Annotated in this window: 70 protein-coding genes; 48 read left to right on the plus strand and 22 right to left on the minus strand. The window is 58.8% G+C overall.

Annotated elements, in window-relative coordinates; translation table 11 throughout:
• Nucleotides 1-147: 147 nt before the first annotated feature.
• Nucleotides 148-915, minus strand: a complete 768-nt coding sequence (gene rfbF, locus RSK20926_RS20190) for a glucose-1-phosphate cytidylyltransferase (protein ID WP_008209603.1) — start codon at nt 913-915, stop codon at nt 148-150.
• Between the two features lie 161 nt (nt 916-1,076).
• Between rfbF and RSK20926_RS20195 the strand changes: the two genes are divergently transcribed.
• Nucleotides 1,077-2,345: a class I SAM-dependent methyltransferase gene (locus RSK20926_RS20195; RefSeq protein ID WP_232281941.1), complete on the plus strand. Its 1,269-nt coding sequence runs from the start codon at nt 1,077-1,079 to the stop codon at nt 2,343-2,345.
• Nucleotides 2,346-2,413: 68 nt separating this feature from the next.
• The gene (gene rfbG / locus RSK20926_RS20200) at nt 2,414-3,532 is read left to right on the plus strand and encodes a CDP-glucose 4,6-dehydratase (RefSeq protein ID WP_037256047.1); all 1,119 of its coding nucleotides are present in this window, start codon (nt 2,414-2,416) and stop codon (nt 3,530-3,532) included.
• Between the two features lie 54 nt (nt 3,533-3,586).
• Here the strand turns inward: rfbG and RSK20926_RS20205 are convergent, their stop codons facing one another.
• The 5 genes from RSK20926_RS20205 to RSK20926_RS20225 form a co-directional block, all read right to left on the minus strand.
• The gene (locus tag RSK20926_RS20205; RefSeq protein ID WP_008209606.1) at nt 3,587-5,023 is read right to left on the minus strand and encodes a mannose-1-phosphate guanylyltransferase/mannose-6-phosphate isomerase; all 1,437 of its coding nucleotides are present in this window, start codon (nt 5,021-5,023) and stop codon (nt 3,587-3,589) included.
• Nucleotides 5,024-5,041: 18 nt separating this feature from the next.
• Complete coding sequence (fcl, locus tag RSK20926_RS20210) at nt 5,042-6,022, minus strand: GDP-L-fucose synthase (protein WP_008209607.1); 981 nt, start codon at nt 6,020-6,022, stop codon at nt 5,042-5,044.
• Nucleotides 6,023-6,138: 116 nt separating this feature from the next.
• A complete protein-coding gene (gene gmd, locus RSK20926_RS20215) occupies nt 6,139-7,257 on the minus strand; it encodes a GDP-mannose 4,6-dehydratase (RefSeq protein WP_008209608.1) in 1,119 nt (372 codons plus the stop codon).
• Nucleotides 7,258-7,715: 458 nt separating this feature from the next.
• Complete coding sequence (locus RSK20926_RS20220; protein WP_008209612.1) at nt 7,716-8,831, minus strand: ParB/RepB/Spo0J family partition protein; 1,116 nt, start codon at nt 8,829-8,831, stop codon at nt 7,716-7,718.
• Nucleotides 8,832-8,894: 63 nt separating this feature from the next.
• Entirely contained in the window at nt 8,895-10,322 is a 1,428-nt protein-coding gene (locus RSK20926_RS20225; RefSeq protein ID WP_037256049.1) for an AAA family ATPase, read from the minus strand.
• A gap of 474 nt (nt 10,323-10,796) precedes the next feature.
• Here RSK20926_RS20225 and RSK20926_RS20230 point away from each other — a divergent pair, with 474 nt between their 5' ends.
• A complete protein-coding gene (locus RSK20926_RS20230; RefSeq protein WP_008209615.1) occupies nt 10,797-11,804 on the plus strand; it encodes a replication initiator protein A in 1,008 nt (335 codons plus the stop codon).
• A 40-nt stretch (nt 11,805-11,844) separates the two neighbouring features.
• Here the strand turns inward: RSK20926_RS20230 and RSK20926_RS20235 are convergent, their stop codons facing one another.
• The 5 genes from RSK20926_RS20235 to RSK20926_RS20255 form a co-directional block, all read right to left on the minus strand.
• The gene (locus RSK20926_RS20235) at nt 11,845-12,336 is read right to left on the minus strand and encodes a GNAT family N-acetyltransferase (RefSeq protein WP_008209616.1); all 492 of its coding nucleotides are present in this window, start codon (nt 12,334-12,336) and stop codon (nt 11,845-11,847) included.
• 207 nt (nt 12,337-12,543) lie between these two features.
• Nucleotides 12,544-13,788: a glycosyltransferase family 4 protein gene (locus tag RSK20926_RS20240; protein WP_008209618.1), complete on the minus strand. Its 1,245-nt coding sequence runs from the start codon at nt 13,786-13,788 to the stop codon at nt 12,544-12,546.
• Between the two features lie 131 nt (nt 13,789-13,919).
• Complete coding sequence (locus RSK20926_RS22225; protein ID WP_008209620.1) at nt 13,920-16,496, minus strand: calcium-binding protein; 2,577 nt, start codon at nt 16,494-16,496, stop codon at nt 13,920-13,922.
• Nucleotides 16,497-16,659: 163 nt separating this feature from the next.
• Complete coding sequence (locus RSK20926_RS20250) at nt 16,660-17,322, minus strand: ABC transporter ATP-binding protein (protein WP_008209623.1); 663 nt, start codon at nt 17,320-17,322, stop codon at nt 16,660-16,662.
• A gap of 28 nt (nt 17,323-17,350) precedes the next feature.
• Complete coding sequence (locus RSK20926_RS20255) at nt 17,351-18,679, minus strand: sugar transporter (RefSeq protein WP_008209625.1); 1,329 nt, start codon at nt 18,677-18,679, stop codon at nt 17,351-17,353.
• A 72-nt stretch (nt 18,680-18,751) separates the two neighbouring features.
• Here RSK20926_RS20255 and RSK20926_RS20260 point away from each other — a divergent pair, with 72 nt between their 5' ends.
• The gene (locus RSK20926_RS20260; protein ID WP_008209627.1) at nt 18,752-19,582 is read left to right on the plus strand and encodes an ABC transporter permease; all 831 of its coding nucleotides are present in this window, start codon (nt 18,752-18,754) and stop codon (nt 19,580-19,582) included.
• 208 nt (nt 19,583-19,790) lie between these two features.
• Here RSK20926_RS20260 and RSK20926_RS20265 read toward each other — a convergent pair whose 3' ends face one another.
• A complete protein-coding gene (locus tag RSK20926_RS20265; protein WP_008209629.1) occupies nt 19,791-20,720 on the minus strand; it encodes an N-acetylneuraminate synthase family protein in 930 nt (309 codons plus the stop codon).
• 148 nt (nt 20,721-20,868) lie between these two features.
• Here RSK20926_RS20265 and RSK20926_RS20270 point away from each other — a divergent pair, with 148 nt between their 5' ends.
• The 17 genes from RSK20926_RS20270 (at nt 20,869) to RSK20926_RS20350 (ending at nt 38,629) form a co-directional block, all read left to right on the plus strand.
• A complete protein-coding gene (locus RSK20926_RS20270; RefSeq protein WP_232281942.1) occupies nt 20,869-21,681 on the plus strand; it encodes a glycosyltransferase family 2 protein in 813 nt (270 codons plus the stop codon).
• A 95-nt stretch (nt 21,682-21,776) separates the two neighbouring features.
• Nucleotides 21,777-22,457, plus strand: a complete 681-nt coding sequence (locus tag RSK20926_RS20275; RefSeq protein ID WP_008209633.1) for a class I SAM-dependent methyltransferase — start codon at nt 21,777-21,779, stop codon at nt 22,455-22,457.
• On the plus strand, nt 22,438-23,235 hold the full coding sequence (locus RSK20926_RS20280; protein ID WP_008209636.1) for a glycosyltransferase family 2 protein: 798 nt from the start codon (nt 22,438-22,440) through the stop codon (nt 23,233-23,235). Before RSK20926_RS20275 ends, RSK20926_RS20280 begins: the two co-directional genes overlap by 20 nt.
• Before the next feature lie 171 nt (nt 23,236-23,406).
• A complete protein-coding gene (locus RSK20926_RS20285; RefSeq protein WP_008209638.1) occupies nt 23,407-24,465 on the plus strand; it encodes a 4-hydroxy-2-oxovalerate aldolase in 1,059 nt (352 codons plus the stop codon).
• Nucleotides 24,462-25,895, plus strand: coding sequence for a class I adenylate-forming enzyme family protein (locus tag RSK20926_RS20290; RefSeq protein WP_008209640.1), 1,434 nt, complete (start codon nt 24,462-24,464; stop codon nt 25,893-25,895). The genes RSK20926_RS20285 and RSK20926_RS20290 overlap by 4 nt, the downstream gene beginning before the upstream one ends.
• Nucleotides 25,892-26,521, plus strand: coding sequence for a VOC family protein (locus RSK20926_RS20295; protein ID WP_008209642.1), 630 nt, complete (start codon nt 25,892-25,894; stop codon nt 26,519-26,521). Before RSK20926_RS20290 ends, RSK20926_RS20295 begins: the two co-directional genes overlap by 4 nt.
• A 4-nt stretch (nt 26,522-26,525) precedes the next feature.
• Entirely contained in the window at nt 26,526-27,197 is a 672-nt protein-coding gene (locus RSK20926_RS20300) for a cyclase family protein (protein WP_008209644.1), read from the plus strand.
• A 4-nt stretch (nt 27,198-27,201) separates the two neighbouring features.
• Nucleotides 27,202-27,453 carry an acyl carrier protein gene (locus tag RSK20926_RS20305; RefSeq protein ID WP_008209645.1) on the plus strand — a complete coding sequence of 84 codons (252 nt, stop codon included), beginning with the start codon at nt 27,202-27,204 and terminating at the stop codon, nt 27,451-27,453.
• Nucleotides 27,437-28,240 carry an AAC(3) family N-acetyltransferase gene (locus RSK20926_RS20310; RefSeq protein ID WP_008209647.1) on the plus strand — a complete coding sequence of 268 codons (804 nt, stop codon included), beginning with the start codon at nt 27,437-27,439 and terminating at the stop codon, nt 28,238-28,240. Before RSK20926_RS20305 ends, RSK20926_RS20310 begins: the two co-directional genes overlap by 17 nt.
• Nucleotides 28,241-28,497: 257 nt before the next feature.
• On the plus strand, nt 28,498-29,496 hold the full coding sequence (gene pseB, locus RSK20926_RS20315) for a UDP-N-acetylglucosamine 4,6-dehydratase (inverting) (RefSeq protein WP_008209649.1): 999 nt from the start codon (nt 28,498-28,500) through the stop codon (nt 29,494-29,496).
• The gene (pseC, locus tag RSK20926_RS20320) at nt 29,496-30,656 is read left to right on the plus strand and encodes a UDP-4-amino-4,6-dideoxy-N-acetyl-beta-L-altrosamine transaminase (protein WP_008209651.1); all 1,161 of its coding nucleotides are present in this window, start codon (nt 29,496-29,498) and stop codon (nt 30,654-30,656) included. Before pseB ends, pseC begins: the two co-directional genes overlap by 1 nt.
• Nucleotides 30,656-31,357 (plus strand): pseudaminic acid cytidylyltransferase, encoded by a 702-nt coding sequence (pseF, locus tag RSK20926_RS20325; protein WP_008209652.1) that lies wholly within the window; start codon nt 30,656-30,658, stop codon nt 31,355-31,357. The genes pseC and pseF overlap by 1 nt, the downstream gene beginning before the upstream one ends.
• Nucleotides 31,315-32,457, plus strand: coding sequence for a UDP-2,4-diacetamido-2,4,6-trideoxy-beta-L-altropyranose hydrolase (gene pseG, locus RSK20926_RS20330; protein WP_198136603.1), 1,143 nt, complete (start codon nt 31,315-31,317; stop codon nt 32,455-32,457). The genes pseF and pseG overlap by 43 nt, the downstream gene beginning before the upstream one ends.
• Nucleotides 32,454-33,101: a formyltransferase family protein gene (locus tag RSK20926_RS20335; RefSeq protein ID WP_008209656.1), complete on the plus strand. Its 648-nt coding sequence runs from the start codon at nt 32,454-32,456 to the stop codon at nt 33,099-33,101. Before pseG ends, RSK20926_RS20335 begins: the two co-directional genes overlap by 4 nt.
• Nucleotides 33,094-34,152, plus strand: a complete 1,059-nt coding sequence (gene pseI / locus RSK20926_RS20340; RefSeq protein ID WP_008209658.1) for a pseudaminic acid synthase — start codon at nt 33,094-33,096, stop codon at nt 34,150-34,152. The genes RSK20926_RS20335 and pseI overlap by 8 nt, the downstream gene beginning before the upstream one ends.
• 36 nt (nt 34,153-34,188) lie before the next feature.
• On the plus strand, nt 34,189-35,469 hold the full coding sequence (locus RSK20926_RS20345) for a DUF4910 domain-containing protein (RefSeq protein WP_050773139.1): 1,281 nt from the start codon (nt 34,189-34,191) through the stop codon (nt 35,467-35,469).
• Between the two features lie 211 nt (nt 35,470-35,680).
• A complete protein-coding gene (locus RSK20926_RS20350; RefSeq protein WP_198136604.1) occupies nt 35,681-38,629 on the plus strand; it encodes a hypothetical protein in 2,949 nt (982 codons plus the stop codon).
• A gap of 123 nt (nt 38,630-38,752) precedes the next feature.
• Here the strand turns inward: RSK20926_RS20350 and RSK20926_RS20355 are convergent, their stop codons facing one another.
• Entirely contained in the window at nt 38,753-39,901 is a 1,149-nt protein-coding gene (locus tag RSK20926_RS20355; protein WP_008209664.1) for a DUF6716 putative glycosyltransferase, read from the minus strand.
• 6 nt (nt 39,902-39,907) lie between these two features.
• The gene (locus RSK20926_RS20360; RefSeq protein ID WP_008209665.1) at nt 39,908-40,120 is read right to left on the minus strand and encodes a hypothetical protein; all 213 of its coding nucleotides are present in this window, start codon (nt 40,118-40,120) and stop codon (nt 39,908-39,910) included.
• A gap of 175 nt (nt 40,121-40,295) precedes the next feature.
• On the opposite strand from RSK20926_RS20360, the gene RSK20926_RS20365 reads away from it, so the two are divergent.
• From RSK20926_RS20365 to RSK20926_RS20375, 3 genes are read left to right on the plus strand one after another with little or no spacing between them, the layout of a single operon-like run.
• Entirely contained in the window at nt 40,296-41,501 is a 1,206-nt protein-coding gene (locus RSK20926_RS20365; RefSeq protein ID WP_008209667.1) for an acylneuraminate cytidylyltransferase, read from the plus strand.
• Entirely contained in the window at nt 41,498-42,325 is an 828-nt protein-coding gene (locus tag RSK20926_RS20370; protein ID WP_008209669.1) for a hypothetical protein, read from the plus strand. Before RSK20926_RS20365 ends, RSK20926_RS20370 begins: the two co-directional genes overlap by 4 nt.
• Before the next feature lie 3 nt (nt 42,326-42,328).
• Entirely contained in the window at nt 42,329-43,435 is a 1,107-nt protein-coding gene (locus tag RSK20926_RS20375) for an AGE family epimerase/isomerase (protein ID WP_008209671.1), read from the plus strand.
• A 397-nt stretch (nt 43,436-43,832) separates the two neighbouring features.
• Here the strand turns inward: RSK20926_RS20375 and RSK20926_RS20380 are convergent, their stop codons facing one another.
• The gene (locus tag RSK20926_RS20380) at nt 43,833-44,459 is read right to left on the minus strand and encodes a sugar transferase (RefSeq protein ID WP_232281943.1); all 627 of its coding nucleotides are present in this window, start codon (nt 44,457-44,459) and stop codon (nt 43,833-43,835) included.
• Nucleotides 44,460-45,376: 917 nt separating this feature from the next.
• Between RSK20926_RS20380 and RSK20926_RS20385 the strand changes: the two genes are divergently transcribed.
• Complete coding sequence (locus RSK20926_RS20385) at nt 45,377-46,780, plus strand: O-antigen ligase family protein (protein WP_008209675.1); 1,404 nt, start codon at nt 45,377-45,379, stop codon at nt 46,778-46,780.
• Between the two features lie 19 nt (nt 46,781-46,799).
• Nucleotides 46,800-47,891, plus strand: a complete 1,092-nt coding sequence (locus tag RSK20926_RS20390; protein ID WP_008209677.1) for an acyltransferase family protein — start codon at nt 46,800-46,802, stop codon at nt 47,889-47,891.
• Between the two features lie 65 nt (nt 47,892-47,956).
• On the opposite strand, the gene RSK20926_RS20395 is transcribed toward RSK20926_RS20390, so the two are convergent.
• Nucleotides 47,957-51,013 carry a fibronectin type III domain-containing protein gene (locus RSK20926_RS20395; protein WP_008209678.1) on the minus strand — a complete coding sequence of 1,019 codons (3,057 nt, stop codon included), beginning with the start codon at nt 51,011-51,013 and terminating at the stop codon, nt 47,957-47,959.
• Entirely contained in the window at nt 51,014-51,829 is an 816-nt protein-coding gene (locus RSK20926_RS20400; RefSeq protein ID WP_008209679.1) for a glycosyltransferase, read from the minus strand. It lies immediately after the preceding gene.
• Between the two features lie 359 nt (nt 51,830-52,188).
• On the opposite strand from RSK20926_RS20400, the gene RSK20926_RS20405 reads away from it, so the two are divergent.
• The 4 genes from RSK20926_RS20405 to RSK20926_RS20420 are packed head-to-tail and all read left to right on the plus strand — an operon-like array spanning nt 52,189 to nt 56,508.
• Complete coding sequence (locus tag RSK20926_RS20405; protein ID WP_008209680.1) at nt 52,189-53,463, plus strand: nucleotide sugar dehydrogenase; 1,275 nt, start codon at nt 52,189-52,191, stop codon at nt 53,461-53,463.
• A gap of 20 nt (nt 53,464-53,483) precedes the next feature.
• Nucleotides 53,484-54,701 carry a glycosyltransferase family 4 protein gene (locus RSK20926_RS20410; RefSeq protein ID WP_157133195.1) on the plus strand — a complete coding sequence of 406 codons (1,218 nt, stop codon included), beginning with the start codon at nt 53,484-53,486 and terminating at the stop codon, nt 54,699-54,701.
• Nucleotides 54,698-55,573 carry a glycosyltransferase family 2 protein gene (locus RSK20926_RS20415; RefSeq protein ID WP_008209682.1) on the plus strand — a complete coding sequence of 292 codons (876 nt, stop codon included), beginning with the start codon at nt 54,698-54,700 and terminating at the stop codon, nt 55,571-55,573. Before RSK20926_RS20410 ends, RSK20926_RS20415 begins: the two co-directional genes overlap by 4 nt.
• Nucleotides 55,570-56,508: a glycosyltransferase family 2 protein gene (locus tag RSK20926_RS20420; RefSeq protein WP_008209683.1), complete on the plus strand. Its 939-nt coding sequence runs from the start codon at nt 55,570-55,572 to the stop codon at nt 56,506-56,508. Before RSK20926_RS20415 ends, RSK20926_RS20420 begins: the two co-directional genes overlap by 4 nt.
• Nucleotides 56,509-56,554: 46 nt before the next feature.
• Here RSK20926_RS20420 and RSK20926_RS23380 read toward each other — a convergent pair whose 3' ends face one another.
• Complete coding sequence (locus RSK20926_RS23380; RefSeq protein ID WP_008209684.1) at nt 56,555-57,139, minus strand: acyltransferase; 585 nt, start codon at nt 57,137-57,139, stop codon at nt 56,555-56,557.
• Nucleotides 57,140-57,555: 416 nt separating this feature from the next.
• Between RSK20926_RS23380 and RSK20926_RS20435 the strand changes: the two genes are divergently transcribed.
• A complete protein-coding gene (locus RSK20926_RS20435; protein WP_008209687.1) occupies nt 57,556-59,073 on the plus strand; it encodes a lipopolysaccharide biosynthesis protein in 1,518 nt (505 codons plus the stop codon).
• A 130-nt stretch (nt 59,074-59,203) separates the two neighbouring features.
• On the opposite strand, the gene RSK20926_RS20440 is transcribed toward RSK20926_RS20435, so the two are convergent.
• From RSK20926_RS20440 to RSK20926_RS20450, 3 genes are all read right to left on the minus strand, one after another.
• Entirely contained in the window at nt 59,204-59,965 is a 762-nt protein-coding gene (locus RSK20926_RS20440) for a sulfotransferase family protein (RefSeq protein ID WP_008209689.1), read from the minus strand.
• A gap of 285 nt (nt 59,966-60,250) precedes the next feature.
• Nucleotides 60,251-61,000 carry a metallophosphoesterase family protein gene (locus RSK20926_RS20445; protein ID WP_232281944.1) on the minus strand — a complete coding sequence of 250 codons (750 nt, stop codon included), beginning with the start codon at nt 60,998-61,000 and terminating at the stop codon, nt 60,251-60,253.
• A 147-nt stretch (nt 61,001-61,147) separates the two neighbouring features.
• Nucleotides 61,148-61,651: a hypothetical protein gene (locus RSK20926_RS20450; RefSeq protein ID WP_008209693.1), complete on the minus strand. Its 504-nt coding sequence runs from the start codon at nt 61,649-61,651 to the stop codon at nt 61,148-61,150.
• Nucleotides 61,652-62,060: 409 nt separating this feature from the next.
• On the opposite strand from RSK20926_RS20450, the gene RSK20926_RS20455 reads away from it, so the two are divergent.
• The 8 genes from RSK20926_RS20455 (at nt 62,061) to RSK20926_RS20495 (ending at nt 69,177) form a co-directional block, all read left to right on the plus strand.
• Nucleotides 62,061-62,318, plus strand: coding sequence for a hypothetical protein (locus RSK20926_RS20455; protein WP_008209694.1), 258 nt, complete (start codon nt 62,061-62,063; stop codon nt 62,316-62,318).
• 488 nt (nt 62,319-62,806) lie between these two features.
• Nucleotides 62,807-63,367: a dTDP-4-dehydrorhamnose 3,5-epimerase gene (gene rfbC, locus RSK20926_RS20465; protein ID WP_037256100.1), complete on the plus strand. Its 561-nt coding sequence runs from the start codon at nt 62,807-62,809 to the stop codon at nt 63,365-63,367.
• A complete protein-coding gene (gene rfbB, locus RSK20926_RS20470) occupies nt 63,364-64,416 on the plus strand; it encodes a dTDP-glucose 4,6-dehydratase (RefSeq protein WP_008209698.1) in 1,053 nt (350 codons plus the stop codon). Before rfbC ends, rfbB begins: the two co-directional genes overlap by 4 nt.
• A 124-nt stretch (nt 64,417-64,540) precedes the next feature.
• The gene (locus RSK20926_RS20475; protein WP_037256102.1) at nt 64,541-65,011 is read left to right on the plus strand and encodes a metal-dependent hydrolase; all 471 of its coding nucleotides are present in this window, start codon (nt 64,541-64,543) and stop codon (nt 65,009-65,011) included.
• Between the two features lie 11 nt (nt 65,012-65,022).
• Nucleotides 65,023-65,871 (plus strand): dTDP-4-dehydrorhamnose reductase, encoded by an 849-nt coding sequence (rfbD, locus tag RSK20926_RS20480; RefSeq protein ID WP_037256105.1) that lies wholly within the window; start codon nt 65,023-65,025, stop codon nt 65,869-65,871.
• Nucleotides 65,868-66,749 (plus strand): glucose-1-phosphate thymidylyltransferase RfbA, encoded by an 882-nt coding sequence (gene rfbA / locus RSK20926_RS20485; RefSeq protein WP_008209703.1) that lies wholly within the window; start codon nt 65,868-65,870, stop codon nt 66,747-66,749. The genes rfbD and rfbA overlap by 4 nt, the downstream gene beginning before the upstream one ends.
• 113 nt (nt 66,750-66,862) lie before the next feature.
• Nucleotides 66,863-67,897: an NAD-dependent epimerase/dehydratase family protein gene (locus RSK20926_RS20490; RefSeq protein ID WP_008209705.1), complete on the plus strand. Its 1,035-nt coding sequence runs from the start codon at nt 66,863-66,865 to the stop codon at nt 67,895-67,897.
• Complete coding sequence (locus RSK20926_RS20495) at nt 67,894-69,177, plus strand: nucleotide sugar dehydrogenase (RefSeq protein WP_008209707.1); 1,284 nt, start codon at nt 67,894-67,896, stop codon at nt 69,175-69,177. The genes RSK20926_RS20490 and RSK20926_RS20495 overlap by 4 nt, the downstream gene beginning before the upstream one ends.
• A 214-nt stretch (nt 69,178-69,391) precedes the next feature.
• Here the strand turns inward: RSK20926_RS20495 and RSK20926_RS20500 are convergent, their stop codons facing one another.
• Nucleotides 69,392-70,510 (minus strand): polysaccharide biosynthesis/export family protein, encoded by a 1,119-nt coding sequence (locus tag RSK20926_RS20500; protein ID WP_037256064.1) that lies wholly within the window; start codon nt 70,508-70,510, stop codon nt 69,392-69,394.
• A 115-nt stretch (nt 70,511-70,625) separates the two neighbouring features.
• Between RSK20926_RS20500 and RSK20926_RS20505 the strand changes: the two genes are divergently transcribed.
• The 9 genes from RSK20926_RS20505 to RSK20926_RS20545 form a co-directional block, all read left to right on the plus strand.
• Nucleotides 70,626-71,540, plus strand: coding sequence for an NAD-dependent epimerase/dehydratase family protein (locus tag RSK20926_RS20505; protein ID WP_008209711.1), 915 nt, complete (start codon nt 70,626-70,628; stop codon nt 71,538-71,540).
• Between the two features lie 18 nt (nt 71,541-71,558).
• Nucleotides 71,559-72,170 (plus strand): sugar transferase, encoded by a 612-nt coding sequence (locus tag RSK20926_RS20510; RefSeq protein WP_008209712.1) that lies wholly within the window; start codon nt 71,559-71,561, stop codon nt 72,168-72,170.
• Between the two features lie 327 nt (nt 72,171-72,497).
• Nucleotides 72,498-74,375, plus strand: coding sequence for a polysaccharide biosynthesis protein (locus tag RSK20926_RS20515; RefSeq protein ID WP_008209713.1), 1,878 nt, complete (start codon nt 72,498-72,500; stop codon nt 74,373-74,375).
• Between the two features lie 84 nt (nt 74,376-74,459).
• Entirely contained in the window at nt 74,460-76,676 is a 2,217-nt protein-coding gene (locus RSK20926_RS20520; protein ID WP_037256108.1) for a YjbH domain-containing protein, read from the plus strand.
• Nucleotides 76,673-77,419: a YjbF family lipoprotein gene (locus RSK20926_RS20525; protein ID WP_008209715.1), complete on the plus strand. Its 747-nt coding sequence runs from the start codon at nt 76,673-76,675 to the stop codon at nt 77,417-77,419. Before RSK20926_RS20520 ends, RSK20926_RS20525 begins: the two co-directional genes overlap by 4 nt.
• A gap of 168 nt (nt 77,420-77,587) precedes the next feature.
• A complete protein-coding gene (locus RSK20926_RS20530) occupies nt 77,588-77,830 on the plus strand; it encodes a hypothetical protein (protein ID WP_008209716.1) in 243 nt (80 codons plus the stop codon).
• 154 nt (nt 77,831-77,984) lie between these two features.
• A complete protein-coding gene (locus RSK20926_RS20535) occupies nt 77,985-79,163 on the plus strand; it encodes a nucleotide sugar dehydrogenase (protein ID WP_008209717.1) in 1,179 nt (392 codons plus the stop codon).
• Between the two features lie 297 nt (nt 79,164-79,460).
• A complete protein-coding gene (locus RSK20926_RS20540) occupies nt 79,461-79,928 on the plus strand; it encodes a hypothetical protein (RefSeq protein WP_008209718.1) in 468 nt (155 codons plus the stop codon).
• A 65-nt stretch (nt 79,929-79,993) separates the two neighbouring features.
• The coding region (locus RSK20926_RS20545; protein ID WP_008209719.1) for a pre-peptidase C-terminal domain-containing protein at nt 79,994-80,846 on the plus strand (853 nt) is incomplete at its 3' end.

Genomic DNA, 80,846 nt, shown 5'->3' on the forward strand with positions numbered 1-80,846 from the left:
CACCCAGGTGCTGTTCAGCCCGGCCTCGTCCAGCATTTTGCGCAAGAGAGACGGCCCAAAACTGCCACGGTTATCTTCATGCAACTGCGGCTGGTAGTGAAACACACCAGGCAGAGGCAATGCGGTGAGGGATGGGCCAGACATGGGCTAGCCCCAGGTTTTCCAGGGGGCGCCGCCGCCGCTCCAGAGCGCTTCCAACTGGTTCTTGTCCCTAAGCGTATCCATGGCACTCCAGAAGCCACGGTGTTTATAGACCGAAAGCTGCCCGTCCTCAGCCAACTGTTGCATCGGTTTTTTCTCCCAGATCGTGTCTGGCCCCTCAATGTGATCCAGCACCGGGGGTTCGCAGACAAAGAAACCGCCGCTCACCCAATGATTGTCGCCGGCGGGCTTTTCCACAAAGCCGCTGGCGCCATTGCCTTCGATCTCAATGCTGCCGAAGCGGCCGGAGGGCTGCACCGCGGTGACAGTGGCCTGACGCCCCTCGCTGTGGTGGAATTCGATCAGACGGGTCAGATCCACATCAGAAACCCCATCGCCATAGGTCAGGCAGAAGGTCTCACTCAGATGTGGGCGGGCATAGGCCAGGCGACCGCCGGTCTGTGTCAGCTCACCGGTGCTGAGCATGGTGATGCGCCAGGGCTCGGCGCTGTGATTGAGGATATTGAAGTCACCGGTCCCCAGATCAACGCTCACATCCGCGTTGTACAGCAGGTAATTGGTGAAATATTCTTTGATCATATGGCCTTTGTAGCCACAGAGGATAATGAAATCCGTCAGCCCATGGGCGCTGTAGGACTTCATGATATGCCACAGGATAGGCTTGCCACCGATTTCCAGCATCGGCTTTGGGCGCAAGTGGGATTCTTCGCTAATCCGGGTCCCCAGACCACCTGCCAGAATGACAACTTTCATGTGCTTGCTCGCATCAATTACAATCTCACTTGAATTTTAGCGATACGCCAACGCGGTTAATTTTCTTTTACACGGGATGGGTGTTTCAGGTTTGGTAACCATTCTCTTTTAGGCCTTTTCGCACCAGCGCCCCTGCTGGAAGCCCTTGCCCGAGGTTGATCATGAGCAGAAGCCAGCCCCACCCGTGCCCCCTATGTCAGCCCCTCGCGGACAGCCCACAGACGGGCCCGCAGACGGGGGCGAACTGCCCAGACAGCGCGGTGATCGAGCGGCGGCTTTATGTACCAACCCTGCAGAATGTGACCCTTGCCACCCGAGAGGCCGCGCAGACCGCCCGGCGCGGGACCTTGAAGATGGTCCAATGTGGCAGCTGTGGCTTTGTCTGGAACGCCGCCTTTGATCCGGCGCTGATGTCCTATGACAGCGGTTACAACAATGATGTCAGCGCCTCGGATTTCTATCAGGCCCATCTCTGCAGCATGGCGGACCGGATCCTGGCATCGGTGCCCCCGGAGGAAGAGATCCACTATGTGGAGATCGGCTGCGGCGAGGGGGATTTCCTGCGGCTGCTGCATGAACGCGGCCAGGGACGGGTGGTCTCGGCGGTGGGCTTTGATCCTTCCTTTACCACTGCGGAGCAGCTGCCGGATGGGGTTGTTGTCCATCCCTGCTATTTCACCCCGGCAGAAATTACCAAGATCCCCCCGCAGACCAATATTGTTTGCTCGCGCCATACGATCGAACATGTCAGCGATGTGCAGGGCTTTGCCGCGAACCTGGCGGCGACCATGGCACCAGGGCGGCAGCTCTTTGTCGAAACCCCCGATGTCGACTGGATCCTGCGCCATGGCGCGTTTCAGGATTTCTTCTATGAACATTGCGCGCTCTACACCCCGCATTCGATCAGCCTGCTCCTGGCCCGGCACGGGCTGCAATGCGAGGTGGTGCCAGTCTATGACGGTCAATACATGTGGATCGAGGCGCAGATCCCCGCCGCAGGCCAGCCGCTGGTGCAACCGCCACCCAGCGACCCGCGGGATCTGGGGCAGACCTATCAGAGCCACCGCAGCGCCCTGCTGGACAGTTGGGCAGCCTATCTGGAGCGGCGCAAAAGTGCAGGTCCGATCGCCATTTGGGGGGCCGCCTCCAAGGGGGTGACCTTCGCCTTGATCATGAATGCCCGGACCCATCAGATGATCACCGCGGGCATTGATCTCAATGCCGCCAAGCAGGGCTGCTACATGCCCGTCACCGGCCTCCCGATCCTGGCCCCGCAGGAGGCCAAGGACATGGGAGTGGCCACCGTCGTGATCATGAATCCGAATTATGAGGCAGAGATTCGCAACATGATTGCCGATCTGGACTGGTCCCCTGAGATCACGGTGCTGAACGAGGCACGTGATGAGCAGCAACTCAAACATGTTTCTTGAGCCGACCAAAGAGCTCTCAGCCAGAGAAATCCAGGCCAGAAAGACCCCAGACTGACAAGGTAGCCCCCGTGAGCAAGAGCACATTCCGCAGCGACCCCTCCTTCTGGCACGGGCGCCGTGTCTTTGTGACCGGCCATACCGGCTTCAAGGGCAGCTGGCTGACCGCCTGGCTGCTGCAGATGCAGGCCCAGGTGCGCGGCTTTGCGCTCCCTCCCACTCTGGAGGGGGTGCCAGAGGGGCGGCAGAGCTTCTTTGACGAGCTGGGCCTGGCAGCAGAGATTGACCATGTGCCGGGCGATATCCGCGATCAAGCGGCTCTGCATCAGGCGGTGCAGGCGTTTGACCCCGAGATTGTCATCCACATGGCGGCGCAGCCCCTGGTGCGCTATTCCTATGCCGCCCCGGTTGAGACCTATGCCACCAATGTCATGGGGACCGTGCATCTGCTGGAGGCCTGCCGCACTGCTGCACCTTCGCTGCGCTCCATTGTCGTGGTCTCCAGTGACAAATGCTATGAGAACCGCGAGCAGATCTGGGGCTACCGGGAAAGCGACCCCATGGGGGGGCATGATCCCTATTCCAACAGCAAGGGCTGCACCGAGTTGGTGACCGCCTCTTACCGCAGCTCCTATTTTCCGCCAGAGCGCCAGCAGGAGCACGGGGTGACCCTGGCTTCGGGGCGGGCGGGGAATGTGATCGGCGGCGGCGACTGGAGCCCGGACCGGATTGTCCCCGATGCCATGCGCGCCTTTGCCATGGGCGGCACCCTACATCTGCGCAACCCCGGCGCGCTGCGCCCCTGGCAGCATGTGTTGGACCCGCTGGCAGGCTATCTGCGCCTGGCTGAAATGGGCTTTTCTGCACCAGAGCTCTGCGCCCGCGGCTGGAACTTTGGCCCGGATGATCAGATGACTCTCTCCGTTGAGGAGATCGTCACCGGTTTTGCCCAGACCCTGGGCCCGGCGTTCCGCTGGGACAGTCAGGCAGGCGACGGGCTGCACGAGGCCCATCTCCTGAAACTGGATTGCACAGCGGCGCGGCAGCTCCTGGGCTGGCAACCACAGCTGGATGCAGCAGAGATGACGCGCTGGACCGCAGACTGGTATGAGGGTCAGACCCCAGAGCAGAGATGCGCCGTCACCGCAGAGCAAATCACCGCCTATCGAGCCCGACTGGCAGAGCGGTGAGGCCTTGCCGCTGCAGCCTTGCAGCTTTCACGCCTCACCCTGCTCAGCCCTGACCTATGCCTTCCCCTCGGGTGCTCGGGCGTAGATATCTTCATATCGGATGATGTCATCCTCCCCGAGGTAGCTGCCGGTCTGCACTTCGATCAGCACCATGGGCAGCTTGCCCGGGTTTTCCAGCCGGTGCACCGCCCCCAGCGGGATATAGACCGATTGGTTTTCGCTCAGCAGTTTCACCGTCTCATCCACCGTGACCTTGGCGGTACCAGCCACCACGATCCAATGCTCAGAGCGGTGGTGATGGCTCTGCAGGCTCAGCGCAGCGCCAGGGTGCACATGGATGCGTTTCACCTGAAAGCGCTCCCCTACCACTAGGCTCTCGAACCAGCCCCAGGGGCGGTGATCCTTGGGAAAGGCCTCTGCCTGATGCGCCGATTTCCCCTTCAGCGCTGCAACCGCCTGTTTCACATCCTGCGCACGAGAGGCATCCGCCACCAGAACCGCATCGGGCATGGCAACCGCAATCACATCCTTGAGGCCAATGCCCACCAGCTCCACAGCGGGGTCTTCTGAGCGCAAGAGGCTGTTGTCACAGTCCAGCGCCGTGGCATTCTGCGAGGTCACAACCCCACGCGCATCCGGCCCACTCTCGCGCCAGACCGCATCCCAGCCGCCCAGATCGGACCAGCCCGCAGCAAAGGGCACCACAGTCAGATTGTCGGCCTTTTCCATCACCGCATAGTCGATGGAGATATCCGGGCAAGTCGCCCAGGCCGCGGGATCCAGCCGGAAGAAGCCCAGATCCGCCTGCCCCTGATCCACCGCGGCCTGCACCGGCGCCAGGAGGTCCGGCGCATGGGTGCGGAAGGCTGCCAGAATGGTCTGGACCGAGAACAGGAAGATCCCCGCATTCCACAGGAAATTGCCCGAGGCCAGCATATCCTCTGCCGCCGCCTGCGCGGGTTTTTCGACAAAGCGCTTCAATCCGATGGCACGGGGGGTGAAATCACCCGGATCCTCTTCCAGCTCCAGATAGCCATAGCCGGTTTCCGCATGGCTGGGCTTGATGCCAAAGGTGACGATCTGCCCCGCCTCAGCGGCCCCCTGCCCGGCAGCAACCGCCGCGCGGAAGGCAGGCGCATCCGGCACCACATGATCCGAAGGTGCCACCAGCATCAGCGCCTCGGGATTCGTTCGCTCCAACCAGAGCGCCGCCGCCAGAACCGCAGGCGCCGTATTGCGCCCCGAAGGCTCGATCAGCACAGCCCCCGGATCAATCCCCGCCGTGCTCAGCTGTTCGGTCACGATAAAGCGAAAATCGGAATTGGTCAGCACCATGGGGGGGCCATAGCCCGGCCCCGAGAGCCGCTGCGCCGAGGCCTGAAACAGGGTGTCTTCCCCCACCAGCGGCACAAATTGCTTGGGGTAGCTCTTGCGCGACAAAGGCCAGAGCCGCGTGCCGGAACCGCCGCACAGAAGAATGGGGGTAATCATAACCGTACCTCTTTGAAATCACTTGGCGCGCAGGTTATCCAGCCCCTGCTCCAGGAACCAGCGGTAAGTGCCCTGAATGCCCTCTTCCAGGCCGATTGACGCTTTCCAGCCCAGCCGCTCCAGCCGCGAGACATCCATCAGTTTCTTCAAGGTGCCGTCGGGTTTTGACGGATCGGTGCTGATCCGCCCCGCAAAGCCAGTGACCCGCGCCACCATCTGCGCCAGCTCCAGAATGCTGATATCGCTGCCAGAGCCCACATTGATATGGGAGAGCATCGGCGCGGTCTCACGCGCGTAGATCTCCGGATCCAGGTCCAGCACAAAGAGCGAGGCCGCCGCCATGTCCTCCACATGCAGGAACTCGCGCATCGGCTTGCCGGAGCCCCAGATCACCACCTCCTCGAGCCCGGCCTCAGCCGCCTCGTGGAAGCGCCGGATCAGGGCCGGCAGCACATGGGAGTTCTCCGGGTGGAAATTGTCGCCGGGCCCATAAAGGTTGGTCGGCATCACCGAGCGGTAATCGCTGCCGTACTGACGGTTGTAGCTCTCGCAGAGCTTGATGCCGGCGATCTTGGCCACCGCATAGGGCTCATTGGTGGGCTCCAGCACGCCCGTCAGGAGCGCATCCTCGCGCATCGGCTGCGGCACCGCCTTGGGATAGATGCAGGAGGAGCCCAGCTGCAGCAGCTTTTTCACCCCGGCCTCATAGGCCTGATGGATCACATTGCATTCCATCATCAGGTTTTCATAGATGAACTGGGCCGGGTAGCTGTTGTTGGCCAGGATGCCGCCAACCTTGGCCGCCGCCAGAATGACCTGATCGGGTTTTTCCGCCTGCATAAAGGCGCGCACCGCGGCTTGATCGGTCAGATCCAGCTCGGCGCTGGTGCGGGTCAGCAGCTCCAGGTCTTCGCCCGCCGCCTGGCGTGCCTGCAGTTGGCGCAGAATGGCGCCCCCCACCATGCCGCGGTGGCCTGCGATATAGATGCGCGTGGTCATGTCTTGATCCTCGTCACGGAAAGAATGGGAGGGGCCGGAGCCGGAACCCCGCTCCCGGAAGCAGGGCTGGGGCCCCCGGAGGGCCGTCGTCTCAGGGGGCCCAGGGACTCAGCGGCTCAGCTCTCGATGCTGACCGGCAGATCCATGCCATGCTCTTTCAAAAGCGCATGGCGGCGGGCGGTTTTCAGGTCTTCGGCGACCATCTCGGCGCACATCTCTTGCGTGGTGATCTCCGGCTCCCAGCCGAGGCGCTCCTTGGCCTTGCTGGGATCGCCCAGGAGGGTTTCCACCTCGGCGGGGCGGAAGTAGCGGGGATCAATGCGCAAGACCACATCTCCGACCTTCAGCGCCGAGGCCTTGTCGCCTTCGATGGCCGCCACAGTGGCAATCTCATCGACGCCCTCACCGCTGAATTCCAGCGTGATGCCCAACTCTTCGGCTGACCACTGGATGAACTGGCGCACCGAATATTGCTTGCCTGTCGCGATGACAAAATCCTCTGGGCTGTCCTGCTGCAGCATCATCCACTGCATCCGCACATAGTCCTTGGCATGGCCCCAGTCGCGCAGCGCGTCGATATTGCCCATATAGAGGCAGGGCTCCAGCCCCTGCGCGATATTGGCGAGGCCACGGGTGATCTTGCGGGTCACAAAGGTCTCACCGCGGCGCGGGCTCTCATGGTTGAAGAGGATGCCGTTGCAGGCATAGATGCCATAGCTCTCCCGGTAGTTCACCGTGATCCAATAGGCATACATCTTGGCCACAGCGTAAGGGCTGCGCGGATAAAAGGGCGTGGTCTCGCGCTGCGGGGTCTCCTGCACCAGGCCATAAAGCTCGGAGGTGGAGGCCTGATAGAAGCGGGTCTGGTTCTCCAGCCCCAGAAAGCGGATCGCCTCCAGCAAGCGCAGCGTGCCCATGGCATCCACATCGGCGGTATATTCCGGGCTCTCGAAAGAGACCGCCACATGGCTCTGCGCGCCGAGGTTATAGACCTCATCCGGCTGCACATCCTTCAGGATCCGCGTCAGGTTGGAGCTATCGGTCAGATCGCCGTAATGCAGCTTGAAGCGGGCCTGATCCACATGCGGATCCTGATAGATGTGATCCACACGCTCGGTATTGAACGAAGAGGCCCGGCGCTTGATCCCATGCACCTCATAGCCCTTCTCCAGGAGAAACTCCGCCAGATAGGACCCATCCTGACCGGTGATCCCGGTGATCAATGCTCGTTTCATCTGTCATTCCCCTTTGATCTTGCCCGCAACGGACCCCTTATAGGGGGGCCCTTTGAATGCCCGTTCTGACCAAAAGCTAAGGCCAAGTCCAGAGCAGCGCCACAGACATAGGCCTAAGATCGCTCTGACAGCCTGCTTTCCCCCTTTTTCAAGCCCACTCAAAAGCAGCGACAGGGCTCCTTGGGGCGACATGAAACCACAGAATGAGGTCAGGAAAACGCAAGGCTTCGCCCTTGAACAGCGAGAACAGAGGGAAGAGAAGGACAGGGCAGGGGGTGGCGCCGGGATCGTCAAAATGTTTCGCGCGCGAAACAATGAGGCAGCAATGCTGACCTAAACAAGGGTACAGAAACAGAGCCCAACACGGGCGATAGAGTCAAAAGAAAAGGGCGCCAAACCGGGCGCCCTCCTATATTTTCTATCGATTTCACTCCCAAAAGGGCAGTTGCTCTTCCGCTTCACCGGTTCCGCAGCCAGGCCTTGAGGTCCTCCAGCAGAGCACCATCAACGGCAGAGCCACTCAGCTCGATGCGCTGCGCATCAGCGCTGTAGCCCAGGCGCAGCCCCGGAGCCGCCTGTAGTGAGATCCGCTCTCCCTTGGTGTGGCTCGGCTCGGACGTCCGGATGCGCGGCTCAGACGGGGTTGTGACCTCCTCTTTCACCGGGGGCCCCTCAGGCTCTGAAGCATGATTTAGAGCCGCTTTTTCGGGGGCTACTCCCTCTTCCAGTGCGGCATTCAACAGAGCAAGCTCTGCCGCGGCATCGGCGCGCGGGGCTGCCTGCAGCCGGAATTTCAGCCGTTCGGCAAAGCCCTCATCCTCGCTCAGGCGGCGTACCAGGGACAGGCCCAGTTTCTCGCTGATGGCAGCCGGGAAATAAAGCACCGCGTCCAGCGCCTCGACCAGGGTGATGAATGTGCCGATCTTGGAGCGTTTGGCGCGCGGCACATTGGCAAAGAGTTCCTGCAGGGCTTTGCGCTGATTTGGAAAGACCCCTTCCTTCAGCGCGCGCACCGCGATGCGGGCGCGTTCGTAATGGGAGAGATTGACCCGGATTTCATTCTCTTCGACCATGGCCACATAGGCCGCTCCGGCGCTTTCCGGGCGAATGACCAGGGCTTTGATCCTGGCGAATTCAGGCTCTGATCCTTCGGCATAGAGCCTACGCAGCGCTGTCAACCGGCGCCAGCCCGAGATCAGCCCCCAGGCTTTGCCATCCAGACGACCGGAGAGCGGCACCACCTCGATCGGGCTTTGTTGACCACGCGCGCGCAGAGAGCCCATGAGGGCCTCCATCTCTTCTTCGTCCTGATGGATGCGGTCGCGCACCAGATGGGTCTCATCGATGGCATCGAGTGCGATCTCTTCCACCATCAGGCCCTTGGCGCGGGCATTTTGCAGCACATCAGAGAGTTCCTGCAGGGCAGCCTGGCTCGCCGCCTCAGAGGCGACCTGCGCAATCGGGGCCGGCGCGGCAGAGGCCGTGGGCAGGGGGCCGGAGAGGGCGGATTTTGTCTCGGGCGCAGTGGCCAGATAGCCGGGCTGGGCGGGCGAGAGTCTTTTGCGTTTTGCCATTGTCCAGGTCTCCCCTGAGTTTCTCTGAGCGCGAGACTTTGCGCATTTTTCCTTGTTAGAGCCTTAGGCGGGCGTACGCTCTGCCTGCTCTTCCGCCGTCTCTTGCAGCATCTCCAGCTCTGCCCGGCGCCAAACCCCCAAGAGAAGCCGCTTGAAGGCCGCATAGGTGGCATCAAAGGTTTCGCGTCCGCGCGCATAGGTCTCGCGGTTGAAGTCGCGATAATCCGCTTCATAGATGCCAGAGACCTGCTCCCCGGCCTGGCCGATGAGGGCGGTGTAATCCTGCTTATGCGGTGACAGCACCGGGCCCATATAGGCCTGCATCAGCCCTGCGAGTTCGCCCTGCTGGGCGCTGTCATAGCGGGTGATCACCGCGCGCACCGCATCCCATTCAAAGCCCATCTCGGGCCGACCCAGAGCGCGGGCCGCGAGGTTCTCCCCTTCTTCGATACTGGCAAAGGTCGAATGCAGCATGTCAAAGAAACGCCCGGTCGAGTCGAACTCCAGAAAGGAGGCCCCCATGGGCACCAGGAGGATATCCGAGGCCGCCAGCCCGTTGATGGTCAGATACCCCAGCGCGGGCGGCGTATCGATGAAGATGACATCGTAGTCCTCCAGCACGCCGTCCGCCTCCAGCCGATCGGTGAGCGCATCCCAGAGCTTCCACGAGCGCGCGGCCATGCGCCAGACCGGGATCTGGAACTCGGCCCAGTAGAGGTTCAGCTGCGCGCCGATGAGATCGATATTGGGCCAATGGGTGTTCTGGATCACATCCCCGGCAGTCATCTCCATGGCGGTTGAGAGCGCCTCTTCCAGGGGCTGGGGCGCCTCACCGCGGTCGAGGCGCCGCTGGTTCTCCATGCGCAGATGTTCGCCGTAGTGACGCGCCAAGAGCGGGAAGGCGGTCTGCCATTCGTCCTCAACCTTGCCGCCAAAGATCGAGGTCATCGATCCCTGGCTGTCGAGATCAATCACCAGAACCTTGTAACCGTCCAATGCGGCGGACATGGCCAGATGCGCGGCGGTGGAGGTCTTGCCCACGCCACCCTTGAAGTTTGCCACCGAGACCAGTTTGGCCGGCAGGCCCTTGGGGCGATAGGGGGTATAGTCCTTGGCCTTGGACCCCTGCGCCCCAAAGAAGGCGCGTAGGCGCAAGACCTCATCCAGAGTGAACCATTTGGCGCCGCCCTCGGTCTCGACCCGGCCTTGGGGCAGATCTGGGTTGGCCTTCAGCACCCGGCGGAAATGGGCCTGGGCCACGGGGATCAGATAGCGGGTGATTTCCCAGGTGGAGAACAGCCGCAGTTCCTTGCGCCCCTCTTCGTTCATGCCGCGGCTGGAAAGATCCGCCCGGCCACGGGCGCAGCCCTCCGCGATGCCGGCAAAGCCAGCGGTGCTGGTGGGGGTGTCCAACTCGGCCAGAGCGGCATCGGGATCGATGTTGAAATAGGGAGGCAGCGCGCTTGCTGCTTTGTGGATATCTCTTGCCATGCGGATCTGCCCATCTGCCCGGAGTGGTGCTGTTGCCCGGTGCTGCTTTTGTGAGCAAATCACCGATGTATCGCCTTTTTCCCTGAATATCAGAAAAGGCGATACATGGGAATATTCCCTGCACATCTTTTTCTTTTTCTAAGCAAATCAGGGGTCTGCGGCAGGGTAAATCGGCCTGTTTTGGGGCGTGGAAATTTTTCTGCCCTGTTATTTATGAGTTATATATAAGTTAAAGCTCAAAGCCTGTCGCTGCAAAGCCCTTTTTTCATTGGGGTTTGGGGGCAAATTTTCGGGATGAGTGACTCTGAAACCCCGATAAAACGACTCCAAACCCCCGATCTTGTGAATCCGGAACCCCGTTGCGGGGGCATGTGGATAACTCTAGGGTGGGCGTAATCAAAACCACGATAATGATTCACCCTGGAAGAGAGCCCTGAAGGGCCAGAAACCAGGCGTGTAGATGGGCAGAAGAGCATGGGCACAGCACTGACAGGGGGAGCATATCCGCCCGAGGGGCAGGGGGATTTTTTCCTCTGCGATATCTTTGGTGCGATCCCCAAAAACGATCTGGCCTCGATGGAGCATCCGCTGTTCTCGCTGGCGACCCGGCCGGACCGGCGCATTCTGAACTATCAGCACAATGGCGCCGAGATCACCGTGACCCCCAGCGTCAAAGGGCTGGCGACGATCCATGACAAGGATATCCTGATCTTCTGCATCAGCCAGCTGATGGCGGCCTTGAACGCAGGTCGCCAGGTCAGCCGCACCCTGCATCTGAAGGCGCATGATCTGTTGCTGGCCACCAATCGCGAAACCTCGGGCGATGCTTACCGGCGGCTGCGCGAAGCCTTTGAGCGTCTCGCGGGGACGCGGATCACCACCAATATCGTCACCGGCGGCCAGGAGGTCACGACGGGTTTTGGCCTCATCGAGAAATGGGAGATCGTCAGGAAAGCACGCGGCGGCAAGATGGTCAGCGTGGCGGTGACGCTCTCGGATTGGCTTTATCGCGCGGTGCTGTCGAAATCGGTGCTGACGCTCAGCCGCGATTACTTCCGGCTGAGGAAACCCCTGGAGCGGCGGATCTACGAGCTGGCGCGCAAACACTGCGGCCGCCAGGACAGCTGGCAGATCTCGGTGGAGACCCTCTTGAAGAAATCCGGCTCTGCCAGCCCGCGCCGGGTTTTTCGCAAGATGCTGCGTGACATGATCACCGCCCAGCCCTTGCCGGATTACGCCATGGAGGAGCTGCCCGGCGATCTGATCCGCTTCAGCCAGAAGGATGTGGTGGTGCAGGGCAGTGCCAATGCGCCACAGCTGAAGCCTGCCACACTGGAAGAGGCGCGGGTGCTGATGCCCGGCGCTGATGTCTACGCGCTGGAGGCGGAATGGCGCGCCATGTGGGCGCGCTCCGGTAGCCCACGCCTGCGCCAGCCCGATGCGGCTTTCCTGGGCTGGGTCAAGAAACGCGCTGCAGAGTAGCGCGAGAGAGTGGCACCCTGTTTTTGGCGCGCCGGCGTTTTCAGGCGGGCTGGCCAGTCAGCTCCCGCTCAAAGCGCCAGACCGTCAGGGTGAAACGGCCATTTGGCACCTCCAGCGCCTCATCCGTTTCGCCGGTGCAGATCCAGCCGCAATTGCGATAGAACTGTGCTGCGCGCTCATTGCCGATGGAGCAGGCGAGAATGGCGCGCTCATGGCCTGCGGCGCGGATGAGGTCTTCGGCGTCCTGGATCAGGATCTGTGCGGTGCCAGTGCCGCGCGCCGCTGGCGCCACATAGAGCTGATAAAGCTCATTGCCGAGGATCATGGAGAACCCCATCAATTGCCCCTCGGCCCAGGCCACACGGGTGGCGGGCAGGTGCTTGGTCAGCCGGGTCTGAAAGCTCTCCAGAGTTCTGAGCCGGGTCAGGGCTTCGGGCACGATGGCGGCATGGGCCTCTTGCCAGCCGTTGTTCCAGAGGACGGCAAGGGCGGGGATATCTTCGGGGCGGGCATGTTTCAGGGTGATCTGCATGGCAGCACTATGAGGGGCAGGCCCTGTTGCTGGCAATGGGGGCACCCAAAAGAAGGGCGCCCCAGGAAGCAACCTCCGCAACGGAATAAGGCCCGTGAAAAAGGTCCCTGAAAAAGGCCCGTGAAACAAGGTCAATACGTGTGACCCAATGTTTCGCGCGCGAAACAATCCAGTGGGCGCTATCCGGGCCTGATAGACACTGATTTTTTACATCTCGATCCGTTTGGCAGCGGGCACCAGGGAATTGATCTGGGCGATATGCTCGGGCAGGCAGCGGTTGAGAAAATCGTAGTGCTCCACCACATGGGCGCGGGCATTTGGTCCCAGATGGGCATAATCCCCGGGGCGGGCCAGCACATCCACAACCTGATCTGCCAGGGCCTGGGGATTGAAGAAATCCACCAGCATGCCGGTTTCCCCATGGGTCACGGCCTCGCGCACGGGGTCCACATCAGCGGCCACCACGGTGGCCTGCATCGACATGGATTCCAACAGCGACCAGCTGAGTACAAAGGGCATGGTCAGATAGATATGGCAGCGGCTGATGCGGATGATGCGGCAGAGATCATCGTATGGCACCTTGCCCAGGAAATGCACCCGGCTCCAGTCGATGTTGCTGCCCAGTTCCTCTTCCATTTCGCCGCGCAAGCCACCGGGGTGTTTGCTCTCGGTGCCGTAAGAGGTCTCATTGCCGCCGATCATCAAGACGCGGGCCTTGGGGCGCTCGGCGAGGATCCGGGGCAGGGCGCGCATCATGATGTGAAAGCCGCGGGCGCGTTCCATATTGCGGGCGACATAGGTCACCACCTCATCATCGCGGGTGAGTGGCTGCCCCAGTCGCCCCAGCCCGATGGAGGCCGCGGGATCGGGTAGGAGCCGGTCGGTGCGGATGCCGTCATGGCAGAGATACATCCGGTCATGGAAGCTTGCGGGGAAGCGGTCACGCTGCCAGGCGGTGGGCACATGGCCCAGATCGACGCTTTCGATACTGGCATAGGGCACCGTATTGCGGGCCTTGGCAAAGAAGCCGGCCTGATCATTGGGGGGGCTTTCGGGATCAAAGCCCACCAGCCCGCCAGAGGTGCGGTAGAAATATTCAAAGAAGCCAATGACCGGCACATCCGGAAAGATCTCCTTCATGAACAATAGCTCCCCCCAGCCGGTATGACCGATGATGATATCGGGCTTATAGCCCTCGCTGCGGTGCAATTCGCGCAGGGCAAGGGCGGCGCCCAGACCCGCACCTGCGGCGTTTTCCCAATCCTTGGAGAGACCATAGGAGTCCTTGGTGGCCTGCTGATGCGCCCGGTAGGTGATGGTTTTGACACCGTTCAGCTGCACATCGCGGCGCTGGGTCAGAAAGGCGAGATCATGCGTGCCCCGTGCCGCCAGCCAAGCGAGGATCTCGCGGTATTGGCCGGGCATGTTCTGATGGACAAAGAGAAGTTTCATCGGGTCAAAAAGGCCTTTGCGTGGGAATGGCTCATGCTTGCCGGGGATCGGCGCAAAGTGCAAGCGCCCTGATGCCTGATCATCTGTCCCGGATCTACCGGCCTCCTCTGGGGCTCTGGTCTGAAATAGTTTCAGAAGATTTCGATTGCGTTATGCAGATCGCTAAGGCTCTCCAGCCTCTGCAAGAGCAGCCGGTCACCGCCGCCGAAATCAAACTGCACCCCCAATGAGGTGACCCTGGCAAATTCCTCTACGACGGCGCGGGTATTTGTGGCGCCATCCACCAGGGCAGAGGCAAAATGCAGCTCATCCTGCCAGGGGGTAAAATCCTCGATCAGATCGCTGTCGTGATTTGGGGCAAAGATAAAGCTATCCGCCAGGGTGCCGCCGCGCAGGGTGTCATTGCCGCTGCCGCCCTCCAGATGATCCACGCCCTGGTTGCCATAAAGCGCATCACTGCTGCTGCCCCCCCGGAGCGTATCATCGCCGGTGCCGCCAAAGAGACTGTCGCGCCCGCTGCCGCCCGAAATTTGATCTGAGCCGAAATTGCCATAAAGCGTGTCATCGCCGGAATTGCCAAAGATCTGATCCCAGGCCGAGCCAGCGGAGACCCAATCGTTATCGCGTCCGCCCCGGATCAGATCATCCCCCTCAGAGCCATAGAGGCTGTCATTCCCGTCGCCGCCCTCCAGGTTGTCCCAACCCGAGCGGCCATGGATGGTGTCATTGCCGCTGCCACCAGAGACAAAATCCACCCCGTCGCCGGCGCTGATATAGTCATGCCCCCCTTCGCCATAGAGCGTATCCAGAGAGCTATTGCCAAAGAGGCGGTCATGACCCGCTCCACCGTAAAGCGTATCATTCCCGGTGCCGCCGGTCAGACTGTCATTGCCGCCTTCGCCATAAAGGCGGTCGGTGGAGCTATCTCCTGACAGGGTGTCATTGCCCCAGCCACCATAGAGGTGGTCAGCACCGGTCTCACCTGCCAGGCTGTCATTCCCCATGCCGCCATAGAGCGAGTCATGCGCGCTGCCTCCAAAGAGGCTGTCGTGGCCATCTTCGCCCTCGATGCGGTCGCTGTCTGCCTCACCGGACAGATGGTCATTGCCGGTGCCGCCATAGATCCGATCGGCACCATCGCCGCCTGCCAGGCTGTCATGCCCGCCTTGCCCATAAAGCCGATCCGCCGCCCCGAGGCCCAGCACCGTGTCATTGCCACCGGCCCCGACCAGTTGCTCTGCCGCCGCGGTGCCATTCAGGACCAGGGGGGTATCCGTGGGCAGGGGCGGGCGATAGAGGCCCAGGAGGTCATTGAGGATGAAATCCTCATAGGTCAGGGCGCGCGTATCGGAGGTGATCAATCGCAGCTCATAGGCCCCATAGCGCAGGGTTGCACCATTGCTGTGGCTGGTGATCTGCAGCTGATCCACCGATCTGAGGCCGGCCCAGGCCTGCAGATCGATGCGGTCTTCCTCCGGGTTGAAATCCATCACCCTGCAGCTGGCGCCACTGCGGCTGGCACCGGCAGCGAAGACAAAGATATCCTCGCCTGCACCGCCCCAGAGGCGGCGTTGCGCGGCACCCGCCAGGATCAGGTCATCCTCGCTGCTGCCGCTCAGATCACTTGTGCTGCCCTCCAGCACCTCTCCGGCAGTGGTGCCAATGCTCAGATGGGTGATACCGGGGCGGATCTCTGATGTGGCAAAGACATGCAGGGTATTCCCCTCCAGATGCAGGGCCAGCCCATTGACGTTCTCCAGCCCCAGCCCGGCACTGTGCTCCAGGGTATCAAGGAGGATCAACCGCCCACTGGGCAGCAGCGCAAAGAGCGTCAGCCCATCGTCGCTGCCGCCCGCCACCACGTAGGTCCAGCCATTATGGCTGATGCTCTCGAGCAGGCTGATGCCGCCAAAGCGGCTGTCGCGGCTGTCGCTGACCTGATCCAAGAGGCTGAGGCCGCCGCTGCTGCTGACCCCCATGACAGAGAGGGTTCCGCTGCCCGCAGCCCCGGCCAGGAGCAGGGCACGCCCCCCCACCTCCAAGGCCAGCAGGGTGGAGTTTTGAGACATGCCCACCCCTTCGGCGGCGCCGAGGCTGCTGCGCAGGTTCAACTGCCCGCCGGCGGTCAGCGCATAGCCGCTGATACCGGATTCCCCCTGCGAGGCGGTGAAGACATAGCGGCTGCCGCCCAGCTCCAGACTGGCCATGGCAGAGACATCGCGGGCATAGCTCGAGCTGTTGTCGCCCCGCCATTGCAACCGGGTGAGGCTGCCATCGCTCTGGCGCTCAAAGCTCTGCAGCCCATTGCCACCGGGGGCAGCACCGATCAGGATCTCGCGCCCGCCTACTGGGGTTGAAATCAATGAGGCAAGATCGCCGGCAAAACCCGACTGGCCAGAGAAAAACGCCTCAGAGCGGCTCAGACCAAGGTTGCCCCTATCGCTGCTCGCGACCAGACGCTCCACGGCGGCACGCTCCAGCGCATAGGAGGTAGAGCCAATCTGTGCCGCAACCGTGCTGCTGTTGCTGGTCAGGTGTTCCTCCAGCCGCAACTGACTGCCTGCGAGGTCAAAGACATGCACCCCTGTGCCGCGCCCGGCATGAAGTTGCAGGCTCGCCCCTTCCTGACCAGTCAAGAGGATCGGCGCTGTGGCGCTGTGATACTGTGAAGGCAGGGCAACATGCCCGAGAACCGCAAAACCTGTCATTGACCATCTGACCTGTGAACAAAACAGGTGCAGGCTGGAAGATCTTGGTTAACGGGGGATGGAAGGCGTCGTGATCAAAGCGGGAATTATACTTAGAATTGTTTCCAATTCAGGTCCAATGGCGCAGATCCAATGGGCAGGGCCGGGTAGGGGCGTTCCGCGATCACTTGGCACGTTTCATATTGCTGACATGCAGGGCGATGGCCTCTTCCACATCATCGAAATAGGTGACTTCACCATTCTCCAGCACGGCGCCGGCATTGCAGAGGTTGCGCACTTCGATCAACGAGTGGGTCACCACGATGGCATTGGATTCCAGCATTCGGGCCTTGAAGATGGCAGCACTTTTACGGCGAAAGGCGCTATCGCCCACCGAGGTGACCTCATCCACCAGATAGGTATCGAATTTCAGCGCCATGGAGATGCCAAAGGCCAGCCGCGAGCGCATTCCCGAGGAATAGCTGCGCACCGGCATGTTCAGATGTCCGCCGAGGGCGGCAAAATCGGCGACAAAATCCAGGAGCTCATCGGTGTCGACACCATAGATACGAGCGACAAAACGGGCATTCTGCGCACCGGTCAAATCCCGGTGGAACGAGCCGGCAAAGCCCACCGGGAAGGAAACATTGCCCGAGGAGTGGATGCGGCCGGAATCCGGGTTCATGGTTCCCGAGATCATCTGCAGCATGGTGGATTTCCCCGCCCCGTTGCGCCCCAGGAGGGCTAGGGATTTCCCCTTTGGGATGGTCAGATTGACATCGCGCGCCACATATTTGCGCCCATTGGGGGTGGGAAAGCTCTTGGTCAGGTTCTCCAGTGTGATCATGATTCTGCTCTCGTCTCCGGTCTCTGACTTAGCGCCGGTCCCGCAGAGAATAATAGATCAGCGCAGAGGTGCTCCAGCCGATCAAGAGGAACAGCACCGTGAGCCCCAGAAGCAGGAAGCGGCGGGGGTATTCAGCGCTTTCGGCCAGGGTCGGGTTCAGATAGGCGGCCAGATAGCGGCTCTGACGTTGGGCCTGGGCCTGGGCCGCGTCAAAATTCGACAGGGCGGCAGTGTATTTCTGCTCGGTGAATTCCCGGTCCACGCTGAGGCGCTCGAATTCCGCTACCAATGTGGCATAGCCTTCGCCATTTACGGCTTCGCCGCCGCCAAACTTCTCGCGCTCCTCGCTGATGCGGGCACGGATGGCGGCGATGCGCTGCTCAGACTTCTGCAGCCGCGGGTCGCCCTCTTTGACGGAGGTGAGCAGCAGATCATAATCGATCAATTCGGTGCCCAGCTGCTGCTGCAGGGTCGTGAGCAAACCCATCTGCAGCTGAATATCGGCGCTGGGGTCAACGATCTGAGTGCGCGAGCGGAAGGCGGTCAGCGCCTGGCGTGCTTCCTTCAGTTGTGCCACCGCCACGTCCAGCTCCTCGCGGGCATAGCGGGTGGCATCCTCGCGGGCGATGGCCGAGAGCATATTGATCATCTCGCTGCTCTCTTTGAAGATTTCGCGGGCGATTTCGCGGGCTTCTTCGGGGGTGAAGGCCAGGACCTTCAATTCGATCAGACCGGTGCCCGGCGCATAGGAGATCAGCACCATGCGCTGCCAGTAATCCACCAGGTCTTCGATGCTGCTGTCCGCAGAGAGCGAGAAGATCGGGTCAATCCCGCGGTGGCGGCTATAGAGGCCGCGTAGATCCAGCGTGCGGTCAACCCGCTCCACCAGTTCCTGGGACTGGATGAATTCAAACAGGATATCGCTGTCGGAGGAGCTGGCCCCCGAAAAGGCGCCAAGCCCGCCGAGGAGATCCACCGCCGTGGGCGCATCTTCGCGGCGCACGGTAAAGCCAACGCTGGAGGTGAACTGATCCACCGCCCGGGTCCAGAGATAGCTGCCGGTGAGAAAACTGGGCAGGATCACGCAGATGAGGAAGCTGAGCAGCAAAAGCCAATGGCGGCGCTGGCGCCGTGCAGGACGCGCGGGCGCATAGATCGGATCTGCAGGGGGTTTGGGTTTTGGGGCGGGCTTTGCGGCTGCTTTAGGTTTGGGCTTTGGTTTTTCTGCGGGCTTCTGTGCGGCATTGGCTGCAGGGGCCTCCTGTGCGGCGGAGGCCGCGGCAGAGGGCTGCGGTTTCTTGGCGCTCTCATCACTTGCCGGTTTTGCGACGGCGGGATTTGATTGATTATCTGCCAAACCTATGGTCCAAACAATTGCTTCCTGAATAGCCTATCTGATTTCACAAGCCGCGCGAAAGTACCAGCTTTAATGACAGAGACCTCATCCGCTGCCCTCCCGGCCCCTCAGGCAATTGCGCCAGCGGTGCCGACCAATCTGCGCTATCGGGGGCTGCGCACGATTGTGGCCCTGATCCTGCGGGAGATGTCGACCACCTATGGGCGCTCTCCGGGGGGCTATATCTGGGCAATCCTGCAGCCCGTGGCGATGATCATTCTCTTGACCCTAGCCTTTTCCTTTCTGCTGCGCTCACCCTCTCTGGGCACCAGTTTTGTGCTGTTCTATGCCACAGGCTTTATGATCCTGCGCCAGTTTCAAGAAGTGACCAGCGCGGTAGGAGCCTCTATCTCCTTTAACCAGGCGCTTCTGGCCTATCCCCGTGTTACCTATGTGGATACATTGGCCGCCCGCAGTATTTTGGCGGTGCTGACCCAGATTATGGTCTCGGCTATCATCTTTACCGGTATCTTCATTATCGAGGATATTCGCGTCATTCTGGATTTCGGCCCGATTCTGTTGACCTATGCCATGACGATCCTGCTGGCAGTCGGAATTGGTATCTTCAACGCCTATATGAGTTTCTCTTTCCCGGTTTATAAAATGATCTGGGGGGTGTTGACGCGACCCTTGATGCTGCTCTCTGGTATTTTCTATACCTATGAGGATCTGCCGGTGACGGTGCAGAATATCCTCTGGTATAACCCCTTGATCCATCTCACTGGGTTGGTGCGGACCGGTTTTTATTCGACCTATGATCCGGGTTACATCTCACTGATCTATGTTGCGCTCTTGGGCACAGTGCCCGCCTTTTTTGGTTTCTTGCTTCTGCGTAAATTCAGCAAAGATATCCTCTATAAATAGGCTCTATCCAGGGGATTTGGCCAAGGGATTTGGCATCCGTTTCCAGCGCATTGTGAATGCGGTAGGTCTTGTGAAACAGCAGCTCCATAGGGGGATCCCAGATCGCCACCCATGGACTAGATCACAATGGGAAAGGGCAACAAAAAAGCCGCGCCCCCAGGGGCACGGCCTGCAATCTGTAAAAGACTGTCTTGCTCGCGGGCAGGGATTATTCCGCCGCTGTTTCGTGATCCGCTTTCACCCATTTCAGCTTGTCGCGCTGGACCTGCTCAACCGGCAAAATTTCCTGCCCCTTATAGGCCAGGGCCTGATCCACATGTTTGAGGTCGCGGCAGAGGCGGCGCAGCCCATCGGGCTCCAGGCTGGCAGCGTGGTCGGTGCCTTTCCAGGTGCGATCCAGGGTGAAGTGACGTTCGATATGGGTGAAATGCCCCTTGCCATCCGCTTCCATGGCGCGACCCACCGCCAGGGCGGCCACATCGGCGGCAATACCCAGATGGTGCCCGGAGAAGCCGATGCCTTTGACGGTGGCGCCGAATTTCTCCATCAGATTGCGGATTTCAAAGAGGCAGATATCCTCAAAGGCCACCGGATAGCCGGAGGTGCAGGAATAGACCACCAGATCCTTGGCGCGGCCGCGCTCAGCGTAGAAATTCACCAGATCAACGATCTCCTGGCCGGTGGACATGCCGGTGGAGACATGGATCTCACCGCCGTAATGCTCACAGAGGTAGCCCTGCAGATCATAGTGCTGGTTGGTGGCCGAAGGGATTTTCAGGAGCGGAGGATTTAGCGCCGCCATTTCCTTGGCCGAGGTCAGGTCCCAGACGCTGGTGGAATAGGCGATGCCATTTTCTTCACAGCAAGTGATCAGCTCTTTGTGCTGGTCGGTATCCATTTCCAGGAACTCGCGGTGGGCGCCATAGCTGTCGCCATAGGAGTTCGCCGGATTGGGATGCGGGGTATCATATTGCGCTGGGGTCAGCAGCTCCCGGTTGTGGCGCTTTTGAAACTTTGCGATATCTGCCTTGCAGACATGTGCCGCAACCCGGATCAACTCCTTGGCAATCTCCATATCGCCTTTGTGATTGCATCCGATTTCGGCAATAACCTTCACGGGAGAATGTGTTTCCGTCATAAGACCTGTCCAATGTATTTTGTGAGTTCCGTTCCCTCCCCCTTCGACCTCTGCTGAAGGCGAGGTTTAAGAGAGGTCCGGAATTTCGTCCAAACTGAAGCGGCCCAGGGCCGCAATATCACGCCTTGGTAACGCAGAAAGGCCTGCCGTGAAAGACGATAAATCACCCTCTGTAGTTGCGGCTACCGCCAAAGGTCAGTTTAGCACCCCGGCACCATGGGCCTCCTCTGAACGGGTTTCAGTGATCATGCCGGTCTATAATGCGGAAGCAACCCTGGCGCGGGCCGTTGCCTCGGTGCAGGCGCAGGACTATCCGGATTGGGAGCTGCTGCTGATCGAGGATGGCTCCCGGGATGGATCGGCAAAGATCTGCGCCAGCCTGGCGGGCGCGGATCCGCGCATTCACTATCTGCAGCAACCCCAGAACGGCGGCGCCGCCGCCGCCCGCAATGCGGGCATGGCGCGCGCCCAGGGGCGCTATCTGGCTTTCCTGGATGCGGATGACGAATGGCTGCCACAGAAACTCTCTCACCAGCTGCAATTCATGCAGGAGCAGGGCGCAGGCTTCAGCTATACCGGGTTCTGGCGCCAGCGCGGGGATCAGCGCCATCAGGTAAGGGTGCCTGCATCAGTGGATCGCAGGCAATTGCTGAAGGGCAATGTGATTGGCTGCCTCACCGCGCTATATGACCGGGCCCATTTTGGCACCGTGGAGATGCCCGATCTGCGCATGCGACAGGATTTTGCGCTTTGGCTGAAACTGCTGGCGCAGGGCGGGCTGGCCCATGGGCTGGATCAGCCCTTGGCGGTGCATCACGTGCAGGCCAATTCTCTCTCGGCGCCGCGGGGGCGGGCGATGCGCGCGACCTGGCAACTCTATCGGGGGCATCTGGGGTGCCCCCCTTGGCAGGCTGCTTGGTACATGTCGAACCATCTGGTGCGACGTCTGTTCCGGGGCTAATGCCTTGTGATCCCAGCGATTGGCAAGGCCAGCAATCCGAGATAAGAACCGGTATATATTTTAAAAATCTACGATGACGGCAGGGTGAGTATTTGATGAATTTAGCAAAGAGGCTGAAGGCCGCGACCAAGGGGTTCTTGAACCCGGATCGCGTGGTGAGCCCCTCTGCGGCTGAGACCATGTATCGAGCGCGGGTCGAAAAAGAGCACTGGCAAGAGGCCTTGCCGCGCGGGGAACGCGTTGAGCATCTGGCCCGGAACCTCCTGGCGCAAGCCGGCTGTACTGGCGGAACCATGCTGGAGATTGGCGGTCGCCTCAATCCGCGCCAGGCGGCCTTTCCGAGTTTTGCCTATCAGGCTCTGGATCTCAAGGATGCCCCCGGTGCAGAGGTAGAGGTCATGGTGGGCGATATCACCCATTGTCCGCATCTGGCCGATGAGAGCTATGACTTCATCTTCAGCCTGGATGTCTTTGAGCATATCGACAGGCCTTGGCTGGCAGGGCAGGAGATCCAGCGCCTGCTCAAACCGGGGGGGGTTGCCATGCACAGCACTCTGTTCTCCTGGCGCTATCACCCCTGTCCAATCGACTATTGGCGTTTCTCCGCAGAGGGGTTGAAATCCCTGTTTCCGGATCTCGAATGCCTGCATGCGGATTTTGATTTTTCCGAGCGCCGCCGCGATCTGCGCGGTCGGGACGGCAATCTCATCGAATGTGATGCTCTGGGTGGCTGGCGCGAAAATGTCCGGGTGAACTATGCAGGCATCAAGCGCTGAGCCCGACGCCCAGACCCGGCCGAAGGCCCCTTTGGTCACAGTGGCTGTTTCAACGCTGGGGCAGGGGATCTCTCGTATTCGATTGCCCGCAGCACAGGCAGGTATCTGCTATCTGATCCTCTTGCAGCGCCCCGAGGAGGCGGCTGTTGAGGCCCGAAAACCCCTTGAGGCCCGCTTGGATGTTCAGGTGATTGCCCTGGACAGCATAGGTCTCTCCAATAGCCGTAATGAGGCTCTAATAAGAGCTGGAACGCCGCTTTTGCTTTTTGCGGATGACGATCAGGCGCTGGATCCGGCTGGGATCCTGGCTCTGGCGGATGCGTTTTCCCAGGATCCTGATCTGACCCTTGCTGCTGGCTGGCGTGCGGAGCGTCTGCCAGAGGGGGCATCACCCCGCCAGAGGCTGACGCGGTTTAATTCTGGCCGGATCTGCGCACCGGAATTCATGGTGAACCTGGACCGCATCCGCGCGGCAGGCCTGTGTTTTGACCCAGAGTTTGGCCTGGGGGCCCACCACGGGATCGGCGAAGATTATATCTTTACCTGCGATATCCTGAGTGCTGGGCTCAAAGGGGTTGCCTTTCCGGTGATCACCGGCTCTCACCCTCATGACAGCACCGGTGACAATTGGTCCGACCCCAGGATTATGCGCGCCCGCCAAGCCATGATCACCCGTGTCTTTGGCCCCTGGGCGCCAGTGATCCGACTGGCCTACGCCCTGAAGCACCGTCGGCGTATGGGGGGCATGGGGCAGGGGCTGCGGTTCTTCCTGGGGTGAGGAGCGCATGGCCTGAGAATAGGTGTCTGACATTCAGAGAATATGCTATTTTTCTCTTGGCTAAAGCCGGGAAATTTCCCGCATAGCGGGCTGGTTTTATCCCGTGTTCTTGTGCATAAAGCCCCTATTCATTCACCATTGGCTTTCAGCCGCAAAATGAGATTATCCCCGATGTCGCTGCTTCCTGCTCCCAAAGTTCTAGATTGTACTCTTCGTGACGGGAGCTACGTGATCGATTTTCAGTTCACTTCGGCTGATACGGAAAGCATTGGGGGGGCATTGGACCAGGCCGGTTTCCCCTATATTGAAGTGGGGCACGGGGTTGGCATGGGGGCCTCGGAAACCGGCAATAATGTTGCTGCGGCCAGTGACGCTGACTACATGGCAGCGGCGGCCAAATCCGTAACCTCTGGAAAATGGGGCATGTTCTGTATTCCCGGAGTGGCCAATTTGGATCACGTTCGCCTGGCAGCGGATCACGGGATCGGCTTTATCAGGGTGGGAACCGATGTGGCCCAAGCCGATAGCGCTATTCCCTTCATCGAATTGGCGCGCAAGCTGGGAATCGAGGTTTTTGCCAATTTCATGAAATCCTATGTGCTGGAGCCGGAAGCCTTTGGTGCCCTGGCGGCGCGCTCTTACGATTATGGGGCTGAGATGGTCTATCTGGTGGATTCCGCCGGTGGGATGTTGCCACATGAGGTGCGTGCCTATCTGCAAGCGGCCAAATCCGCCGCGCCAGAGCTGCCCCTTGGGTTCCATGGGCATGATAACCTTGGATTGGCAGTCGCCAACTCGCTTGTCAGCCTCGAAGAAGGAGCGGCCATGGTCGATACTTCGCTACAGGGCTTTGGCCGTAGCAGTGGCAATACGGCAACCGAGTTGTTCCTAGGGGCCACCATCCGCTCTGGATATGAGGCTTTTGCGGAACCGATCGAGGTAATGGATCTGGGGGAAACCCTGGTGCGCCCGCTGATCGAGCGTCGCGGTTTCTGCTCTTTGGATATTGCTGCTGGTCAGGCGCTGTTCCACTCTAGCTATATGCCCAAGATCCTACGAGTCGCGAAACAGAACCGGGTTGACCCCCGGCGTTTGATCATTGAGCTGTGCAAACATGACAAGGTCAATGCTCCGGATGAGCTATTGTCGCGCCTGGCTGCTGAACTGAGCGAAAATCACAATCCACCCCATGTTTTTGTGACCGAGGCGTATTACGGGGAAGAGCAATGACAATGCCCCATGTGAGCCAGGAGTTGCAGCGTGTCTTTGATCAGGGCTGGGAGGCGCCTGCCCTGATCGATGAGGCGCAGGAGCTGACCTATGGTGAGCTCTATGCGCGGGCTGCGGCGATTTCCAACTGGATGTCGCAACAGGGGATCGGGGCCGGAGATGTGGTGGCGCTGCGGCTGAGCAATGGCTGGGTTCTGGCTGCAAGCTATCTGGCCTGCATCCTTGGTGGCCAATGCTTTGTGCCGGTAAACCCGGAGTTGAGCGAAGAGGATCAGGCCTATATCCTGCAACGGGTTTCGCCACGCCTCGTGATTGAGGATGAGACGGCGATCCGAGCGCTGGAGTTTGTCACAGCAACCGGACCTGAGTTTGGCGAAGCGGCTGATACTGCTCGGGCCATCTTCTTTACCGCAGGGACAACCGGTCGACCCAAAGGGGTCCGTCACCGCTTGAGCGGGCTGATGGCTAGTGCCACCGCCTTTAATGCAGCAGCGGGTCTGGATGCGACGGCGCGGATGTATCACGTACTGCCGATGACCTATATGGCCGGTTTTCTGAACACGCTGCTTTGCCCATGGATGGCCGGTGGCTCTGTGGTTCTGGGGCCGCGTTTTGCTCCGGCCAATGCGCTGGACTTCTGGAGCTTCCCCCAGTCTAAGGGCTGCAATACAATTTGGATCACCCCAACGATTGCCGCGGTTTTGGCGCGGATGACGCGGGATCCTGCGATTGCGGCCACTGTCGGAGAGAGCTTCAGCCGGATCTTCTGCGGCACGGCGCCACTGACCTCGCATATCCGTCAGTCCTTCCTGAAGAAATTCGGATGCCCGCTGCAGGAAAGCTACGGTATGAGCGAAGTGCTCTTTGTGGCGCTGCAGAGCCGTGAAGATGCGCTTGTGAAAACCAATGCGGGTAGCCTGCTGGCTGGTGTGGAGCTTAGCTTCCGCCCCGCGGCGGATCAGGAAGAGGTCGAGGAGATGGTGGTCCATGCGCCCTGGTCTCTGGAGACATATCTGCTTGAGGATCGCGAAGAGACACCGCTGACCGCAGCGGGTGGCATGCCCTCGGGCGATGTGGCCAAGATCGATGAGGGCTGTCTTTGGATCACCGGACGTCTGAAGGATCTGATCATCCGCGGCGGGGTCAATGTCTCCCCGGTGGCCATTGAGGACGTGCTGTCCAGCGACCCGGATGTGGCGGATGTGGCGGTGGCCGGGGTCGAGGACCCGGTCTGGGGTGAGGCTATTGGCGCCTATCTGGTGGCTGCTGAGGGCGTTGATCGCGACGCGTTGCAGACTCGTCTGCGCAGTCTGTGCACTGAAAAACTGGCTGCGAGCATGCGCCCGGACCGCTATGTCTGGTTGGACCGGCTGCCACGGTCCAGCGTTGGCAAGGTTCAAAAGTTCCTGCTGAAAGAGGCTCAGGCGTGATCCTTGGTTTTGCGCATTTGATGGTCAATACCGATGATATTGACACCGCCGAGGAGGCCTGGCGCGCGCGCGGGTATCAGCGCAGCGCCTATCATCAGAAAGCGCCGAACCACCCTTCTAAAGAGGCCTATACTGGCAGCTACCACCCCGAACATGATCTCCTGCTGATGGCGGGGGAGGGGCTCTGGCCACTGGAACTGACCTGCCATGGGGCGATTTCCGGGGAAAACCGGCAAATCACCTGGGGCGCGGAGCAGCTGGAGCTGGCCTGTCCGCAACCGGAGCAGCTGCGCGCCCTGTTCGAGCAGGGCCTGGGCTTCAAACCTCAGGAGGATGGCAGCTTGGAACTGGCTGCTCGCTTGCCCAGCTGGCGTTGCCGGGTCTTGGTCGCACAAAGCGATGCCCCCCCTCCGCGTCTGGATGCGGCGGGCGCCACCGGTCTGGCCTTTTATGTGCGCCGGATCGCAGAGGAAGCAGAGACGTTGCAGGCCCTGGGTGCCACCGATATGAGTGGCGTTTTCAACCTGTCCCTTGGCGAGCGCGCCATGAAGATTGCACTGATGCGGGCGCCGGGCGGGCCGCTGATTGAACTGATAGAGTTAGACGCAAAAGCGTTGAGGAGTTGAGCTTATGAGCCGTACCATCGTTGATCTCACCATGCTGCTGGAAGAGGGGATGCAGACCTTCCCGACTCTTTGGCATCCCTTTGTCGAAATCACTCAGCTGGGGCGCCACGGGATTGAGGACCGAGAAACCCGGAAACTGGTGATCGGCACGCATACCGGCACCCATATCGATGCGCCGCGCCATTTCATCGATGGTGGCGAGACCATTGATAATATCACCCTTGATCCAATGGTTGGTCCCGCTTCAGTGCTGGATATGCGCAGCTTTGGCGCGGATGCAGAGGTGCAGCCGGAAGATCTGGAAAAGGCGCTGGCGGGCCGTTCTGCGGAACGCGTCCTGCTGCAATATGGCTGGGACAGCACCCTGGGCACGATGGGCTACTATGATCGTTCTCCCTATCTGTCGGAAGCAGCAGCGCAATGGCTGGTGGATCAGGGCTGTCGCCTCTTGGGTATGGATACGGCGATGCCGGACAACCCCAAGAATGGTCGTGGTAGTGACAACGACTCCCCGAACCACACCATCCTGCTGGGCAATAATGTCCTGCTGGTTGAATATATGGTCAACCTGACCAGCCTGCCGACCGAAGGCGAAGTCTTCCTGGTTGTGGCGCCGATGAAGATCCGTGAGGGCGACGGCGCTCCGGTGCGGGCGTTTGCTATCCTTGAGGACTAAAGAGATGAGCGAATACCAGACTTGGCTGGCAGAATGGTTTTCGGCGCAGGCGCCGGATGTTTCCTTGGCCCCGCAAGATAACTTCTTTGATATCGGCGCCATCGATTCCTTTGGTGTCATCGAGCTGATTGAGGCTGCGGAAGACGCCTTTGATATCCGCTTCAGCAACGATGATTTCCAGGATCGCCGGTTCTCTTCGATTGCCGGGTTGGCGGAGATTCTGAGCGAGAAAAAGTCCGATGCGGTCTCAGTATAATCGATCTGACCTTGATCGGGCACTGGCAGAGTTGCCGATCGCTGAAGGGGATGTGCTGTTCCTGCATTCCAACATTGGCTTTTTTGGTCGCATGGAAGGGGCTGGCTCGATGGACGACATCTGTGCCGCCTTTGTTGAGGCTCTCTTCGAGCGGCTGGGGCCGGGCGGCACTCTGGTGGTGCCGGTCTTTACCTATTCTTTCTCCAGGGGGGAGGTCTTTGATCCGGAGGGCAGCGCCTCTGCCATGGGCGCCTTTTCCGAATGGATCCGTCGCCATCCAGATGCCAAACGCTCCTTGGATCCCAGTTATTCAGTTGCAGCCCTGGGCGCCCGCGCCCAGGAACTGACGCAAAACGCGCCAGAAAACAGCTTTGGTCCAGGCAGTTTCTTTGCGCGCTTCGATCAGCTCGAAGGCGCGATTTGCAATCTGAACTTTGATGCGGGCTCAACCTATCTGCATTATCTTGAGCGTCAGCGGCAGGTGCCCTATCGGTTCGACAAGAGCTTTGAGGGCACAATCCGTGAGGCTGGCATTGAGCGTGCAGCGCAGAGTACAATCTATGTGCGCTATCTCAGCGATGATCTGACCGCAGCGGCTTTTGAACCCTTCCATAGGGTGGCTTTGGAGCGTGGAGATTTCCAGACCCAGGCGCTTGGCCGAGGTCAGATCGGTGTGATCCGCACCACAGCCTGTCGGCAGCTTTTGGATGCGGTTCTTCCAGAGCGCCCCTGGCTTCTAACGCGCGCGGATGGCGCTGGAATAGCACCGGTTTTGACGCCCGAATAATATGGGAATACCGCTGCTTTTTCGGGAAGACAGAGGCAGGTTTTCGGGGCATAAGGGCGCTGAAATTGGGGGGGTAAAGAGAAGTTCCACTTAAGGCTGTACGGGCCAGGTGGCCTTCGCTTTACATGAAAAATACCCTATGCTAGGTAGCGCAAAAAAACAGCCTTCGAGCCCGCGCTACCTTTAAAACAGGTGGGATGAAGGCAAAACTGTTTAACGAATGCTTTCATTCAAGACATAGATATAGAGGAAATGATATGCTCTCTGGTGGTTCAATCCTGATTACTGGCGGAACCGGCTCCTTTGGCCACGCATTTACCAAGATGACGCTAGAGCGTTACAACCCCAAACGCATTGTTATCCTGTCCCGCGACGAGATGAAGCAGTGGGAAATGGCCAAGCTATTCAAGGGGGACAACCGCGTTCGCTTTTTCATTGGGGATGTGCGTGATAAGGATCGTCTCTACCGCGCTTTGGATGGTATCGATTATGTGGTCCATGCAGCGGCAACCAAGATCGTGCCAACAGCAGAATACAACCCCTTTGAGTGCATCAAGACCAATATTAATGGCGCGATGAACTTGATTGATGCCTGCATCGATAAAGGCGTGAAGCGCGTTGTTGCCCTGTCAACTGACAAGGCCAGCAGCCCCATCAACCTCTATGGCGCTACTAAACTGGCATCTGACAAACTCTTTGTGGCCGGCAACTCCTATGTGGGAGAGCATGATACCCGCTTTGGTGTTGTGCGCTATGGCAATGTCATGGGCTCGCGCGGGTCGGTCATTCCCTTCTTCCTCTCCACGCGTGACAGCGGCACTCTGACCATCACTGATGAGCGTATGACCCGTTTCATGATCACTCTGGAACAGGGTGTTGAACTGGTCTGGAAGGCCTTCGACGATATGGAAGGCGGCGAGATCTACGTGCAGAAGATCCCCTCCATGAAGGTGACTGAACTGGCCAAGGCGCTGGCGCCAAATGCCAAACTGGAATACATCGGCATCCGCCCAGGCGAGAAACTGCATGAGCAAATGATTGGCCCTGAGGATTCGTTGACCACCTATGAGTATGACGACTACTTCAAGATCCTGCCAGTGATCCATGAGGCAGCCTCCAATCCGGCGATGATCAAAGACGGGCGCAAGGTTGCAGAGGGTTTCCATTATACCAGTGACAACAACAGCGAGTGGATGACCAGCGAAGAACTTCTGTCCTGGGTGGAACAGAACTCCAAGGAAATTGGTAAGATCTGATGATACCCTACGGTCGTCAGGATATCTCGACCGATGATATTGAAGCTGTCGTCGAGGTGTTGAACTCAGACTTTCTGACCCAAGGTCAGAAAGTCCCGGCCTTTGAAGAGGCTGTTGCAAAGGCCAGCGGGGCTGCGCATGCGGTGGCGGTGAATAGTGCCACCTCTGCTCTGCACATCGCCTGTATGGCCTTGGGTGTCGGACCCGGAGATCGGGTCTGGACCAGTCCTATTACTTTTGTCGCCAGCGCCAACTCTGCCCTCTATTGTGGGGCAGAGGTGGATTTTGTCGATGTGGATGCGCGCAGCTACAATATGTGCCCGAAGGCTCTGGAGGCCAAGCTGCAGCAAGCCGAGGCCAGCGATCAGCTTCCCAAAGTGGTGATCCCGGTCCATCTCTGCGGCCAATCCTGCGACATGGAAGCCATTGGCAAGCTGGCACTGCGCTATGGGTTCAAGGTCATCGAGGATGCCTCCCACGCCATTGGCGGGGCTTACCAAGACCAGCCGGTCGGATCTGGGCGCTATTCCGATATCACCGTCTTCAGCTTCCACCCGGTCAAGATCGTGACCACCGCAGAGGGTGGCGTTGCGGTGACCAATGATGCGGCTCTGGCCCAGAAGATGGGTCTGGCACGCAGCCATGGTGTGACCCGTGACCCGGATCTGATGGTTGGTGAAAGCGATGGCCCTTGGTACTATCAGCAGGTAGATCTAGGTTATAACTACCGTATGACAGAGCTGCAGGCGGCTTTGGGGCTTAGCCAGATGACCCGCCTTGAGGAATTCGTCAGCCGCCGTCATGTGCTGGCCAAGCGCTACAATATGCTCTTGGCGGATTTGCCGCTGATCCTCCCCTGGCAGCATCCAGAGACCTATTCAGGACTGCATCTCTATGTGGTGCAGGTGGATGATCGGACCTGTGATCTGTCGCGACGCCAGGTCTTTGAGGCGCTGCGTGCCGCTGGGATTGGCGTGAATGTGCATTACATTCCTGTGCATACCCAGCCCTACTATCGTGACCTGCGGCCGCAGGGATATGATCCGCTGCCCAATGCCATGGGCTATTACAGCCGAGCCATCAGCCTGCCGATGTTCCCGACAATGACGGAAGAACAGCAGGATCAGGTGGTAAGCGCGCTTACGCAGATCCTGAACTGATGGCGATTGCAGTCATTCCCGCCCGCGGCGGCAGCAAGCGGATTCCGAGAAAGAACATCAAGCCTTTCTGCGGCAAGCCCATGATCGCCTGGACCATCGAAGCCGCGGCGCAGAGTGGCTGTTTTGATCGTATCATCGTTTCGACTGATGACGCCGAAATCGCTGAAGTGGCCCGGGATTGCGGGGCCGAAACCCCTTTTGTACGCCCGCCGGAGCTGTCGGATGATCACACCGGCACCGGACCCGTGGTGGCCCATGCCATCCAATGGCTGGGACAGGCGGGCAAAGCGCCGGATCTGGCCTGCTGCCTCTATGCCACGGCGCCCTTTTTGCAGGCGGAAGACATCCGGCGCGGCTATGAGGTAATCCAGGAACAGGGAGCCGATTATGCCTTTTCGGTTGCCAGCTTCGCCTTTCCGATCCAGCGCGCGCTCTACCTGACCGAGGCGGGGCGGCTGGCCATGTTCCAGCCCGAACATCTTGCAACCCGCTCGCAGGATTTGACCGAGGCCTATCACGATGCTGGCCAATTCTACTGGGGCACCGCCCAGGCCTGGTGTGAGGAGCGGCGCTTGTTTGACACGGGCTCAATTCCGATTGTGCTGCCACGCCACCGAGTGCAGGATATTGATGTGCCCGAGGATTGGGAACGGGCCGAGTGGATGCTGAAGGCGATGCAGCTGCAAAAGGCAAACGCATGAAGGTCGCAATCCGGGTCGATGCCTCCATCCAGATCGGGTCCGGGCATGTGGCGCGCTGTCTGACACTGGCCGCAGTTCTGCGCCAGGCGGGGGCAGAGGTCCTGTTTCTCTGCCGTGACCACCCCGGCCATATGGGCGCTTTGATTGAGAACCAGGGCTTCTCCCTCGCTCTGCTTCCGGCAACAGCTGCTCCTGCTGGTGAGGGGTCGGATCTGGCCCATGCGGCTTGGCTGGGGTCTTCGCAAATGACCGATGCAGAGCAGTGCCAAGCGGCGTTGCAGGGGTTTGGGCGTCCGGACTGGCTGATCGTGGATCACTATGCGCTGGATGCGCGCTGGCAGCGGCGTCTGCGATCAGAGGTTGGGCGCATCCTGGTGATTGACGATCTGGCGGACCGGGACCATGCCTGTGACCTGCTGCTGGATCAGAACCTGGGGCGTGAAGCTGGCGACTATGAGGGGCGGGTCCCTGCTGGCTGTCAGGTTCTCTGCGGGCCGCATTATGCTTTGCTGCGCCCAGAGTTCGCGGCGCTGCGCGAACAAAGCCTGCAGCGCCATCGCAGCGCGCCGCGTCAAGTGCTGATCACCCTCGGCGGGGTGGATCAAGACAATGTCACTGGGCAGGTTCTCTCTGTGTTGCAGGGCTGCAATCTGCCACAGGACATGCAGGTTACCGTCATTATGGGCGCCACTGCTCCCCATGTGGAGGAGGTGCGTCGTCAGGCCCGGACCATGGTTTTCCAATGTGAGGTGGTTGTGGCTGTGTCGGATATGGCTGAACGCATGGTACAGGCCGATCTGTCGATTGGGGCTGCGGGCAGCACCACCTGGGAACGTGCCTGCCTTGGCCTGCCCAGCCTGATTGTGGTTCTGGCAGAGAACCAGACAGGCATTGCCCAGGCCATTTCCGAAGCCGGAGCCGCTCTTTATGCGGGTAAGGCGGCTGAGGCTGATTTCCCGAAACAGCTGCGTCGCGCGGTTCTACAATGTCTGAGCGAGCCGGGGCTCCTTTCCAGGATGGGTGTGCGTGCCGCTGCCATCGTGGATGGGGTGGGGGCCTCCCGCGTGCAACTCGCTATGCAAGGAGAGATTCAGTCGTGAAGATTACCATACTCTGTTCCTCTGAAGACCATCCCATCAATGGGGACCTGGAAGCCTGGGTCGCCCGCTGGCAGGGGCAACATGATATTGAGATTATACGACGGGTTTCCCAAGCGGCAGGCGGCGATCTTCTGTTCCTGATCTCCTGTTCAGAACTGGTAACCAAAGCGGATCGGGACCGCTATCAGGCCGCTTTGGTCATCCACGCCAGCAACCTACCTCAAGGGCGGGGCTGGAGCCCTCATATCTGGCAGCTTTTGGAAGGGCGCACGGAGTTTACGGTGACACTGCTGGAAGCAGAGGATGCCGTCGATAGCGGAGATATCTGGCACCAGCTGACCTGCAAAATTCCTGAACATGCCCTCTGGGATGAAATTAATCAGAACCTGTTTGATGCAGAACTGGCGCTGATGGATTATGCGGTGCAGAATTGGGGGGCGCTCCAGCCGCGCCCGCAGGACAGCAGCATTGACCCAAGCTATTACCCAAAGCGCAGTCCCGCTGATAGCGAACTGGATCCTGCGGCAAGCCTGCAAGAACTCTTCAATAGCCTGCGCCTTGCGGACCCGAACCGTTTTCCTGCATTTTTTAAGCTGCATGGCCATAGCTATAAACTAACGGTGGAGAAGATTTCCGATGACTGACACCCTGTATATTGCCGACCGCGCCATTGGGCCGGATCACCCACCCTATATCATCGCTGAAATGTCAGCCAATCATAACGGCAATCTGGATGCAGCCTTTGCCATTATTGAACAGGCGCAGAAGGCGGGGGCCGATGCGCTCAAGATACAAACCTATACACCAGAGACTATTACCCTGAAGAGCGATGCTGAGGATTTCTGCATCAAAGGCGGGCTTTGGGACGGACGGACGCTCTATGATCTCTATGCGGAGGCTCATACCCCTTGGGACTGGCATAAACCGCTGTTCGAGCACGCCGCCAAATGCGGCATCCCCATCTTCAGCTCGCCCTTTGACACCACAGCGATCGACCTGCTCGAAGATCTTGGTGCACCAGCCTATAAGATCGCCTCTTTTGAAGCCATCGATCTGCCCCTGATCCGCTATGCGGCCAGCACCGGCAAACCGATGATCATTTCCACCGGCATGGCTGATGATGAGGAGATCGGCGAAGCCGTTGCTGCGGCGCGGGAGGCGGGCTGCAAGGAGCTGGTGCTGTTGCATTGCGTCAGCGGCTATCCGGCCCCGGCCGAGGATTACAATCTGCGCACCATTCCGGATATGGGCGCGCGTTTTGGCACTCTGACGGGCCTCTCGGATCACACGCTCAGCAATGCCACCGCCATTGCCAGCGTGGCCCTTGGTGCCTGTGTGATCGAAAAGCATTTCACTCTCGACCGCCAGGGCGGCGGCCCGGATGACAGCTTCTCTCTGGAGCCTGAGGATCTGGTCTCGCTCTGCCGAGACTCCAAGGAAGCCTGGGCTGCAATGGGGCAGGTGAATTACGGGCGCAAATCCAGCGAACAAGGCAATGTCACCTTCCGCCGTTCACTGTATTTTGTGCGTGACCTGAAGGCCGGCGAGGTGATCACTGAAGATGCGATCCGCAGTGTGCGTCCTGGTTATGGGCTGAAGCCCAAATTGGCCGATGCGCTGATCGGCAAACGGGTGAAAAGCGATGTCTCCTGGGGGCAGGCGACCTCCTGGGATGTCATTGAGGCGGATGACTGAGCCCTGCATGGCAGAGCTCTGAAAGAGGTAAGGTAAATGACAGACGGCAGGTTCATGCATGACTTGGCCACCCGGTTGTGGCCAATCAACCGCTCTATTACTGGCAATGGCCTACGCCAGACCCTGGAGATCCTGAAGGAACACCTGCCGGAACTGACCATCACCGAAGTGGCAAGCGGCACCCAGTGTTTTGACTGGGTGGTGCCACCAGAGTGGAATGTTACCCAGGCACGGCTGACCGCTCCAGATGGGTCGGTTGTGGCCGATATTGCGGATCACACCCTGCATCTTCTGGGCTATTCCACCCCTGTGGATCTGCGGCTCTCCCTGGACGAGTTGCAATCGCATCTCTACTCGTTGCCGGACCAGCCCGATGCAATCCCCTATATGACCTCCTACTACAAGGAGCGCTGGGGGTTCTGTATCACCGACACTGCGCGCCAGGCTCTGCAGCCCGGAGAGTATCACGCCCGAATTGAGAGCACACTCGATGCTGACGGCGCCTTGAGCTATGGCGAATTGGTCATCCCAGGAGAAAGCGAGCAGGAGATTTTCATCTCCACCTATATCTGCCATCCTTCGATGGCCAATAACGAACTGTCCGGCCCGGTTGTCGCCACCGCTCTCGCCATGTGGTTGAGCCGTTTGCCCCAGCGCAAATATACCTATCGCTTTGTCTTCATTCCCGAGACCATTGGCTCCATTGCCTATCTCAGCCGTAATCTGGAGGTGTTGCAGAGCCGCGTTATCGCCGGCTTCAATGTCACCTGTATTGGCGATGAACGTGGTTATTCCTACCTGGCTTCGCGTCATGGCGACACGCTATCGGATCGCGTTGTCCAACATGTGATGCAGCATGTGGATCCTGACCATATCCGTTATCCTTGGGAAGAGCGCGGTAGTGATGAGCGCCAGTATTGCGCGCCAGGGATCGACCTGCCGATCACCACGGTTATGCGTAGCAAATTCGGGGAATATCCAGAGTACCACACCTCGCTCGACGACCTGGAGCTGGTTACCCCGGCGGGATTACAGGGTGGCTTAGATGTTCTGCAAAAATGCTGTACTGTGCTGGAGGCGGACGCAGCTTATCGGGTCACGGTTCTTGGAGAGCCACAATTGGGCAAACGGGGGCTTTATCCGAATTTGAGCACCAAAGACACCAAACGCCAAGTCGCCAATATGATGAATTTAATTTCCTATAGCGATGGTCAGCATTCGGTGCTGGATATCGCAGAAAAATTGGATCAACCGTTTTGGGTGCTGCAGCCCATCGCAGAAGTGCTGTATGAGCATAGCCTTCTGGAAAATATATAACGGTAGATTGTTTGAAGAGTAGAACCAGATGACCTTAAAGCCTCTTGATAAATTGATTTTCAACCTCCCCGTTCAGGGGAAAAAGCACTTTGCACAACTTGAGAAAAGAGCTTGGGCTGCTTTGAAGTCAAACCCGCCTCGCGTGGCGGAGGCCGGGTTGTTGATTGAGCGGCTTTTCAAGATGAAAGCCCATTCGCCAGCAGCTCATGACATGGCGACTACTCTGTTGGATCTGGAACCGGATCATCGCTTCAAAAGCGGGATTGCCCGAGAGATACAAATCGCTCTCTTAAGTGCCCAATCAGGGGATCTTGATGCTTTTCTTGCCACCGCATCTGTGATCCGGCGTACCGCTGTGATCAAAAAGAACCTGCTCAGCTGTCTTTTGGCCTATTATCTGAATGAGGTTCGGGCTGGAAATTACCGTCTGACCTTTGACATCAGTAAAATCGTACATAGCGGTTTTCAGCCCAGTGTTATCAGTGCGGCCCTGGAGTTTATCCTTCTCCTGGACAGTGAAAGCGAAAAATATGGCCAGAACACGGATCTTAAAGCCTATCTGGAAAGCAAGACACCTAAATCGCGTCTGTTAGAATTCATCTACACCGAAAAATATCAGGACAGCGTTACGGCATATGAAAAATGCATGCGCTGGATTGCGCGCCGGTTGGATCAGGGGCTGGAGCCTGGGAAATCCCTGACCAAGCTGGGCAATCAGGCAACCATGGCCCTCTATCTGGATCAGAACATCTACTTCACGCTTGGAGACAATGCGATTGGGAAACCGATCATCCAGGAACTGGTAGAGCAGATCCACGCACGGCTTGCGGATGAGACCGCCGAATTGGGGGGCGCACAGCTCATCACCCTGGCCACCGCCTGTGCTGGCCTCTTGCGGTCCTTTAACGAAGACGCGGAAGCCGCGCGGCTGATCCGGGCGACTTTTGAACGGATGAAGGGCAGCTATAGGCAGGCGCGGTTGATTATCTCGGATGGATGCCGCACCCCGCAGCGTGGCATGACTGATATCGCCAGCCAGACCTTGCTTGATCTCAAAGCGGAATTGGTTGCGCGTCTGGATGAAGAATTTGTCCAATCCCCAGAGGAGCCAGTACTGGGCCATGTCATTGATGTCGCCCGTATTCTGGAGGAATTCAACAAAGAGCGTTCTTATGCTCTGCTCAAGTCATTGACCGCGGAAGGCTCAGAGATCTGGGACAATCTGGCCTTTCAACGCACGGTTCTGAGGACACAGAATAGCAAGACCGCTGCGATGGTACGCCCTTGGCTGTTGCAAGAGGGCAAAATCGCGGAACTGGCAGCCTCTCCCGTGGCCAATGCGGTTCTGCAGTATCTTTCCAGCTATGGTCCCGAAGAAGAGTTCCGCACCACCTTGCAGCAGATCAGTACAGAGACCCAAAGCAATGAGGATCTTGCAGGGCTGCGTGTTGTGGGTGCCGCACATCTGCGCGAAGATGAGATCTCGGATGCGATCTTCTGTTCTGCCAAGATTTTGGCGACCTTTGCCAAACGTATGGCTTCCAGTGACAAGACCTCTGATATTCTGCGCTACGTTGGCCATTGCGATCTTTTGAACCGGGCCATGTTCAGGAATGATATTGGCCCGATCTATAAAAAGGTGCCACAGCCTGAAGGCATGAAGGGGATCGTCTTTATGCTCCCTTACTATGCGCATCACGTCAATTTTTCTCCGGTCATGTCACTGCTTGAGCTGAAAAAGCAGGGCTATACGGTGATCAACCTGACCGAGGGTTGTCTGCCCTATGAACCCAGTGGCATTGCCGAGGTCGATCAATTCCTTGGCTGCCTGACCCAGGGCACGCTGAATTACAAGCATGACAAAACTCCCCGCGGTGTGGAGGATCTCTATTTCGAGTGGAGCATTGATTGGGAGGGTATGGATATCCGCTGTTCCGCACCTGGGTTGGAAGACACCAATATGTTCCAACAATTCCTGGAGCGGCTCTGTATCTATAAGCGGGCCTATACGATTGATATCAGCAACCTCTACATGGCGCGCATGCTGACAGCCCTGATCAAGCGCACCGACAATCTGCTGCAGATGTATTATGATATCTTCGAAGCCACCCGCAGCCTGGATGTGAAGGTACGCTACCTGGTGAATGAGGCCTATGCTGCCCCAATGGGTACAATCCGTTTTGCCTGTGCCGACCATGGAGCGGATCACGGGGTGCATTGCCTCTTTGCCCTCAATGCTTATGAGAGTTACTACGGCAAGACCAATGATGGGTTGTCCCATGCCTTGGCGCTTGAGGATATGACTCGCTATGATGCGGTCCGTGCGCCCAATCTGGCCGTGCCTGAAAAATTCAATGCCTGGGCCGAACAGGCCGATCTGGACAGCCTGTTGAAAAAGGCCCAGGATTTTACCGCCTCCAAGCGCAAGCCGAAACTGGTCCCTGAGGCCATCTCCCTGCGTGACAAGCTGATTGCAGATCGGGCCGCGGGCAAATTCAATGTCTGCCTCATCGGCAAGGTGGTGGTCGATCTGGGCGCCTTCCGCCTCTATGATGGGCCTGGCCATCGCGATATGAAAGATTGGATCCACCATTCGGTGGAAGTGGCCCGTGCCAATCCGCATGTGAACCTGCTGATCAAACCACACCCACATGAGCTGAACCAAGGGGTCTCCTTCTACCTGACGGAAACCCTGGCAGAGCTGGCTGAGGCAGAGAATTTCCCTGACAATGTGATCTTCCTGGACCACCATTGGTATTCGATCACCGACCTGGTGGATTTCGTCGATCTGGTCAGCATGTGGAACGGTACATCCTGTCTAGAGCTTGGTGTGTTGGAAATTCCGACAGTCATGTCCAGCCATTATGCCAAGATGGACTATCCCATCGGCTTCGCGCAGCCCCAATCGCGACAAGACTACGAAGATATTCTGACCGGTAAGAAGCGCATTACTCCGGGTGCCCGTATTCCCGAGCTTTCAGCCGGGCTGATTGAATATATCAGCACCACAGAAGTCTCCATTCCTTATGAATATAGCCGCCGCTATGCCTCCAATAAGAAATTGCGCGTCCCCAAGATGAGAATGGATCTGGTTGATCGCTATTTCCAGGAGGGAGACGAATATGTGACCGAGATGGCGGACCGTTTTTTCCGTCATTGACCCCCTTGGAGGCTAGACCCCAGAAGTTGAAACGCAGACGGACAGAGGAGGAAGCGCTCCTCTGTCCGTTTTTGAATTCCTGACAGGAGTGGGATTTATCTTGCCATGTAAGGGCAGGGGGGCTCAGAGGACCTCCACCTGAAAAGCTCGACCATTGAAACGCGTGATTGTCTGCAAAACACGCGTACCCAGATCTCTTGGACAGAACATATCCTCGACCCACTCCGGATTGGGAGCCTGGGCGCGCAGGTTGAGCATATCCTCAAGCGAGGTGATCACACCGCTTTGGGCAAAGAGCCTGCGCATCGGCTCCACCAGCGGATCAACATAGTTGTCGACAAAATCCAGATGCACCATGCAGGGCACGCCCGCGCGCAGCACATCAATGGCGGCGGTGGAGGTGCAGGTGATCCCCAGGGCAGCATTCTCCAGGGCCTCATCCATGGTGCAGGCTGTCAGCCTGAGGTTCGCGGGTGGATCCTGCAGTTCCTTTAGCAACCCCGGGTAGTCATGTTTTTCCAGATGCAGATGCTGTTGGTTTTCATGCGGCAGGTGGCGCAGTTTGATCCAGACCCTGTGATCGGGATTGGCCCGTGCGATGGCAGCCATGGCCTCTAGCATATGCAGGCGTCCGCGCTTGCTGGTGGGCGATAGCGCCTGGGTGAAGAAATAGATGTCGCGGCGTGTGGCCAGATCCGCCGGAGGCTCGATTTCGGGCCTCAGGAAGGTGGGGTGACCAAAACCCACCTCTTGCCACATGCGGTCCTCCCAGTTGGCAGCGCGTTTTTCATAGACCGGGATTTCGCTGGCTGGAAAGAGGTAGACCCCATCGCAGTTGCGGCGGCGGAAATAGCCGTTTTGTGGGAAGAAATCGAGACCTCCCAAGAAGGCCAGCACGCAAGCGCGCCCCGCTGCGGCAGAGATTTCCGGTCGTCGCAATTGGCCACCAAGCGCGCCAAAGACCCGGCTGGTCAGGATCGCCTTGTAGCGCTGATCCAAAAGCAGCTCACGAAAGACCCCTTTGCCATGGATCGCCAAGTCGGGGCCTTCAGGTAAAAGTTGTTCCATCTGCCGATAGGAAAGAGCGTTTTCCTCGACAACCCAGCCCATGTGGATCTTCAGATCTGGATCTGCAGCCCGCAGACAGTCCCGCATGCGCAGGGCAAAGAACAGGGTAGAATCATCGCTGAACAGGAGCAGAACCGGACGCGCCTCAAAGGGCAGGGGGATCTCTTCAGGCGCGTCAGCTGCCGCGGCAGGAGGCTGGTTCATCTGGTCTTATTTCCCTAGGGCGCTGTTTTGAGCCTTGAAAGCTTTCAGGATCTGCATCTGGGCTTTGTTATGGGCGCGGTTCCTGGCCGAGAGATGGGCCGGGTTCAGTGCCTCATGCTGCAGAGCCTGGGCCAGGTGGCGCAGAGGGGCACCAAGAGAGCTGCGCGACAGGCGATAAAGCAACTTGCCAAAACTGGACTGTTTCAATTTTTGCAGCATATGGGCCTGATATAAAAAGCTGGAAGTTGTAGCGGGATTTACATGGCTGGGGGAGCTTTGTAAACAAGAGCAACCGCCGCCCGGCGGTCCCAGCGCTACCCGAATGCCCTGATTTTTCCGGGGTTTTCTTTTCCGGATAGTTCTGCGGATACTTTAAAAGAATATGAGAGTGCCCATGACCAAGACCCCCGCCCCGGCGCCGCAGGATACGGCCTGTATCATTCTGGCACGCGGTGGCTCCAAGGGGGTGCCGGGCAAAAATCTGCGCCCCGTTGGTGGCGTGTCACTGATTGCCCGTGCGGTGCGGGCCGCACAGGCGGCCCAGGGTGTGGCTGCGGTCTATGTCTCAACCGATGATGCGGCTATTGCGGCGGAAGCGCGGCTTCATGGCGCCCGGATCATCGACCGCCCGCCTGAACTGTCCGGCGATACCGCCAGCTCGGAGGCCGGCTGGCTGCATGCGGTGCCTCTGGTGCGCGCAGATCTGGCCCAGCTGGACAAGCTGGTCTTCCTGCAATGCACCTCGCCCTTTATTCGCGGTGAAGACATCGATGGCTGTCTTGGCGAAATGGCGGCGCGCGGGGCGGATTGCGCCCTCTCGGTGACCGAGGATCATTCCTTCCTCTGGGGGCTGGATCGTGATGGGCTGGGTGTCGGCATCAATCATAATGAGCGTGAGCAGCGCCAGCGGCGTCAGGATCTGCCGCCGCAATATTGCGAAAGCGGTGCCATCTACTGCGTCGCCCTGGCGCCGTTTCTGCGGACTGGCCAGCGCTTCTGCGGCAAGGTGGCCCTTTATGTGGTGGATCATCCGCCGATCGAGATCGACAGCCTGCAGGACCTTGCCCTCTGCTCGCAGATCGCCCAGGCCGGCGGGCAGAGCGAAATCGCCCCCGCACGTCTGGCCGGGATCAAGGCCATCGTGATGGATTTTGACGGGGTGCATACGGATAATCTGGTGCTCACGGACCAGAACGGGGTGGAGAGCGTGTGCACCTCGCGCGGCGATGGCATGGGGATGCAGCTCCTGCGCGAAAGCGGGCGCTACCAGATGATGATCCTCTCCAAGGAGCGCAATCCGGTGGTGCTGAAGCGGGCGGAAAAACTGCAGCTGGAAGTGCATCACAGCGTCGATGACAAGGTGGCCGCGCTTGAGGCCTGGTTGGGCGAGCGGGGGCTTACCTGGGCGGACCTCCTCTATGTGGGCAATGACATCAATGACCAGGGCGCCATGGAACATGCGGGCCTCTCCGCCTGTCCCAGCGACTCTCACCCTCAGATCTTGGGGTTGGCCGACTGGATCCTGCCACAGCCCGGCGGCAAGGGTGCCCTGCGCGCCATGGCGGATGTGCTGCAGAGCAACTGGGCGAGTGCCCGGTGACGCGAGACACTGCAGGACAGTTGGAGGGGCGGACCGCGGTGGTCGCGGGCAATGGCGCTTCCATCACCGAGCTGGAGCCCGGGCGGATCCTGGCGGATGATTTCATCATCCGGGTCAATAACTTCTTTTTTGAGCCGGCCTTTTATCTGGGACAGCGGGTGGATCTGGCCTTTATGGCCGGCGACCCCCGGGTAGCACCTTTCATGTTTGAGACGCTTTACCGCTGTCGCCAAGACTATCAGATCGCCGGCTGGAGCAGCCATAACCCAAGGGTGGTGCGGGCCGGGCAGCGCCGCTTTGGTGCGCTTTATCAGCCGATGCAATACCGGGATGACAGCCTCAGATCCGAGGTGCAGCGCCTGATTGTCAAATACCAGCGCCAGCCTACCAGCGGCATCTATGCGGTGCTGATGGCTCATGCCCTGGGCGCCGAAAAGATCATCCTGGCGGGGCTGGATTTCTATACCGGCGCCAAGCGCTACCCCTTTGAGCCCGGGCCCCATTATCGCGCCTTGATGGGACAGGATCTGGGACAGCGGGGGCTGGACCATCACCTGCATGATCTGGCGCTGGATCTCGATATTCTGAAGATCCTGCAGGCGCGGGGGCAGTGCCAGCTGCTGCGTGCCCGCGAAAACCCGGTGCTGGAGGATCTGACCAGTCTGGCCCCCCTCAGAGCCCCCCTCAGAGAAGGCGAGGCCCTGCAGCGCCCGCGCCGAAACCCACCGGTGGACTGGGCCTCTCGCAGCGGAATTTATCCTATTTCACTTTTGAAATTCCTGCGCAGGGGCAGTAGCCTGATGCGGCAGATTAAGAGATTTTGATCAATGACAGATTACAACTGGAGTGAGAGGCTGCCGCTTTGGCTGGCAGAGGAGGCTCTGCCGCTCTGGACCTCGACCGGGGTGGATGCGGCAACCGGCACCGTTTGGGAGGCTCTGGATCATCAGGGGCAACCGCTTGCAGCTATGGAGCGCAGATTGCGGGTGCAGGTGCGCCAGGCCTATTGTTTTGCCCAATCCGAAGATCCGGAGCATCGCGCCCTGGCGCTGCAGCTCTTTCGTTTTGCCATGGACCATGGTTTTGATCCGGAAACCGGCAATCTGGGCGCCATGCTGGCACCGGATTGCAGGTTGCTCAGCGCGCCCCATGATCTTTACGATCTGGCCTTCATGCTGCTGGCTGCCGCCGCTCTGATCGAGGCGGGTTTTGAGGTCGCAGCGGATCTGGCCCGGCTGGAAGCGGCCCTGGCCCGGCTCAAGGCGCCACGCGGCTGGTTTGAAAACCTGGCGCCCCCCGCACGCCGTCGTCAGAACCCGCATATGCATATGTTCGAAGCCAGCACAGCGCTTTTTGCCGCGACTGGTGAAGCGCGCTTCCGCAGCATGGCCGAGGAATGCCTGGCGCTCTACCGGGAGGTCTTCCTAAAGGCAGATGGCCAAGTATTGGAGTATTTCGACACGGATTGGCGCCCCTTGCCTGCCGCCGAACAGGCGGTGGAGCCCGGTCATATGGCGGAATGGATCTATCTGATCGACCGCTATGAGGTGCTCTTGGGCTCAGAAAGCGATATGGGGAGCGGTCTGGACCTGGCGCATCTGTTCCAGGCAGTAGCGCAGTGCCGCGATGCCTCCGGCCTCTTGCCGGACCGGGTCGAGCCTGCGACCGGAACCCGCCGCATGTGGCCGCAGACCGAACTGCTGAAAGCCGCGGTAGTGCTGCGTCGCCGCGGATTGGATCTGCCCCCGGGCTGCGCCCCGGAACAGGTGCTCTCTCTGATGTGGTCCGACTATCTGCAGGTCCCAGTAGCCGGGGGCTGGTATGACAAGCGCAGTGAAACGGGGGCGCTGCTGTCGGACAACATGCCCGCCTCCACCTTCTATCACATCCTGGTGGCCTTCCGCTTCTACCTCTCAAGCTGCCGCAGCCTGTGAGCGATAGCTGAACCGCGGCTCTTGTCTGGGTTCAGCTATCGCTCACAGGGTAGCGCGCTCCCGCTTACAGCAGCAAAGGTTCATAATGAATGTTATGGTAAATATCGTTCCAAACATTGAGGCTGAGGACAGCACGAGATCCAGCTCCTGATGCCGTTTCGGACTGAAACATCTAACAAGACTGGGATCATCTAAAAAAATGCGACGAATTTAATACCCGTGCTGTGTGTTCTACCATCGCGACCATATCCCATGGACGACGAGGTATCGCTATTGAGTGCTGAGCGGCGCGTGCTTTGCGCCAGCGGGAGCCTGGCATCCGCCGTTGGCCCTCCTCGGGGTGCGGATTTGGAGCGGGGGTATTTCACCCCCGACAAGGGCACCAGCCGACAGCTGTTCAGTGCCCAGTGGCCTTACACACAACCACAACCGTCTTGGCCAGAATGACCGCATCCGTACGCGCAGAGAGATTGTGCAGATATTGCCCATCATAAGCCGCACGGTCCGCAAAGGTGCATTCGTTACGGGCACTCACTTGCCAGGCACCGGTAATGCCAGGGCGCAGCGCATAATAGTCTTTACCTGGGTAAAGCTCCTTCTGCGATACCATGATGGGGCGTGGGCCGACCAGGCTCATCTCGCCGGTCAGGACGTTCCAAAGCTGTGGCAATTCATCCAGAGAGGTCTTGCGGATCAGATGGCCTACCTTGGTAATACGCGGATCATTCTTTAGCTTCTGGGTTTCGTCCCATTCAGCCTTAGCCTCAGGACTGCTTTCCAGATAGGTGTTCAGCTTCTGGTCTGCATCTACCACCATGGAGCGCAGCTTCCAGATCCGGTAAGGTTTGCCAGAGCGCCCTAGGCGCAACTGCGAATAGAAGGGGTTTCCGCCATCGCGGGCAATCAGGAGCAGGAAGGGCAGCAGAATAGGAAGAACGATCGGCGCGGCACAAAGCACAGCACAGATGTCAAAAAGTCGCTTCCCAAAGGAGGCATAGAAACCGGCGGGGGAACGCTCTTTCACTTTGTGGGAAAGGGCGGAATCGGCGGACAAAACAACTAAGTCATGCATAAAATAAAAACCTACAGTCTAAGTTATCCACGCACATCCAAAGGAAGGCAGGCAGATCAATTTTTTGGAGATGCGAACAATGGCATCATCAAGGTTATATAAACTTATTTACAAATTTTATGATGCAGGCTTCAACAGTTAATCTGGTGCCCAGGTGCTGAAAGCGCCTGTCACGGTATGAGGGGTATTCCAGCGCCGCTGTCGCGGGGACCTTACACTTGTATTTAATGTTTAAAATCAGAGAATTAGCAGTTTCCATGAGACGATGAAATCGAACTTCAATTCAGAGGCTACTTTCCGGAAATTAAAACAACCTGGAATTGATTTCGCCAATCCTGGGCTGAACTCTCCTGACTTTCCGAGCAGCGGCAAGCAAAAAGAAGATCCGTAACATGATGAAAATATTACACCATTTAAAACTTCACATCCTTAAGCTTGTTTCAGAATTCAAAAATCACTTTTAAAGCTCATTGAGCAAGAAGGGAGAGGCGATTCCCATCTTGCCTCCCCGTTCCTCAATGACTTTTGCGATGGGGAGATCCCAGCATGGGGGATCAATACTGCAATGGACCATTTCCCACTGGAATTTTCTGCCGGGCGCTCCTGCCGGGGTGCCTGAATAACCAAAATCCTGCCGCCGTCACCGCTCCCCCATACAAGTCCTTGCATGACATTGAGGCGCTGCTACGGCCGCGCAGGATCCCCCTCAGCGGGCCATGCACACTGAGCCGAGAGCGGTCCAGGCCTTGCAAAATTGCTTGAAACACTTCTGAAAAAGATCAATACACCCCCTACATTTTTTCAATGCCTTACAACCGAAGAGCTAGGATAGGGCAAAACGAAAGCTTTGGTGTGGTTTGGCGGTTAGTATGAGCAGTAAAACGGGGTCTTTCAGCGGGCGGCAGCAGGCCACCAGCACCTCAGAAAAACTGCCCTTTCTGGCGACGCTCACGATCTTCGTTCTGATGGTGCCCTTGAATTTTGATGTCGGCCCCATCAACCTGTCCACGTCACGCGTACTATTCCTGATCTTTGTACCCCTTCTGACGATCAACCTGTTGCGTGGGAAATACGGAAAAATCAACATCGTTGATCTCTTTGTCCTCTTTCACGTCTTTTGGCTCACGCTGTCTATTTTTATCAACAACCCTGATGTGGCCGTCACCTTTGCCGGATCCAATGCCTGTGCGATCCTTGGTGGGTATCTGGTTGCGCGTGCCTCGATCCGCACATCTGCCCAGTTTCAGACCTTGTGTAAATTTCTGTGCTTTGCTGCTCTGTGCACCCTGCCCTTTGCGGTGATTGAAACGCTAACCAACAAATCTCTGTTGCGTGACCTCATCAATGCAATCCCGGGGCTAAACGAGAGTAGCCGTGCAACCAGTGAGCAGCGTCTTGGTGGGCTCTATCGGGCGCAACTCCTGTTTGCGCATCCCATACACTACGGCTTTTTCTGTTCCCTTATCTTCTCCCTCGGCTTTGTCGCCCTGCGTGATCATGTCAGCCGTGGAGCCCGCAGTTTCTATGCTTTTTCCATTGGGCTATGCTGCTTCTTCTCCCTCTCCAGCGGTGCGGTACTGGCCATGGCCATTCAGGCCCTGCTGATGATGTGGCAAAGCGCGACACGCCGCCTCAAAAATCAATGGAACACTCTGCTCACTGGTTCGGTTGTTTTTTACATCGTCGCGGAAATTGCCTCAGATCGGCCTGCGATCATCGCGATCCTGTCGCGGCTGGCTTTCAACTCTTCAACCGTTTCCATCCGGCAGCGCCTGTTTGAGTATGGCACCGAGCAGATTGGCAAAACCCCTGTCTTTGGGGTTGGGTATAATGACTGGGGGCTGCCGCCCTGGATGTCGGGAAGCATCGACAACTTCTGGCTGCTGCAGGCGCTGGTCTATGGCATTCCCTCTCTCATAGCTTTGGCAGGTGCCACAATCATCCCCATGCTCCTTATCGGGCGCCGTGACTTCGCTAAGGATTCTTCCTTGCAGCATGCCCGCCTGGGCTGGATTTTTACCATGATCAGCATGTGCCTGACCCTGGCCACAGTCGCCGTCTGGGGAGAGATGCATTCCTTTGTGATGTTCATCCTGGGCAGCGGTGTCTTCATGCTGGCGGTTGAGGCGGACCAGGCTGATACAAAACAGGTTGAGGCTGGACCCAGGTCTGCAATACGCTATACCCGTTTTGACCAACAGCCAGGGCCCTCCAGGCGCCGCCAGGGAAACCCAAATACTCGGGAGGGGCGCTCAATCCGCCGCCCCCTATAGTAATTTCCAAAGGTTTTTTATGCGCCCAGATCCTCTTGCACATCGGTCTGAATTACTGGACTGCATCCGCGCTGTCGCGATCGTCATGGTCCTGATCTTTCACGTGGCCACCCGATATCCGCCAGACAGTCTGGATCCGGTGGCTTGGTTTTTCTGGAAAAACGGGTTTCTGGGGGTGGATATGTTCTTTCCGCTCAGCGGCTTTTTGATCACCCGATTTCTGCTGAGCAAAGACCGGATGTCCCGAGTGGGCCCGGCCTTCTTCCTGCGCCGGATTTTCCGAATTATCCCGCTCTATTATGCGGCGGTCGGCCTCTATATCCTTGCCAGTATCGCCACCGGGGTCGATCAGGAAACATTTGCCAATATCTGGGGGCCTCTGACCTTTACAACCGGGTGGTACATTTTCATCTACGGGGCCGAAGCCGTCCCCTATCAGGTCACCTGGTCCCTCTCCGTTGAAGAGCTGGCATATGTGCTGTTTGGTGCCGTGGCCTGGGTCGCACGGCGTCATTTCACACTCTTCATTATCATCTGTTGTCTTGTCTCGGTGGTGCTCAGAACCTGGCTCTATGCGCAGGGGGCCGAAGAAATTCACTTCTTCCCGGCAGCCCGTCTGGATGCCATTGCCTATGGTGGCCTGACAGCCATCCTGATGCGGGACCATGGCGGGCGCTCCCTGCTGTGGCTGCTCGGGCTTCTGGCGGCCGCTTCGCTTTTCGCACTCACTGGTGAGGCTGCCTCCAAAGCCATCTCGCTGACCCAAATTCCCGTGGTCATCTGCTGCATCATTGTCATCTTTGAAACTGCGCTGAAGCCTTTCAGGGCTGCCTGGCTACGCCCGATTGCTCTATATGGCTTCTATTCCTACTTCATTTACCTGTTTCACTTCTTCAACGTGTATCTGCTGTTTGAGATTGCAGAGCGTATGGGCATGCCGCTTCCTTCGCTCTGGCTGATGACCGGGCTGGTGATGATTTTGACCTATCTGCAGGCGGTGCTGTCCTATCGCTATTTCGAAGGGCCGCTCATGCAATATGGGCGACGACTGGAAGGCAGGCTCTTGTCCAAGCGCGCAAACAGCCCCCAGAACACGATGCCAGGTCAATAGAGACAGTAGATCTCATCTGATCCGAGATCTGTCTGAGATCTACAGATTGGTTCGGGGCTGTTTAGTTAGGGCTTGGCTGACGACCCGGGCCCAGTATTGAGCCCTGTATCGGGATTGTTCTGCGCCTTGCGGCGGCCCGCCTCAAAATCCCACCAATCACTTTGCGGCGTTGCTCCCAGGGGGCCCTGCCCCCGTGCCGCAATCGGTCCCATTGCGGCCGGGCGTGCCAGGGCGATCGCCTCTTCCCGGCTGGTTGGGAACCAACGCACTGCACTCAGCGGGCGCAGGGTCGGCAGCTCAGCCAATGCGGCAAAATTTGCGCGCAGCTGATGGGTATTTTGATCCCAGGTCAAATCGGCATTGTTCCAGGCCTGAGCGTGATGCCCACCTTTGTCAGACAGAACGACCCGACCTGCAATATTGGCAAAGACCGAGACCGTATCATCACCGGCCGAAATGAGGATCTGCCCTGCCTTGCGTGTCACCCCATCTCTCACCGTATTCCAGCGCCCATCCCCATCCCGGTCCCCGGGCAGAGGCATCAGGATCGCATTATGATGTATGCGGGCATTCTGTTGTGGCAGATTGGCCGGGCTGATCTGGCGCAGGGACAAGCCCCAGAAGATATTCGCTTCGATTTCCAGGCCGGGCAATTCGGTCCCGCGTGGATCTGCATAAAAGCCCTGAAGGGCGGGAACCGGCGCGATGAGGCGCCAATAGCCTTCCGCCTTGCGGGCCCGGAACTCCACCGCCTCATAGGGCTGCCTGAGGGTCATCTCCGGGATCCGGTTCTTGCCGATGCCATCCCGCGGGCCTGCAACAATGGTCACGGGATGCGGGCCTATATCTCCCTTTTGAATGGCAAAAACCATCTGTTTGTCGCGCCTTTGGATCAACCCAAGGCTCTTGCGCAGCTCTGGCAGGGTAATCACAACAGGCCCATCGCTGGCATCGATACGCAGCAATTCATGATCCTGTGTGGGGCGCAGGGTCATACTGTCTTCGTGATGGGTGAGCTTGAACAAAGCCGACATCGAAACCGGGGCGCGGATCCCTTCGTATCCAGGAAAGAATACATTGCCGCGATAGGTCAATCTCTCGATCCGGGCCGGGTTCTCGCTGCGCCCGCCATGCACCCACATATGGGTTCCATCACCATGCAGCAAAAAACCATCCCCCATAAAGTCATGGGCGGTGTTGTGCTCGATGATGACATCATGGCCCTGGGCTCCGGCCACCATATTGATATTGATCGGATCCGCGATCAGATGATGCATCCTATTGCCCCGGGTGAGGCTGTTTTGCAGCGCCACCCGCAGGCCATAGACAATATGAGAGACCTCTCCGTCCAGGAAGGCAACATCCTCAGCCTTTTCAAAATCCGCCGCACGTATCAGGCTGCGCTGGACATAGCCCAACCGCGCCGGCATGGCATCCGAACGGATGCTGACGCGCTCAAAGGTCAGATCGCTTATAGGTCCCCGGCTCTGACGGGTATCGATAATCGAAACCGTGCGTTTGCGCCCATCAAGGTACCAGAGCGCCTCTGGATAGATCAGATCAATGTCGCGCATGATCAGCTGCCCAGAGGAGATGAGCGGATTTCGGTTGCCGATCCACCAGCGGGTCAGCTGGGTGCCGACCTCGGGTTCACGTGGCACCACCGTGATTGGGGCGGTCAGGTTGGAGAAGGCCCCGTCAAAGGCCTTGGCCAAGGAGCGGCTATCCAACCAGGTGGCCCCGATCATCAAGGTTGCTCCGGATTTGATCCGTGCGGGCAACTGCAAAAATCTCGCCAACTCCTGAGGAGTTTCTGCCACAAAACCGCGGGCGCGGCGCTGAATGTCAATCTCTGCACCCGAATTCAGTGTCACAAGGCCGACTCCGGGATCAACTCGCGTTGGGACCAACCAGTCCCAGGAGTCTTCCCGGGCATGGCCTGGAATGATCTTCCAGCCTTTCGGGGCCTGCGCAATCACACTGCCCGGCGCAACACGGATGCGCGCCTCCCCCGCGATATTCAGATCCCCGATGACGGCCTGGGTTGGCAGCCCGATGTTGCGCGGGGTGACAATTTTTGGGGCACTGCTGCGCCCGGCACCCGAGGCAGAGCGCCCGCGCAACTCGATCTGATAGAGCTGGCCGGTTTGCAGCCCATCCAGCCGCAGGGACCCTCCGGTTTTCGGGTTCAGGGGCGAAAGCGGCACCCAGTCGGATCCTCTCCCCAGAGGCACAAAGAAGCGGTCAACGGGTTTGACCCGAATTTCAAGAGCGGTCAGTGGGGTGTGATGAGAGGCGGGCACCTGCAGCACATCCAGCCGGATTTCACCATCTGCACCGGTTGCCCGCACCATCCAATCTTCTGGCCAGGGCGCATCCGGCGCCCGCGCGGAGCCATGCCACTGCAGCTGAACCGCCTTGGGCGCACTCCAGGCGCCGCGTTTCTTGCCGGCGACAAGCGCCAGATAAAGCTGAAAGTCACGCGCTCTGCCATAGGTGCCCGCATCAAGGGGCAGATCTAACCACTGTGCTGTCACAGGGGGCAAAATGATCCGCGTATCTTGCCAATTGGCCCGGATGGACAGGGCACTGACAGAGGTCAGCTGGTCTTGCAAATGTGGGGCCAAACGCAGCTGTAGCCAGTCTGCCCGACTTGGGTGCGGCCGCCATTCCCAATCCTCATTTTTGAGGCGCGGCGGTGCTTTTTTGCTTCGCGGCAAAATGATTACCGGCTGGGCTGGACTCCAGGAGCCCGGTTTCGGCCCGATTTCCGTTTGCTGCACAAAGCGCAGACGCAGCTGGTGGGATCGGCCGGGTGGAGAGGACAGAGTGAGCACCGTACGTTCAAAGGCGGGTCGTCGGGCCAGTTTCAGCGGCTGGGCCGGACCATCATTGAGCGAGACCTCAACCCCGGTCAGCGGTTGTTTGGCAAGATCGGCAGGCAGGCTGTCCAGCCGCACCAGCAGCTGCTTCTCGGATCTGTCGAGATAGGCCTCAAAGCGCAGCGATTTTGCCTGAACAGACTGGTTGCTGAGCACAAGCAACAAAGAAGCAATGCAAAGGAATATCCAGCCGCGCAGAGGAGAAGCAGAAACTTTGCTGTCTCTTGCCACCAGCTGCATCTAGGAGACTTTCCCACGCCCGCGCAGAGACAGAAGCCAATCCCGCAGATTGCGCAGCGCCGCTAGCGAAATATTCTCAAGCAGCAGCTGTATCGCAGACACCGCAGGGATCCCGTCCAAGAGCCCCGGAGCAAAAGGCGCATCCATATTGTCTGCCGGGATCCGCCTTCCCCGTACCTTGTTGGAAACATTGCCTCCATGCACGACTTGCAGCCAAGCGCCGGGCGCCTCCAGCTGGACCACCGCGCCATGGTCTTTGATCGTCATGTGCTGGATGGACATGGCGGTGCGCATATCCTCGTTCCAGGGGCACAAGCGGGTGAAAAACGCATTGCTGGGGTGGGTCATTTCATAAAGCGCTTTATCGGTACGGATATACCCACGCGAGAAGTTCAGACAGAGGGGGGCCTGCTGGACCTGCTGCTGTGCGGCCTGTTGCACCCGTTCGATATAGTCACTGGCAAGCGCATCATCATTGTCCAGTCGGGTGGTCAGCAGAAACTCTGTGCGGTCTGGCAGGACCTCTCCGATCGAACGGTTCCAGCCTTCAGCGGCAAACAAACCGGTGTAATAAGGAATGAAGGGAACGCGCTTGCGCAGCTCTTCGACCCGTTCTTTCTGCGCCTCGGGGGTATCCTTGTCGAAATAGATGATCCAGGTGAAATTCTTACAGGTCTGTGCCGCAATAGAAGGCAGGCAGATCCGCTCGAACATCTCAAAGCGCTCCTCCAACCAATCAGGGCGGTTGCGGATGGCGCTTTCGCGCCCTGGTGTTGCCAGATTAAATCGCGTTTGTATTACATGAGTGAATTGCATGTTGATCCTGCTGGGTATGCCATCAATCAAATGGGTGCCATTTTAAACATTCAAGCCTAAATGCCGTCTGCTCTGATATATGACCCTCCAGTGCTTTTTGCCAAGACTGCAGAAATCTAGAAGGCTTTTATAATGAGCGGTTAAGCTTACACCCCATAAACGTAGAACCGGAGGCTTGATACCTCTTTCTCGAAATTCGCCAAGCAGGAGACAACTCCAGCTTTCAAAAGGCCGCGCAACAGCCCTGTGCTGCCGTGATCGGGAGTGTGCTAGCCTCAAGTTGAGACGGAACAGTCTTTGCTTCAACCTCTAGCTTGTGTATGAGGTCGAGAAGCCATGATTAAAGCAGGTTATTTGACATGAAAGTTGTTATTTTTGGGCTTGGCTATGTCGGTTTTACCGCCGCGTGTTGTATCGCGAGCCAGGGCCACCAGGTCATTGGCATCGATGTCAGTCGCAGCAAGGTGGAGGCCATCAACAAGGGGGAAGCGCCCATTGTTGAACCTCAGGTTTCGGACATGTTGCAAGACGGTCTTGCCAAGGGGCTGATTGAAGCGCGCACGCAGATCGGTGACGCTTTGGAGGAGGCCGACCTGGGTATCGTCTGCGTTGGCACCCCCTCTGCCGCGGATGGGTCTCACAACATGGGCTATGTGGCGGATGTCAGCCGCCAAATCGCGCAGGCGTTGCAGCAAGCACCACGCTCTGGCCGCCCCCTGTCAGTCGCTTATCGCTCTACCTTCCGCCCCGGAACGGTAGAGGAACTCGTTTGGCCTATTTTCACATCCAGTCTGCAAGAAACGGCCTCGTCTCAGGTTTCGGTTGTCTACAACCCCGAATTCCTGCGCGAAGGATCCGCCGTTCAAGATTATTTCGAGCCGCCGAAAATTGTTATCGGCACTCGGAACGGTGAACCGGATCCGGCAATGCTGGCACTGAATGAAGATATCAAGGCCCCTGTCTTTACCGTTGGCTACCGCGAAGCTGAGATCACCAAATTTGTCGATAACACTTGGCATGCGGTCAAGGTGGCCTTTGCCAATGAAGTCGGGCGCACCTGTTTGTCACTTGGGATTTCCGCCCGGCAGGTACATGAGATCTTTGTCTCCGACACGAAACTGAATATCTCTCCCTATTACACCCGCCCAGGCGGCGCATTTGGCGGTTCTTGCTTGCCCAAGGATGTGCGGGCCCTTCAGCATATCGGGGCTGATGTTGGCGCCAACCTGCATCTGGTGGACAGTCTGCTGCGCTCAAATGAAGCCCATAAACACCGGCTCTTTGAATATGCCATGGCCGGACTTGAACCGGGCGCGAAAGTGCTGATGGTGGGGCTTGCCTTCAAGGCCGGGACGGATGACCTGCGCGAAAGCCCCAATGTGGATCTTGCGCGCAAGCTGCTGGGAGCGGGTATTGCCCTGGATATTTTCGATCCGGCGGTGAATGCAGATATGCTTGTGGGTGCCAACTTGGGATATACCTATAGTCAATTGCCGCAAATCAACCAGCTTCTGGTCGATCAGAGCACTGCCGAAAGCAAGGGCTACGCGCGCGTATTGGTCAATAATGCCACCATTGACATGCTGGATATTCCTGAACCGGCTCTCATACGCGATCTTGGCAGCATCACATGAGCGTTTTTGAAACCCCCAGAATGAATGCAGCACGTCAAGCACGCCCTCTGCAGGGGCGGCGTGTGCTGATCATCGTGGAAAATCTGCCCCTGCCCTTCGACCGGCGGGTTTGGCACGAATGCCGAACCCTGACCGCTGCAGGAGCGGAAGTCGCGGTGATCTGCCCAACCGGCAAGGGCTATGAAGCCACTTACGAAGAAATCGATGGGGTCCATATCTACCGCCATCCCCTGCCCCTCGATGCCAAGGGGGCATTGGGCTATCTGCTGGAATATAGCGCAGCACTTTGGCATGAGATGCGCCTGGCGATTAAGATCAGCCGCAAGCATGGGTTTGACACCCTGCAGGGGTGCAACCCCCCGGATCTGATCTTCCTGGTGGCCTGGCCGTTCAAACTGTTCCGGCGGGTGCGCTACATCTTTGATCACCACGATATCAATCCCGAACTCTATGAGGCCAAGTTCAACAAGCGCGGCTTTTTCTGGCGGCTGATGGTTCTCTTTGAGAAGCTGAATTTCCGCACTGCGGATGTGGTCATTTCCACCAATCAAAGCTATCGGCAAATTGCGCTGGAGCGCGGGGGCAAAGCCACCGAAGATGTCTTTGTTGTGCGCTCTGGCCCGGATCTGACCCGCCTGGAACGCAAACCTGCGTCAGACCGCTGGCACAATGGACGCAAACATATGGTTGGATATGTTGGCGTCATGGGGGACCAGGAAGGGCTGGACCTGCTGCTTGAGGCCGCTCAGAAGCTCATACAGGAGCAAAAGCACGATGTGCAGTTTGTTCTGGTCGGGGGCGGCCCGGCGCTTGATGGTCTCAAAGCCATGGCCGCAGATCTTGGACTGGCAGAACATGTCACCTTCACCGGGCGCGCACCTGATGAAACGCTGTTTGATGTCCTCTCCAATGCCGATCTCTGCGTCAATCCCGATCGCGTCAATCCGATGAACGACAAATCGACCATGAACAAGATCCTTGAATACATGGCCTTCGAAAAACCTATTGTTCAGTTCGATGTGACCGAGGGGCGTTACTCTGCGGCGGAAGCCTCGCTTTATGCCCGGGCCAACGACACGACGGATATGGCAAACAAGATTGCCGACCTTCTGGGTGACCCTGAAACCTGCGCGAAAATGGGTGAATTTGGCCGCAATAGGGTCGAAACAGAGCTGAGCTGGGACCATCAGGTCGACACCTTGATCGCAGCCTATACCCGCGCCGCAGAGAAGCGATGAGTGATCCAACCCGAGTGCAGAGCCACGCGGTGATCATCCCGCATTTCAATGATGTGACCCGGCTGGAGCGCTGCCTTGAGGCACTTGTTCCGCAGCACAGCGATGGCATCGAATTGGTCGTGGCAGACAATGGATCCGACGCAGATCTGGAGCCCCTGCAGGCGCGCTTTACACAGGTGCGTTTTGTCCAGGAGCCCGCAAAAGGGGCCGCGATGGCCCGCAACTGCGGGGTGGCTGCCACAAGCGCTCCGGGGTTGATTTTCCTGGATGCGGACTGCGTCCCTGATCCCGATTGGCTGGCACAGGCCTGCGCGACTGACACCAAAGACGCGGTTGTCGGAGGGCGGGTCACAGTCTTTGACGAAACCCCTGCCCCCCGCTCCGGCGCAGAGGTCTTTGAAACGGTCTTTGCCTTCAAGCAGCGCGATTACATCGAACGCAAGGGCTTCTCGGTCACCGCCAATCTTGTCACCACCCGGGCTGTCTTCGAGGCGACGGGCCCCTTTGTGACCGGGCGCTCGGAAGATGTCGACTGGTGCCAGCGCGCAGTCAAAAAGGGCTATGCCCTGCGCTACAACGATGCAATGACGGTGGCCCATCCCACCCGACAGGACTGGCCTGCGCTCCGACGGAAATGGCTCCGCCTGACACAAGAGATGTATGGTCTCACCTCCCCTGGCATCATGGCACGCCTGGCCTGGGCACTGCGCGCGGCCGCAATGCCTCTGAGTGCCCTGGCCCATGCCCCCAGAATTCTGAGCTTCCCCGGCCTCAGTCATGCAGACCGGTTACGAGGCCTTGCCACTCTGCTCCGTCTACGCTGCACCCGTGCGGTTTGGATGCTCAGACAGGTGATGGGGGGTGAGATATGACCACCCCATCCGCTCCGGCCCTGACAGTCATCATTGTCAGCTACAACACCGTGGATCTGACCCTGGCTGCGCTACGCACATTGTTTGCGACAACTCAGGAAACCTCTTTCCGCTGTGTCGTCTACGACAATGCCTCAGCAGATGGATCCGCAGAGGCCATTGCCAGAGAATTTCCGCAGGTGGAGTTGATCGCCTCGCAGGAAAACCTGGGGTTTGCCCGGGCCAACAACCTTGTGGCGGAAGCTGCCCAGACAGAATGGGTGCTGCTGCTCAATCCGGACACCGAGGTGCACCCGGGAGCCGTGGATGCGCTCATGGCCTTTGCCCGCGCGCATCCGGAGGCCGGGATTTACGGCGGGCGCACGGTGTTTCCAGATGGCAGCTTGAACATTGCCTCCTGCTGGAACCGGATCACCCCCTGGAGCGCCTTTTGCAGCGCCGTCGGACTGCGGGCAATTTTCCCAAAATCCGGTGTCTTCAATCCCGAAGCCATGGGGGATTGGGCGCGAGACAGTGTCCGCAAGGTTGATATTGTTGTTGGATGCTTTCTGCTGATGCCAACCGCTCTCTGGCGTGAATTGGGCGGCTTTGACCTGAAATACTTCATGTATGGCGAAGAGGCGGATCTGTGCCTGCGCGCCGCACGCCTGGGCTATCAGCCAATGATTACCCCAGAGGCCGAAATCATGCATATCGTCGGGGCCTCTTCAAACAAGCTTGCGCATAAGGTGGTGATGGTCGCCAAGGCACGCAGCACGCTTATTCGGGATCACTGGTCCCCTGCTCTGGTGCCTCTTGGTCTGGTGCTGATGTGGCTCTGGGCCGCGCTACGCTATGGCGCCAGCCGCCCCCTTGGCTGGATTGGAAAACGAGAAACCGCAAGCCGCTGGGCCGAGGTCTGGGCCGCCCGACGCGATTGGCTGGCAGGGTATTAGGCCGGAGGGTGACGCCGTCAGTCGACAAGGCGCATTGACCGGCCGATCACTGGGGGGGGGCTATGCTGCGGGTGCCGACCTGCTGCGCCGGATTTCCTGTCATGATCGCATTCTCCGGGATCTGCCCCCGCACCACCGCATTCGCACCAATGATGGCGCCGTCTCCAATCACCGTGCCCGGCAATATGACCGCGGCATAGCCAACCCAGACATCTCGTCCCAACACGACATCAGCCTCCTTCATCGGCTGCTTGGTCACCGGGCTGCCCTCATTGAAGCGATAGCCCGCGGCCGTCACCATCACATTTGGTCCAAACATGGCATCCGGTCCAATCTCGATGCGCCCCTCATCGGGTCCTGCCCATAGGCTGCAGCCTGCTCCGATACGGCCATTCTCCCCGATCGACACATTCTGAGCGTTGGAAAAGCTGACTGTTGGGCTGATCCGCACATTGCGCCCCAGGCTGGCTTTGCGCAGTTCCTGCACATGGGTGTAATTGTAATAGTTCACCACTTTCAGGGCATGGGCCCAGGCGCGCGGGTCCAGTGAAGAGGTCAGAAGGCGTCGCAGCCGTTGCAATCGTGAGGTGTCCTTCTTGAAGACCTCAGGCTCGGATGGGGTATCGGGCATGGTAGGAGGGCAATCATTTTTTGTTGAAAACAGCGACTTACCTGACAGTACCTGCTTTGCACCGAGAGGTGAACGAAAAAGACACCCGGGACGGAGCGCTCGGGAGGCCCTTGCGGGGGTGCAGCGTCCCCTTGGATTCTGTCTCTGGTGAGTGGTGGAGCACGACACCCCATGCTAACAGGGGCCGGGCAAGGCCAGGGGATATGGTCAGGCTGACTTGAGCGATTTATTTGAAGGCTTCTATTTATGACTGATCGCGTCGAAATCCTGATGGCGACCTGCAGCCATGCCAATCATATCGTTATAGCCTGCCATGATCGGATCCGACTGTCCGAAAAAATGATCTCTGGCAGGCTGTTGGTATGACTCAGATGCAACCATCTTCAAAACCAGAGCAAGCTGCTCAACAGACCTCCATGGCGGCAAAATTGGCGGGCGGGGCCTTGCTCAATTTCATCAGCATGGTGTTGATCCGCCTGATGGGGCTGATCAATATTGCTATCATTGCCCGCCTTTTGACACCCGATGATTTTGGTTTGATGGCTTTGGCCCTGATTGCCGTGGGCTTTGTCGAAGCCCTGATCAATCGCCAATTCGAAAACGCTTTGATACGGCAGCAAGATGTAACAGCTGATCATTTCAACACGGCCTTCTGTCTGGCCATCCTGGTTGGTCTGTTTGGCATGTTTATGGTGATCGCCTCAGCGGGCTATCTTGCGCAGTTCTTTGGCAATGCGGAGCTGCAAGCGGTCCTATACGGGCTTTCGCCCGTGCCGCTGCTGATGGGATTGCGCAATCCCTATTTTGTGAACTTTGAGAAGAACCTGAATTTCCGCCCCCGCCTGAAACTACATGTGCGCGCGCGCCTGGTCATGACATTCACCTCTGTGATCACCGCATATATCCTGCAATCCTATTGGGCTCTGGTGATCTCGCTTTTAACGCTACACGCGACCTTTGTTGTTCTGACCTGGCATTTGGCCGAGGGCCGCCCGGCCCTGCGTATGCCGCGCTGGAAAGCCTTCTTTCGTTTCGGCGGGTGGCTGACATTGGCCGGTCTTGCGATTTTTTTCCAAAAACGCCTGCCAACCGCAATTCTTGGCAAATTGGCAACAACATATGAGGCCGGCCGGTTTCATGTCGCCAATGAGATTTCAACCACCATGACCCAACAACTGCTGAGCCCCATTGGAGAAGCTTTGTTTCCTGGCCTCATGTCGGTATCAAAGTCCCCTGAACGCCTAAGGCGCGCCTATCTGAAAGGTCAACAAAGCCTGCTTGGGATCGCCTTACCTGTTGGCACTGGAGTAGCAATTGCCGCGCCCGAGGTGGTGCGCGTTCTTTTAGGGGCACAATGGGAAGCGGCCGTGCCGATCATTGCAATCCTGACCCCGGTTTCCGCGCTCTCGACACTGACCCTCGGCGTGAATGCGATCAAGATGATCGATGGAGACACCCGCACCCTCTTCCTGCGCAACCTGTTTATTCTGGTGCTGACAATCCCCCTGTCTCTGGGGGGGTATCTGGCATTCGGCATTACCGGACTTGTTCTGGGGCAGGCCCTTGGTCAATTGATCAATCTGGCGCTCACGCTGCAAATTGCGGCACGGGCAACACAATCCAAATTACATGACCCCTTGCGCGTTTCCTGGCGCAGCTTCGTGGCAACCCCTGTCATGGCTGCAACCCTGTTGGGAATTGATGCACTCGGAGGGTTCGCCCCCTTTGAGATGTCCTTGTTGCAAGCTGCCAGTCTGCTGCTCGGAAAGGCTCTACTGGGGGCAGTTATAGCCGGTGGGGTTCAAATGTTCCTGTGGCGCCTTGCCGGGCGACCAGATGGGTTTGAACAACAAGTCCTGGCTTTGGTCTCACGTCTGATCACGCGAGTTAAACCGCGCAAGAACCATTTGGACCCTTCGGAGGCGCCGCATTAAACGGGGCATTAAACGGGGATGTGTCGCCCCCTCGCCTGAGCGGGTAGAGGGTAGAGGGTAGAGTCCCTTGGCGCAGCTGATCCAATCCAGGAAGAGGCTCAGCTGCGATATCCTGTCATATCGCTCCGGATCATCCGTTCAATTTTCTGCGGATCTTGGAAACGAGCTGAGCCCCGGGACGTTCCGCCTTTGCGCGGGCCGCATCTCTTTCGATCCGATCCTCCTGGCTGAGCTCCGGCGCCGGGCTCAGCGGCATCTTGTCATCCAGCTTATAGCCGAAACGCTCAAAATCCTCTTTATAGAGATCGGTAATGAGCTCCAAAGCCTGCGAACAGGGCTCCAGCTTGGCCACCTTCTTTGATTTCTTCTTGCTCCGCTGATTGGCCGTCTCAATAAAGCGGGGGTCCATACGGGTTCCGGTGACGCGATCCAGCCAGGGGATAATCGCATCCAGCCCATGTTCCAGATAGAAGATCTGGGCATCGGCAGGGATGAAATCAGACATCGGGCGCATGTGGTTGTCAAAGGCATAGGGCCGGGTTTCCCAGTCCTCGGCCAGCCCCGAGAGCCACTCGAGGAACTCAACCCCTGCCGGGATTGTTTTTTCAACCTCTAGCTGGAAGTGCCAAGCACTCACAATCCGGGTGAGCGGATGGCGAACAATTGCAAAGCTCTCATCGATGAACCCCTGCGGGAAGAGCCGAGACAGTGCCTTCAGGTCGATATGCTGCGGCGAGGTCCGGCTCCAGGGATGAGCCTGCTTGAGATGCGCCGTATCGCAAAAAGCAAGCTTGCCAAAGCGGGCTTCCAGATAACGCTCCACAGAGGTTCCCGCACATTTCGGGACATGCGCATAAAAAATAAGCTGCGTGCCGACTCTCATCAGAGGCATGCCTAGTTTCCTTTCCAAAACGGAACCCGTGCCGGACTGTCCGCAGGGGCCTCCTCAGGTGCTGTGTGGCCCTGGCCATCTGCTTGGAACAAACAGCCTCAAGAGGACAGCACCTCAAATACAAACCTGTTCAAACGCATAAGAAAAAGATGCATGCGTTACATCCGAGACATTTATCCCTGCTGCATATGTCAGCTCCCCCTCATGCACAACAGGCTTTGTTTTGCAATCCATACCACCTTGGAAATGGTCGCAGAGACAGGCAGCATCCACAGAAAACCCAGGTTAAATTTGCACATTCAGGAACCGCAGCGGCCCGCCATCCAGACAGATCGCCGAAAGACGCCCGGTGGCATAGGCACCGGTATCGATGGCAATCCGCCCTGCCCTGACCTCCGGCGCACCGACAACGGTGTGACCATGCACCACCCAGATCCCGTCCCGCCGCCTCTGGCCCTGAAACTCCCGATGCCCCCAGAGAAGCACCGCCTCGGGCTGATCTTCCGGGCTGCGGCGCGGATCCGCACCCGCATGCACCAAAAGCACCGTCCCCGAGAGCAGAGAGACCGGCCGCGCGGCGAGCCAGCGGATCAGATCCTCTCCCATAGCCGCCCGTAGCTGGTCCCGGCAGGCGCAGAGTGCACCTGCCTCCATCTGCGCGTGCACCTCCTGAAGGCCAAAGGAGCGGAGGGTCTCCAGCCCGCCATGCCGGAGCCACTGCGGCCCCGCCTCTTCCGGGTCTTGCAGAAAGCGCAGGAGCATCTCTTCGTGATTGCCCTTGAGACAGGTGATGTCCTCGCGTGCCTGAAGAAAGCGCAGCACCGCAGCGCTCTCGGGGCCGCGGTCCACATAATCCCCCAGAAGTATGATGCGATATCCCGCCGGCACCTGTGCCAGCATCTGCTGCAGCTGGGTCAGGCAGCCGTGAATATCACCAATCACGCAGAGCGGCGCCTCGGGGCGGGGCATGTCCCAAAAGAACCTGCGGCGCAGGCCCTGCACCAAGGAGGAAAACCGCAAAGAAGAGAGGGACACAGAGAACACGGGAAGAGCACAGGCTCCTTGGGCCTTGGATGCAACGCCCCCCGGTGTGGAGGTCTCACCAGGGGGCGCCATGCGTTCTGCATGTGATAGCGGCCTCTTCATAAAGGGGCAAGCTAGGCCTCAGGCCGTGGGTGATGCTCAGGCGCGACGACAGGCGGGTACGCCCATGCGGATGATCTCCTGGCCCTTGATCCGGTGAATGCCGGAAATCCGGTTGCGCCCTTCGGCCATGAACCAATTGCGCAGGGGCTCGGGGTAGTAATCGGCAATCACCCTGGAGAAATACTCAAAATCCTGTTTCGCCAGACGGCGGCCATTGCGGGAAGGCCCATGGAAGCCAAATTCCGTATTGGGGTTCACGCAGGTGCCCGGCAGTCCCAGAAACATCGTGCAGGTGGAATAGCAGACCTGGCCGCGGATCTCGACCCGCGCACCCCGGCGCTGCAGCTGGGCCAGCTCTGCCAGACGATCACTCAGATAGCCGCCATGGTCGCTGCCCACCACATAGGACTGTGACCCGGCCGCCGCAGGGGCGGCACTGAGGCAGACCGCTGCCGTCGCCATCATTCCAAAACGTCGCAGGGATGACCCGGTTCCCGAAAAAGCGGAAACCACAACCTGCGCAATTTTCCCAGCCAGCATGAATAATCCTCCAAAGGCAATTAACGGGCGCTAAGGAGTGATTAAAAAATCGTTGCGCTGGGAAGGGGGTCCAGATGTGGCGAAATTGCGTAGATTATCAAAGTTTTATCAATAAGATGAGGCAAATTTTAACCACTTCTCCGCCCCCTAGAACCCCCGCCCGACACGGAGGGGCAGACAAGCCTTCTGGATTTCAAAGAGAGGTTCCAGCATGGCATCTGCACCCGAGAACCAATGCGATGAACCGCTTTCATCACAACTGATCAGAGGCCCTCAAACCCAGATTGCACGGGGGGCATACTGCAATTTTTTGCAGCGTCACCCTCCGCTCATGCACCATAATATGCTCGAATTTCCGCCTCTGTTGACAATTTAGCTACAATTTCCGCAACTTTCGGTACACTGTCTGATGACAAGCCGTTTGATTCTGAAAGCAACTCCAATGACGCTTATTTTTTATATCTTCGCATTTTTGTATGTCGGCGTAGCACTGTTTGCTCTCTTCATGACATGTTATGAGTTTTCCCAAAAACACTGCAAAATAGACATCTACACCGTGACCGGAATGCTTCTCTGCCTTGCCTGGCCAGTCCTGGTCGTCGCCATTCTGGTTTCCCGCAGCTACGCGGGATTTAGCGGGCGCCGGATGAGTCGCAGCAACGGATAAAGCCAGAGAAAATCAGGCTGCAAAAAATCAAAGGTCACGCCGGGAAAGCCTGTGGCGATCTTGTCTTAATGCGTAGACCGCAGCGGGTGCTTTTCAACCTGCGGCAGCTCTCTTTCCATGTTGCGCAGCCGGGAAGGTCTGTGATCCACACCGATGCGCATCTTCCGGGTCTTGCCTATCGGGGTCCGCGACCAGATGGTCCGGCCACTTCGTGGCAAATCATGGCAAAAGGCGAGGGCCGCAGACCTGGCGTGTTGCGACAAGCGGCAAAACCTGCACGCGGGCTCTAGCATCCAGTGTTTCAATTGCGCGCATGGCGCAGGAACAGCCAGTTCGCAACAATCCAGAGCGATCCTCCTCATTGGCGCCAAAGATCCTCTGCCCCCGCAGGAATATCCAGTTGCGAAACATATAAGAGGCTCCTAAGGCTGGCTTTGGCGCCTCAAATCCGTTATTTGCAGCCGCGTTTCTTGAATGAGGTTATTAAAGTGCGCATAGAAGAAGCAGGACTTCCGGGACTGAAGATTTTGGAGCCAGCGCGATTTGGCGATGCGCGCGGATTTTTCAGCGAGAGCTGGAACCAACGCCGGATGCAGGAGCACGGGATCGATCTGGATTTTGTGCAGGACAACCACTCTCTCTCGAGCGAGGTCGGCACCCTCAGAGGATTGCATTTCCAATCGCCCCCCCATGCCCAGGCCAAGCTGGTGCGCTGCGGACGCGGGCGGCTCTTTGATGTGGCGGTGGATATCCGCAAGGGCTCTCCTACCTATGGGAAGTGGTTTGGCACCGAGCTGAGCTTTGACAACGGGTTGCAGCTTCTGATCCCGGCGGGCTTCCTGCATGGGTTCATCACCCGTGAGCCCGATACCGAGATCATCTACAAATGCACCGATTACTACGCCCCCGAATGCGATGGGGCAGTGGCCTGGGACAGCTGTGACATCGACTGGGGCTTTGAGGGCACGCCCATGCTTTCGGACAAGGATGCCGCTGCGCCGAAACTGGCGGATTTTGACAGCCCTTTTACCTATGAGGCATCGGCATGAAAATTCTTGTCACCGGCGGTGCCGGCTTTATCGGATCCGCCGTGGTACGGCTGGCCATCGCGCGCGGCCATCAGGTGGTGAACCTGGATGCGCTCACCTATGCGGCCTGCCTGGAGAATGTGGCGCAAGCGGCGCAAAGCCCAAATTACGCCTTTGTAGAGGCTGATATTCGCGATCGCGCCGCTCTGGACCGGGTGTTTTCGGACCATAAACCGGATGTGGTGATGCATCTGGCCGCCGAAAGCCATGTGGACCGTTCCATCGATGGGCCCGGCGATTTCATCGAGACCAATATCACCGGCACCTTCAACATGCTGGAGGCGGCGCGCAAACATTGGATCGAAGCAGGCCGTCCGGAAGCCTTCCGCTTCCACCATATCTCCACCGATGAGGTCTATGGCTCCCTGCCCAATGACCCGGAGGTGCAATTCACCGAAGAGACCTCTTACGATCCGCGTTCGCCCTACTCGGCCTCCAAGGCGGCCAGCGACCATCTGGTGCGCGCCTGGGCCGAGACCTATGGCCTGCCGGTTCTGCTGACCAATTGCTCCAACAATTACGGCCCCTATCATTTCCCCGAAAAGCTGATCCCGGTGGTCATTCTGAATGCCTTGGCCGGCAAGGCGCTGCCAATCTATGGCGATGGCAGCAATGTGCGCGATTGGCTCTATGTGGAGGACCACGCAGATGCGCTGCTCACCGTGGTGTCCGAGGGTGCTGTGGGGCGGACCTATAATATCGGCGGCGAGAATGAGCGCACGAACCTGGAGCTGGTCGAAACGCTCTGCGCCATTCTGGACGCAAAACGGCCCCGTTCGGATGGGAAGTCCTACCAGGACCAGATCACCTTTGTGACGGATCGCCCCGGCCATGATGCCCGCTATGCCATCGACCCCAGCCGCATCCGCGACGAACTGGGCTGGCGCCCAAGCGTGACGGTTGAGGAAGGTCTGGAGAAGACCGTGCAATGGTATCTCGACAATGAGGCCTGGTGGCGCGCCCTGCAAAACCGCGATGGCGTTGGCGAACGCCTAGGAACCGGAAAATGAGAGCGGATTTGCCTCTGAGGGCTGCACCTGGCCGCGGGTGGGGGAGAAGCCCCCGCCCGGAGGGGCGGCCGGGGGCTGCCCGGCCTATCGGTCGGGCTGGGGGTTTGCGGATAGCACCCTTTCCATGCTGACAGCGCATTTGCCCTCTGGCTATGTGCTGGCGCGGCTGGTGCCGCAGCGGCGCTGGCTCTTGCCTGCCGCCCTCATCGGGGCGGTGCTGCCGGATTTTGATATGCTGTGGTTCTATTTTGTCGACCAGGACAGTATTCACCATCACCGATACTGGGTGCATGTGCCTGCATTCTGGGGCGCTATTGCGGCTTTAATCCTACCGGTCATCGCTGTTTTTAAGCATGATTTTTTACCTGTGGCCGGGATCTTTTTTGCGGCACTCTTCCTGCATATGGTGCTCGACACGATCGGCGGTGGCATCCTTTGGGCCGCGCCTTTTAATGGCCATCTTTACAGCCTAGTGGAAGTCCCCGCCACGCAGAGCCACTGGATCCTGTCCTTTCTGCTGCACTGGACCTTCCTCTTGGAGCTGGGCATCTGGGCCGGGGCCTTTTATCTGTGGCGCAACGGGAGAGCTGGATGAGTGAGGCACATATGATTCTCGTTTTCGGAAAAACCGGCCAGCTGGCCCGCGAGCTGGCGGCTTATGACAATGTGACCTGCCTGGGTCGGGGTGAAGCTGACCTGACAGATCCTGCGGCCTGCGCCGCTGCGATCAAGGCCCATGCGCCCGCCGCGGTGATCAATGCGGCCGCCTATACGGCCGTCGATAAGGCGGAAGAAGAAGAAGCCCTGGCCACAGTGATCAATGGCGAGAGCCCCGGCGCCATGGCCGAGGCCTGCGCCGCTCTGGGCATTCCCTTTGTCACCGTCTCCACCGACTATGTCTTTGATGGCAGTGGTACGACGCCCTGGCAGGCGGGTGATGCGGTCGCGCCGGTAAACGCCTATGGGCGCTCCAAACTGGCGGGCGAAGAGGCGACACGCGCGGCAGGCGGCACCCATGCCATCCTGCGCTGCTCCTGGGTGGTGTCTTGTCACGGGGGTAACTTTGTCAAAACCATGCTGCGTCTGGGGGCAGAGCGCGAGGCACTGACCATCATTGCCGATCAGATCGGGGCGCCAACCCCGGCGCGGGATCTGGCCCGCGCCTGTCTGGAAATGGCAGGGCAATTGCAACAGGACCCCGGCAAAAGCGGCACCTATCATCTGCAGGGCAGGCCCGAGGTGAGCTGGGCCGGCTTTGCCCGTGAGATCTTTGCCCAGGCAAATGTCGCTTGCACGGTCACGGATATTCCAACCACGGACTACCCCACACCGGCGGCGCGGCCTTTGAATTCCAGGCTCGATTGCACTGCATTAGAGAATGTTTTTGGTATTTCCCAGCCGGATTGGCGGCAGGGGCTCAGTGAGATTTTAAAAGATTTAGGAGAGCTGACATGAGCAGCAGCAAACCCCGCAAGGGTATCATTCTGGCCGGGGGCTCTGGCACCCGTCTTTATCCGATCACCATGGGCGTCTCCAAACAGCTTTTGCCGATCTATGACAAGCCAATGATCTATTACCCGCTAAGCGTCTTGATGCTGGCGGGCATCCGCGAGATCTGCATGATCACCACGCCACAGGATCAGGCGCAGTTCCAGCGCACTCTGGGTGACGGCAGCCAATGGGGCATCTCGCTCTCTTACGTGGTGCAGCCTTCGCCCGACGGTCTGGCCCAGGCCTTTATCCTGGCCGAAGACTTCCTCGATGGGGCCCCCTCTGCCCTGGTCCTGGGCGACAATATCTTCTTTGGCCATGGGTTGCCAAAACTGCTGGCGGCGGCAGATGCGCAGGGATCTGGCGGCACCGTCTTTGGCTATCACGTGGCGGATCCGGAACGCTATGGCGTGGTGGATTTCGACGCCGAGGGCCGCGCCCGCGAGATCATCGAAAAGCCTGCGGTGCCACCCTCCAACTATGCGGTGACCGGGCTCTACTTCCTGGACGGCAGCGCACCAGAACGAGCACGGGCGGTGCAGCCCTCTGCCCGTGGTGAATTGGAGATCACCGATCTGTTGCAGATGTATCTGGACGAAGAGAACCTGCGGGTCGAGACCATGGGCCGGGGCTATGCCTGGCTCGATACCGGCACCCATAGCTCGCTGCTGGAGGCGGGCAATTTTGTGCGCACCCTGCAGGAACGCCAGGGGCTGCAGACCGGCTGCCTGGAAGAGATCGCCTGGGAGCAGGGTTGGATCAGCCGCGAGGACCTTCAGGCGCGCGCCAAGCTTTTTGCCAAGAATGACTATGGTGCCTATCTCGAAGGGTTGTTGCGCTGACAGAAGAGGTTTGCGCGATGGCACCTTGAAACCTTTGCAGCCCATGTATTTATGGCCTCTTGAGGTAGCGCTTTAGGCGTTGCTGAACACAGATAAGCGGAGCAAAGGGTTCTATGACACAGACTTCAGGTGCAGCGCGCCGTGTTCTGATTACGGGAACCGCTGGGTTCATCGGCTTTCACCTCGCCAGGCTCCTGCTGGCAGAGGGGTTCCGGGTGCATGGGTTTGACGGGATGACCGATTACTATGATGTCACCCTGAAACAGCGCCGCCATGGCATGTTGCTGCAGCATGGGAATTTCTCCGCCACCGAGGGCATGCTGGAAGACAATGCCCTCTTTGATCAGATGGCGGATGATTTTGCCCCGGATGTGATTGTGCATCTCGCAGGCCAGGCCGGGGTGCGCTACAGCCTGGAAAACCCGCGCTCCTATATCGACAGCAATATTACCGGCACCTTCAATGTGATGGAGGCAGCACGGCGGCTTGAAGTGCAGCACCTGCTGATGGCTTCCACCTCTTCGGTCTATGGCGCCAATGAAGAGATGCCCTTTGTCGAGACCGAAAAGGCCGATACCCAGCTGACCATCTATGCGGCCACCAAGAAGGCAGGCGAGAGCATGGGCCATTCCTATGCCCATCTGTGGAACCTGCCCACCACCATGTTCCGGTTCTTTACCGTTTATGGCACCTGGGGGCGGCCGGATCTGGCGCTCTATAAATTTGTTGATGCCATCCTCGATGAACGCCCCATCGACATCTACAATCACGGTGAAATGTATCGCGATTTCACCTATGTTGACGATCTGGTGCGGGCCATCCGGCTGCTGATCGATACGGTTCCGGAACGCCCCGCCACCCGCGCCGAGATCCCCTCTTGGGACAGCCTCTCACCGGTGGCGCCCTACCGGGTGGTCAATATCGGCAACTCTGACAAGGTGCGGCTCTTGGATTTTGTCGATGCCATCGAAGCAGCCCTGGGGAAAAAGGCCATCCGCAACTATATGGAAATTCAGAAAGGCGATGTCCCGGCCACCTGGGCCAATGCGGATCTGTTGAACAACCTCACAGGTTATCGTCCGCAGACCGATTTCAGGGAGGGTATCGCCTGTTTCGTGGATTGGTTCCGGGACTACTACAGCAAATGACCATGGATGTTTCACAGGCCAAAATCGCTGTTATCGGGCTGGGCTATGTTGGTCTGCCCCTGGCGGTGGAGTTCGGGAAGAAATTTCCCACCATCGGCTTTGATATCGATGCCACGCGGATTGCAGAGCTGCAGGCAGGCAAAGACAGGACTTTGGAAACCGAGGCGGGGGATCTCGCCGCCGCCACAGAGCTGCGTTTCACCGCAGATCTGGAAGTGCTGAAAGCCTGCAATACCTTTATTGTCACGGTCCCCACCCCGATTGATACCTATAAGCGCCCGGACCTGTCCCCCCTGATCGCAGCCTCCCAGGCGGTAGGAGAAGTGATCTCTCACGGCGATGTGGTCATCTATGAGAGCACCGTCTACCCCGGTGCCACTGAAGAGGATTGCATCCCGGTTGTGGAGCGGATCTCCGGCCTGATCTGCAATGAAGATTTCTTTGCAGGCTATTCCCCAGAGCGGATCAACCCCGGAGATAAGACCCACCGTCTGCCGGTGATCAAAAAAGTGACCTCGGGCTCAACACCTGAGACGGCGCGCTATGTGGATGCGCTGTACCAAGAGATCATCACCGCAGGGACGCATCTGGCGGCTTCGATCAAGGTTGCAGAGGCCGCCAAGGTGATCGAAAACACTCAGCGTGACGTCAATATCGCCTTGGTCAATGAACTGGCGCTGATCTTTGGCCGGATGGGGATTGATACCCTGGATGTGCTGGAGGCGGCGGGCACCAAATGGAACTTCCTGCCGTTTCGCCCAGGTCTTGTGGGCGGGCATTGCATCGGAGTGGACCCCTATTACCTGACCCATAAGGCCCAGGAGCTGAATTACCAGCCAGAGATCATTCTGGCCGGGCGGCGGATCAATGACAGTATGGGTGAGGTCATTGCAGATGAGGTTCTGAAAGCTCTGGCGCAACAGGACCTGGTGATCAGCCGCAGCCGGGTTCTGGTCATGGGGTTGACCTTTAAGGAAAACTGCCCGGATCTGCGCAACACCCGTGTGATTGATATCATCCGCAAGCTGCAGGATTTTGGCATCACCGTGGATGTGATGGATCCTATGGCGGACCCCGTCAGCGCACAGGCTGAATATGGCATCGATCTGATCTCGCCCCAGGACGGGAAAGGTGCCTATAGCGCGATTATTCTGGCTGTCCCGCATCGGGCCTTCAAGGAGCTGGGGGTTGCGAAGATTCAGAGCTGGGGGACAGGCACGCATCTGCTGTTTGATCTGAAAGGGCTATTTGAAAAACAGCCCAACAGTCGCCGCCTTTAGCAAGAAAACGGGCTCTCAGATTGACCAGGACGCCAATCGCAGGCCCCTCTTGGGCCGTGTAAAAAGAATGGGCAAGAGAAGAGTGGGTGAGAGAACTCGCCCCGGACAGAGGCCCTTGTTTGGCTCTGCTTCAGATCTTGAAAAGGCCGATGATATGGCAGGATGCCCCCTTTCCGGCGCATCCTGAACCTGTTTTTGATTTCGCTACACTCTCTTAGAAATCGACGCCCGCGCGGCTGAAGACGCCGAAGAAGTTGCCGATCAGGTTGGAGATGGTCAGCGCATCATTGATCGGGCTTTCGGTGGCAATCAAAAGGTCACCGGGGTTGATCTGAAACTGTCTTGCGGAAAACAGACCATCGGCCGTGGTCAGGTCCAGGGTAAAGACCACCCGGCTGTGACGCGGTCCGCGCTTGCCCGGGGCCACGGCCTTGGGGCTATATTCGCGCAGGATCAGCAGCCCCTGCGGGTCGGCGCGGCTGTCCTGGAAGCCGCCGGAAACCGACATGGCATCCATGGCCGACATCTCATCCTTGCTGAAGATATGCAGGTCTTCCTTGCCGGTGGCGCCAAAGGAGAGGAAGTAGCGTTCATCCTCTTCGACAAAGACCCGGTCGCCGCCGCGCAACAGGCTGTCGAGCTGCGGGTTGTTCAAGAGCTTGTCCACCGAGGTGCCATAGATCTGGCGTCCCCGCACCAGACGGATCTGCGGATTGTTGAGATTGGCAGAGATGCCACCGCCAGCGGAGATCAGCCCCATCACCGAGTAATTGCGGTTGGGCATCGGATAGGTGCCGGGCTGGGCCACGCCGGAAACCAGATCGACCGAATTGTTGCGCCCTTCCTTCATGTCCAGCTGCAGCTGGGCCGAAGGCACGATGCTTTCCAATTCGATCTGCAGCTCTTCGCGGGCCAGATCCGGGGTCAGCCCCAGCACATTCACATTGCCCACATAGGGCATGAAGATGGAACCATTGGCGGCAACGCGCACATCCTGCAGCTGCACGGCCTTTTGTTCGATCGAGGTCAGCAGCGAATTGTCACTGCTGTCCCAGATCCTGAGGGTCAGCGTGTCGCCGGGTTGGATGATCTGGGTCTTGGCCCCATGGCTGGCGCGAATCCAGCTCAGCATCTCCTGCTTGCCGGTGGCAGGCCAATGCGCCACGGTGGGCAAAAAGGCACGGGTCACCGGATAAAGCGCAAAATCCGCATCTACTTCGCCGGATTGCTTGATGATTTCCTCACTGGCGGGGGCGCCGCCGGGTAGGCGGCCACAGGCTGCCGGCAAGAGAATAAGGCTGGCAAGGGCAATGAGGGGAATCAGTCGGCGCATGTGGGCTCTTTTCGGAAAGATCTTGATTTTTGATGTGCGCAAGATACTGGGCTTGGGCCATGCGTCAACCAGAGGGCGCAACCTATAGTGTCTTGAGCGGAATGAGGGGCAAGAGATGGGTTTTCCGGCCACAGTTGTCTTAGGCGCCTCCGGGCGGATCGGGCGGGTGCTGCGCCATTTCTGGCCCGGATTGCTGCCCGCGCGGGGGTATGATCCTGCCACAACCCGCTGGCAGGCGCGGCGGGCGCAAACCACTGCCCTCCCAGAGGAGAACTGGGTCCTGCTGGATCCGCTGGCGGAGCCCGAAGCGCTGGCCAAAAGCTGCAGCGGGGCCGAGGCCCTGCTGTGTCTCGCCGGCCCGGTCCCTGGATCCCGAGAGGGTCTTGATCTGGCAGATCACAGCCGCCTGGCGCTTGCTGCGATTGAGGCTTTGGCCCGGGCGGCGGAGCGGGAGGCGCGGGCACCGGCGCCTCTGTTCCTGGCTTCCTCTGCTGCGGTCTATGGGCGTCAAAGCGGGGGCTTGTGCGAGACGGCAGAGGTCACACCCGCCAATGCCTATGGCGCCGCCAAACTGGCGATGGAGCAGGCGGCGCTGGCACGGGGCCGGGCGCTGGGGGTACCGGTCACCGCGCTCAGGATTGGCAATATCGCCGGATTGGATGTGATCCTTGGCGGCTGGACACCGGGTTTTACCCTGGATCAATTTGCCGATGGCCACACACCCCGGCGCAGCTATATCGGGGTGCAGAGCCTGGCAGAGGCGCTCGCAGCCTTGCTGCAATGCCCCAGAGTGCCGCCAATCCTGAATCTCGCACAGCCTGGTCCCGTAGACATGGGAGCCTTGCTGCGCGCCGGTCATCGAGAGTTCACCTGCCGCCCCGCCCCTGAAGGGGCAATCCCCGAGGTCTCACTGGATCTGGAGCTCCTGCGCAGGACTTTAGGGCAACATTTGATGCCCGCCCCAGCGGATCCCGCTTGTCTGGTGGCAGAATGGTCCCTAGTAGAACGGGATTTCCACGGCTCTCCTTAAGAAGGATTTCTGCCACCCATGACCTGGCGCAAACGTCTTTTTGATCTCTTCTTTGTCACCCTGCTGATTGTCATCCTCGGGCCGATCCTGCTGGCCCTGCTGGTCTGGCTGTTGCTCAAAGAGGGGCGGCCGATCTTCTATGTGGCAGAGCGCATGACCACGCCCACCCGCGGTTTTGGGCTGTGGAAGCTCAGAACCATGACGGTGGCGGAGGAAGACAGCGGCGTGTCGGGCGGCGACAAGGATGCGCGCATCACCAAGACCGGCGCCTGGCTGCGCTCCAAACGCCTGGATGAGTTTCCGCAGCTCTGGAATATCCTCAAAGGCGATCTCTCCTTTGTGGGGCCGCGCCCGCCGCTGCGCCAATATGTCGAGGCCCATCCCGAGATCTATGCAGAGGTGCTGAAATCACGCCCCGGTGTCACCGGGCTGGCCTCGATCGCCTATCACAAGCATGAGGCCGCCCTGCTGGCGCGCTGCGCCACCCGCGAAGAGACCAATGCGGTCTATTCCCGTGTCTGTGTACCCGCCAAGGCACGCCTGGATCTGATTTATCAGCGCCACCAGAGCATGTGTTATGACTTTGATCTGGTATTCCAGACCATCGGCAATATTTTCCGCCGCAGCTAGGGCCGCAGCTAGGAAGGGGGGCACTGATACGGCGGCGCAGTGGTGCCAACTTTGATACGTTTCACGATTTTCTGGGGTGCTGGCAATTTTTCGCTAAGCTTCTGTTTGTATTGCAGCGCAAAAATGGGCAGAATGCGAGACAAGGAATTTTGAAACTCTGAATCGCGCCACAGCCGGGAGCTGTCTGGGGGGCGTGTTGTTCGAAACCTCGTAAACGGCCTGTTGTTTCTAGGGTTCGAGGTTTATGAACCCGCAGATATTGGGTTCTGGTGTAGATGGGTGATACCACAGTGATGGCCGAAACTTTTACGGCCGGGACAATAAATTATGTTTGATCTGATCAGTCGACTTTCACGAAAACAGAAATCATATATCTTTCTGGCATTGGATGCGCTGCTCTGCCCGCTGGCTCTTTTGTTCACCTTCAGCGTGCAACCGCTACCGGATCCGGCCCTCTTCACCCTGGCTCTGATGCTGCCCGTGCTGCCCTATGCCATTCTGGCCATGGCAGGGGTCTCACTCTGGCTCGGGCTGCCACGTATTCAGCTCAATGCCTATGAGCGTCATGCGGTGATGCTGACGGCCCTTGTGGCAGGCCTCACTGCAACCGTCATGGCAATGCTCACCTCTGTGGTGGGGCCGAAGCTGCCATCTGGCACCTATGTCGTCTTTGGTCTGAGTTATTTCATCTCCATGGTGCTGGCCCGCACCATTCTGCTGCAGCTGGTCCTGATGATCTATCGCCGTGCCCTGCCGCGCTGCCGGGTGCTGATCTATGGGGCCGGCTCCACCGGCACCCAGCTGGCCCAGGCGCTGAAATCCCATGGCAGCATCGATCCGGTGGCCTTTGTTGATGACAATACCTCGCTGCAAGGCGCCACCCTTTTGGGGCTGCCGGTCTTTGCCCCCGCGCGCATTCCCGAGATTATCAAAAGCCGCTATATCACCCGGGTTCTTTTGGCGATGCCCTCGCAGGGGCTGGCCAAGCAGGCGCAGGTGACCCGGCATCTGCAGAACATGGGGCTGGAAGTGCAGGTGCTGCCCTCCTTTGCCCAACTTATCGGTGAAGAAGCGCTGGTGGATAAGCTCACCCCGGCCTCAGCCCAGGATTTTCTGGGCCGTGACAGCCATGATGTCCCCCTGAATACTGCCAGCAGCTCCTATCAGGATCGGGTGGTGCTGGTCTCGGGCGCGGGGGGCTCCATCGGTTCCGAGCTCTGCCGTCAGGTCCTGGCCTGCCGCCCCTGCAAGCTGGTGCTTTATGAGCTGTCGGAGCTGGCGCTTTATACCATTCACCAGGAGCTTGCCCCTCTGGGGGAGGAGCTGGGCATCGAGGTGGTGCCGGTCCTGGGTTCAGTCACAGATCCGCGCCAGGTGCGTATGGTGCTGGAACAGCATCGGGTGCAGGTGGTGCTTCATGCGGCTGCCTATAAACATGTGCCTCTGGTTGAGGCCAATCCGCTGCCGGGCATGGCCAATAATGTCTTTGGCACCCAGACGTTGGCACGGATGGCGGAACGCGCCGGGGTGGAACGCTTCATTCTGATCTCTTCGGACAAGGCGGTGCGCCCGGCCAATGTGATGGGGGCCTCCAAACGCATGGCGGAACTGATCGTGCAGGATCGCGCCTCGCGCAGCTCCGGCACCATCTTCACCATGGTACGCTTTGGCAATGTGCTCGGCTCTTCCGGTTCCGTCGTGCCGCTGTTTCAGGATCAGATCAGCCGGGGTGGTCCGGTCACGGTCACCGACCCGGCGGTGAAACGCTATTTCATGACCATCCGCGAGGCGGTGCAACTGGTCTTGCAGGCCGGGGCTGAGGCCGCGGGCGGTGAAGTCTTTGTGCTGGATATGGGCAAGCCCGTCTCCATCGTGCAGCTGGCCCGCCAGGTGATCGAAAGTGCCGGCTATACGGTGCGTGATGCCGCCCATCCCGAGGGGGATATCGAGATCGAGATCATCGGGCTCAGGCCCGGCGAAAAGATGGAAGAGGAGCTGACCCTGAGCGGCAGCCTCACCACCACCCGCCATGCCAAGATCTTCTGCGCCCGCGAGGCGGTGCTCTCGGAAATCGAAGTGGCAGCACTGCTGCGAGAGCTGCGCCAGGCGGTGGCCAGCGGCGATGAGGAGGCACTGCGCGCGCTGATCGCCCATTGGATCGAGGGCGGCGGAGAAGACACGATCGGAGCGCGAAAGAGTTCCTAGTCTTTCGCTCTTCCATTGAAGCGCGGGCGGGTTTCATGCTCTAACCGCAGGCAGCGCAGGGCAGCAGGGGCAGTGGGACTTTCCGTGACGACAACAAGACAATACCGCGCGCGCGCCGTGCTGACCGGCCTGGCCATGACAGCCGGGTTGCTGCAGGCCGCACCCGTGCTGGCCCAATCCAAACCCTTTGCAGGCCAAAGCAATGCCAGCGCAGAGGAGGCCCCCCGCTACAAGCGCCTGCCAGCGCCCTCCTTGAACTTCTACGGCACCTCCGGCCTGATCGATATGCCCTCGGCCGAGATGCAGCCGGATGGGCAATGGAGCACCAGTTTCTCCTGGTTTGCCGGCCAGAGCCGCTACAATCTGACCTTCCAGGCCACCCCCTGGCTCTCGGCTTCTTTTCGTTACAATGGTATCAGGGATCTCTCTGGAACCGCCTTCAGCACCTATTATGACCGGGGTTTTGACGTCCGCGCCCGGCTCTGGCGCGAGGGGCACTGGCGCCCGGCCGTCACCATCGGGTTACAGGATTTTGCCGGCACTGGCGTTTATGCCAGCGAATATATCGTCGCCACCAAGAGCTTTGACACCCCGGCCCTGGGATCGGGCCGCAGCCCCGGACGCCTGAAAGTTACCGCAGGCCTTGGCTGGGGGCGCCTGGGCACCTATGGCGCTCTGGGCAGCCTGGCCGGCAATCGCACCGGCTTCACCCCCGGCGGCACCGGTGGCAGCCTCTCGACAGAGAGCTGGTTTCGCGGAGATGTTGCTCCCTTTGGCGGCATCGAATGGGAGATCAATGACCGCTGGGGGCTGAAGGCGGAGTATTCTTCAGATGCCTATCTGGCGGAATCTCGCGATTCCGGCATCTTTGAGCGCCGCTCACCGTTGAACTTTGGTCTGGAATATCAATGGACGCCGGGCACCCGGATCGGGGCCTATTACCTCTATGGCTCCGAACTGGGGATCACCGCGCAGATCCAGCTCAACCCGAAACATCCGCGGGTGCCGATGCAGGTCCCGGCCCTGGCGCCGGTTCTGCCGCGCAACCAATGGGCCACAGAGTCAGCCCATTGGGGTCAGGACTGGGCCCAGAGCAGCGCCTCCAAGCGGCAAGTTCGCGACCTGGTGGCCGAGGCCCTGAAAAGTGATGGGCTGACCCTGGAAGCGATTACCCTCAGCGGAACCGAAGTAGAGCTGCGCTATCGCAACAACCGCTATCGCTCCGAGACCCTGGCCGCAGGCCGCGCCGCGCGTCTCATTGCCAATGTGCTGCCGCCTTCGGTGGAAACCTTCCGCCTGGTGCCGGTGCGCCGGGGGATCGGGCTCTCAACCACAGTGCTGCGGCGCAGTGATCTGGAGGCGCTGGAGTTTGTCCCGGATGCGCCGGATGCGTTGGCAGCAGTCTCTACAGTGACCAATGCGGCCCCCCTCGCCGCGGATGCCATCCTGTCAGAAGAGCTTTACCCGGCCTTCTCCACCTCGGTGAGCCCCTACTCTTCGCAGGGGTATTTTGACCCTGATCAGCCCTTCCGGCTGGATCTGGGGGTGGATTTTGCAGCCTCCTATACGCCCGCACCGGGCTGGCGTATCGCGGGCGCCATCCGCCAGCGGCTCTGGGGCAATATCGCCAATGGCCGGGCCTCTAATTCGGTGCTGCCCCATGTGCGTACCGATCAGGCTGAATATGCCCAGCATGGCACCACCCTGAACAATCTTTATGTCAGTCGCCATTGGCAGCCTGGGCGCAATACCTATGCGCGGGTCACCGCGGGCCTCTTGGAAAGCATGTACGGCGGGATCTCCGGCGAGATGCTGTGGAAACCCGCGGCCAGCCCTCTGGCCCTGGGGGTTGAGGGCAACTACGTGCGCCAGCGTGCCTTTGACCAGCGCTTTGGCTTTCGCGATTACCAGACCTTCACCGGCCATGCCTCTGCCTATCTCGAGCTGGGCAAAGGCTATGTGGCGCAGGTCGATGCCGGGCGCTATCTGGCCGGGGATTATGGCGCCACCTTCAGCATTGACCGGACCTTTAAAAATGGCTGGTCCGTGGGCGGCTTCTTTACCCGCACCAATGTCTCGGCGGCGGATTTTGGCGAAGGCTCCTTTGACAAGGGCTTCCGCTTCCGTATTCCGCTGGATTGGATGCTCGGCAAACCCTCGCGCAATAGTTTTGGCCTGACCATTCGCCCGACCCAGCGCGATGGTGGTCAACGCGTGGCTGTCCCTGGCCGGCTTTATGGCTCCGTGCGGGCCGCCCATCGCCTCAGCCTGACAGAGCAGCGCGCGAGGTTCTGGGAATGAAGATGACATCTATACTTGCCCGCTTTGCGGGAGCTCTGGCGCTCCTGACCGGGCTTACCGCCTGTGCCAAAGGCCCCGATAAAACCCCGCTCGAGGTGGAGCTGGTTCAGAATCTGCGCCAAGCATTGCAGGCGCGCCGGGCTGCGCGGGGTGAAAAACCCGCCCGCCCCGCCCTCACCCGGGCGGCGCTGGACGCAACCGTCAAAGGCGCTTTTATCGAGGTCACCATCGAAGAGAGTGATGTTTTTGCCTATCTGTCCCGACAGGTCAGCAAACATGATGACTTTCCCGGCACCGTTGAGGTCTGGCGCTCTGAGGACAATGTAAACCTTGCGATGCGCGACGGCGTGCTGGTGGCAACCCGAGGCATGCCCAATGATCTGCTGGCAGCTTCGGCACTGGTCCATGCGGGCGGGCCCAAGGGCCCCTCGGGGAATGGGGAGCGGATCTATGAGATTGCCGCGCTGGATAATGAATCCTACAAACTCTCCCTGGTGTGCCAGGTCGAGGATCTGGGGGTAAAACGGATTGAAATCGTTGAACTTACCTATCGCACCCGCCACCTGCGCGAGACCTGCGAAGGCCGCGGAGGTCAGGCGGAATCTCTGGCCGGGTCTCAGGAAAGAAACCGGGTGGTCAATGATTATTGGATTGATTCTCGCACAGGCCGGATTTGGCAGTCCCGCCAATGGGCCGGGCCGGAACTGGGCTATCTGCGCATCCGCCAGTTGACCTCTGGCTAGGCATAAAAGCACCGGTAGAAGCCCAGATGCGCGGTTTTCCCGCAACGCTCTGGAAAATGAGTTGAAAAATCCAGATTTTAATGGCGGAATAGGTCTACCATTCGTTGATCCGTAAGATCTTCTGGCATAGTGTCCGCTCGAGAGTATCCCCTCCACAGGAGTTTTATTATGAAAAATATCTTCGCCGCATTCGTTCTGGCATCCATGGCTGCAACCACTGCCTCCGCGCAGGCTGTTGAAACCACCACCACTGCCACCACAACCACCACCACCACCACAGGTATTCTGGGTGGCACTGGCCTGGGCATCACTGGTGCCACCGCTGCTGTTCTTGCTGGCGTTGTTGGCCTGGCCGTCATCGTCAGCGACGACGACGACAGCACAACCACAACCACCACAACCACCAACTAAGCGAGCGCCGGTTTCCGGCCTCATGTTGGAGGAAAGTTAAGCAGGCGCGCTTTTGGGGCGCGCCTGTTTTTTTTGTGCCTGGATTTATATGTTGGAGATTAGGAAAAACGCAGAGCCCCAAGAGCGCCGGGGTCACTGTGAAAACGGGTAGAATATGACACAGAAACAGATCATCGCAGTTGCAGGCATCGGCTATGTAGGGCTGTCCAATGCGGTCCTTCTGGCCCAGCGGCATCAGGTCCGGGCTCTGGATACGGATCCGGCCCGGGTTGAGATGCTCAACCGCCGACAATCCCCGATCATTGATACCGGTTTGGAAAGTTATCTGGTCGAAAGGGATCTGCAGCTCTCAGCAACCTGCGCCCCGGAAGAGGCCTTTGCCGGGGCGGATTATGTCGTCGTTGCCACCCCGACCAATTACGACCCGGTGAGCAATTTCTTTGACACTTCCAGCGTCGAAGCGGTGATTGGCCAGGTGATGGCCTGCAATCCAAAGGCCACCATCGTGATCAAATCCACCATTCCGGTGGGGTTCACCCAGGATATCCGCGCCCGGCTTGGCACTGATCAGGTGATCTTCTCACCGGAGTTCCTGCGTGAGGGGCAGGCCTTGCATGACAACCTTTATCCCTCGCGCATCGTGGTGGGAGAGCGCTCCGAACGCGCACGCCGCTTTGCCGAAATGCTGCGCGATTGCTCACTGAAGCCGGATGTGGAACTGCTGTTCACCGATGCGTCCGAGGCAGAGGCGATCAAGCTTTTCTCCAATACCTATCTCGCCATGCGGGTGGCCTATTTCAACGAGCTAGACAGCTATGCCCTGGCCCATGGCATGGACAGCCGCCAGATCATCGAGGGGGTGGGCCTCGACCCGCGGATCGGCACGCATTACAACAACCCCTCCTTTGGCTATGGAGGCTACTGCCTGCCGAAAGACAGCAAGCAGCTTCTGGCCAATTACTCCGAGGTGCCACAGAACCTCATCCGCGCCATCGTGGATGCCAATCGCACCCGCAAGGATTTCATTGCCGATCGAATCCTGGCACTCAAACCGCAGGTGGTGGGGATCCACCGGCTGGTGATGAAGGCAGGATCTGACAATTTCCGTCAAAGCTCGATCCAGGGCATCATGAAGCGGATCAAGGCCAAGGGCATCGAGGTGGTGGTCTATGAACCGGAATTGCCAGAGGAGAGCTTCTTTGGCTCCGAAGTGATGCGCGATCTGGACGCCTTCAAGCAGAAATCGGATGTCATTATTGCCAACCGGCGCAGCCCGGATCTGGAGGATGTCCCGGATAAGATCTTCACCCGCGACCTGTTTCAATCGGATTAGGGGCACGAACGCTATCCCCCTGACCTCACCTCCTGCGCTGTTTCCGGTCTTGTGCCCGTGCGATAAGATGAATCTTACATAGATCCTCAATGATCTGCAGTTCATTGGCCTCTCGCCACAGCTAAAACCGGGTATAGTCTTATAGGAGGTCGCAGCGAGGGCGGCGGAATTTTGCAACCTCTGGTCCTACTGACCTTGTCAGAAACCCCTGAGTATCCCTATGCTCCCCCCGGGGGCGGGATGCTCTTGACCAGATGCAGCGTGCAAAAAAGGTCAGGGCATGAAGCGGAGTAAGACATGCGATTGTTTGAACAGACCCGGCTCTTTGGGCCGTTTCTGGGCATCTGTCTCTTTTTGTCTGGCATGCCAGAACAAGGGGCAGCCATGAGCAAGCCAGAAACCCGACCGGTGATTTCCCTCAGCTGCAAGGTGACAGCTCCAGAAGGAGAGCGGCTCTGCCAGGCCCTGTTGCAGGCCCTGTCCAAAGAAGCCCCCAAAGCGGTGATCCGCCGGGTTGAGACCGCACCACAGGATGTGGAAGGGGCGCTGATCTCTCTGCGGGCAGAAGCCAAGAGCCGGGATCAGATCAACGGGCGCCTCAGCTGGACATTGGCTCCAGGTGCCGAGGGCAATGGGGCAGAGGTCAGATTTGATGTCATGGATGATGCAAAACTCTCTGCCAAGGTATATGATGGCTTTGCCCGGGGTCTGATTGTGGCCAGTCCGGAATTGCAGCAAGCGCTGCGTGCCGCCGGGGTCAATTGAACCAGATGATGAAACAGACATTCGACTTTGAAGAGTGGATTTAGACCATGTGCGTAATGTGTAATATGACAGGAACCTTTGATCCTTCGCGCCATGCGGAAGGCAATGGGTTTGATGGCGGGCCGGTTCGGGCTGCAATTGCCGAAAGTGTTGATGCGGCAGCGGGTACCGGCACCAACTATACGATGTCGGTAGGCGATACCTTTAACGGGACGCTTTGGCTTGGAGATCGCGATTGGGTGCGCGTCACCCTCACTGCCGGGGAGAGCTATAATATCACCCTGAACGGGGTTTCACTCACGGACCCCTATCTGCGCCTTTACGATTCCAGCGGCAATCTGGTGGCCTATAATGATGACGGCGGGCCTGGTCTCGACTCCGCCATGAGCTTTAATGCCACCAGTACTGGCACCTATTATGTGGCAGCGGGCGGTTATTCGGATGCCCGTTCCGGCACCTATAGCATGGCCGTCACCAGCAGTGGCAGCACCCCGCCAACTCCCGGCGGCAGCGGCGCCAGCCTGGATGATCTGGCCAATTTCCTGACCCATGGCTATTGGGGCGGCTCCTCGCGCAGCTTCAACACCAGTGGCAGCAATCAGATCACGGTGAATATCAGCGGCTTGACTGCGGCTGGTCAGCAATTGGCCCGCTGGGCCTTTGAGGCCTGGGAAGCGGTGGCCAATATCGATTTTGTCGAAACCCTGGGCTCGGCTCAGATCACCTTTGACGACAATGACAGCGGTGCCTATGCCAGCTCTTCGACCTCCGGCACCACCATCCTCAGCTCGGAAGTAAACGTCAGCACCGCCTGGCTGGCCAATAGTGGCACCACGATCGACAGCTATTCCTTCTCTACCTATGTGCATGAAATCGGCCATGCGCTGGGGCTGGGGCACCAGGGCGATTACAATGGCA

The sequence above is a fragment of the Roseobacter sp. SK209-2-6 genome (genome assembly GCF_000169455.1).
Classification (GTDB): domain Bacteria; phylum Pseudomonadota; class Alphaproteobacteria; order Rhodobacterales; family Rhodobacteraceae; genus Pseudophaeobacter.

What these genes read in the sequence shown, in the direction of transcription:
- rfbF (WP_008209603.1), bottom strand. Translation starts at nt 915, where the DNA reads ATGAAAGTTGTCATTCTGGCAGGTGGTCTGGGGACCCGGATTAGCGAA.
- RSK20926_RS20195 (WP_232281941.1), top strand. Translation starts at nt 1,077, where the DNA reads ATGAGCAGAAGCCAGCCCCACCCGTGCCCCCTATGTCAGCCCCTCGCG.
- RSK20926_RS20205 (WP_008209606.1), bottom strand. Translation starts at nt 5,023, where the DNA reads ATGATTACCCCCATTCTTCTGTGCGGCGGTTCCGGCACGCGGCTCTGG.
- fcl (WP_008209607.1), bottom strand. Translation starts at nt 6,022, where the DNA reads ATGACCACGCGCATCTATATCGCAGGCCACCGCGGCATGGTGGGGGGC.
- gmd (WP_008209608.1), bottom strand. Translation starts at nt 7,257, where the DNA reads ATGAAACGAGCATTGATCACCGGGATCACCGGTCAGGATGGGTCCTAT.
- RSK20926_RS20220 (WP_008209612.1), bottom strand. Translation starts at nt 8,831, where the DNA reads ATGGCAAAACGCAAAAGACTCTCGCCCGCCCAGCCCGGCTATCTGGCC.
- RSK20926_RS20225 (WP_037256049.1), bottom strand. Translation starts at nt 10,322, where the DNA reads ATGGCAAGAGATATCCACAAAGCAGCAAGCGCGCTGCCTCCCTATTTC.
- RSK20926_RS20230 (WP_008209615.1), top strand. Translation starts at nt 10,797, where the DNA reads ATGGGCACAGCACTGACAGGGGGAGCATATCCGCCCGAGGGGCAGGGG.
- RSK20926_RS20235 (WP_008209616.1), bottom strand. Translation starts at nt 12,336, where the DNA reads ATGCAGATCACCCTGAAACATGCCCGCCCCGAAGATATCCCCGCCCTT.
- RSK20926_RS20240 (WP_008209618.1), bottom strand. Translation starts at nt 13,788, where the DNA reads ATGAAACTTCTCTTTGTCCATCAGAACATGCCCGGCCAATACCGCGAG.
- RSK20926_RS22225 (WP_008209620.1), bottom strand. Translation starts at nt 16,496, where the DNA reads ATGACAGGTTTTGCGGTTCTCGGGCATGTTGCCCTGCCTTCACAGTAT.
- RSK20926_RS20250 (WP_008209623.1), bottom strand. Translation starts at nt 17,322, where the DNA reads ATGATCACACTGGAGAACCTGACCAAGAGCTTTCCCACCCCCAATGGG.
- RSK20926_RS20260 (WP_008209627.1), top strand. Translation starts at nt 18,752, where the DNA reads ATGACAGAGACCTCATCCGCTGCCCTCCCGGCCCCTCAGGCAATTGCG.
- RSK20926_RS20265 (WP_008209629.1), bottom strand. Translation starts at nt 20,720, where the DNA reads ATGACGGAAACACATTCTCCCGTGAAGGTTATTGCCGAAATCGGATGC.
- RSK20926_RS20275 (WP_008209633.1), top strand. Translation starts at nt 21,777, where the DNA reads ATGAATTTAGCAAAGAGGCTGAAGGCCGCGACCAAGGGGTTCTTGAAC.
- RSK20926_RS20280 (WP_008209636.1), top strand. Translation starts at nt 22,438, where the DNA reads ATGCAGGCATCAAGCGCTGAGCCCGACGCCCAGACCCGGCCGAAGGCC.
- RSK20926_RS20285 (WP_008209638.1), top strand. Translation starts at nt 23,407, where the DNA reads ATGTCGCTGCTTCCTGCTCCCAAAGTTCTAGATTGTACTCTTCGTGAC.
- RSK20926_RS20290 (WP_008209640.1), top strand. Translation starts at nt 24,462, where the DNA reads ATGACAATGCCCCATGTGAGCCAGGAGTTGCAGCGTGTCTTTGATCAG.
- RSK20926_RS20300 (WP_008209644.1), top strand. Translation starts at nt 26,526, where the DNA reads ATGAGCCGTACCATCGTTGATCTCACCATGCTGCTGGAAGAGGGGATG.
- RSK20926_RS20305 (WP_008209645.1), top strand. Translation starts at nt 27,202, where the DNA reads ATGAGCGAATACCAGACTTGGCTGGCAGAATGGTTTTCGGCGCAGGCG.
- RSK20926_RS20310 (WP_008209647.1), top strand. Translation starts at nt 27,437, where the DNA reads ATGCGGTCTCAGTATAATCGATCTGACCTTGATCGGGCACTGGCAGAG.
- pseB (WP_008209649.1), top strand. Translation starts at nt 28,498, where the DNA reads ATGCTCTCTGGTGGTTCAATCCTGATTACTGGCGGAACCGGCTCCTTT.
- pseC (WP_008209651.1), top strand. Translation starts at nt 29,496, where the DNA reads ATGATACCCTACGGTCGTCAGGATATCTCGACCGATGATATTGAAGCT.
- pseF (WP_008209652.1), top strand. Translation starts at nt 30,656, where the DNA reads ATGGCGATTGCAGTCATTCCCGCCCGCGGCGGCAGCAAGCGGATTCCG.
- pseI (WP_008209658.1), top strand. Translation starts at nt 33,094, where the DNA reads ATGACTGACACCCTGTATATTGCCGACCGCGCCATTGGGCCGGATCAC.
- RSK20926_RS20345 (WP_050773139.1), top strand. Translation starts at nt 34,189, where the DNA reads ATGACAGACGGCAGGTTCATGCATGACTTGGCCACCCGGTTGTGGCCA.
- RSK20926_RS20350 (WP_198136604.1), top strand. Translation starts at nt 35,681, where the DNA reads ATGGCGACTACTCTGTTGGATCTGGAACCGGATCATCGCTTCAAAAGC.
- RSK20926_RS20355 (WP_008209664.1), bottom strand. Translation starts at nt 39,901, where the DNA reads ATGAACCAGCCTCCTGCCGCGGCAGCTGACGCGCCTGAAGAGATCCCC.
- RSK20926_RS20360 (WP_008209665.1), bottom strand. Translation starts at nt 40,120, where the DNA reads ATGCTGCAAAAATTGAAACAGTCCAGTTTTGGCAAGTTGCTTTATCGC.
- RSK20926_RS20365 (WP_008209667.1), top strand. Translation starts at nt 40,296, where the DNA reads ATGACCAAGACCCCCGCCCCGGCGCCGCAGGATACGGCCTGTATCATT.
- RSK20926_RS20375 (WP_008209671.1), top strand. Translation starts at nt 42,329, where the DNA reads ATGACAGATTACAACTGGAGTGAGAGGCTGCCGCTTTGGCTGGCAGAG.
- RSK20926_RS20385 (WP_008209675.1), top strand. Translation starts at nt 45,377, where the DNA reads ATGAGCAGTAAAACGGGGTCTTTCAGCGGGCGGCAGCAGGCCACCAGC.
- RSK20926_RS20390 (WP_008209677.1), top strand. Translation starts at nt 46,800, where the DNA reads ATGCGCCCAGATCCTCTTGCACATCGGTCTGAATTACTGGACTGCATC.
- RSK20926_RS20395 (WP_008209678.1), bottom strand. Translation starts at nt 51,013, where the DNA reads ATGCAGCTGGTGGCAAGAGACAGCAAAGTTTCTGCTTCTCCTCTGCGC.
- RSK20926_RS20400 (WP_008209679.1), bottom strand. Translation starts at nt 51,829, where the DNA reads ATGCAATTCACTCATGTAATACAAACGCGATTTAATCTGGCAACACCA.
- RSK20926_RS20405 (WP_008209680.1), top strand. Translation starts at nt 52,189, where the DNA reads ATGAAAGTTGTTATTTTTGGGCTTGGCTATGTCGGTTTTACCGCCGCG.
- RSK20926_RS20410 (WP_157133195.1), top strand. Translation starts at nt 53,484, where the DNA reads ATGAATGCAGCACGTCAAGCACGCCCTCTGCAGGGGCGGCGTGTGCTG.
- RSK20926_RS20415 (WP_008209682.1), top strand. Translation starts at nt 54,698, where the DNA reads ATGAGTGATCCAACCCGAGTGCAGAGCCACGCGGTGATCATCCCGCAT.
- RSK20926_RS20420 (WP_008209683.1), top strand. Translation starts at nt 55,570, where the DNA reads ATGACCACCCCATCCGCTCCGGCCCTGACAGTCATCATTGTCAGCTAC.
- RSK20926_RS23380 (WP_008209684.1), bottom strand. Translation starts at nt 57,139, where the DNA reads ATGCCCGATACCCCATCCGAGCCTGAGGTCTTCAAGAAGGACACCTCA.
- RSK20926_RS20435 (WP_008209687.1), top strand. Translation starts at nt 57,556, where the DNA reads ATGGCGGCAAAATTGGCGGGCGGGGCCTTGCTCAATTTCATCAGCATG.
- RSK20926_RS20440 (WP_008209689.1), bottom strand. Translation starts at nt 59,965, where the DNA reads ATGCCTCTGATGAGAGTCGGCACGCAGCTTATTTTTTATGCGCATGTC.
- RSK20926_RS20450 (WP_008209693.1), bottom strand. Translation starts at nt 61,651, where the DNA reads ATGCTGGCTGGGAAAATTGCGCAGGTTGTGGTTTCCGCTTTTTCGGGA.
- RSK20926_RS20455 (WP_008209694.1), top strand. Translation starts at nt 62,061, where the DNA reads ATGACAAGCCGTTTGATTCTGAAAGCAACTCCAATGACGCTTATTTTT.
- rfbB (WP_008209698.1), top strand. Translation starts at nt 63,364, where the DNA reads ATGAAAATTCTTGTCACCGGCGGTGCCGGCTTTATCGGATCCGCCGTG.
- RSK20926_RS20475 (WP_037256102.1), top strand. Translation starts at nt 64,541, where the DNA reads ATGCTGACAGCGCATTTGCCCTCTGGCTATGTGCTGGCGCGGCTGGTG.
- rfbD (WP_037256105.1), top strand. Translation starts at nt 65,023, where the DNA reads ATGATTCTCGTTTTCGGAAAAACCGGCCAGCTGGCCCGCGAGCTGGCG.
- rfbA (WP_008209703.1), top strand. Translation starts at nt 65,868, where the DNA reads ATGAGCAGCAGCAAACCCCGCAAGGGTATCATTCTGGCCGGGGGCTCT.
- RSK20926_RS20490 (WP_008209705.1), top strand. Translation starts at nt 66,863, where the DNA reads ATGACACAGACTTCAGGTGCAGCGCGCCGTGTTCTGATTACGGGAACC.
- RSK20926_RS20495 (WP_008209707.1), top strand. Translation starts at nt 67,894, where the DNA reads ATGACCATGGATGTTTCACAGGCCAAAATCGCTGTTATCGGGCTGGGC.
- RSK20926_RS20500 (WP_037256064.1), bottom strand. Translation starts at nt 70,510, where the DNA reads ATGCGCCGACTGATTCCCCTCATTGCCCTTGCCAGCCTTATTCTCTTG.
- RSK20926_RS20505 (WP_008209711.1), top strand. Translation starts at nt 70,626, where the DNA reads ATGGGTTTTCCGGCCACAGTTGTCTTAGGCGCCTCCGGGCGGATCGGG.
- RSK20926_RS20510 (WP_008209712.1), top strand. Translation starts at nt 71,559, where the DNA reads ATGACCTGGCGCAAACGTCTTTTTGATCTCTTCTTTGTCACCCTGCTG.
- RSK20926_RS20515 (WP_008209713.1), top strand. Translation starts at nt 72,498, where the DNA reads ATGTTTGATCTGATCAGTCGACTTTCACGAAAACAGAAATCATATATC.
- RSK20926_RS20525 (WP_008209715.1), top strand. Translation starts at nt 76,673, where the DNA reads ATGAAGATGACATCTATACTTGCCCGCTTTGCGGGAGCTCTGGCGCTC.
- RSK20926_RS20530 (WP_008209716.1), top strand. Translation starts at nt 77,588, where the DNA reads ATGAAAAATATCTTCGCCGCATTCGTTCTGGCATCCATGGCTGCAACC.
- RSK20926_RS20535 (WP_008209717.1), top strand. Translation starts at nt 77,985, where the DNA reads ATGACACAGAAACAGATCATCGCAGTTGCAGGCATCGGCTATGTAGGG.
- RSK20926_RS20540 (WP_008209718.1), top strand. Translation starts at nt 79,461, where the DNA reads ATGCGATTGTTTGAACAGACCCGGCTCTTTGGGCCGTTTCTGGGCATC.